The sequence below is a fragment of the Kitasatospora sp. NPDC033851 genome (assembly GCF_055576085.1).
Window position 1 is genome coordinate 168,927 of sequence record NZ_JBVIRL010000011.1, and the last position, 115,343, is coordinate 284,269.

At 74.2% G+C, this 115,343-nt stretch carries 68 protein-coding genes and 1 riboswitch (2 of these 69 cut by a window edge); of the genes, 39 read left to right on the forward strand and 29 right to left on the reverse strand.

Annotated elements, in window-relative coordinates; genetic code table 11:
- Positions 1-1,682: the 5' portion of a M28 family peptidase gene (locus ACZ51D_RS22320; RefSeq protein ID WP_465621312.1), read on the reverse strand. It extends 1,528 nt beyond the left edge of the window; only the first 1,682 of its 3,210 coding nucleotides appear in the window; it begins with the start codon at positions 1,680-1,682; its stop codon lies beyond the left edge, outside the window.
- A 405-nt stretch (positions 1,683-2,087) separates the two neighbouring features.
- Between ACZ51D_RS22320 and ACZ51D_RS22325 the strand changes: the two genes are divergently transcribed.
- The 9 genes from ACZ51D_RS22325 (at position 2,088) to ACZ51D_RS22365 (ending at position 20,922) form a co-directional block, all read left to right on the forward strand.
- Positions 2,088-3,515, forward strand: a complete 1,428-nt coding sequence (locus ACZ51D_RS22325; RefSeq protein ID WP_465621314.1) for a helix-turn-helix domain-containing protein — start codon at positions 2,088-2,090, stop codon at positions 3,513-3,515.
- A gap of 281 nt (positions 3,516-3,796) precedes the next feature.
- Positions 3,797-4,654 carry a sterol desaturase family protein gene (locus tag ACZ51D_RS22330; protein ID WP_465621316.1) on the forward strand — a complete coding sequence of 286 codons (858 nt, stop codon included), beginning with the start codon at positions 3,797-3,799 and terminating at the stop codon, positions 4,652-4,654.
- A gap of 67 nt (positions 4,655-4,721) precedes the next feature.
- Entirely contained in the window at positions 4,722-13,964 is a 9,243-nt protein-coding gene (locus ACZ51D_RS22335; protein WP_465621318.1) for a non-ribosomal peptide synthetase/type I polyketide synthase, read from the forward strand.
- Positions 13,951-15,681, forward strand: coding sequence for a phytoene desaturase family protein (locus ACZ51D_RS22340; protein WP_465621320.1), 1,731 nt, complete (start codon positions 13,951-13,953; stop codon positions 15,679-15,681). The genes ACZ51D_RS22335 and ACZ51D_RS22340 overlap by 14 nt, the downstream gene beginning before the upstream one ends.
- 44 nt (positions 15,682-15,725) lie before the next feature.
- Positions 15,726-17,390: a phytoene desaturase family protein gene (locus ACZ51D_RS22345; RefSeq protein WP_465621410.1), complete on the forward strand. Its 1,665-nt coding sequence runs from the start codon at positions 15,726-15,728 to the stop codon at positions 17,388-17,390.
- Positions 17,387-18,442, forward strand: coding sequence for an MDR family NADP-dependent oxidoreductase (locus ACZ51D_RS22350; RefSeq protein WP_465621322.1), 1,056 nt, complete (start codon positions 17,387-17,389; stop codon positions 18,440-18,442). The genes ACZ51D_RS22345 and ACZ51D_RS22350 overlap by 4 nt, the downstream gene beginning before the upstream one ends.
- Before the next feature lie 145 nt (positions 18,443-18,587).
- Positions 18,588-19,019: a GntR family transcriptional regulator gene (locus ACZ51D_RS22355; protein ID WP_465621323.1), complete on the forward strand. Its 432-nt coding sequence runs from the start codon at positions 18,588-18,590 to the stop codon at positions 19,017-19,019.
- Entirely contained in the window at positions 19,016-19,858 is an 843-nt protein-coding gene (locus tag ACZ51D_RS22360) for an ABC transporter ATP-binding protein (protein WP_360498929.1), read from the forward strand. The genes ACZ51D_RS22355 and ACZ51D_RS22360 overlap by 4 nt, the downstream gene beginning before the upstream one ends.
- Positions 19,855-20,922 carry a hypothetical protein gene (locus tag ACZ51D_RS22365; RefSeq protein ID WP_465621325.1) on the forward strand — a complete coding sequence of 356 codons (1,068 nt, stop codon included), beginning with the start codon at positions 19,855-19,857 and terminating at the stop codon, positions 20,920-20,922. Before ACZ51D_RS22360 ends, ACZ51D_RS22365 begins: the two co-directional genes overlap by 4 nt.
- A gap of 241 nt (positions 20,923-21,163) precedes the next feature.
- Here ACZ51D_RS22365 and ACZ51D_RS22370 read toward each other — a convergent pair whose 3' ends face one another.
- Positions 21,164-22,498, reverse strand: coding sequence for a hypothetical protein (locus ACZ51D_RS22370; protein ID WP_465621412.1), 1,335 nt, complete (start codon positions 22,496-22,498; stop codon positions 21,164-21,166).
- 252 nt (positions 22,499-22,750) lie between these two features.
- Positions 22,751-23,257, reverse strand: coding sequence for a winged helix-turn-helix transcriptional regulator (locus tag ACZ51D_RS22375; protein WP_360498933.1), 507 nt, complete (start codon positions 23,255-23,257; stop codon positions 22,751-22,753).
- A gap of 97 nt (positions 23,258-23,354) precedes the next feature.
- On the opposite strand from ACZ51D_RS22375, the gene ACZ51D_RS22380 reads away from it, so the two are divergent.
- On the forward strand, positions 23,355-24,113 hold the full coding sequence (locus ACZ51D_RS22380) for a class I SAM-dependent methyltransferase (RefSeq protein ID WP_465621327.1): 759 nt from the start codon (positions 23,355-23,357) through the stop codon (positions 24,111-24,113).
- Here ACZ51D_RS22380 and ACZ51D_RS22385 read toward each other — a convergent pair.
- Positions 24,110-25,336 carry a threonine synthase gene (locus ACZ51D_RS22385; protein ID WP_465621328.1) on the reverse strand — a complete coding sequence of 409 codons (1,227 nt, stop codon included), beginning with the start codon at positions 25,334-25,336 and terminating at the stop codon, positions 24,110-24,112. The genes ACZ51D_RS22380 and ACZ51D_RS22385 overlap by 4 nt on opposite strands.
- A gap of 131 nt (positions 25,337-25,467) precedes the next feature.
- Here ACZ51D_RS22385 and ACZ51D_RS22390 point away from each other — a divergent pair, with 131 nt between their 5' ends.
- Positions 25,468-25,770 (forward strand): hypothetical protein, encoded by a 303-nt coding sequence (locus tag ACZ51D_RS22390; RefSeq protein WP_465621330.1) that lies wholly within the window; start codon positions 25,468-25,470, stop codon positions 25,768-25,770.
- A 72-nt stretch (positions 25,771-25,842) separates the two neighbouring features.
- Here the strand turns inward: ACZ51D_RS22390 and ACZ51D_RS22395 are convergent, their stop codons facing one another.
- Entirely contained in the window at positions 25,843-28,653 is a 2,811-nt protein-coding gene (locus tag ACZ51D_RS22395) for a penicillin acylase family protein (RefSeq protein WP_465621331.1), read from the reverse strand.
- A 355-nt stretch (positions 28,654-29,008) separates the two neighbouring features.
- On the opposite strand from ACZ51D_RS22395, the gene ACZ51D_RS22400 reads away from it, so the two are divergent.
- A complete protein-coding gene (locus ACZ51D_RS22400) occupies positions 29,009-30,262 on the forward strand; it encodes an SUKH-4 family immunity protein (protein ID WP_465621333.1) in 1,254 nt (417 codons plus the stop codon).
- A 14-nt stretch (positions 30,263-30,276) separates the two neighbouring features.
- Here ACZ51D_RS22400 and ACZ51D_RS22405 read toward each other — a convergent pair whose 3' ends face one another.
- The 3 genes from ACZ51D_RS22405 to ACZ51D_RS22415 all read right to left on the reverse strand — a co-directional run bounded on the left by ACZ51D_RS22405 (position 30,277) and on the right by ACZ51D_RS22415 (position 32,734).
- Positions 30,277-31,158 (reverse strand): N-acetylglucosamine kinase, encoded by an 882-nt coding sequence (locus ACZ51D_RS22405; protein WP_465621335.1) that lies wholly within the window; start codon positions 31,156-31,158, stop codon positions 30,277-30,279.
- Positions 31,159-31,215: 57 nt separating this feature from the next.
- A complete protein-coding gene (locus tag ACZ51D_RS22410) occupies positions 31,216-31,812 on the reverse strand; it encodes a DUF1349 domain-containing protein (RefSeq protein ID WP_360498944.1) in 597 nt (198 codons plus the stop codon).
- 235 nt (positions 31,813-32,047) lie between these two features.
- Positions 32,048-32,734: a macro domain-containing protein gene (locus tag ACZ51D_RS22415; RefSeq protein ID WP_465621337.1), complete on the reverse strand. Its 687-nt coding sequence runs from the start codon at positions 32,732-32,734 to the stop codon at positions 32,048-32,050.
- A gap of 254 nt (positions 32,735-32,988) precedes the next feature.
- On the opposite strand from ACZ51D_RS22415, the gene ACZ51D_RS22420 reads away from it, so the two are divergent.
- Entirely contained in the window at positions 32,989-34,611 is a 1,623-nt protein-coding gene (locus tag ACZ51D_RS22420; RefSeq protein ID WP_465621339.1) for an ADP-ribosyltransferase domain-containing protein, read from the forward strand.
- A 172-nt stretch (positions 34,612-34,783) separates the two neighbouring features.
- Positions 34,784-36,976 (forward strand): HelD family protein, encoded by a 2,193-nt coding sequence (locus ACZ51D_RS22425; RefSeq protein ID WP_465621340.1) that lies wholly within the window; start codon positions 34,784-34,786, stop codon positions 36,974-36,976.
- Positions 36,977-37,084: 108 nt separating this feature from the next.
- Here the strand turns inward: ACZ51D_RS22425 and ACZ51D_RS22430 are convergent, their stop codons facing one another.
- From ACZ51D_RS22430 to ACZ51D_RS22450, 5 genes are all read right to left on the reverse strand, one after another.
- Entirely contained in the window at positions 37,085-37,795 is a 711-nt protein-coding gene (locus ACZ51D_RS22430; RefSeq protein WP_465621342.1) for a DUF1345 domain-containing protein, read from the reverse strand.
- Positions 37,792-38,370, reverse strand: a complete 579-nt coding sequence (locus ACZ51D_RS22435) for a phosphatase PAP2 family protein (protein ID WP_465621344.1) — start codon at positions 38,368-38,370, stop codon at positions 37,792-37,794. Before ACZ51D_RS22435 ends, ACZ51D_RS22430 begins: the two co-directional genes overlap by 4 nt.
- The gene (locus ACZ51D_RS22440) at positions 38,363-39,823 is read right to left on the reverse strand and encodes a diacylglycerol/lipid kinase family protein (RefSeq protein ID WP_465621346.1); all 1,461 of its coding nucleotides are present in this window, start codon (positions 39,821-39,823) and stop codon (positions 38,363-38,365) included. Before ACZ51D_RS22440 ends, ACZ51D_RS22435 begins: the two co-directional genes overlap by 8 nt.
- Before the next feature lie 256 nt (positions 39,824-40,079).
- Complete coding sequence (locus ACZ51D_RS22445; protein ID WP_465621348.1) at positions 40,080-40,922, reverse strand: universal stress protein; 843 nt, start codon at positions 40,920-40,922, stop codon at positions 40,080-40,082.
- A 36-nt stretch (positions 40,923-40,958) separates the two neighbouring features.
- Positions 40,959-41,351, reverse strand: a complete 393-nt coding sequence (locus ACZ51D_RS22450) for a DUF302 domain-containing protein (protein ID WP_465621350.1) — start codon at positions 41,349-41,351, stop codon at positions 40,959-40,961.
- Between the two features lie 472 nt (positions 41,352-41,823).
- Between ACZ51D_RS22450 and ACZ51D_RS22455 the strand changes: the two genes are divergently transcribed.
- Together ACZ51D_RS22455 and ACZ51D_RS22460 are read left to right on the forward strand one after the other, a co-directional pair.
- Complete coding sequence (locus tag ACZ51D_RS22455) at positions 41,824-42,993, forward strand: agmatine deiminase family protein (RefSeq protein ID WP_465621352.1); 1,170 nt, start codon at positions 41,824-41,826, stop codon at positions 42,991-42,993.
- Complete coding sequence (locus ACZ51D_RS22460; RefSeq protein ID WP_465621354.1) at positions 42,990-43,886, forward strand: DUF4436 family protein; 897 nt, start codon at positions 42,990-42,992, stop codon at positions 43,884-43,886. Before ACZ51D_RS22455 ends, ACZ51D_RS22460 begins: the two co-directional genes overlap by 4 nt.
- A gap of 116 nt (positions 43,887-44,002) precedes the next feature.
- On the opposite strand, the gene ACZ51D_RS22465 is transcribed toward ACZ51D_RS22460, so the two are convergent.
- The 3 genes from ACZ51D_RS22465 to ACZ51D_RS22475 form a co-directional block, all read right to left on the reverse strand.
- Positions 44,003-45,172: an agmatine deiminase family protein gene (locus tag ACZ51D_RS22465; protein WP_465621355.1), complete on the reverse strand. Its 1,170-nt coding sequence runs from the start codon at positions 45,170-45,172 to the stop codon at positions 44,003-44,005.
- Between the two features lie 89 nt (positions 45,173-45,261).
- Complete coding sequence (locus ACZ51D_RS22470; RefSeq protein ID WP_465663357.1) at positions 45,262-46,296, reverse strand: agmatine deiminase family protein; 1,035 nt, start codon at positions 46,294-46,296, stop codon at positions 45,262-45,264.
- 290 nt (positions 46,297-46,586) lie between these two features.
- A complete protein-coding gene (locus ACZ51D_RS22475) occupies positions 46,587-47,165 on the reverse strand; it encodes a TetR/AcrR family transcriptional regulator (protein WP_465621358.1) in 579 nt (192 codons plus the stop codon).
- A gap of 186 nt (positions 47,166-47,351) precedes the next feature.
- Between ACZ51D_RS22475 and ACZ51D_RS22480 the strand changes: the two genes are divergently transcribed.
- Positions 47,352-49,157 (forward strand): acyl-CoA dehydrogenase, encoded by a 1,806-nt coding sequence (locus tag ACZ51D_RS22480; protein WP_465663358.1) that lies wholly within the window; start codon positions 47,352-47,354, stop codon positions 49,155-49,157.
- Between the two features lie 22 nt (positions 49,158-49,179).
- On the opposite strand, the gene ACZ51D_RS22485 is transcribed toward ACZ51D_RS22480, so the two are convergent.
- Together ACZ51D_RS22485 and ACZ51D_RS22490 are read right to left on the reverse strand one after the other, a co-directional pair.
- Positions 49,180-50,574: an MFS transporter gene (locus ACZ51D_RS22485; RefSeq protein ID WP_465663382.1), complete on the reverse strand. Its 1,395-nt coding sequence runs from the start codon at positions 50,572-50,574 to the stop codon at positions 49,180-49,182.
- A 131-nt stretch (positions 50,575-50,705) separates the two neighbouring features.
- Positions 50,706-51,059: an ArsR/SmtB family transcription factor gene (locus tag ACZ51D_RS22490; protein WP_465663359.1), complete on the reverse strand. Its 354-nt coding sequence runs from the start codon at positions 51,057-51,059 to the stop codon at positions 50,706-50,708.
- 132 nt (positions 51,060-51,191) lie between these two features.
- Between ACZ51D_RS22490 and ACZ51D_RS22495 the strand changes: the two genes are divergently transcribed.
- A complete protein-coding gene (locus ACZ51D_RS22495) occupies positions 51,192-52,175 on the forward strand; it encodes an aldo/keto reductase (RefSeq protein WP_465621362.1) in 984 nt (327 codons plus the stop codon).
- 83 nt (positions 52,176-52,258) lie between these two features.
- On the opposite strand, the gene ACZ51D_RS22500 is transcribed toward ACZ51D_RS22495, so the two are convergent.
- From ACZ51D_RS22500 to ACZ51D_RS22510, 3 genes are read right to left on the reverse strand one after another with little or no spacing between them, the layout of a single operon-like run.
- A complete protein-coding gene (locus ACZ51D_RS22500; RefSeq protein WP_465663360.1) occupies positions 52,259-53,743 on the reverse strand; it encodes a patatin-like phospholipase family protein in 1,485 nt (494 codons plus the stop codon).
- Between the two features lie 2 nt (positions 53,744-53,745).
- Positions 53,746-54,888 (reverse strand): ComEC/Rec2 family competence protein, encoded by a 1,143-nt coding sequence (locus ACZ51D_RS22505; RefSeq protein WP_465663361.1) that lies wholly within the window; start codon positions 54,886-54,888, stop codon positions 53,746-53,748.
- A complete protein-coding gene (locus ACZ51D_RS22510; RefSeq protein WP_465663362.1) occupies positions 54,885-57,836 on the reverse strand; it encodes a hypothetical protein in 2,952 nt (983 codons plus the stop codon). The genes ACZ51D_RS22505 and ACZ51D_RS22510 overlap by 4 nt, the downstream gene beginning before the upstream one ends.
- A gap of 197 nt (positions 57,837-58,033) precedes the next feature.
- A riboswitch (SAM riboswitch) is annotated at positions 58,034-58,175 on the forward strand.
- 200 nt (positions 58,176-58,375) lie between these two features.
- Between ACZ51D_RS22510 and ACZ51D_RS22515 the strand changes: the two genes are divergently transcribed.
- Positions 58,376-59,089, forward strand: a complete 714-nt coding sequence (locus tag ACZ51D_RS22515; RefSeq protein WP_360498981.1) for an IclR family transcriptional regulator — start codon at positions 58,376-58,378, stop codon at positions 59,087-59,089.
- A 71-nt stretch (positions 59,090-59,160) separates the two neighbouring features.
- Here the strand turns inward: ACZ51D_RS22515 and ACZ51D_RS22520 are convergent, their stop codons facing one another.
- Together ACZ51D_RS22520 and ACZ51D_RS22525 are read right to left on the reverse strand one after the other, a co-directional pair.
- A complete protein-coding gene (locus tag ACZ51D_RS22520) occupies positions 59,161-60,414 on the reverse strand; it encodes a threonine/serine exporter family protein (RefSeq protein ID WP_465621369.1) in 1,254 nt (417 codons plus the stop codon).
- 67 nt (positions 60,415-60,481) lie between these two features.
- Positions 60,482-61,465, reverse strand: a complete 984-nt coding sequence (locus ACZ51D_RS22525; protein WP_465621371.1) for a molybdopterin-dependent oxidoreductase — start codon at positions 61,463-61,465, stop codon at positions 60,482-60,484.
- A gap of 322 nt (positions 61,466-61,787) precedes the next feature.
- Between ACZ51D_RS22525 and ACZ51D_RS22530 the strand changes: the two genes are divergently transcribed.
- The 16 genes from ACZ51D_RS22530 to ACZ51D_RS22605 all read left to right on the forward strand — a co-directional run bounded on the left by ACZ51D_RS22530 (position 61,788) and on the right by ACZ51D_RS22605 (position 97,898).
- A complete protein-coding gene (locus ACZ51D_RS22530; protein WP_465663363.1) occupies positions 61,788-63,053 on the forward strand; it encodes a helix-turn-helix domain-containing protein in 1,266 nt (421 codons plus the stop codon).
- 315 nt (positions 63,054-63,368) lie between these two features.
- The gene (locus tag ACZ51D_RS22535) at positions 63,369-63,761 is read left to right on the forward strand and encodes a cobalamin B12-binding domain-containing protein (protein WP_465621416.1); all 393 of its coding nucleotides are present in this window, start codon (positions 63,369-63,371) and stop codon (positions 63,759-63,761) included.
- Positions 63,758-65,050, forward strand: coding sequence for a methylaspartate mutase (locus ACZ51D_RS22540; RefSeq protein ID WP_465621373.1), 1,293 nt, complete (start codon positions 63,758-63,760; stop codon positions 65,048-65,050). Before ACZ51D_RS22535 ends, ACZ51D_RS22540 begins: the two co-directional genes overlap by 4 nt.
- 61 nt (positions 65,051-65,111) lie before the next feature.
- Positions 65,112-66,122 (forward strand): asparagine synthetase A, encoded by a 1,011-nt coding sequence (locus ACZ51D_RS22545; RefSeq protein ID WP_465663364.1) that lies wholly within the window; start codon positions 65,112-65,114, stop codon positions 66,120-66,122.
- Complete coding sequence (locus tag ACZ51D_RS22550) at positions 66,119-67,390, forward strand: glutamate synthase-related protein (RefSeq protein WP_465663365.1); 1,272 nt, start codon at positions 66,119-66,121, stop codon at positions 67,388-67,390. Before ACZ51D_RS22545 ends, ACZ51D_RS22550 begins: the two co-directional genes overlap by 4 nt.
- 162 nt (positions 67,391-67,552) lie before the next feature.
- Complete coding sequence (locus ACZ51D_RS22555) at positions 67,553-72,292, forward strand: amino acid adenylation domain-containing protein (protein WP_465663366.1); 4,740 nt, start codon at positions 67,553-67,555, stop codon at positions 72,290-72,292.
- Between the two features lie 32 nt (positions 72,293-72,324).
- A complete protein-coding gene (locus tag ACZ51D_RS22560; RefSeq protein ID WP_465663367.1) occupies positions 72,325-76,815 on the forward strand; it encodes an amino acid adenylation domain-containing protein in 4,491 nt (1,496 codons plus the stop codon).
- Between the two features lie 9 nt (positions 76,816-76,824).
- Positions 76,825-78,660 carry a non-ribosomal peptide synthetase gene (locus ACZ51D_RS22565; RefSeq protein WP_465663368.1) on the forward strand — a complete coding sequence of 612 codons (1,836 nt, stop codon included), beginning with the start codon at positions 76,825-76,827 and terminating at the stop codon, positions 78,658-78,660.
- Positions 78,657-79,442, forward strand: a complete 786-nt coding sequence (locus tag ACZ51D_RS22570; RefSeq protein WP_465621385.1) for a thioesterase II family protein — start codon at positions 78,657-78,659, stop codon at positions 79,440-79,442. The genes ACZ51D_RS22565 and ACZ51D_RS22570 overlap by 4 nt, the downstream gene beginning before the upstream one ends.
- Positions 79,436-80,620, forward strand: coding sequence for a cytochrome P450 (locus tag ACZ51D_RS22575; RefSeq protein WP_465663369.1), 1,185 nt, complete (start codon positions 79,436-79,438; stop codon positions 80,618-80,620). Before ACZ51D_RS22570 ends, ACZ51D_RS22575 begins: the two co-directional genes overlap by 7 nt.
- Before the next feature lie 96 nt (positions 80,621-80,716).
- Positions 80,717-80,929 carry an MbtH family protein gene (locus ACZ51D_RS22580; protein ID WP_465621388.1) on the forward strand — a complete coding sequence of 71 codons (213 nt, stop codon included), beginning with the start codon at positions 80,717-80,719 and terminating at the stop codon, positions 80,927-80,929.
- A gap of 8 nt (positions 80,930-80,937) precedes the next feature.
- Positions 80,938-81,933 (forward strand): TauD/TfdA family dioxygenase, encoded by a 996-nt coding sequence (locus ACZ51D_RS22585; protein WP_465663370.1) that lies wholly within the window; start codon positions 80,938-80,940, stop codon positions 81,931-81,933.
- A gap of 74 nt (positions 81,934-82,007) precedes the next feature.
- The gene (locus ACZ51D_RS22590) at positions 82,008-95,363 is read left to right on the forward strand and encodes a non-ribosomal peptide synthetase (RefSeq protein ID WP_465663371.1); all 13,356 of its coding nucleotides are present in this window, start codon (positions 82,008-82,010) and stop codon (positions 95,361-95,363) included.
- A 6-nt stretch (positions 95,364-95,369) separates the two neighbouring features.
- Positions 95,370-96,665 (forward strand): MFS transporter, encoded by a 1,296-nt coding sequence (locus ACZ51D_RS22595; RefSeq protein WP_465663372.1) that lies wholly within the window; start codon positions 95,370-95,372, stop codon positions 96,663-96,665.
- A 57-nt stretch (positions 96,666-96,722) separates the two neighbouring features.
- On the forward strand, positions 96,723-97,535 hold the full coding sequence (gene ddaH, locus ACZ51D_RS22600; protein WP_360499011.1) for a dimethylargininase: 813 nt from the start codon (positions 96,723-96,725) through the stop codon (positions 97,533-97,535).
- Positions 97,536-97,658: 123 nt separating this feature from the next.
- The gene (locus ACZ51D_RS22605) at positions 97,659-97,898 is read left to right on the forward strand and encodes a hypothetical protein (RefSeq protein ID WP_360499013.1); all 240 of its coding nucleotides are present in this window, start codon (positions 97,659-97,661) and stop codon (positions 97,896-97,898) included.
- A gap of 109 nt (positions 97,899-98,007) precedes the next feature.
- On the opposite strand, the gene ACZ51D_RS22610 is transcribed toward ACZ51D_RS22605, so the two are convergent.
- On the reverse strand, positions 98,008-101,175 hold the full coding sequence (locus ACZ51D_RS22610) for an AfsR/SARP family transcriptional regulator (protein ID WP_465663373.1): 3,168 nt from the start codon (positions 101,173-101,175) through the stop codon (positions 98,008-98,010).
- A gap of 260 nt (positions 101,176-101,435) precedes the next feature.
- Between ACZ51D_RS22610 and ACZ51D_RS22615 the strand changes: the two genes are divergently transcribed.
- The 3 genes from ACZ51D_RS22615 to ACZ51D_RS22625 all read left to right on the forward strand — a co-directional run bounded on the left by ACZ51D_RS22615 (position 101,436) and on the right by ACZ51D_RS22625 (position 104,533).
- A complete protein-coding gene (locus tag ACZ51D_RS22615) occupies positions 101,436-102,515 on the forward strand; it encodes a hypothetical protein (protein ID WP_465621396.1) in 1,080 nt (359 codons plus the stop codon).
- A 179-nt stretch (positions 102,516-102,694) separates the two neighbouring features.
- Positions 102,695-103,222 (forward strand): hypothetical protein, encoded by a 528-nt coding sequence (locus tag ACZ51D_RS22620; RefSeq protein WP_465621397.1) that lies wholly within the window; start codon positions 102,695-102,697, stop codon positions 103,220-103,222.
- A gap of 276 nt (positions 103,223-103,498) precedes the next feature.
- Positions 103,499-104,533 carry a chitinase gene (locus tag ACZ51D_RS22625; protein ID WP_465663374.1) on the forward strand — a complete coding sequence of 345 codons (1,035 nt, stop codon included), beginning with the start codon at positions 103,499-103,501 and terminating at the stop codon, positions 104,531-104,533.
- Between the two features lie 15 nt (positions 104,534-104,548).
- On the opposite strand, the gene ACZ51D_RS22630 is transcribed toward ACZ51D_RS22625, so the two are convergent.
- The 5 genes from ACZ51D_RS22630 to ACZ51D_RS22650 all read right to left on the reverse strand — a co-directional run bounded on the left by ACZ51D_RS22630 (position 104,549) and on the right by ACZ51D_RS22650 (position 110,581).
- Positions 104,549-106,129 (reverse strand): MFS transporter, encoded by a 1,581-nt coding sequence (locus ACZ51D_RS22630; RefSeq protein ID WP_360499023.1) that lies wholly within the window; start codon positions 106,127-106,129, stop codon positions 104,549-104,551.
- A 314-nt stretch (positions 106,130-106,443) separates the two neighbouring features.
- Positions 106,444-107,625 (reverse strand): cytochrome P450 family protein, encoded by a 1,182-nt coding sequence (locus ACZ51D_RS22635; protein WP_465663383.1) that lies wholly within the window; start codon positions 107,623-107,625, stop codon positions 106,444-106,446.
- A 259-nt stretch (positions 107,626-107,884) separates the two neighbouring features.
- Positions 107,885-108,448, reverse strand: a complete 564-nt coding sequence (locus ACZ51D_RS22640) for a hypothetical protein (RefSeq protein WP_465621399.1) — start codon at positions 108,446-108,448, stop codon at positions 107,885-107,887.
- Positions 108,445-110,196: an alpha/beta hydrolase gene (locus tag ACZ51D_RS22645; protein ID WP_465663375.1), complete on the reverse strand. Its 1,752-nt coding sequence runs from the start codon at positions 110,194-110,196 to the stop codon at positions 108,445-108,447. The genes ACZ51D_RS22640 and ACZ51D_RS22645 overlap by 4 nt, the downstream gene beginning before the upstream one ends.
- Before the next feature lie 4 nt (positions 110,197-110,200).
- The gene (locus ACZ51D_RS22650) at positions 110,201-110,581 is read right to left on the reverse strand and encodes a WXG100 family type VII secretion target (protein WP_465663376.1); all 381 of its coding nucleotides are present in this window, start codon (positions 110,579-110,581) and stop codon (positions 110,201-110,203) included.
- 905 nt (positions 110,582-111,486) lie between these two features.
- Here ACZ51D_RS22650 and ACZ51D_RS22655 point away from each other — a divergent pair.
- Positions 111,487-115,343 carry the 5' end (the start) of a type I polyketide synthase gene (locus tag ACZ51D_RS22655; protein ID WP_465663377.1) on the forward strand. Its footprint extends 11,815 nt past the window's final position, so only the first 3,857 of its 15,672 coding nucleotides appear in the window; the start codon lies at positions 111,487-111,489; the stop codon falls past the right edge of the window.

A 115,343-nucleotide genomic window follows, 5' to 3' on the forward strand; every position in this document is an offset into this window, starting at 1 on the left:
GCGGTGCCCGAGGTGAGGGCGGTGCCGACCGTCGCCGTGGTCGTGGAGCCGGGCTGGACCGAGCCGGACGCCGGGCCGAGCGACAGCGAGAAGTCGTTGGTGCCGGACGGCGTGCAGGTCGGGTCACCGCTCTGCGCGGGCACGCTGACCGCGTCCCAGGCGGCTTTGGCCCGGTTGAAGAAGGTACAGGACGGGTCCAGGTTCTTCGCCGCCGTCAGGGTGGCGGTGCGGTAGCGCTTGTAGGTCATGCCGCTGGTCTTGAGCAGCATGCCGCCGTAGAAGACCCGGCCGGCGTCCTTGATCCCGACGCCGGTGACCGTCGAGTTGTTGCAGGTCGGGCTGGTGGGCTTGCCGCCGCCCGGGTTGGAGCCCTCGGCCAGCAGGTAGAACCAGTGGTTCAGCGGACCGGCCGCCGCGTGCTCCTCGGTGTTCGGGATGGAGGAGGAGTAGCAGTTCGGGTCGTTGTTGACCTGCGAGGGGTTGGACATGTTGCGGATCGGCCCGCTGCCGACCAGGTTGATCATCTCGCCGACGGTGTAGTCCGGGCTGTCGTACGGCGCGGGCTCGTTGGCGTAGGCCTCGGTGAGGGCACCCATGATGTCGCCGGTGGCCTCGCCCAGGCCGGACTCGTTGTTGGCGCCGCCCGGGGTGTACTGGTCGATGCCGTGGCCGAACTCGTGGCCGACCACGTCGATGGAGGCGATCCACTCGTTGGCCTGGCTGTGGCCGATGGATATCGAGCTGCCGTCCCAGTAGGCGTTGACGTCGTTGAGGCCGACCTTCACCGGCCAGCTGCCGCCGTTGCCGTTGTGCCCGTTGCGACCCAGCCAGTCGCGGAGCATGTCCCATTCCTTCTGGGCCGCGAACATCGCGTCGCCGCAGCCGGTCTCCTTGGTGGACGGGCTGCCGTTGCCCCAGGAGTCGCCGGACTTGGAGAACACCTGGCCGGTGCTGTAGTCGGAGCAGGTCAGGCCGGGCCGGTTGGGGTCGCGCAGCGAGTACGAGCCGCCCGAGCCGGTGGTGCTGATGGTGACCGGGGCCGGGCCGTTCCACTTGCTGGTGACGGTGCCGGCGTGGACCTCGTCGTAGTGGTCGATGGCCTCGCCGGTCGCGGCGTCCACGAAGACGTGCAGCCGGCTCGGGGCGTTCCCCCGGTGGCCGCTCAGCACGGTCTCCCAGGCGAGCCGGCCGCCGCTGCCGTCCTTGACCCGGACGACCAGCCGGTTCGACGCCACGGCGTCCACGGCGGGCAGCTGGGTGCGGGCGGTCCTCTCCGCCTGGTCCGCGCCGATCCGCGGGGTGACGGAGCCGCCGACCGGGCCGGTGACGGCGGACTGCAGGCCGCGGACCTTGCCCTGCCCGTCGGCGAGCACCACCGCGTCGCCGCCGACCACCGGCAGGCCGCGGTAGCTGCGCTCGTACGCGACGGAGTAGAGGCCGCCGACCCAGGGGGTGACGGCCTTGCGTTCGTAGGTCTCGCCGGGGCCCTTGGCCAGGGCGTCCAGGCCGGCCGCGGCAGCGGCGTCGGCGGCGTTGACGGCGGCGGCCAGGGCGCTCGGCGGTGCCGGGGAGGGGGTGGGTGCGGCGGTGGCCGGCCCCGCGGTGGCGGCGATCAGGCCGGCCAGTACGGTCAGGGTGGTCGCCGTGGTGAGCAACCGGCCGGTGGAAACTCTGCGTTGCATCGAGGCTCCTCGCATGTGGGGGTCCTCGACCGCGGACGGCATGGGCTGGTGGTGCACCGCAGGCCGCGTCCGGGGGACGGCCGTGCGGGCCGTCCGCGCTCGGGTGCCCGAACCCTCACATGGCGTCATGCTCGGGTCAATGGATGGTGCGGGCGATGCATAGGGTTGGCAAATTCCGTCAAGCCCGCCGCTCGGCTTTGCGTCAAGCTGCGGTCTTCTTCGAGTGGTTGAGACCACGTCATGTACGGCGCGGGTGGCCATCGAGTACCGTCCTGGTCATCGGAGTCGCCGGAGTCGCCGGTGTCATCCGAGCCGTCGGAGCCGGCGGAGTCGTCGGAACCACTGGAATCGTCGGCGGGCCCCGCGATCGGCCGGGGACGGCGCCACGCCCCCGGGGAGGCAGCCGTGGAGCGGAACCGAGTGGCCCCTTCGGCGGGGATTCCGGCACCGCCGACCGGCCAGGGCCGAGGCGCCTGGCGGGAGTTCGGAGCCCGGCTGCGGCACTGGCGGCGCCGGGCCGGCCTCACCCAGGCGCAGCTCGGCGTCGGGATCGGCTACGACCACACCGCGGTCAGCAAGATCGAGCACGGGGCCCGCCGGGTCACCCCCAGGGTCGCCGACCGGATCGACGAACTCCTCGGCGCGGGCGGTGAGGTGAGCGCCGCCTGCCTGCGCGCCGAGACCTCCGAACTCTGCGCCCTCGACTCCTTCTCACCCGCCCTGCTGCGGCCCCCGCTGCCGGGCGTCGCCCTGGTCGGCCCGGCCCCCGCCGCGCCCGCCCCGGCGCGGCTGCCCGACTACGGCCTGCTCTGCCCGCTGCACGACGCAGAGGGCTGTGACGTCCCCGCGCCCGCCGAACTGGCCGCACTGCACGCCGAGTTCTGCGCCCCCGCGGCGCTCGCCGATCCGGCCGCCGCCCCGCCGCTGGACGCGGCCACCGCGCACGCCCTGACCGGACTGCTCGCCGCCCACCTGCGCTCCGGCGAGACCGGTGACCGGCCGGGCCTGGCCGGCGCCGTCGAACGCACCCTGCACGCCGTGCTCGCCCGACTCGCCGGCGCTCCCGCCGCGCAGCGCCGTCCGCTCGCCAGACTGGCCGCCGAGCACGCCCACGCGGCCGGCGCGCTGCGCATGCAGGACGGCCGCAACGCCACCGCGATGGCCTGCTACGACCGCGCGCTCATCTGGGCCGGGCTCGCCGGGGACCAGGCCACCCAGGTCGGCACGCTCAGCGACCTGAGCATCCTGGGCCGGCTGGACGGCGACCCGGAAGCCGCCCTCGGCTACGCCCGCGAGATCGACCGGGTCGCCCCCGGCCGGCCCTGGGCCGGCGCGATGGGCCGGATCAGCCGGGCCCGCGCGCACGCCCTGACCGGCGACGTCCCGGCGACCGTACGGCAGATCGGCCTGGCCCGGGCACAGCTGGACCACATCGGGGCCGAGGACGAGGTCGACGTGCCCTGGCTCTCCATCGCCTCGATGCGGATGCGGGTCGAGTCCGCCGCGGCCGCCGCGCTGCGCGACCTCGCGGCGGCGGGGGACGACCCCCGGCTGGCCCGCCGGGCGCTGAGCGCCACCGAGACCGCGCTGGGCCTGCTCGGCCCGACCCAACTCCCGGCCAGCCGACTGCTGTTCGTCGTCCGGGCGGCGGACTGCCTGGTCTGCGCGCACGATCCGCGCGCGGCCGTCGAACTCCTCGGCCCCGCCCTGGAGGCCACTGCGGCGGCCGCCCTCCCCGCGCTGGTCGCGCACGAGTTGCGCGGCCTGCGCGACCGCCTGGCGGCGTACGAACCGCGCGCCGCCAGGCGGCTGGCGGAGCTGGTACGGGCCTGAGGGCGGCGGGTGGCCGGCGCGGGCGGGCGTCACCGGCGGCTGTCACGGGCAGGGCGCTCGACGGCGCTCACCCGGCGGTGTGACGGTGCCGCACCCCGACAACTCCCGTTTCTGCCGCGCAATGCGCCCCCTTCACGCCGTCCGAGCGTCAACTTCGTGCGCGTATGGTCCGCCGATCGGGTCATTCATGGCGTTAACACGTCGAATGACTGCCCCGGCCATCGGGTCCCGCTAGAGTCTCTGACGTTTCCAGTCGTTAGTCCGCGAAGAACGGGGGGCGCGTGCTGCACGCCATTGCCCGCCGGCTCGCCCATCCGCTCCTGCTCCTGGGTGTGCTGTGCGTCGCCGTCGCGACCCTGCACTTCCACTGGGCGCCCGACCGGGTCTCCCCGCTCGTCCTGGTGGCCGTCATCGGATACCTGGCGGTGCTGGAGCGGCTGATCCCGTACCGGACCGACTGGCACCCGAACCGGCGTGAACTCGGCTGGTACAGCGTCTATTTCGTGCTGAGCATGATCGGCGGCGCACTGGCCCAGGGGTTCGTGACGGCGCTGGTCGAACTGCTCGGTCCGGCGCACCCGGCGCTGCCCTTCGCGGCGGAGATTCCACTCGCGCTGCTGGTCGGCTCGCTCGGCGACTACCTCGTGCACCGCTGGTCCCACCGCAACCGGTGGCTCTGGCGGCTGCACGGCGTGCACCACGTCCCGGAGAAGGTGAACGTCGCGAACAACGGCGTGAATCATTTCCTGGACGTCTTCGTCGCACAGTCCGTGGTCCAGATTTCGTTGGCGCTGATCGGATTCTCGGCGGATTCAGTGTTCGTGGTCGGAATATTCGTTCTGGCTCAGGGGTATTTCGTCCACGCGAACATCGACGTCCACCTCGGGTCGCTCGGCCACGTCCTGGCCGGCCCGGAACTCCACCGCCTGCACCACAGCACCGACCTCGCCGAAGCCGGCCACTACTCTTCCGACCTCTCGCTGTGGGACCACGTGTTCGGGAGCTTCACCTGGCGGCCCGGCCGAGTGCCCACCGCCGTCGGCCTCACCGACCCGACCGCGTTCCCCACGACCGGCGAGCTCGGCGCCAGCCTGTTGCACCCCTGGCGCCGGGCGAAGACCACCGAGCAGTCCGTCTGACTCCGGTCCGCGCAGCCGCCCCCTAGCCCGTGTCCCCGGCGTCACGCCATCACCCTCGGATTGGATCATGACTTCCTCGCCCTTCGCCGTGCCCCGCGAGTCCATCGCGATCACCGGTATCGGCTGCCGCCTGCCGGGACACGCCAACGACCACCGGACCTACTGGCGCAACCTGATCGAGGGTCGGGACTGTCTCACCGACACGCCCGCCGACCGGTACGACACCGGCACCCTGGGCAGCCGGGACCGGGCGAAGCCGGGGCGGCTGATCGGCGGCCGGGGCGGCTACATCGACGGCTTCGACACCTTCGACCCGGACTTCTTCGGGATCAGCCCGCGCGAGGCCGAGCACATGGACCCGCAGCAGCGCAAGCTCCTGGAGGTCAGCTGGGAGGCCCTGGAGGACGGCGGCCTGCGCCCCGGCGAGCTGGCCGGCCGGGACGTGGGCGTCTACATGGGCGCCTTCACCCTCGACTGGAAGATCCTGCAGTTCGCCGACCTCGACTTCGCCACCATCGCCGCGCACACCGCCACCGGCACCATGATGACGATGGTCTCCAACCGGATCTCGCACTGCTTCGACTTCCGCGGCCCCAGCGTCTCGATCGACACCGCCTGCAGCTCCTCGCTGGTCGCGGTCCACCTGGCCTGCCAGAGCCTGCTCCGCGGCGAAACCGAACTCGCCCTGGCCGGCGGCGCGTTGCTGCACATGGCGCCGCAGTACACGATCGCCGAGACCAAGGGCGGCTTCCTCTCCGCGGACGGCCGATCGCGCGCCTTCGACGCCTCCGCCGACGGCTACGTCCGGGCCGAGGGCGTCGGCGTGGTCGTGCTCAAGCGCCTCTCCGACGCGCAGCGCGACGGGGACCCGGTGCACGCCGTGATCCTCGGCAGCGGCGTCAACCAGGACGGCCGCACCAACGGCATCACCGTCCCCAGCGCCGACGCCCAGGTCACCCTGATCGAGCGGGTCTGCGCCGAGGCCGGGGTGCTGCCCGGCAGCCTGCAGTACGTCGAGGCGCACGGCACCTCCACCCCGGTCGGCGACCCGATCGAAGCCGCCGCGCTCGGCCGGGTGCTCGGCATCGGCCGCCGCTCCGGCGACCACTGCTACGTCGGCTCGGTCAAGACCAACATCGGGCACACCGAGGCCGCCGCCGGCGTCGCCGGGCTGATCAAGACCGCCCTCGCCCTCAAGCACCGCCGCATCCCGCCGCACCTCAACCTGGAGCGGCCCAACCCCGGCATCGACCTGGCCGCGCTGCCCTTCGAGATCCCGACCGAGCCGGTCGACTGGCCCGAGCGCCGCGGCCCGGCCCGCGCGGGCGTCAACTCCTTCGGCTTCGGCGGCACCAACGCGCACGTCCTGCTGGAGGAGCCGCCCCGCCCCGGGCCCGCCGCGGCGGTCGCGGAGCCCGTCTTCACGGTCCTGCCGCTGAGCACCAAGGACACCGCCGGACTGCCCGAACTCGCCGCCGCCGTACGGCAGGAGCTCGCCACCGGGGCCTCGCTCACCGACCTCGGCCACACCCTGGCGCACCGCCGCCAGCACCTGCCCGAGCGGCTCGCGGTCACGTACTCGTCGCGGCAGGACCTGGACGAGGCGCTGGCCGCCTGCGAGCGCGGCGAGGAGCACCCGCGGGTGGTCCAGGGCCGGGCCCGGGAGCGCAGACAGCGCCGTCTGGCCTGGGTGTTCACCGGCATGGGCCCGCAGTGGTGGGGGATGGGCCGGGGCCTGTACGAGAGCGAGCCGGTGTACCGGGAGGCCGTGCGGGCCGTCGACCGGGAGATCCGCGAGCAGGCCGGCTGGTCACTGCTGACGGAACTGGACCGGGACGAGACGGACTCCCGGATGGCCGAGACCTGGGTGGCCCAGCCCGCCAACTTCGCCGTCCAGGTGGGACTTTCGGCGCTCTGGCGGAGCCACGGCCTGCGCCCCGACGCGGTGGTGGGCCACAGCACCGGCGAGGTCGCCGCGTTTCACGAGGCCGGGGTGTACGACCTCGCCGACGCCGTCCGGGTGGTGCTGGCCCGCAGCCGGCTCCAGCAGCGGCTGGCCGGCACCGGCAGCATGCTCGCGGTCGGTCTGCCGGAGGCGGAGGCGGAGCGCCGGATCCGGCCGTACCGCACCCGGATCTCGCTCGGGGCGGTCAACAGCCCGTCCGCGGTGACCCTGGCCGGGGACACCGAAGCCCTCGGCGAGCTGGCCGAGGAACTGAAGCAGCAGGGCGTCTTCGCCCGCCTGCTGGACGTCGAAGTCCCCTACCACAGCGTGCGGATGGACCCGATCCGGGACGAGCTGATCGCCGCGCTCGCCGCGATCAAGCCACAGGAGGCGCGGCTGCCGCTCTACCTGACCGCGCGGGAAGGACTCGCCCGGGGGCCGGAGCTGGACGGCGGGTACTGGTGGGAGAACGTCCGCAACCCGGTGCGGTTCCGGGCCGCCGTCGAGCGGATGGCCGAGGACGGGCACGGACTGTTCCTGGAACTCGGCCCGCACCCCGTCCTCGGGCATGCGATCCGCGAGTGCGCCGAGCGGACGCACACCCTGCCGTCGATCCGCCGCCGCCAGGACGAGCCCGAGCGCTTCGCCCGCAGCCTGGCCGAACTGCACACCCTCGGCGTCGAATTGAGCTGGGACGCGCTGCACCCGGCCGGCCGCCCGGTGCCGCTGCCCGCCTACCCCTGGCGGCGCGACCGGTACTGGATCGAGCCCAAGCCGGTCGAGCAGGTCCGGCTCGGCCGGGTCGACCACCCGCTCCTGGGCCGCCGCACCGCGAGCGCCCAGCCCGGCTGGACCACCGCGCTCGACCCCGAGCGGCTGCCGTACCTGACCGACCACCGGATCGAGGGCCAGGTGGTGTTCCCGGCCGCCGGGTACCTGGAGATGGCCGCGCAGGCCGTCCGCGCCCTGACCGGCCGCACCGAGGTGGTGCTGGCCGAGGTCGAGCTCAACCGGGCGCTCTTCCTCTCCGAGACCGAACCCGTCCCCGTCCAGCTCGGCTACGCGCCCGAGGACGCCCGCTTCACCGTCGCCGCCACCCCGGCCGGCGGCGAGCCGACCGTGCACGCCTGCGGCCGGGTCCGCACCGGCCAGCGGCGCTCGTACGGGCCCGCGCTGGACGTCTCGGCCCCGGACGCCCACGGGCAGCACCTCGACGGGCCGGACTGCTACCGGCTGCTGGCCGAGCGCGGCTACGACTACGGGCCCGCCTTCCGCGCCATCGAGGAGGTGTGGGCGGGCCCCGGCGAGGCGCTGGCCCGGATCCGGCCGACCGCCGGACTCGGCCCCGGCGCGGCCGACCACCACCTGCACCCGGTGCTGCTGGACGCCTGCTTCCAGACCCTGCTCACCACCACGCTGCACACGCCCGAGGGCGGCAGCGTCCGGCTGCCGGTCGCCATCGAGGAGGTCCGGCTCGACGAGATCGGCGACCGGCCGCTCTGGGCGCAGGCCACCGTCACCCGGGACAGCGGCGAGGAACTCGTCGGCGACATCGCCCTGCACGCCGAGGACGGCACCCCGCTCGGCCGGATCACCGGGTTCCGGGTCGCCGACGTCGCCCAGGCCCCGGCCTCGGTCGGCCTGGCCACCATCGACGGCTGGCTCACCGAGGTCGCCTGGGTGGAGGCGCCCGCGCCGACCGCCGAGGAGACCCCCGGCGACCTGCTGCTCTTCGCCGACGAAGGCGGCCTCGCCGAGCGGCTGGCCGCGCTCGCCGCCGAGCGCGGCGCCCGCTGCCACCTCGTCCGGCCCGCCGAGCAGTACCACCACGGCGACGGACACTCGACCGTCCGGCCCGACTCCGCCGAGGACGTCCGGCGGCTGCTCGCCTCCCTGGAACCCGGCTACGACACCGTCGTCCACCTCTGGAACCTCGACCTGCCCGCCCTCGACGCCACCACGGCCGACCGGCTCGACGGGCTCGCCACCCTCGGCGCCTACTCCGTGATCGCCCTCGCCCAGGCCCTGCCCGCCGCCCTCCCGGACGGGCGGCTGCACATCGTCACCCGGGGCACCCAGCCCGCCGCCCCCGGCGACCGGGTCGAACCGCTCGGCGCCCCCGCCTGGGGCATCGGACGCGTGCTGTGGCAGCAGGAACTCGTCACTCAGCGCGGCAGCCTGATCGACCTCGACCCGGCCGTCACCGCGACCGACCAGGCCGGGGCACTGCTCGCCGAACTCGCCGCCCGGGACGAGCAGGAGATCGCGCTGCGGGCCGGCCGCCGCCTGACCAGCCGACTGCGGCAGGCCGAGGGCCTCACCCGGCCGCTGCCGCCGGTCCTGCGCCCCGACGGCAGCTACCTCGTCACCGGCGCCTTCGGCGCCCTCGGCCGACTGCTCTGCCGCACCCTGGTCAAGCGCGGCGCCCGGCGGCTGATCCTGGTCGGCCGCACCGCCCTGCCCGAGCGCTCCCAGTGGGCTTCCACCGACCCGGGCAGCCCCGCCGGGGAGCGGATCGCCTTCCTGCGCGAACTCCAGGCGCTCGGCGCCGAACCGCTGCTCGCCCCGGTCGACGTCACCGACGAAACCGCGCTCGCCGCCTGGCTCGCCGACTACCGGGAGCACCAACGCCCGCCGATCCGGGGCGTGTTCCACCTCGCCGGCCAGGTCAGGGACACCCTGCTGGCACAGATGGACCGCATGGCCTTCGACGCCGGATACGCCCCCAAGGTGGCCGGCGGCCACCTGCTGCACCGGCTGCTGCGCGACGAACCGCTCGACCACTTCGTGCTGTTCGCCTCCGTCGCCTCGCTGCTCACCACCGCCGGCCAGACCAACTACGCGGCCGGCAACGCCTTCCTGGACGCCCTCGCCCACCACCGCCGGGCCGACGGCCTGCCCGCGCTCAGCCTGGACTGGGGCCCCTGGGCCACCGGCATGATCGAGGAACTGGGCCTGGTCGCCCACTACCGCGACGCCCGCGGCATGAGCTCGCTGCCCCCGGACGCCGGAACGGCCGTCCTGGAACGCGTCCTCGGCCAGGACCGCGCCCAGCTGCTGGTCGCCACCGTGGTCGACTGGCCGACCTTCCTCGCCTGGTACCCCGCGCCGCCGCCGCTGGTCGCCGACCTGGCGGCGAGCGCCGCCGAGCAGGCCCCGGCCGAGACCGGCGGCTTCCTGGACGCCTACCGGGCGGCCGACCCGCAGACCCGGCTCGAACTGGTCACCGAACGGCTCACCGCCGCCGCCGCGGCCGTGCTGCGGATCGGCTCCGAGCGGATCGGCACCGACACCAGGCTCGGCGCGCACGGCCTCGACTCGCTGCTCGCGATGGAGCTGCGCGCCCGGGTGCACGGCGAACTGGGCGTCGCCCTGCCGGTGGTGGCCCTGCTCAGCAACGGCTCCGTCGGCGACCTGGTCGACCTGCTCACCACGGGCCTGGCCGAGCGGCTCGACACCGACGGCGGCCCGGACCGGGCCGAGATCGAACTCCACACCGACGAGTCCCGCTACCCGCTCACCCACAACCAGCAGGCGCTCTGGTTCCTGCGCCAGCTGCACCCGGACGGCTTCGCGTACAACATCGGCGGCGCCGTCGAGGTGCGCGCGGTGCTCGACCCGGAGCTGGTGTTCGCCGCGTTCCGCCACCTGGTCGCCCGCCACCCCGCACTGCGCGCCAACGTCACGGCCGAGGAGGGCCGGCCCCTCCAGCGCATCCGTGAGGAGGCCGCGGCCGACACCGGGCTGTTCGACGTCGAGGGCCGCCCGTGGGAGGAGATCCACGAGCTGATCGTCCGCGAGTACCGGCGGCCGTACGACCTCGACGCGGACCCGCTGGTACGGCTGCGGCTGTTCCGGCGCGGGCCGGACCGCTGGGTGCTGATGAAGGCCGTCCACCACATCGTCTCGGACGCGATCTCCACCTTCACCTTCATCGAGGAGCTGTTCGAGGTCTACGAGGCGCTGCGCCAGGGGCGCACCCCCGAACTGCCCCCGGTCGCCGCCCGCTACCTGGACTTCCTCAACCAGCAGAACCGCTTCCTGGCCGGGCCCGGGGCGCAGCGGATGCTCGACTACTGGCGCGGGCACCTGCCCGCCGAGATGCCGGTGCTGGCGCTGCCCACCGACAAGCCCCGGCCGGCCGTGCAGACCCACAACGGCGCCTCCGAGTTCTTCCGGCTGGACACCGAACTCACCGACCGGGTCCACGAGTTGGCCCGTGCGCACAACGTCACCCCGTTCATGGTGCTGCTCGGCGCCTACTACCTGCTGCTGCACCGCTGGTCCGGGCAGCCGGACATCGTGGTCGGCAGCCCGGTCACCGGCCGCACCCAGGAGGAGTTCGCCTCCGTCTACGGCTACTTCGTCAACCCGCTGCCGCTGCACGTGAGCCTGGCCGGGGAACCGACCGTGGCCGAGCTGCTGGCCCGGGTGCGGGAGAGCGTGCTCGGCGGACTGGACAACCAGGAGTACCCCTTCCCGCTGCTGGTCGAGCAGTTGGGGCTGCAGCACGACCCGAGCCGCTCCGCGGTGTTCCAGGCGATGTTCATCCTGCTCACCCACAAGGTCGCCGTGGAACGCTTCGGCTACCGCCTGGAGTACATCGAACTCCCGGAGGAAGAAGGGCAGTTCGACCTGACGCTGTCCGCCTACGAGGACCGCGCGGACGGCTGCTTCCACTGCGTCTTCAAGTACAACTCCGACCTCTTCGAGCCCGCCACCGTCCGGCGGCTCGCGGCGCACTACCGCAACCTGTTGGACGCCATGACCCGCGCCGCCGACGGCGAGCCGGTCGGCCGGCTGCGGATGCTGGACGCGGCCGAACGCCGGGAGATCCTCACCGGGTTCAGCGGCGCCGAACGCCGGATCGACCACGACACCCCGGTGCCGGAGCTGATCGCCAAGGCCGCCGCCGAGCACCCGGAGGCCGTCGCCGTGGTCGCGCCCGGCCGCGACGGGGTCCGGCGCCTCACCTACGGCGAACTCGACCGGCGCTCCCAGCGCACGGCCGTACGGCTGCGCGAACTGGGCGTCGGGGAGGGCTCGGTGGTGGCTGTCTGCCTGGACAAGTCACCCGAGCTGATCACCACCCTGCTGGGCATCTGGCGGGCCGGCGCCGCCTACCTCCCGCTCGACCCCGGGCACCCGGCGGACCGGCTGGCCTACCAGGTGGCCGACGCCGGGGCCGCCCTGGTCGTGGTCGACGAGCGGCGCCCGCCCGCCGCCGACCTGCCCGCCGAGCCGGTCACCCTGGAGGACCTGGACCGGCCCGCCGACGCCGCCGGGCCGCTGCCCGCCGCCGACCCGGACCGGGCCGCCTACGTGATCCACACCTCGGGCTCCACCGGCCGCCCGAAGGCGGTCCGGGTCGACCACCGCAACCTGGCCGCCGTCACCGCCGGCTGGCGCGCGGAGTACCGGCTGGACACCGAGGCCCGGGTCCACCTGCAGATGGCCGGGACCGCCTTCGACGTCTTCTCCGGCGACCTCGCCCGGGCGCTCGGCAGCGGCGGCACCCTCGTTCTGGTCGACCGCGAGCTGCTCTTCGACACCGCGCGGCTGCACCGGGTGATGCGCGAAGAAGCCGTGGACTGCGGCGAGTTCGTGCCCGCCGTGGCCCGCGCCCTGCTGACCCACTGCGAACGCGACGGCCTGCGGCTGGACTTCCTCAAACTGGTCATCGTCGGCTCCGACTCCTGGAAGGCCGCCGAGCACCGCCGGCTGCGCGCCCTGTGCGGCGAACGGACCCGGCTGGTCAACTCCTACGGCCTGACCGAGGCCACCGTCGACAGCACCTACTACGAGGGCGCGGCCGAGGAACTCGAACCCGGCCGGATGGTGCCGATCGGCCGGCCCTTCCCGAACAGCGCGCTGTACATCCTCGACCCGTACGGCGAGCCCGTCCCGGCCGGCGTGCCCGGCGAGCTGTGGATCGGCGGCGCGGGTGTCGCGGCCGGCTACCCCAACGACCCGGAGCAGAGCGCCCACCGCTTCGCCACCCTGGAGCTCGACGGCACGCCCGTACGGCTCTACCGCACCGGCGACCTCGGGCACTGGGACACCACCGGCACCGCGCACCTGCTCGGCCGGATCGACAACCAGGTCAAGGTCCGCGGCCACCGGATCGAGCCGGGCGAGATCGAGGCCCACCTCACCGCCCGCCCCGAACTCGCCCAGGCCTGCGTCGCGGTCCGCCAGGACGCCTCGGGCGAAGCCGTCCTGGCCGCCTACGTGGTCCCCGCCGAAGGCACCGTGCTGGACCGCCGTGAACTGCGCCGCCACCTGGCCGAGCACCTGCCCACCGTGATGATCCCCTCCTACCTCACCGAACTGCCCGCCCTGCCCCTCACCCCGAACGGCAAGGTCGACCTCGCCGCCCTTCCGGAGCCGAAGGCCGACACCGGCGGAGCCCAGCACGAACCCCCCGTCACCCTCTACGAGACCAGGGTCGCCGAGCACTGGCGCAACCTGCTCGGCCTGGACGAAGTCGGCCTGCAGCACGACTTCTTCGAACTCGGCGGCAGCTCGATCCGGCTCATCGAGCTGATCCACCACCTGCAGACCGAGTTCAACATCGGGATCCCGGTCGGCCTGCTGTTCAAGGTCACCACCCTGCACGGCATGGCCCGCACCGTCGAGCAGATCATCACCGGCGAGGTGTCCGGCGGCCAGCCCTACCTCTGGTTCAACGCCACGGCGACCGAAGGCCGTACGGTCTTCTGCCTCCCGCCGGCCGGCGGCCACGGACTGGTCTACCGGCAGCTCGCCGCGCACCTGCCCGAGCACCGGATCGCCGCCTTCAACTACCTGACCGGCGACGACAAGACCGCCCGGTACGCCGACCTGGTCGAGGAACTGCACCCGGCCGGACCGTACGTCCTGCTCGGCTACTCCCTCGGCGGCAACCTCGCCTTCGAGGTTGCCAAGGAGCTGGAACGCCGGGGCCGCACGGTGGGTTCGGTGCTGCTGGTCGACGCCTACCGGGTCCTGGACGCCTTCGACCTCGGCGAGGAACACGTGGCCGTCTTCGAGCGCGAACTCCACGAGCACCTGCACCGCCACACCGGCTCGCGGATCGTCGCCCGGGAAACCCTCGAACAGGCCCGGGACTACCTGGAGTTCTCCAGCCGCACCCCCAACACGGGCACCGTACGCGCCCAACTCGACGTGGTCTGCGAACGCGAGCGGCTGAGCGTGCACGTCGGCGGCGAGGAAGGCTCCTGGCACGGCGCCTCCACCACCGGCACCGCCGTGTACGCCGGCCACGGCAGCCACGCCGAGATGCTCGACGGCGAGTACGCCGCCCGCAACGCCGAACTGGCGGGCGCCATCCTGGCCGGAGGCACCGCCGATGGCCGCGGCTGACCGCGGACCGGACTGGTCCACGAGGGAGCGGGCCCCCGGCGGCCCGCCCCGGGTCATCGTGATCGGGGCCGGCCTGGCCGGCCTCGCCACCGGCTGCTACGCGCAGATGAGCGGCCTGGAGACCCGGATCTTCGAGAAACACGTGCTACCCGGCGGTTGCTGCACCGCCTGGTCCCGGCACGGCTACCTGTTCGACTACTGCATCGACTGGCTGATCGGCACCGCCGAAGGCACCGGAGCGCACCAGGTCTGGCAGGAACTCGGCGCCCTGGACGGCAAATCGGTGACCCGCTTCGACATCTTCAACCGGGTCGTCGACGAACACGGCCGCGCCGTCACCTTCTACGGCGACCCGGACCGGCTGGAACAGCACCTGCTCGCCCTCGCCCCCGACGACGCCAAGCCGATCCGGGCCTTCTGCCGGGACCTGCGCCGCTTCGTCGCCGTCGACCTGCCCTGGGACCTCACCCCGCCGCCGCTGCGCACCACGGCGGAGCGGCTGCGCACCCTGCGCGCCGTCCTGCCCGCCTTCCGGCTGTTCTGGCGCACCGCGACCACCCCGATGAGCGGCTTCGCCGAGCGCTTCCAGGACCCGCTGCTGCGCCGGGCCTTCCCCACCATGTTCCTCCAGGAGCCCGCGGGCTTCCCGCTGTTGCCGTACCTGTACACACTGGCCGCCGCGCACAACGGCAACGCCGGTTTCCCGCAGGGCGGTTCGCTGGGGCTGGCCCGCTCGGTGGAGGAGCGGTACACCTCGCTCGGCGGGGTGATCGGCTACCGCTGCCGGGTGGAGCGGATCCTGATCGAGGACGGACGCGCCATCGGCATCGAACTCCGGGACGGATCACGGCACTTCGCCGACCACGTGGTCGCCGCCTGCGACGGTCCGACGGTACTCGACCGCTTGCTGGAGGGCCGCTACTCCAGCCCCGTCACCGACCGGCTGTACGGCGAACTGATCGACAAGCCGGGCAACCTGTACCCGGCCGTGGTCTCCGCCTTCGTCGGCATCGACGGCCCGCTGCCGGAGGGCGAACCGCACAGCACCACCTATCTGTTGACGCCCGAGGACAGCGCCCGGCTGCCCGGCTCGCTGCAGCACAGCCTGGTGGTGCAACTGCGCTCGGCCTACGCGGAGGGCTTCGCGCCGCCCGGCAAGTCGGTGCTGCACTGCACCTACTTCAGCGACTACCGCTCCTGGAAGGACCTGCGGGTCCGGGACCGCCGGGCGTACCGGGCGCGCAAGCAGGAGGTCGCCGCGTTCGTCCGCGTCTTCCTGGACCGGACCTACCCCGGGCTCGGCCCGCGGATCGAACTCGTCGACGTTGCCTCGCCGGTGACCGCCGAGCGGTTCACCGGCAACACCTACGGCAGCATCCTGGCCTGGCAGGCCTTCTCCGAGGCCGAGGACGTCGCCAACCGGCTGGTCAACCGGGACCGGATGCGGCTGCCCGGCCTCAGCGGCTTCTCCATGGCCGGGCAGTGGACCGCCCTGGGCGGGCTGATCCGGGCCGCCACCAGCGGACGGTACGCCGCGCAGTACCTCTGCCGGGAACTCGGCCGGCCGTTCCGGGCCTGGCCCAGCGACAACCGGGAACCCTGGCACGCGGGCAAGTGGGGCCACCTGCCGCAACTCGACCGGGCCACCGTGGGCGTACCGGCCGTGGGAGTGCCGGACGTGGGCGTCGCGGACGTGGAAGTGGGAGTGGCGGAGTGAGCGGGACGACCACCGGCGGGACGGCCACCGGCAGCAGGCAGACCGTGGTCATCATCGGCGGCGGCCTCGGCGGCCTGTCCACCGGCTGCTACGCGCAGATGAACGGCTACCGCACCCGGATCCTGGAGATGCACGAGATCCCCGGCGGCTGCTGCACCGGCTGGGACCGCGGCGAGTTCACCTTCGACTGCTGCGTCAGCTGGCTGCTGGGCAGCGGTCCGGGCAACGAGATGCACCGGATCTGGCTGGAGCTCGGCGCCCTGCAGGGCAAGCTGATGCGCAACTTCGACGTCTTCAACGTGGTGCGCACCCGGGACGGCCGGGCGGTCTACTTCTACTCCGACCCGGACCGGCTGGAGGCCCACCTGCTGGAGCTGGCCCCGGAGGACGCCCGGCAGATCCGGCAGTTCTGCGCCGGGCTGCGCAAGTTCCGCCTGGCGCTGGCCCGTTACCCCTTCCTCAAGCCGGTCGGGCTGATGGGCCGGCGGGAGCGGTGGCGGATGCTCGCCTCCTTCCTGCCGTACTTCAACGTGATCCGCCGCTCGATCACCGTGCTGATGAGCGACTACGCGGCGCGGTTCCGCAGCCCGCTGCTGCGCGAGGCGTTCAACTTCGTCCTGTACGAGAAGCACCCCAACTTCCCGGTGCTGCCGACCTACTTCCAACTCGCCTCGCACGCCGGGCAGTCGGCCGGCGTGCCGGAGGGCGGCTCGCTCGGCCTGGCGCACTCGATCGAGGAGCGCTACCGGCGGCTCGGCGGCGAGATCACGTACAACGCCAAGGTGACCGAGATCCTGGTCGAGCAGGACCGGGCGGTCGGGGTGCGGCTGAGCGACGGCCGGGAGGTGCGGGCGGACATCGTGGTGGCCGCCTGCGACGGCCGGACGACCATGCTGGACCTGCTCAAGGGCCGCTACCTGAACGACACCTACCGCCGGCTGTACACCAGGACCATCACCGAGCCCGGCATGGTCTTCCCCGGGTACCTCACCGTCTTCCTCGGCCTGCGCCGCCCCTTCCCGGCCGGCGACCCGTGCACCACCTACCTGCTGGAGGACGAGCTCGCCGCCCGGCTCACCGGCATCCGGCACCCCAGCATCAACGTCCAGTTCCGCAGCCGGCACTACCCGGAGCTGTCCCCGGCCGGGACCACCGTGGTGTACGCCAGCTACTTCTGCGACATCGCCCCCTGGCGGGAGCTGAGCACCGGCCCCGAGCAGTCGCCCCGGCTGCGGCGCGGCGAGGAGCTGCACACCCTGCCGGTCGGCCGGGGCCGGGAGTACCAGCGCGAGAAGCGCCGGGTGCGGGACGCCGTGATCGAGTTCCTGGACGGCCACCACCCGGGCCTGAAGGACGCGGTGGCGGTCAAGGACGTCTCCACCCCGCTCACCCAGGTCCGCTACACGGGCAACTACGACGGCACGGTGCTGGGTTGGCAGCCCTTCGTGGAGAGCGGCGAGATCCTGGAGGAGGAGATCAAGCGCAACGGCCCCGGGCTGCCGGGCCTCGCGAACTTCTACCTCTCCGGTGTGTGGGCGACCACCGGCGGTCTGATCCGGGCGGCGGCGGCCGGCCGACACGTCGTCCAGTTCATCTGCCGGGACGACCGCAAGCCGTTCACCGCGGAGATCGACGACCACGCGCCGCCGCCCACCCTGCTCATCGAACCGGTCGGACCCGTCGACCGGCAGTTTGGAGTCACCTCGTGAGGATCGAGAAGTGGACCGTCCGGGAGCACGTGGACGGTGTGCCGGACATCGAGCGGATGTACCGCAAGGTCGTGGAGGAGCTGGACGTCCGGCTCGCCGCCGACGAGATGCTGCTGCGCACCCGGTACGTCTCGGTCGACCCGTACCTCCAGGGCATCGCGCTGGACACCCCGATCGGCGACCACATGGGCGCCGACTCGATCATGGAGGTGCTGGACGCCGGGCCGGCCGCGCGGTTCGCGGCCGGTGACCTGGTGCAGGGTTTCGGCGGCTGGCGCAGCCACCTGATCAGCAACGGCGCACCCAGGCTGTGGCAGACCGGCACCTTCCCGATGGTCTTCCCGGCCTTCCGCCGGCTGGACCCCGCCCACTACGACGAGGCGCTGCCGCTCTCCACCGCGCTCGGCGTCCTGGGCGGGCCGGGGATGACGGCCTGGGGCACGGTCGAGAAGTTCCTCGATGTCCGCGCCGGTGCGACCGTGCTGGTCAGCGGGGCCTCCGGGGCGGTGGGTTCGGTGGTCGGGCAGTTGGCCAAGCACCGGGGTGCACGGGTGATCGGCACCACGGCGACGCCGGAGAAGGCCGAACGGCTGTGGGAGCTGGGCTTCGACGGGGTGGTGCTGTACCGCGACGGCGACGCTCCGGAGCGACTGGAGAAGGAACTCGCCGAGCTCGCCCCGGACGGCATCGACCGCTACTTCGACAGCCTCGGCGGGGTGCTGACCGACGTGGTCTTCGGCATGCTCGCGGTGGAGAGCCGGGTGGCGGTCTGCTGGCAGTGGGGGAGCCAGGTCGGCGGCGGCTGGGCCGGCCCCCGGCTGCTGCCGATGATCATGTACCCGCGCACCACGATCCGCGGCATCTTCTCGCTGGAGTGGTTCACCGAGGAGAACTGGGCGGCGCTGCGGCGGGACGTCGGCGCGCTGGTCCGCAGCGGCGACCTGACGTACCAGCAGACCGTCCACCGGGGCTTCGACGGCATCCCCGCCGCGTACCGCAGCCTCTACCAGGACCGCTCGGCGAGCCGGGGGAAGGTGCTGGTCGAGCTCTGAGCGGCCGCGCCCGACTGCTCGGCGCTGCACGGCACTGCTCGGCACTGATCGGAAAGTGTTTCGCTGTAGTGGTTGACTGGTGTTCTACTAGACCATAACAATTCAGGGGCAGGCCTCAGGACCTCATCCACCGAGGAGACGCCCCGTGATCGAATTCCATGTGGACCGGACGGACAGCCTCCCGGCCTATGCGCAACTCGTAAAGCAAGTACGGGAAGCGCTCAGGCTGGGACTGCTCAAGCCCGGTGACCGCCTTCCGGCCGTCCGCGACGTCGTCGTCTCGTGCACGGTCAACGCCAACACCGTGCTCAAGGCCTACCGCGAGCTGGAGCACGGCGGCCTGGTCGAGGCCCGGCAGGGCTCCGGCACCTTCGTCACCGGCTCGCTCGGCGCCGTCGAACCCCACGACATGGCGCGGCTGCGCACCGGGCTCGCCCGCTGGGTCGCGGAGGCCCGCACGGCTGGGCTGGAGGACGAGGACGTCAAGGCCCTGGTCACCGCCGTGCTCGCCGAGGAGTCGGCCGCCGCCGAGCGCGACGCACGCCAGGCGGCCGCGCACCAGGGGGCGAAGGCGTGACCGCGGCCCTGGAGGTACGCGGGCTGACCAAGCGGTACCGGGGCGTGACCGCCCTGGACGACTGCAGCTTCACGCTCCCGGCCGGCGGGGTGGTCGCGCTGGTCGGCGCCAACGGCGCGGGCAAGTCCACCCTGCTGGGCATCGTCAGCGGCATGCTCGAACCCACCGCGGGCGAGTACCGGACGGACGGCCGGGTGGTGCTGCTCTCGCAGGACAAGCCGCTCTACCGCGACTTCAAGGTCACCGACATGCTGAACTTCGGCCGCCACACCAACCACGTCTGGGACCAGGCCCGCGCGCTGGGCTGGCTGGAGCGGTTCGACATCCCGCTGGACCGGCGCTGCGACAAGCTCTCCGGCGGCCAGCAGGCGCAGGTCGCGCTGGCCGTCGCGCTCGGCGCCTGCCCGTCGCTGCTCCTGCTGGACGAGCCGCTGGCCAACCTCGACCCGGTCGCCCGCAAGGCCGTCACCGGCGAACTGCTCGGCGAGGTCGCCGAGACCGGCATGACGGTGCTGCTGTCCACCCACGTCGTCGCCGAACTCGCGGGCGTGGGAGACCACTTGCTGCTCCTCTCGCACGGCCGGAACATCCTGGACGGCGACGTCGAGGACCTCCTCGCCCAGCACGTCCGGCTGAGCGGCCCGCGGGCCGAACGGCCGCCCGTCGAGGGGGAGACCGTCCACGAGAACCACACCGCCCGGCAGTCCACCTTCGTGGTGCGCACCCTGCTCGGCGCGGCGACCCCGCTCGACGCGCCCGGCTGGACCGGCCACCCCGTCACCCTGGAGGACATCGTGCTCGGCTACCTCAAGACCTCCCTCGGGGAGACCGGACGGTGAGCGCCCCCGCCACCACCCCGCCGCCCGCCGCCGCCACCCGGCCCGCGCCCGCCGCCCGGGGGAACCTGTGGCGCGGCATCCTCTGGCTCACCTGGCGCCAGCACCGCGGGCAGCTGATCGGCGCCGCCCTCCTCACGGCCGCCGTCCTCGCCTGGATGGTCGTCAACGCCGCCGACCTGCAGCACGCGCTCGACCTGTGCCACGGGCCGGACTGCGCCAAGGCCGTCGCCGACGACCGGCTCGCCAGGATCAACCACGGCGCCGACATCGCCGGCTACCAGCTCAACCTGGTCGTCTTCCTGCCCGCGATGCTCGGCATGTTCGTCGGGGTGCCGCTGCTGGCCAGGGAGTACGAGCACCGCACCGTACTGCTCGCCTGGTCCCAGGACATCAGCCCGCTGCGGTGGCTGTTCGGCAAGCTCGCCGTGCTCGGCACCGTCCTCGGCGTGCTGACCGCCGTGCTCGCCGCCGAGTGCCTGCACGTGGCGAACCTCGTCCACCTCGGTGCCCGGCGCAGCCTGTTCGAAGGGACACTGTTCCAGGCCGGCGGCTGGCTGCCGCTCACCCTCGCCCTCGCCTGGGGGATGGTCGGCGTGGCGGTGGGGGCGGCGCTGCGCCGGCTGCTGCCCGCGTTCGTGGTGGTGCTCGGGGCCTTCGGCGCACGCACGATGCTGATGGAGCAGCTGCGGCCGCACCTGATGGACCCGGCGACCCGGACGATCTCGCTCGCGGCCGAGCGGGGCGAGGGCATCGACCCGTTCGCGCCGGTGGCCAACGAACTGCTGCTGGACGGCGGCAAGCCGCCGTTCGTCGACGCGGCCGGGCACCTCCACCCGTACAACGAGGTGATGGGGCAGTGGTGCGGCAACATCCTCGACGGGCGGGCCGCGGCCTTCACCTCCTGCCTCCGGGAGCACGGGCTGACCGGCATCCAGCAGAGCCTGCAGCCGGCGAGCCGGCTGGGCACCTTCCACCTGATCGAGAACGGGCTGAACCTCGGGCTGTTCGTGGTCGCCCTGGCGGTGACCTGGTGGCTGGTGCGCCGGGCCCGGACCACGGTGTAGCGGGGGCCGGGGGAGGGGCCGGGGGAGGGGCAGGGGGCGGAGTCGGGCGGATCGGCGAGCCGATGCGGGCCGAGGCGCCCGCTCTGTTCGGTGCCTACGCGGTGGAGGACGGGGCCTGGGTGCCGTCCTGGCACAAGGTCCGAGCCTGGTCCGATGCGGGCCGGCCCCTCGCTGCGGGGCCCTCGGCATGAGGATCTTGGCGTGGCCCCTCGGTGTGGATGCCGAGGGGCCCGGGGCGGCGTCAGTTGAGCGTGAACCAGGTGCTGCGGGACTTCTTCCACTCGGGGTGGGTGAGGTCCTTGGCGTTGGTGCCGTCCTGGTAGAGGTCGGCGGAGCCGTCGTCGGTGATCAGCTGCGCGGCGGCGCCCGGGGTGTCCAGGTTCGGGACGTCCGGGACGGCCTCCCAGGCGCCGTAGTCGCCGGTCGGCAGGTCGATCAGCTTGACCGGCTGGGAGCCGGCCCGGCCGTCCCAGCGGTAGAGCGCGTACGGGGCGGAGTTGTCCTCGGCGGCCCAGGAGCCGGCCACGATCAGGTACTGGCCGAGGTCGTTGCGGCGGATGTCGCGGACCGAGAGCCCGCCGAGGTCCAGTTCGATCGGGTCGCCGAAGGCCGCGTGCGCGGCCGAACCGTTCAGCAGGGACGGGAAGTTGGTGACCGGCACCAGCAGCGCCCGGCCGCCGGTGACCGCCGGGGTGAGCGGCGCGCGGAAGCCGACGTAGGCGGTGCTGGTGCTGCCGGGGGCGAACTCCAGGCCCTCGACGTTGAACCCGTCGATCTGCTTGGGCACCTGGCCGTCGGCGGCGCCGGCCGCGAAGCCGTAGCGGTCGCCGTTGGCGGAGTCCCAGTCGATCAGGTCGTCGCGCAGGCCGTGGTACTGGCCGGCCAGCGAGAGCTGGGTGGTGGCGCCGGAGCCGGTGATCGTGGTGGCGAAGACGGTCTGCCGGTCGGGCTTGACCACGCCGTCCTTGTTGTTGCCGAGCGAGCCGGTCCAGTAGATGGTGTTGCCGACCCGGGTGGCGGCCTCGATGTCGATCTCCTTGGAGACGCCGAGGGCGGTGCTGAAGTCCCAGGTGCGCACCGGGGCACCGGAGTTGTTGCGGTCGTACAGGCGCAGGGTGTTGGACTCGTCGTCGCCGACCACGATGTAGCCGCCGCCCGCGTCCACGGCGGCCGAGGCGTCGCTGGAGCCGGTGAGGTAGCGGCTGGTGGCGGAGTACTGGACGGCGGCGGAGGCCGCGTAGTGCAGGGTGCGGGTGGCGCTCTTGCCGCCCAGGCCGGTGACCTTGATGGTCAGGTCGGTGTAGCCGACGCCCTGGGCGGCGACCGCCAGGGTGCGGGCGCCGCCGGTGCCGGTGACCGTGACGTCGCCGGTGCGGGCCACGGTGCTGCGGGTGGTGGCCGAGGCGGCGACGGCCAGCGCCGAGGCCGAGGCGCCGCTCTGCGCGACCGTCACGGTCACGGTCGGGTCGCCGGTGGCGCCGACCGCGCCGGAGAGGTAACCGGCCGAGAGGGTGATCGTCGGGGTGCCGTACGTCACCGCTGCGGCCGGGACGGCGGGCAGGGCGAGCACGGGCACCGCCGCGACGGCGACGGCCAGCGGCAGCAGGCGGCGGGGGGAACGCGACACGGTGGCAACCCTTCCACGGGTGGGGGGAGTTGGCGGAGGGTTGCCAGCCTGCGGGCGCTCGGCGAACGCCGACCCTACGTCGGCCCTACGTCGGCGGACGGCCCGGCGAACAGCAGGCCCCGGGCGGCCGCCGGTCGGGGCGCATCGTTCGTCGCGGCCTGGCGCCGGCGGTGGCCGTACGGCCTGGCGCGGGCGGCGGCCCTACGGCCTGGCGCGGGCGACGAGGAGCGGGCCGAGGACCCGGGTGCCGGGGCCGATCCGGCCGCCGGGGCCGGGCAGTTCGGTGGTGTTGGCGGCGGTGACCGGCCCGCCGCAGTGGCCGCAGGCCGTCACGGGCGTGGTGTCGTGCCCGCAGTCCAGGTGGCGGATCCGGGCCGGCGGGCCGGCCTCGCCCGCGTACCAGCGGTCGCCCCAGGCCATCAGTGCCATCAGCACGGAGTGCAGCTCGGCGCCCTTCTCGGTGGCCCGGTACTCCTCGCGCGGCGGGTGCTCCTGGTACTGCTCGCGGACCAGTACGCCCTCCTCGACGAGTCGGGCCAGCCGGGCGGCCAGGACCTTGCGGGAGATGCCCAGGTCGTGGGCGAGGTCGTCGAAGCGGTGGATGCCGGTCAGGACGTCCCGCATGATCAGCGCCGTCCAGGCGTCGCCGAACAGGTCGGTGGCGCGGGCGATGGAGCAGGCGACGTCGGCGAGCGAGGTGCGGGTCATGGCGACCAGGGTAGTTGGGTTCCCCGAGGAAACCCATCCCTGATAAGTTCCCTCAGGGAACCTGAATGTTTCGTGAGCGTCCCGAGGGAGTTCAGCCATGGGCACCACCCCGCACATCGAGCTCGACGCGGCGTCCCCGGAGGCGATCGACGGCCGGCACATCCGCGCCCTGTCCTTCCAGGCCGTCCGGATGGAGTACCTCGCCGAAGTCGCCCCCCGCGGCGAAGGCCGCCCCGCCCTGGTGATCGGCGGCGGGCGCGGACTCCCGGCGGCCGGACTGGCCCGGCTCGGCTTCCGGGTGGCCGCCGTCGACCCGTCCCCGGTGGCCACCGGACACGCCCGGGCCGCCCATCGGCGGGACGGCCTCACGATCACCGACCTGGTCGCACAGCCCGAGGAACTGCCCTTCGGTGACGGCGAGTTCGAGCTGGTCTACTGCGCCGACACCCTCGAGGTGACCGGCGACCTGGACGGGGTCCTCGGCGAGGCGGGCCGGGTGCTCGCCCCCGGCGCCACCCTGGTCTACGACACCGTCAGCCGCACCGCCCTCGCCCGGCTGGTCTACCTCGGCGCCTTCCAGGCCATCCCGATGACCCGGATCATGCCGCCCGGCCGCTACCGCGCCGACCGGCTGCGCACCCCCGCCGAGGTCGCCGCCGCGCTCGCCCGGCACGGGCTGCGCAACCAGGACGTCCGCGAGTTCAAGCCGCGGAACCCGCTCAACCTGGTCCGGGCGGTCCTGGCCCGCCGCGGCGGCCGGATCACCGACGAGGAGATCCCGCCGCTGGTCGACTTCGTGCTCTCCCCGGCCGCCCGGCCCCAGGTCACCTACCTCGGGCGCGCGGTGAAGGACTAGGTGTTCTCGCTCGTGACCCCGGCGGCCCGCAGGCGCCGGAGGACCGCCTCCCACTCCGGGGCGACCGGCTCGGTCCGCCGGGTGCCGACGCCCCGGTCCTTGAAGCCGCTGGAGGTCGACACGCACACCACCGGGCCGTCCGACAGATCCGGCTCACCGAGGCTGCGCAGCCCGGCCAGGCCGGCCGCCGCGGACAGCTCGGTCCACAGGCCGGCGCGGGCCAGCTCGCGCTGCGCGTCGGCGAGGCTGTGATCGTCCAGCGTCAGCGCCCGGCCACCGCTCTCCCGGACCGCGACCACCCCGCGGTAGCCGCTCACCGGGGAGGCGATCGAGTAGGCGTTGCTCGGACTGACCGTCACGCGGGCGGCCGGGAGACCCTGCTCGAGGGCCCGGGCCAGCGGGCCGGAGGCCGCCGCCTCACAGGAGTGGATGCGCGGCACCCGGTCGGTCAGGCCCAGGCGGCGCAGCTCGGCGAAGCCCTTCCAGACGCCGAAGAGCAGCTCGCCGTACCCGGTCGGGACGAACACGGCGCTGGGCACGCCGACGTCCTGGAAGATCTCGTACGCGACGGTCTTGTAGCCCTCGGGGCCGTACGTGTGCCCGGTGTGGGTGGTGGTCAGGTTGCTGACCGGGTGCAGGCCGAGCCGGTCGACGACCTGGCGCAGCAGCGGCCAGCGCGCCTCCCACGGCACCGGGAGGACCACCGCGCCGTAGGCGTTGAGGAAGGCGGCGACGTTCGGCGGGAGGTCGGGGCCGGTGAACACGACGCAGCGCAGCCCGGCGCGGGCGGCGTAGGCGGCGGCCGAGGCGCCGTGGTTGCCGGAGGAGGCGACCGCGATGCCGGGCGCGCCGACACCCACGGCGGCGCTGACGGTGCAGCGGTTCAGCCGGTCCTTGTGGCTCCAGGTCGGGTTGCGCGACTCGTCCTTGACGTACACCCCGGGCTCGATCTCGACCAGCGGCGTGGCGCCCTCGCCCAGGCCCGGCGCGAGCAGCGGCGGCAGCAGCGGGGCCCAGCGCTCCAGGCCGCCGCGGGTCGGGGCGGGGGCGAAGAGGCTCGCCGGGTCGGCCTTGTCGTAGGCGTAGTCGACCTCGACGGGGTAGGAGACGTCCTCGGTGCTCGTGCGCGGGCAGCCCGCGGTGAGCGGGGGCCAGAGCGGGTAGTCGAGGTCGGGGTCGCCGAGGGAGCGCTGGCCGGTTGCGAGAGAGTCTGCTGTTGCCATGTAAGCAGCCTAATGGTGTTTCAGGTGCTACCGGGTGGGGTTTGTGATTCCGGTGCGCGCGGGCACACTCACCGGGCCGGTCGAGGTCGAGAGCCGGTCGAGAGTCGGGTCGGACAGGAATCGGGGGAACGATGGACAGCGGCGTACGGGCGATGGTGGAGGCGATCGGCGAGGCGCGGCGGCAGCTGCGGGAGAACGCGCAGCCGAAGGCCCGCGAGAGCGTACGGGACAAGGTGCCGGGGCCGGAGGAGGCGGCACTGCTGGGCGCGCTCGCCGAGCTGGTGGACAGTGCCGGGGAGTTGGTCGGTGCGATGGCCGAACGGATGACCACCAACGCCACCTGTCGGACGTACGCGGTCGCGGGCCGGCGGCTGCGCGACGAGGCGAACAACCTGCGGGGCGACGCGAGGGTCGCCGCCGATCGGGTGAAGTGACGGCCGCCGGTTCCCCGTGGGGGTGCCGGCGGCCGTCGGGTGATGCGGGGCTGGTTCAGGTCCAGCAGTGGCTCAGCGGTGGCTGGGGAACTGCACCACCTGCTGGTAGGTGGGGCGGTTCTGCCAGGTGGTCTTGGTGTCCGTCACGCCGCCCAGCGGGCGCTGGATGATGGTGTCGGCGCACCACTGGTCGCCGGCCGAGCAGTCCGCGTCGCCCGGGTAGACCTGGGCCGGGGTCTGGGCGGCCGCGCGCTTGAGGGTGTCCAGCAGGACGCCCCGGCAGGCGGTCAGGTCGCCCCCGCCGCAGAAGGGGCGGGCCAGCGGGCCCTTCACCTGGTCGCCGAGGACGGCGCGCAGGTCCTTGTCCAGGTAGCTCCACCAGCCGTACTGGAAGGCCGAACCCTTGTGGGGGATGCCCTCGTTGGCGCTCACCGGGCCGCCGCCGGGACCGGTCTGCCCGCCCGAGGGCGACTCGTTGATCTGCAGGGCGCCGGTCAGCGCGGCGAACAGCTGGTCGCCGAGGCCGGGCCGCATGACGCCTTCGGACACCAGCGGCCACCAGGCGTCCAGCACCCGGATCGCGGCCGCGTCCGCGTAGGCGTGGCTGCCGGGTGAGGTCTCCTTCCGCTGCGCGCCGTCGGCGAGCCAGGTCTCCAGCTGCTGCAGGGCGGTGAGGGTGGCCGGGTCGGTGACCGGCGCGCTGCGCAGCACCCGGACCAGGTCGGGCAGCACGTCCTCGGCCCGCAGGTCGGCGAGCGCGGCGCCCTCCATGGCCTGGGTGAGCGAGACCCGGCTGACCTTGCCGCCGCTCCGCAGCAGTGTTTTCACCCGGTCGTCGAGCAGGTTGCCGCGGTGCACCGAGCCGTTGCCGAAACCGGCCGAGGTGTAGCCGTTCGCCTGCTTGTTGTTCCAGGAGACGTAGTAGTCCTGGTCGACGGACTGCGGGTGCTCGGCCGCCGGGGTGTACCGGGCGGTGTTGGTGGCGGGGTCGAAGTCCGCCCACTCGTAGCCGGGTTCGGCGCGGACCGGCAGTCCGGCGTCGACCCCCGGCGCGCGCACCGGATTGCTGCCGGAGTTGTAGTACGCGATGTCGCGGGAGTCGGCGTAGAACCAGTTGAAGGTGTAGTTGATGTCCTGCGCGGCCTGCTGGAAGCTCGCCGCGTCGTGCACCGCGCCGGGGTCGTTGAGCTCCTGGAAGCCGATGATGGAGTCGGCCTCGTGGCGGTAGGTGGAGCGCAGCGCGGTGAAGGCGACGGGTGCGCCGCCGACCGTGCCGCGGGCCGTGACCAGGCCGTACTTCGAGCGGTACATCACCAGGGTGTAGGAGCCGGCCGCGGTGGAGTCGGCGGTGGTCGGACTCCAGGCGTTCTTGCGTTCCAGCCGGTCGAAGGGCAGGCACTGGCCGTGCCAGAGGTAGGAGCCGGCGGCCGTGGTGACCGGTGAGCCGTCCGTGGTGCAGAGCGGGACGGCGTAGCTGTCGGTGATGTCCTGGCCGGCGGAGGTGGCGCTCCAGGCGTAGTCCTGGCCGCGGCCGAGCTGCACGTAGAAGCTCAGACCGGCGAAGGCGGCGCCGCGCGCGCTGATCCCGGGGCCCTGGATCTCCTCGAGCATCAGCAGCTGCGGGGCGAAGTAGCCGGTCTGCGGGCCGAACACGGCGACCGGGTGGCCGTCGTCGGTGTGCGCGCCGGAGACCAGCAGGGCGTTGGACATGCCGTGCTTGGCGGTGAGCAGATTGCCGGGGAGCACCCCGTCCGCCTTCGTCGCGGCGGTGTTCGCCGAGCCGCCGGCGTCGTAGATCATCCGCTCGGGCACCACCGAGCCGGGGTCGGGCAGCGCCTCGCCCTGCGGCTGGTCGGGCACGGTCGCGTACGGGAAGCTCTGCCCGTCGTGCAGGGTCTGGACGGCCTCGGGGTCGTCGGCCTCGCGCAGCGACTTCCAGACCGCATCCCCGGCGTCCGTGCCGTAGCGGGCCTCGGCGGCCGACTTGACCTGGGCGGAGGCGAGTTCGTTGCCGCCTCCGGAGCCGAACAGGGCGCCGACCACGGAGGCGAGGGCGACCAGGTCGGTCAGCTTGAAGGGCTCGATCGACCCGGCGTTGGTGATCGGGTCGATGTGCCCGGTCAGGTCGTACTCGCCGGGGAAGGTCCGGGAGTTGTAGGACTCCTCGGCGTACTGGTTGATGCCGTCGAGGTAGGCGTTGGCATCGGTGAGGGCCCGGGTGGCCCGGCCGCCGCGGGCGGCGATCGCGTCGATCTGCTGCTGCAGCTCCGCCTCGGTGTACGGCGCGGCCTGCCAGAAACTCTGCTCCAGCTGGCGGTTGGCGGCTGCCCCGCCCGCGAAGCCGGACAGCTGGCCGCGCCCGACGTGCCGGAAGAGGTCCATCACCCAGAGCCGGTCCTGGGCGGCGGCGTAGCCCGCGCCGAACTCGGTGCCGTAGCGGGTGGTGCCGGTGATGTGCGGGACGCCGGTGGCCTTGTCGCGCACGATCGTGACGTCCGACCGGGGGCTGGTGCTGCTCGCGACCTGGTCGGCGGGGACGCCGAAGGAGGCGTCGTTGAAGAAGTCGCGCAGCTTGGCGTCGGTGAGGCCGGGGTAGCCGGAGGCGAGCGAAGCGTACGGGCCGAGCTGGTCGTCGGTGTGGGCGGGGCGGGTGCCGAACATCCGGTTGAGCAGGATGTCGGCGAGGGTGGCGTTGCCGTTCTCACCGGGCGGCAGGATGTCGGCGCAGTGGCCGCCGCAGTAGTCGCCGGCGGCGGCGCTCGTTGTCGTGGGGGTGGTGGGGGCGGCCGCCGCGGTGGGGGCGGTGGTCAGGGCAGCGGTGACGAGCAGGGCCGACGCGAGGGCGGCGGCCGGGAATCGGAGGGGGTGGGGGCGTAGGCGCAAGGCGGACTCCTCCGTCGAAGCCACGGGGAGTCGACGGTAGGGGTGCTACTGACCGGTTGGCTAGTGGCGTGCATGCCATTTCCGTTGGAGCGGCGTGAAGTTGACGGGCCGTGGGCGGTGTGGCGGTGCACCGTCGCTCGCGCGTGCGGTGACGCCGCTGAAGGTCAGCAGGTGCCGGTCGTTGGTGACGGCGTACAGGTGGGGCTGCCCTTCACCGTTGCCTCGAGGTCCGCTGCGCAGGGCCACAGGTGGGGGCGGCGAGGACGGCCGGGCCGGTTGTCGGTGCTGTCGGCTATGGTCGGGCGCGTCGGAGGCAAGATCGTCCGTCGGAGCGCGGTTGAGGAGGGGGTGTGCCGTGGTGGAGACAAACGCGGCGGGGAGTGCGGAGGCGAGTGCGGACGTGGTGGGCCTTCGGGAGCTGCCCGCCGGGCTCACCCACGGGCCGAGCCGCGAGCGGCTGGCGGCCGGGGGCCTGCCCCGCTCCTTCGCGTACCTGGACCTGGCGGCGTCCTGGTACGAGCCCTTGCGGACGGCCGCGACCTGGTACGACGAGTTCCGGGAGGAAGGCGCCGAGACCCTGATCGTGCTGGGGGAGGCGCGGTACGAGGACCGGTACGGGGGCAACCTCGCGGATGTGCTGCTCGACGGGGCCACCGGCGAGGTGTACCTGGCCTGCCAGGACCATTCCGGTGCCCTGCGGCGAGACCTGCTCGCCAGCGGTCTGGAGTCGCTGGTCGCCCTGATGATCGAGGTCGAGGCCGTCACGGCCGGCGCCGACGAACCGTACGAGCCCGAGGACGGCGAGGAGTTCGAGCCGCGCGGCCCGGAGACGGTCGCCGAGGCCGTCCGGATCTCCCTGGAGCGGATGCGCCAGGCCGATCCGGAGCTGTTCCGGCGGACGGACGACCGGCCGGCGCACTGGGAGACGGCGACGCGGGTCCGGGCCCTCGCCTGGGGAGCGCTGCCGGGCGAGCCGGACGGCCTGCGGTACGCCATCGACGCGGCCCTGGTCGAGGACCTCGCGGTGCTCACCGACGGCACCGTCCGGCGCTTCCACGAGGACGACCTGCCGGCGGTGCTCAGCCACGCCCCGACCCGGCGGCTGCTCACCGGGCTCGGCCTGCCGGTCTCCACCCGGGGGATCTTCCGGATCGACCCGGTGGGGCCGCTGTTCACGATGGCGGAAACCTTCCCGGACTCCTTCGAACCCGATGACCCCGAGTACGGCGAGGAGTACCGCCGCGACTACCAGGGCGAGTTCCTGGCCTTCGGCGACTGGCCGTACGACTTCACCATCGCGCTCGACGGCGCCACCGGCCGCCTCGAACTCCCGGCCTGGTTCGACGACGGCGAGCCCGCCGCGTACCTGCACCGCGACGTCTCGGCCATGCTCTACGTGGTCTGGACGTACGAGCGCCTGCGCGCCGACCGGCGCCACTGGGACGGCGGGCACGCACCGGTGCCCTGGGAGGCCTTCCACCCGCGGGAACTGCTGGACTGTGCGGCCGAGGAAGCCCTGCGCGCGCTGGACCCGGAGGCGTTCGCGTCCGAGACGCACTTCTGGCCGATCCGGATCGACGACGGCCACATGGGGAGCCTGCTGGAGTAGCGGCGGGCGGGCAATCAGGGGGTTCGGCGGGCCAGGCGGCCGGCGAGGCGGGCGGCGGCGGTGGCCGCGTCGGTGCTCGGCAGGCGCGGGGCGAGGTCGGCGAGGTGGTGGAGGAGGTGCTGCCGGATCGGGCCGGGTGAGGTGGCCACCGAGCCGGTGAGGACGAGCGGTTCGGCGGGCACGGCGGTGGCGCGGACCAGCGCGGCCAGGTGGCCGGCGCAGGTGCGGGCGATCGCGAGGGCGGTGGCGTCGCCGGTGGCGGCCAGCCGGGAGACCAGCGGGGCGAGGTCGGCGAGCCGGCGCGGCGGGCCGTCGTAGGCCCACCGCAGCAGCCCGTCGGGGGAGTCGGCGGCGCAGTGGGCGCGGACGGCGGTGCCGAGCGGGCCGTCCGGGTCGGCGTGCGCGTGCCGAAGGGCCTCCCGGCCGAGCCAGAAGCCGCCGCCTTCGTCGCCGAGCAGCCAGCCGAGCCCGCCGTGGCGGGCGAGCGTGCGGGTGCCGTCCAAGCGGACGCAGATCGTGCCCGTCCCGGCGATCAGCACGGCGCCCCGGCCGTCGGTGACGCCGCCGGAGGCCAGGGCGGGGACGGTGTCCGGGACGAGCCGGACCGGGCAGTGGAGGCCGAGGGCGGCGCGGGTCCGCCGGGCGAAACCGTCCTGGTCGGCCAGCGCCCCGTACCCGGCCAGGCCGACCAGGCAGGCCGCGACCCGGGCCGGATCGCGGCGCCCGAGTGCGGCCGACACGGCGGCGGCCAGGTGTTCGACGGTGCGGGCCGGGTCCTGCCCGGCGGGGTTGGCGCCGCCGCTCTCGCCCCGGCCGAGCGGCGTGCCGACGGTGTCGAGGAGGACGGCGCGGGTGCGGCTGCCGCCCGCGTCGACGCCGAGCTGGAGGGTGGTCACGGGGGCGGCTCCGGTGGGCGGAGGGGGCCGGCCGCGCTGGGGCTGGCTGATCGGCGGTCAGTCTGCCAGGTGCAGTGCCGTGTCCGCCGGTCCCTGGGCGAAGCGGGTGAAGCGGACCTGCAGCCCGTCCCGCTCGGGCGAGGCGCAGAACGGTCCGGCCGCCGCGGCTGCTCCCGGGGGCAGCGGCGCCAGCCGGACCAGGCGCCAGGGGCCGTCTTCGCAGCGGGCGCGGACCGTCACGGCGTCCCCGCTGCGGCTGGCTCTGACGGTGACCCGTCTGCCGTGCCACTCGGGTACGGGGGCGAGCGACCAGTCGGAGACGCCGCGGGTGACGACCGCGCCCAGGTGCGGGAGGCCGTCGCTCATCTCGACCCCGGCCTTGATCCAGGTCTGCGGGTCGACCCGGACCAGCAGGCCGGCCTGGTCGTAGAGGGCGCCGAAGTCGGCGACGAAGGTGACCTCGGTCGCGCTGCCCGGCGGGAAGCCGGTGAGCAGCGCGTGCCCGTCGTCGCGGACGAAGCCGTAGCTGGTGGTGCGCCAGAAGTCGCTGCGGCCACGGGCGGTGACCAGGAGGTCGGTCCCGTCGGTCCGCGCCTGCTCGGGCTGGTTGAGCCAGCTGCCCTCGTGCCAGGCGATGTCGCGGGGCGGGTGCATGGGAGGCCTTCCTTCCGGTCTGCCAGCGGATGGCTGCAATTTTCAGAAAGGGCCATTCAACACCCGCCCGGGTGGGCTTGGGGAGGTTTGTCTGGGCTTCGGCACGTGACGGATCGGGAATCGCCGGATCGACGCCGGCCGACCGGTCGTGACACCCCCAGGTAGCGGAACTCGCGTCGAGGAACCCGGAGTCGAGGAACCGGAGTCGAGGAACCGGGGTCGACGAACCCGGAGTCTAGGAGGTCCGGGTCGAGGCACTCCGGCGTGCGGGCGGGGCGATGCGGACCCGCTCGGTGGCGGGGGCCCGCTCGATGTCGTCCAACTGGGCGAGGATGGTGGCGCGCAGGTCGTCGTCGTCCTCGAAGTGGTGGTCGTTGAAGAGGGTGTAGCCCGTCCACATCAGGTTGGCGCAGATCCGGGCCGGCACCCGGCCGGTCTGGGCGCCCAGGCCGACCAGCGCGACCGACCGGATGGAGCTCGGCTCCAGCCGGTTCTGCCGGTGGACCGCCTGGAAGGCGGCGGCGCAGGCCAGCGCCACGTTCAAGGTCTCGCTCACGTTCTGCGAGGAGGTCTGCATCGTCGGGGCCGAGATCAGGAACCGCGGGTTGACGGCTCCGGACGGGACGCACACCGCGCTGCCGACCGGCAGCGAGCCGGCGTGCCCGTCGCGGATCGCCTTCTGCACCCGCAGCTGGATGCCCGCGCCCAGGTGGCGCTTGATCGCCGCGTCCGTCCCGCCGTCCATCCGGCCGCGGGAGTTGGTGGGGCTGACCCAGGCGTCGGCCTTGGTGGCGAGGATCGAGGCGTGCCGGATCTCTATCCCGGGGGTGTCGGCGAAGGCCGCCCGCCAGGACTCGACCACCGTCGCGTTGAGGTCGGTCAACACCACCTTGAGCGGCGACTGCGCACGGTCCGTGGTCATGCTGAAGCTCCTGTCGTTCGGGGGTGGTTCCTGCTGACGTCGACGAAGCTAGCGCGCGCCACTGACAATCCGTCGGCGCCCGTCGGCGCCCGCCCGGCCGCCGCCCCGGGCGGCCCGGATTGTCACTCCCGGCTGGTAGGACTGTGGTGTCCGCCAGGAGCCTGACGGATCGTCATCTGTCGTTCGCCTGCCACCCGTCTGTCATTCGTACGGCCCCGACCAGCCGGGCCGCCTCACACCCTTAGGGCACCACCATGAGCGCTGTCGACACCCCCGCCACCCAGCCCGACCCGAACGACCCGCTCGCCCTCGCGGAGCTGTTCACGGGCGGCGGCGAGCCGTGGCTCCCGTTGCTGAAGCCGGTCATCGAGGCACAGTCCGGCGCGGCCTCGTTCATCGGCCCGGGCCGCGGTCCGGACGTCGTCCCCGTCCGCGAGCTGACCTTCCAGGCGCTGAAGCCGCACGCGCCCCACAAGTGGAAGGTGGTGGTCTTCGGTCAGAACCCGTACCCGCGGCCGGAGAGCGCCACCGGCATCGCGATGTTCGACAACACCTTCCACGACTGGAAGGACAGCAAGTTCGGCCGGGTGGTCAGCATCCGCTGCATCATCAAGGCCGCGGCGATGTGGAAGTACGGCATCCCCAAGAAGACGCCGATCGCCGACATACGGGCGCTGCTGAAGGAGCAGGAGACCGTCCAGCCGCCGGAGTGGTTCCAGGCGATGCTCACCCAGGGCGTGCTGCTGCTGAACGCCGCGCTGACCGCCAGCAGCGACGGCGCGATGGGGCCGGACCAGCACACCGCGTTCTGGCGGCCGGTCGCCGAGCGGATCGTCGAGGAGATCCTCCGGGCCAAGCAGCAGGCCGCTGAGGAGGACCGCTACGTGGTCTTCGCGTGGTGGGGCGCCCACGCGCGCAACCTGAAGAACGTCGTGCTGCGGCTGCAGAAGAAGTACCCCGAGGTCGAGGTCCGGCACATCGACCACGCCAACCCCGCCGCCCAGGGCGACATCTTCTGCGACGGCGAGCACTTCGCGACGGTCAACGCGGCCCTCGCCGCGCTCGGCGCCGAGGAGGTGGACTGGCTGCCCAGCACCGGGTGGAACGCGCACTCGGCCGACGGCGGTGGCGGGGCGGACGGCGCGGTCGCCGAGCGGATGGGCGCCTTCATCGCCTCCACCATGGAGCTGCACCAGCTCTACCTGGACCGCCTCGCGAGCGTGAAGGACGAAGGCCTCGTCCTGCCCGCCATCACCGGTGTGTTCGACACCCCGCTGATGGGCTTCCGGGAGGCGGCGGCCCCGGTCGCCGAGGTGCTGCGCGGCCTGGACCGGCATGTGGCGCTGTCGCACGACTTCGGCAAGCGGCGGGCGGACGAGGCGGCCGCCGGTCTGTCCGCCGACGAGATCGCCGCGCTGTACCTGTACACCTGCGAGTCCGCGTTCTACCGGGAGATCAACGCCGTCCTGCGCTCGCCGGACCGCGGCCGGCTGGTGCCCTACCTCCCGTACCTGCGGCTGCTGTTCGCGGCGGTGTCGCGGCTGCCCGTCCGCACCGAGCCGCTCTGGCGCGGCGTCTCGCTGGACCTGCGCCGGCAGTACCCGCTCGGCAAGACGGTGACGTGGTGGGGCGTCTCCTCCTGCACGTCCAAGCTCGGGGTGGCGCAGGCCTTCCTCGGCAGCCGCGGCAAGCGGACGCTCTTCGAGGTGCGCCCCGCCCGGGCCGCGGGCATCCAGAGGTTCTCGGCGTTCACCGGCGAGGAGGAGTTCATTCTGCTGCCGGGCACGCAGCTGGAGGTCACGGACGTCCGGGCCGAGCGCGGCGGCCTGTGCACCGTGACGCTGACCGAGCTGGCGGAGGCGCCCCTGGTGTCCTGAACCGGCCTCGCCGCCCCTCGTCCCGGAATCCGGACGCCGGACACCCGGACGGCCGGACGCCGGACACCCGAACGCCGCCGAATCCATAACTGAGTCAGTATCTTTACTGAGTTCAGTTATGCTGGATTCCGAACGAGCGGGTGCGCCCGTGGCGAGGGAAGGGACGCGAACGATGACCTCGGAAGTCCAGCAGGCGGCGCCGGAAGCCCAGGGCCTCGACGGCGAGCTGCGGCGGGAACGGGCCTACGTCGAGGACTGCCGGGCGGCGATGGCCCGGCAGGTCGAGGACGCGAGCCACCAGGTCGTCGCCGGAGAGGACGTCTCCGGCGACGGCGCCAGCGCGGAAGCGCTCGGCCGGTACCTGCGGACGCGCGCCAAGCGGATGAAGGAGCTGCCGCAGAGCCCGTCGTTCTTCGGCCGCCTCGACTTCGCGGACACCCCGGAGGCCGGGGACCACCGGCGGCAGCGCTACTACGTGGGCCGTCAGCGGATCTCCGAGGACCCGACGGTGCCGCCCCTGGTGGTCGACTGGCGGGCCCCGGTCTCCCGGGCGTTCTACCAGGCCGGCGCGCACGATCCGCTCGGGCTCGCGCGGCGCCGCCGGTTCGGCTGGGCGCCGTGGAGCGTCGGCCGGCCGGAGGAGCTCACCGGGCTGGAGGACGAACCCCTCGACGGGGCCGGGCCGCGCGGGGAGGGCAGCGGTACGGGCACGGCGGAGAGCGGTGCGAGCGCGGCCGGGGGCGGTCCGGCCGGCATCCTCGCCGCCGAGATCGAGCGGCCCCGCACCGGCCCGATGCGGGACATCGTCGCCACCATCCAGCCCGAGCAGGACGAGCTGGTGCGGGGCGGGCTGAGCGAGTCCGTCTGCGTGCAGGGCGCGCCCGGCAGCGGCAAGACCGCCGTCGGCCTGCACCGCGCCGCGTACCTGCTCTACAGCTTCCCGCAGCGGATCCGGCGCGGCGGCCTGCTGGTGATCGGCCCCAACCGGACCTTCCTGCGCTACATCGCCGAGGTCCTGCCCGCGCTCGGCGAGATCGACGTCGGCCAGTGCACGGTCGAGGACCTGGTCGCCACCCGGCCGGTCACCGCCGTGGACGACGAGCGGGCCGCCGCGGTCAAGCAGGACGCGCGGATGGCGACGGTGCTGCGCCGGGCGCTGTACGGGCGGATCCGGACGGTGGGCGCGCAGCCGCTCGTCGTCCCGGACGGCTCCTACCGGTGGCGGGTGTCGCCGGAGCGGCTCGACCGGATGGTCGCCGAGCTGCGCGAGCAGGCGCCGCCGTACGCGATCGGCCGGGAGAGCGTCCGCACCCGCGTGGTGGCGATGCTGCAGGACCAGGCGGAACGGCGGGCCGGCGTGATGTCCGGCGTGTGGCAGCGGAAGGTCGGCCGCTGCAGGCCGGTCGCGGCCTTCGTGGAGGCGGCCTGGCCCAACCTGCGCCCGGAGGCCGTGGTCGCCGGGCTGCTCGGCGACCCCGCCGTGTTGGCCGAGGCCGCCGACGGGGTGCTCAGCCCCGAGGAGCAGGCGGCGATCCTGTGGCGCCGGCCGCCGCGTTCGGAGAAGAGCGCGAAGTGGTCCGAGCACGACCTGATGCTCCTGGACGAGGTGGCCGGCCTGATCGAGCGCCCGGCCGGCTTCGGCCACGTCGTCCTGGACGAGGCCCAGGACCTCTCCCCGATGCAGTGCCGGGCGATCGCCCGCCGCAGCGCCTTCGGCTCCCTCACCGTCCTCGGCGACCTCGCCCAGGCGACCGCTCCCTGGGCCGCGCGCAGCTGGTCCGAGCAGCTCGCCCACCTCGGCAAGCCGGAGGCCGCAGTGGTGGCGCTGACCACCGGCTTCCGGGTGCCGGCCGCCGTGATGGCGCTTGCCAACCGGGTGCTGGGCGCGCTGGACGTGGACGTGCCGCAGGCGGTCTCGCTGCGGCGGGACGGCGAGTTGACGGTGCGCAGGGTCGACGGGGTGAGCCAGGACGGCGAGGCCGGCTCGGGCGGTGCGGCGAGCCCGCGGGGTGCCGCCGACTTGGGCGGCGCGGTGGTGGAGGCGGTGCGGGCCGCGTCGGAGCGCGAGGGCTCGATCGCGGTGATCGCGGCGGACGCTGCGGTGGCGCAGGCCGCTGAGGCACTCCGGGCGGCCGGGATCCCGACGGCCTCGGCCGAGCAGGTCGGCACCACCGCCCGGGTGACGGTGCTGCCCGCCTCGCTGGTCAAGGGACTCGAGTACGACCACGTGGTGGTCCTGGAGCCGGCCGCGATCGTCGAGGCCGAACCGCGCGGCCTGCACCGGCTCTACGTCGTGGTGACCCGGGCGGTCTCGCGGCTGGACATCCTGCACTCCCGGCCGCTGCCCGCGCCGCTGGGCGGGTGACCGGGCTTTCGGCCCGACAGCTGCGGCGTCGGGGCGACACGACGACAGGGCGACAGGACGATGGGGCGAACGGGGCGAACGGGGCGAACGGGGCGCCGGGCGACGGCCTCAGAGGCCGTTCAGGGCGGAGACCAGGCTGGCCACCGTGACGGTGTTGAAGACGAAGGCGATGACCGAGTTGGCGGCCACGGTGCGGCGCATCTCCCGGGAGGCCACCGTGACGTCGGTCGTGCCGAAGGTCGTCATGATCGCCAGCGCGAAGTAGATGTAGTCGCTCCAGACTTGGGCCTCCCAGCTGTCCGGGAACTCCAGGGCGCGCTCGTCCTCCACCAGGTTGTCGGCCTGGAAGGCGACCGCGAAGGACACCGCCACGCAGACCCAGGCGAGGGCGACCAGGGCGAGCGCCACCAGGGCGCGGGGGACCGGGCCGAGCCCGGACCCGAGGTGCCCGGGGAGCCACGCCACCGCGACCAGCAGCGCGGCGGTGGCGATGAAGAGCGAGACGCCCGGCCCGGGCGCCGTCCCCAGAAGGTAGCGCTGCAGTACGGTGCCCCGCTCCTCCCCGGCCCAGCCGCGCACCCGCTCGGGCGACGCGGTCGAGAAGGCGGTGGACGTGAGCACGAGGTACGGCAGGAGGTAGGCGAACAGCACCAGGACGCCCGTGTCCGCTCCCGACAGCAGGTCCCAGCTGCTGTCGACGCCGAGGAGCAGCGCTGCCGCGCCCGCCGCGACGGCCGCACTCACCGAGGACCTGCGGCGCTCGGAGAGCCAGGACGGCGGTTCGTCCCGGTCGGACGGCTCCGGGCGCGGGTCGCTCACTGGCCGGCGAGCCGCAGCGGCACGTGCACGACGGCCAGGGCCGCCGCCGCGGCCGCGAAGCCGAGGACCGCGCCGGCCGCGACATCGCCGGGGTAGTGCACGCCCGTGTGCACGCGGGAGTAGCCGACGGCGACCGCCAGCGCCCCGAGCGGGACCGCCGCCGGAGGCAGCACCACGCCGACGGCGGTGGCGAAGGCCGTCGCCGACGCCGTGTGCCCGGACGGGAAGGAGGCCGACTTCGGCATCCTCACCTGCCGTGCCACGATCACCTGGGCCCGCTCCCGGTCGGGCCGGCGCCGGTGGACCACCTGCTTGCCGAGCAGGTTCGCCGCCACGGAGGCCAGCGCGACGGCGGTGACCCCGACCACGGCCGCCTGCCGGGGCCTGCCGGGCAGGAGGGCAAGGCCGGCGGCGACGGTCAGCGAGATCTTCGAGTGGTCGGCCGCGCGGGACAGCCGCCGCAGCGCGGAGTCCAGGGCCGGGGTGGGGGTGGCGGCCACCGCCGCGTACAGGGCCCCGTCGATCGCGCGGAGGTCGGTGAGCACCCCCGCCGCAGAGGCGTTCCGGTCAGGCACGGGACCTCGCCTCGCCGTCGCGCTCCTCGGCGCCCCGTCCCACCGTGTCCCGTGCCGCCGTGTCCCGTTCTTCGGCGTCCCGTCCCACGGAGTCCGGCTCGCCGTGGCCGAAAGCGAGCGTGGCCAGCTGCCGCCAGTCCACCCGAGGCGTGACGGGGACGACGCCGGGGCGGTTGCGCGGTACCAGGACCCGCAGCGCCCCGGGACGCGTCGTGCACACCACCGGCGTGGGCAACCGCAGTGCCTCACCGTCGACGGCCACCGGGATCTCCTTCTCGTCGGAGGTCACCTCGACCCGACGCGCGGTCAGCACGGTCAGGCCGGTGGACTGCGAGCCCCGTACGGCCAGGTCGGCGGCCTGCGCCGCGCCCTCCACCCGCAGGCCCACCACGCCCAGCTCGCCGGTGTCGAGGCGGGGCCGGCGGCCGCCGCTGTCCAGGTCGTCGGGGGAGCCGTACGGGTTGTTGCTGACCAGCAGCGCCTGCTGGTCCGAGAGCGCCGTGGGCGCGGTGCCGTCCACCGGGGCGTCCGCCGGGCTGTCCGCCGGGCCGTCCGCCCGGGCGTCGACCCGCCGCACGCCCTCGCCGACCAGCAGGTCCGGCAGGAGGTTCAGCGCCGTGCCCGCCTTGGCGTCGCGGTACTCGGGGTGCTGCACGACGTCCGCGTACACCCCGAAGGAGACGGTGTTGACGAAGGGCCGGCCCGCGACCTCGCCGAGGTCGATCCGCAGCTCCTCGCCGTCGGTCAGCGCGTCGAGGCAGCGCGCCGGGTCGGACCGGTCGAGGCCGAGGTCCATGGCGAAGTGGTTGCGGGTGCCGGCGGAGATCACCAGGAACGGCAGTCCGTGCTCGGCGGCGACCGCCGCGACCAGGGCCTGGGTGCCGTCGCCGCCCGCGACGCCGAGCAGGTCGGCACCGCCGGCCACCGCCTCGCGGGCGAGCGCGGCGACGTCGGCGTGGGCGTCGGGGTCGAGCAGGACCACCCGGGCGCCGAGTTGCTCCGCCCGTTCGGCCAGCCCGAAACGGCCGACCTTCCCGCCCCCGGACTTCGGGTTCATGATGAGCACCGGCCGCTGGGGCCGGGGCGCGGCGGCCGCCCGCGCCGTCTCGGTCGGGCGCGCGCGGCGCAGCGCCACCCGGCCGAGGACCAGCGCCGTGCCCCAGCAGAAGATCAGCAGCAGCGCTGTCGGCCACAGGTCGTGGTAGACGAACAGCACCACGACGGCGATCGGCGCCGAGATCGCGAGCAGCGCGCCCACCACCCGCACCGCGCCCCGGTACGCCAGGAACCACCAGACGCCGGCCGCCCAGACCACCAGCTCCACGAACCCGGCCACCACCACCTCCAGGCCGCCGTCCCACAGGGCGAGCAGCAGCACGACCACGGCACCGACCGCGGCCAGCAGCGCGCACCGCGCGAGCACCCGCGCGGTCCCGCCCCCGTCGGAGCCCACCTGCCGTGTCCCGTCGATGTCGTCCTCCCTGAGCCGTGTCCCGGGCTTCTTCGCGTAGCCCGGTCCGTGTCAGCAGCCTGCGCACTTCCGTCACGGCGGGCATTCCGGCCAGGCTGTCCGGGTGAGCCCCGGGTGAGCCCCGGGGCGGGCCGGTCGGCAGGCCGGTCGAGGGTTCGGTTCACCCACCGCGCGGTTGACCCACCGTGCGGTTGACCCACCGTGCGGTTGACCCACGGCCCGGTTACCCGCAGTCGGGTCAGTCATGCGGGACGAGAGCGACCGGGCAGTGCACGTGGTGGATCGCCGAGTGGGCGACCGGGCCGAGGTGGGTGCCGAGCAGGGTGCGCCGGACGCGCCGCCCGACGACGAGCAGACGGGCGGTGGCGGCGGCGTCCACGAGGGCGACGCCGGCGCTGCCGCGGATCAGGTCGGTCGTCACCTCCACCTCGGGGCGGCGGGCCCGCCAGGGCTCCAGCAGCTCGGTGAAGCGGGTCCGTTCGGCGGAGGAGAGTTCCTCCTGGAGGCCGCCGATGGCGTCGAAGGCCATGTACTCGGTGCCGACCGGCGGGGACCAGACGTGCACGACGCGCAGCGGGGCCGAGCGTCGGGCGGCGGCGTCGAAGGCGAAGGCGAGCACGTCGTCCGCCGGATGGGCGAGGTCGAGGCCCACCAGCACGGGGCCGTCCGGCTCGTCCTCGCCGGCCCGGACGAGCACCACCGGGCAGGCGGCCCGGCGCAGCACCTCCTGGCTCACCGAGCCGACCAGGAAACCGCGGACGGCGCCCAGGCCGCGGGAGCCGAGCACGAGCAGGACGGCGTCGCGCGCGGCGTCCTCCAGGGCCTCGGCCGGGGCGGCGGGGACGTGCGAGGAGCTGACCGGGACTTCGACGGCGGCGCGCAACTCGGATTCTCGGGCGGCGAGTTGCTCCACCGATCGCTGGTGCGTCCGCTCGCTGCCGGCCACGTCCCGGTGCGGCCAGGGCCAGGCCTGGAGGAGGCGCAGGGGGCAGTCGCGGCGTTGCGCCTCGCGGGCGGCCCAGGCGGTGGCGGTGAGGCTCTCGGGTGAGCCGTCGAAGCCGACGACGACGGGTCCGGTCATGGTCTGCTCCCTACATCGGCGTCATGATGTGTTCCCTCAGCCGCGCAGGGTGTCGAGGGCGGCGCCCAGCCGCCGGGCCGCCTCGTCTGCGACCTCGCCCAGTCCGCCGTCGGGGCCGGCCAGCGCGACCAGCGTCTTCGGGTCGACGGCCTCCACCACGGTGGCGTCGCCGTCCGCGCGGACGACCACGTTGCAGGGCAGCAGCAGTCCGATGCGGCGGTCGGCCTCGAGCGCCCGGTGGGCGAGGGCGGGGTTGCAGGCGCCGAGGATCAGGTAGTCCTCGATCTCGGCGCCGATCTTCTCGCGCAGGGTCGCCCGGACGTCGATGGTGGTCAGGATGCCGAAGCCCTGCTCCTTGAGGGCGGCGGTGACCGCCTCGACCGTCTGTGCGTACGGCCGGTCGAGCCGTACTCCGATCCCGTAGTCCATGGTTCCTCCCGGGGGTCGCGGCCCCAGTATCGGCGGCGGCCGGGCCCACCGCCTCTCGGGTTCGGCCCGGCCGCCGCCGCTTCCTCCGGCCGGGTTCGCGGCGGGGATGGGTAGGCCGGCCGCCCGCGCGGACAGGATGCACGGTCCTCGCTCGAGGAGTCGGCCGGCCGGGTGCCGCCGAGCGGCTCCTCGATCCCGGTGGGAGGCGTTCGCCTCACAGGAAGTAGAGGCGGTTCAGCGGGACGGTGTCGGCGGGTTCGGAGTGGAGCGGGGTGCCGTCGAGGGTGACCAGGCCCGACGGCTCCGGAAGGACGGCCCGGAAGAACGGTCCCGGTCCCGCAACACCTCCGTCCTCGCCTGGTTCACCCCGGGAGCGGATTCCCCCGAACGGCGGATGCGTGCCGCGCCGGATCCTGACCTTCCTGTCAGTAGCGTGCGGAGCCGAAGCCGGCACTCAACGGAACGAGGACTCATGGCTCACCCCCGGCCGTCCCGCCGCTCGCTCCTGCAATCCGGGGCCGCGCTCGCCGCGTTGGCCCTGCTCGGCGGCTGCTCCTCCGGCGGCGGCGATGAGCAGCCCGGCCCGAGCGCCACGGCCTCGGGCGCGGCCCCGGCGGGCAGCCCGGCCGCCGCCGGGCGGACCATGCCGGCCGAGTCGCAGCCGCACACCCGCACCTTCATGGCCTGGCCCGCGCTGGAGGAGGTGTGGGGCGACCAACTGCCCGGCGTCCGGCAGGACATCGCGGGCCTGGCCCAGGCCGTCGCCGGCTTCGAACCGGTGGTCCTGCTGGCCCGCCCCGACCAGGCCGACCAGGCCCGGCAGGCCTGCGGATCCTCGGTCGAGGTGCTCGAGTTGACGGTCGACGACCTGTGGGCCCGGGACACCGGCCCGACCTTCGTCACCGGCCCGCAGGGGCTCGCCGGGGTCGACTTCGACTTCAACGGCTGGGGGAACAAGCAGACCCACGCCAACGACGGCCAGGTCGCCCGCAACCTCCTCGCCCACTACGGCATCACCCGCCTCCAGGCGCCGATCACCGGTGAGGGTGGCGGCATCGAGGTGGACGGCGAGGGCACCCTGATGGCCACCGAGAGCGCCTGGGTCAACGACAACCGCAACCCCGGCAAGTCCCGCGAGCAGATCGAGGCGAGCTTCAAGGACCTGCTCGGCGTCGAGAAGGTGATCTGGTTCAAGGGCGTCGCCGGGCAGGACATCACCGACTGCCACGTCGACGCCCTCGCCCGCTTCGCCGAGGCCGGCACCGTTGTCCTGCACCGCCCCGCCGCCGACACCCCGCCGGACGTCTGGACCGCCGCCTCCGCGCAGGCGCTCCAGGTGCTCCGGTCCGCGACCGACGCCAAGGGCCGCACGCTCAAGGTCGTCGACCTCCCCGAGCCCGACGTCGACCTGATCCAGGGCGCGGGCAAGAACTTCCTCGCCACCTACATCAACTACTACGTCTGCAACGGCGGCGTCATCGTGCCGCGCTTCGGCGACCAGGCCGCCGACGACCAGGCGGCCGGCATCATCGGCGACCTCCACCCGGGCCGCAAGGTCACCCTGGTCGGCATCAACCACATCGCCGCCGGCGGCGGGGGCATCCACTGCGCCACCCAGCAGCAGCCGGCCACCGGCGCGTGAGCGCGTCGCGGCGGCGCGGCAACCGCCTCCTCCTCGCCCTGCTGATCGTGGCGGTGCTGTGCTCGGCCGGCGTCGCGCTGTACCTGAACGAGCGCGACACCCGGCAGCAGGCCCATGAACTGGCCCTCCCGGGCGTCAGCGACTGGATCGAACTGGACGTCACCTCCCAGGACATCAACCCCGGGACGGGCGATCTCACCCTCTTCGTCGTACCCGTCCCGCACGGTGGCCTCGCGGCGGGGCCGGGCACCTCCGCCTTCAGCCGGCAGGTCGTGATCACCGTCCAGTCGGCGGTCCGCACCGAGCTGCGGGCGGCGCCGGGGGAGGCGGCGACGCCCCAGCCCGTGCCGGCCAACTTCTACGACGGCACCGTGACCGACTACCCCTTCGACCGCCACCACTTCGCGCTGTCGTTCGCGGCCGCGGACACCACCGGCGGCATCCCCGTCGGCGTGGTCTTCGTGGACGCCGACCCGTTCTTCGTCGTCCACCCGACCAGCACCCCGCACCCGTCCGGAGCGATCGTCCTGGAGGGCACGGTCACCAGGGCGCGCAGCACCTTCATCCTGGCCTGGTTCATGATCGCGGCCATGTGGGCGCTCGGCCTGGCGGTGATGGCCGGGGCCGAGGTGCTCTACCGGGGGCGGCAGGGGATGGTGTGGCCCTCGCTCGGGTGGATGGCCGCGACCCTCTTCGCGCTCATCGGCATGCGCAACGCCGCGCCCGGCTCGCCCCCGATCGGTTCGCTCATCGACTACCTGGCCTTCTTCTGGGCTGAGGGCATCATCGCGGCGTGCCTGACGTTCACCGTCGTGGCCTGCACCCGCGTCGAGCGCCGCAAGCGCGCCGAGGCCGAGGCCGAGGCGGCGGGCGCGGCCGGTTCCGGCCCGTGACGGGGGACGCTCCGGGCCGGTTCGACGGGGCCGGGTCCGGTCCGCCGACCGGAGCCTGCCCCGAACGGTGGCCGGTCCCGGAGCCCGTCCGCACGCCCCCGGGCCGGCCCGTCCGGTCAGCCGAGAGCGGGGATGTCGTGGGTGGCGCAGTGGATGCCGCCGCCGCCGGCCGCGATCGCGTCGATCTTCACCGGGACGATCTCCCGGCTCGGGAAGTACTGCTTCAGGATCTGCTGCGCCCGTTCGTCGGCCCTGGCGTCGCCGAACTTCGGCAGGTAGACGCCCTTCGAGCCGATGTAGAAGTTCATGTACGAGGAGACGAAGGCGTCGCCGCGGCCGGTGATCCGGTCCGGGTCGGGCTGCTGGAGCTCCACCACCTGCAGCTTCCTGCCGGTCGCGTCGGTGGCGTCCCGGAAGACGGCGCGCGCCTGGTCGGCCGAGCGGGACCAGACGTCCGCCGGGCTGCCAGGGAAGACCTGGTCGAGCAGGACCACGCCGGGGGCGGCGAAGCGGGTCAGGCAGTCGACGTGGGCGTCGGTGATGTCCTTGCCCTTGACACCCGCCAGCCAGATCACCTTGGTCACGCCGAGGAGCCTCTTCAGCTCGGCCTCGACCTGGTCCCGGCTCATACCCGGGTTGCGGTTGTCGTTGACGACGGAGCTCTCGGTGACCATCAGGGTGCCCTGCCCGTCGGTCTCGAAGGAGCCGCCCTCGGCGACCAGCCGGGTCTCGATCCCCTCGACGCCGTACTTGGCCAGCACCGCCCGGGCGACCTTGGAGTCGTTGCCGCGCTGCTGCTTGCCGCCCCAGCCGTTGAAGTTGAAGTCGACCCCCTTGACCCTGCCGCCCTCCTCGACGAACACCGGCAGGGTGTCCCGGGCCCACAGGTCGTCGACGGCGATCGGCACCACCTCGACGGCCGAGCCGCAGGCCTTCTGCGCGGCGTCCTTCTGCTCGGGCCGGGCCATCAGGACGACCGGTTCACGGGCGGCGATGGCCTGGGCCAGGCCGGCGACGTCCCGGCGGACGTCCGGGAGCTGGTCGCCCCAGACGTTCTCGGAGGCCGGCCAGGACATCACCGTGCGCAGGTGCTTGTCCCACTCGGCGCCGAAGCGGCGCACCCCGGGGGTGCCGCCGGGGGCGCCGCCGGGCTGCTGGGGCGGCACGGTGGGGTCGACGTCCTCGACGCCGTTGGGGTCGCAGGCGGTGAGGCCGAGGGTGAGGGCACCGACGCCGACACCGGCGAGGGAGCGCATCAGGGTGCGGCGGGACAGGGCGTTGGACATACGGGAACTCCAGCTGAGGGTCTGGGCGGTGGAGGGGGCTTCGGTAGCTGTGGCTGTGGCTGTGGCTGTGGCTGTGGCTGCCGCGACGGCTACGGCAGCGGCTCGTGCATGGTCGAGCAGTGGATGCCGCCGCCCCCGGCCATCAGGCGGTCGACGTCGATCTGCACCACCTCGCGGCCGGGGAAGGCCGCGGCGAGCGCCTCCCTGGCGGCGGCGTCCTTGTACGCGTCGCCGAACTGGGCGGTGATCACGCCGCCGTTGACGACGTGGAAGTTGAGGTAGGAGTCGACGAACTTGGAGCTGCGGGAGCGGACGGTGTCCGGGCCGTGCACGGGGAGGACCTGCAGACGGCGCCCCCGGGCGTCGGTGGCGGCGGACAGGATGGCGAACTGCTCGCGGGCGTCGCGCGCCCAGGCGTCGTTGCGGTCCGCCGGCGGCAGCTGCACCATCACCACGCCGGGCCGGATGAACCGGGAGGTGACGTCCACGTGGTCGTCGGTGATGTCCTGGCCCTTGATCCCGGGCAGCCAGATCATCGTGTCCGCGCCGTAGGTCTCCAGGACGGCCTCCTCGACCTCGTCCCGGCTCATGCCGCGGTTGCGGTTCTTGTTGACCAGGCTGCTCTCGGTGGCCATCACCGTGCCGTCGCCGTCGGTCTCGATCGCGCCGCCCTCGCCGACGAAGTCCGCGTAGGAGTGGCGCAGGCCCCGGCGGGTGGCCAGGAGTTCGGCGACCTGGGCGTCGTCGTGGTGCACCTGCTTGTTGCCCCAGCCGTTGAAGTTGAGGATCACGGCGTCCAGACCGCCGTACCCGTCGCGGCGGAAGACCGGCGCGATGTCGCGCATCCACAGGTCGTCGGTCGGGATGGCGGTGATCACCTCCACCGCGGAGCCGCACCGGGACCGGGCCTTGCCCGCGGTCCAGTCGTCGGGGGCGCACATGACCACCGGCTCGAACTCGGCGATCGTGCGGGCGATCAGGGCGATGTCCTCCTGGACGCCGCCCAGGCGCAGTCCCCACACACCCCGGCGGGAGGGCCAGGACATCCAGGTCCGCGCGTGCGGGACGTCGTCCGCCGGCACCCAGTACGGCCCGGTGGAACGGTCATCGCGGTCGTGGGTCATGAGGGTCTCCAGATCGTGCGACGGTGCCGGGAGGGGTGCGCGGGGCCGCCGGCTCCACTCTTCGCGCCGCGACGCACCGGCGCACCACGGAGCGGGGCCGACGGCCGACACCCTGCCCTGCGGCTTCAGGCTCGCACTGACTGAAAAATCAGTCAAACGCGTGGGCGTGCCCTGACGCATCCTTGACGGCTGCCGTGCGGAGTGTGACGCGCCCGGGGCGCTCCGTGCCGATGGGTGCTGACCGGTGCGGATCGGGGCTGATCGGGCGGATCGGTGTGGATCCGGGCGGCTCAGGAGCCGAGCCGGGCCACCTCGGCGTCGATCGCGTCGACCATGAGCGTCCGGGCGTGTGCCAGCGGCAGGCTGCCGCTGAGCCAGCGCGTGCTCAGCCCCTCCAGCAGTGCGGTGAGCCGCTCCGCCGCTCCGGCCAGCACGACCGCCGAGGACATCGGCCGCTCCACGCCGAGCAGCTCGGCGATCTCCTGCACCCAGATCCGGGTCGCCCGCGCCAGGTCTTCGCGCAGCGTGTCGTCGAACACCGCGCTCGCCCGCAGCTCACCCCAGGCGGTGCTGTTCTCCCGCACCTCGACGGTGTCCTGGAGCTCCAGCAGCAGCGTCTGCTCCAGCTCCTCGCGCGGCGTCAGCGGCGGTGCGTCCGCGGCGCGCTCGGTCGTGTAGCGCTCCGCCCGGTCGTTGATGAACTCCAGGGTCTGACGGAGGATCCCCGTACGGTCCTTGAAGTGGTAGTAGATGAGTGCGGTCGACACGCCGGCCTCCGCCGCGAGCTCCTCCACCCGCAGCCCGCGCACCCCGCGCCGGGCGATCACCCGCGCAGCTGCTTCCAAGATCGACGTTTTACGACTGGCCACGGTCCACCACCTTACCCGTGCGTACCGACAGGATCGGACCCGTCGTCTGAGAAACAGGTCAGCCGCCGACCGTTGTGTCGGTGGGGCGGCAGGCGGGAAGATGCCGGGTGCCCCGTACGTCGGCTCCCTGTCCCGCCGTCCCCTTGCCCCGCCGTCCCCCTGTCCCGCCGTCCCGCTGTCGATCGGATGCCTGGTTTGGACTCCCTCCTGCTTTCCCGCCGCGACCTCGACTTCCTGCTGCACGACTGGCTGGACGTCACCGCCCTGACCCGCCGCCCCCGCTACGCCGACCACGACCGGGACACCTTCGACGCGGTGCTGGAGCTCAGCGAGTCCATCGCGACGAGGCACTTCGCCCCGCACAACAAGAAGAACGACGCCGAGGAGCCCCGCTTCGACGGCGAGCGGGTGCACCTCATCCCGGAGGTCGGGCAGGCCCTGCGGGTCTACGCCGAGGCCGGCCTGGTCGGCGCCTCCATGGACTACGACCTCGGCGGTCAGCAGCTGCCCGTCGTGGTCGCCAACGCCTGCCGGGCCTGGTTCCAGGCCGCCAACATCGCCACCGCCTCCTACCCGCTGCTCACCGTCGGCAACGCCAACCTCCTCCTGGCGCACGGCAGCCGGGAGCAGATCGACACCTATGTGCGGCCCATGGTCGACGGCCGCTTCTTCGGCACCGTGTGCCTGTCGGAGCCGCAGGCCGGGTCCTCGCTGGCCGACATCACCACCCGGGCGGTGCCGGCCGCCGACGGCACGTACCGGATCACCGGCACCAAGATGTGGATCTCCGGCGGCGACCACGAGCTCAGCGAGAACATCGTCCACCTGGTGCTGGCCAAGATCCCCGGCGGTCCGGCGGGCGTGAAGGGCATCTCGCTGTTCATCGTGCCCAAGTACCTGGTCGGGCCGGACGGCACGCTCGGGGAGCGCAACGACGTGGTGCTCGCCGGTCTCAACCACAAGATGGGCTACCGCGGCACCACCAACGCCCTGCTCAACTTCGGCGAGGGCCGGCACACCCCCGGCGGCGCCCCGGGCGCGGTCGGCCACCTGGTCGGCGAGCCCCACCACGGGCTCGCGTACATGTTCCACATGATGAACGAGGCACGCATCGGCGTCGGCCAGGGCGCCACGGCGCTCGGCTACACCGGCTACCTGCACGCCCTCGACTACGCCCGCACCCGCCCGCAGGGCCGCCCGCTCGGGGGCAGGGACCCGCACGCCCCGCAGGTGCCGATCATCGAGCACGCGGACGTACGTCGGATGCTGCTGGCGCAGAAGAGCTACGTGGAGGGCGCGCTCGCCCTCGGCCTGTACTGCAGCCGGCTGCTCGACGAGGAGGCCACCGCCGAGCAGGAGGCCGACCGGGCCCGCGCCCACCTGCTGCTGGACGTCCTGACGCCGATCGCCAAGAGCTGGCCGTCGCAGTGGTGCCTGGCCGCCAACGACCTCGCCATCCAGGTGCACGGCGGCTACGGCTACACCCGCGAGTACGACGTCGAGCAGTTCTACCGGGACAACCGGCTCAACCCCATCCACGAGGGCACCCACGGCATCCACGGACTGGACCTGCTCGGCCGCAAGGTCGTGATGGACGGCGGCGCGGGACTGCGGCTGCTCCTCGACACCCTCGCGGCGACCACCGCGCGGGCCGCGGCGGCCGGCGGCGAGGCGGCCGACCTCGCCGCCCGCCTGGACGCCGCGGCGGCCCGGATCGGACGGACCACCGCCACGCTGTGGGCCGCCGGGGACCCGGCGGCCGCGCTGGCCAATGCCACCGTCTACCTGGAAGCCGTCGGCCATGTGGTGCTGGCCTGGATCTGGCTGGAGCAGTTCCTCGCGCTCGGCGCCGGCACGGACGCCTTCCGCCAGGGCAAGAGGCAGGCGGCCCGGTACTTCTTCCGGGTCGAACTACCGCGCACCGGGCCGCAGTTCGACCTGCTCGACAGCCTCGACCGGACGGCGGGGGAGTGCCGCCCCGAGTGGTTCTGACGATCCGCTTCCCCGGGTGGGGTCAGCCGGTCGTGGCCCGCGTGCGGGTGCGGGTGCGGGTGCCGGTGGCGGTCGGGTGGGGCCAGGCGTGGTGGTGGCGGTCGATGACGTAGTGGTGGCCGTGCCGCCAGGCGCCGGTGGCGGTGGCGTGCGCGTCGGCGAGATGGGGGTGGCCGGTGGGCAGATCGGTGTGCAGGTGCTCCAGCACGTCGGGGTCGCGGGCCGGCCACAGGGCGGCGGCTCCCGTCGCGGCGGCCAGGGCGACGACGCCGAGGACGGCGGCGGTGACGGGCAGTCCGGCGCCGGCGGCGAGCCATCCGGCGAGGGGATAGGTGAGCAGCCAGCAGGCGTGCGAGAGGGAGAACTGGGCGGCGAACGCGGCCGGCAGGTCGGCGTCGGCGGCCGAGCGACGGATGAGGCGTCCGCCGGGGGTGAGCACGGCGGAGCTGCCGGCGCCGACGAGGGCCCAGGCGGCGAGCAGGGCCACCCACGATCCGGTGCCGGCCCGGACGGCGGAGATCGCGGTGACGGCGGCGAGGACGGCCGGCAGGGAGAAGGCGGCGGGCAGCATGATCGCCCGGTCGCCGGTGCGGGCGAGGAGGCGGGGCAGGAGGAGCGCGGTGAGCATCGAGCCGACGCCGTAGGCGCCGAGCGCGAGCGAGACGGCCCCGGCCGGGCGGTGGAAGTGGTCGCGGACGACGTTGACCGTGTCGACGAACACGATCGCGCCGGCGGCGGCGACCGTGAGGTCGAGGGCGAGCAGGGCACGCAACCGGGGGGTGGCCCGGAACAGCCGGGTGCCGAAGGCGGCCTTGGCGTGGCCGCCGCCCGCGCGTTCGACCGGGGCGGGCTTGGGCAGGACCGCGGAGACCACCAGGGCGGCGGAGGCGAGGAAGCCGACCGCCGTCCCGGCGAACAGCCAGTCGTACGACACCGCAGACAGCAGCAGCGCGGCGAGCGCGGGGCTGAACAGCGACTCCAGGTCGTAGGCGAGCCGGGACATCGACAGGGCGTTGGTGTAGTCGCGCTCGGCGGGCAGGACGTCCGGGATGGTGGCCTGGAACGTCGGGGTGAAGGCGGCCGAGGCGGCCTGGAGCAGGAAGACCAGGACGTAGATCTGCCAGACCTGGTCGACGAACGGCAGGGCGAGCGCGACGCAGGCCCGGGTGAGGTCCATCGCGACCATCAGCGTCCGTCGGGGCAGTCGCCCGGCGAGTGCGCCGGCGATCGGCGCGATGGCGACGTAGGCGACCATCTTGATCGCCAGCGCGGTACCGAGGACCGCCGAGGCGTCGCTGCCGGCGATCCGGTACGCCAGCAGGGACAGCGCCACCGTCGCCAGGCCGGTGCCGACCAGGGCTACGGCCTGGGCGGTGAAGAGGTGGCGGTAGGCGCGGTTGCGCAGCACGGACAGCATGGGCCCCGTCCCGGTCGGCAGTGGGGTGGTCAACCCATCATAGGAACAGGTGCGTACGTGTGCACCTATTCGTCGGAAGCCGACCCGCCCCGGTTGTCCGGCGCGCCCGCTGTCCGGCCCGCCCGTGCGGGTCAGTCGTGGGGCGGCAGGTGGCCGATCTGGTGGTCGGCGACGTTCAGCGCCTCGTCGACGAGCCGGCGCAGGTGGCCGTGGCGCAGCGAGTAGACGACGCGCCGCCCCTCCTTGCGGGTGGCGACGAGACCGGCGAGCCGGAGCTTGGCCAGGTGCTGGCTGACCGACGGCCGGGCGGCGCCCGTCGCCTCGGTCAGCGTGGTGACATCCGCCTCGCCCCGACCGAGCCGCTCCAGCAGGGCGAGCCTGGTCCGGTCGGCCAACAGCGTCAGCACGGACGCGGCGACGTCCAGGCGCTGCTCGGCCCGCTGCTGCGAGCGGTGTGCATCTGCCAGGTGGCTGCCGGTGCTCATTCGCCCATCGTAGGGCGTTCCCGTGCGCAGGTGCGTACATGCGCCTACGGAGTCGCCATCGGAAGGCCGCGAGCCGGACGCGCGGATCGACGGCTGCGGGGGCGGACGTGAGCGGCGTGAGAGGCTCGCCCCATGGAACATCGCGTACTCGGCCGCACCGGTCGGCCCGTCTCGATCATCGGACTCGGCACCTGGCAGCTCGGCGCGGACTGGGGTGACGTCCGGGAGGAGGACGCCCTCGCCGTGCTGGAGGCCTCCGTGGAAGCAGGCGTCACGCTCTTCGACACCGCCGACGTCTACGGCGACGGCCGCAGCGAGCGGCTGATCGGCCGCTTCCTGAAGGACCGCCCGGACGCGGACGTGTTCGTCGCCACCAAGTTTGGGCGCCGGGTCGAGCAGCGCCCCGAGCATTACCAGCTCGCCAACTTCCGTGCCTGGGCGGACCGTTCACGGGCCAACCTGGGGGTGGAGCGACTCGACCTGGTGCAGCTGCACTGCCCGCCGACGCCCGTCTACTCCTCGGACGAGGTCTTCGACGCGCTGGACACCCTGGTCGCGGAGGAGCGGATCGCCGCGTACGGGGTGAGCGTGGAGACCTGCGCGGAGGCGTTGACCGCGATCGCGCGCCCGGGCGTCGCGAGCGTGCAGATCATCCTCAACGCGTTCCGGCTCAAGCCGCTGGAACAGGTGCTGCCCGCCGCCGAGGCCGCCGGGGTGGGGATCCTGGCCAGGGTGCCGCTGGCCTCCGGCCTGCTCTCGGGCCGGTACAGCGAACGCACCGTCTTCCCGCCGGACGACCACCGCACCTACAACCGCCACGGCGAGGCCTTCGACCAGGGCGAGACCTTCTCCGGCGTGGACTTCGCGACCGGCGTCGAGGCGGCGGCTGAGTTCGCCGCGCTCGCCCCGGAGGGCGCCACCGCGGCGCAGACGGCGCTGCGCTGGATCGTCCAGCAGCCGGGCGTGACCACGGTGATCCCCGGCGCCCGCAACGTGGCGCAGGCCCGGGCGAACGCGGCCGCTGCCGGGTCGGCGCCGCTGCCGACGGCCACCCTGGACGCCGTGCGGGAACTCTACGACCGCCGGATCCGGCCGCAGGTGCACGACCGCTGGTGACGGCGGTGCCCTGACCCGGCCGCGGGCCGCGGCGGGCCGGCGGGCGTCGGTGGCCCTCGGCGTGCCCCGGTGTCGCCCCGGTGTCAACTCCGCGTACCTGGGCCGGTGGTGAGGCCGAGGAAGTACCCGCGGTCCGGAAGGGCCGCCGGCAGCGGGTAGTCGAGCAGGACGTGCAGGTTGCACGCGGTGAGCGTGTAGGCGTGCAGGAGCAGGTCCGCGGTGGTGTCGGCGCCGAGCTTGCGCAGCACGGTCCTGGTGGTGCGGCTCCTGGTCGTCCGCTCCTCCCAGACGGCGCGCCGCCCCGGGTCGTCGCCGAGCAGGTCGAGCACCTCCTTGGCCCGGGCGGCCCGGGCGGCGAGGTCCGGGCCGTACCCGGTGCCGGCCGCGCCGCCGGTGGCCGTCCCGCTGCCGGAACCCGATCCGCTCCCGGCGCTCCCGCCGCTTCCGCCGCCCGTGTCGGCCGCGCCCGCGTAGGCGTCGGCCACCCGGTACGGCGACTGCGCGATGTGGACCAGCGCGCCGACCGGGCCGCCGGTCCGTCCGGCCCGGTCGGACCACTGGACCAGCTCGCTGCGCCGGTGGCTGGTGGTGACGTCGTACATCACGCTCTTGATGCGGGCCAGCGCGAGAAGTTCGCCGATCGCGGGAACCCGCGACGCGCGGAACGGCTGCCAGGTCATCCCGGCCGAGGCGTTGACCACGACGATCTCGTCGACGTCGTAGGCGGCCGGCGGGTGGTCGGGGCGCCGCGCCCGCTCGGGAAGCCCCACCAGCCACTCGTCGGCCATGTTGTCGTACACCCCGCCGTCCGTGAGCACCAGATCGGTCGCCGCCTCGGTGGGACCGCCCGGGGGCGGGAAGCGGTGGCGGGCGGTGGGGAGGCGCCGGGCGGCGAACGCGCCCGGCAGACAGGCCGAGGACTGGACCGCCGTGGAGAGCGGGAGGCCGCCCGGAACGCCGGTGCCGAACCGGAACCCGTAGACGAACGCCGGCGAGAAGTAGAAGTGGTCGCCGCTCTGCAACTCGGTGGTGCAGAACACGTGGTCGACGGAGCGCCGCACGGCGGAGAGGTCCGTCGCGGCGCCGTCGCCGTCGCCGTGGAAGAACTCGCGGGCCAGCGCCCGGTCCACGACGGCGCTGCGCCGCTCGAAGACCACCACCGCACCGGCCAGGAGCAGCAGCCCTGCCCCCAGGAGCACGCCGGAGAGCAGGCGCAGACCCTCGACGGCGGTGGCGGCGACCCCGGCGAGCAGGGTCAGCACGGCCAGGCCGGCGAGGGCGAAGAGCGAGCGCACGTACCGGTTGGTGGACGGCCCCCAGAAGAACAGGCCGACGCGGGCGCAGTGGCGGATCAGCGGACGGACGCGTTCGGCGAAGTCCGCGCCCGGGTCCTGCCGGTAGTCGGTCTCGTGGGCGACTACTCCGTTGGCGACCGAGCCGCCGGACACCGAGGAGATCGCCACGACGTCCCGGTGTCGGCCGCTGTCGGCGAGGTACAGCAGGGCGCCGATGCCCCACATGGTGGCGCGGTAGCCGCCTCCGGAGAGGGCTACACCGATGCTGGCCATGATCAGACCTCCACGGTCGTGCCGGTCGCGGGCGCCGCCGGGTAGACGGCGGTGTAGTGGCGCTCGCGCTGTTGCGCGGCGTCGGCCCACGGTTCCGTCGTGCGGCTGCGGTAGTTGAAGACGAGTTCGGCCGGAGCGGCGCCGCCGTCCGCCGTGCTGCCGTCCACCGGGCCGCCGTCCGCCGCGTCGAGGTGGTCCACCGCCGCGATCATGCGGTCGATCGCGGCCGCGTCGGGGTGGTGGAACTTGTCGCCGTTGGTCGAGACGAGGAAGCGGCGGGTGTCCAGCCGGGACAGCAGGCCGTCCGTGGTGTTGGCCGCACTGCCGTGGTGCGGGACCTTGAGGGCGCCGACCGTGAGCCTGGTCCCGCCGAGTTGCTTCAGCAGCCGGTCCAGGCCGCGCCCGAGGACGTCCCCGTGGCTGTCGCCGGTGAGCAGCAGCCGGTGTCCGTCGTGCTCCAGCAGGAAGGCGATGCTCGAACCGTTCGGCACGGAGGTGTCGAGCCGTTCGCCGCCGAGGAGGTCGGTGCCGAGGCCGCGCAGGTTCTTCCGCTGGGCCAGGAGGGCGAGGGCCTGGTCGGGGTCGCCGGGGGTCATGCCGAGGCTCCTCACCGTCCGCCCCCACTCCCGCAGCAGCGCGTCCAGCTCGGGCCGGCCGGGGGAGAGCAGGGTCGCCCGGGCGCCGCCGGGCAGTTCGGCGGTCGGCAGCGCTCCCCGGTCGGCGAGGCAGAGGGCGGGCGGTGCCTTCCCCGCGTGGGGAAGCCCGAAGGCGGCGTTCCAGGAGAGCTTCTGACGGTCGATCAGTGCCTGGACCATCTCGCCCTGGGCGGCGCCGAGCAGGTCGGTCCGTTCGGAGACCTGCGGCCAGCCGTTGAACCACACGTCGTCGATCGCGAGGTTCAGCGCGGCGCGGTCCTGCAGGAGGCGGACGACGCCCTCGATGTGGTCGCCGTCCACATGGGTCACGACCAGGACGTCCAGGTGGCGGCTGCGGGCCGGCAGTGCCTTCACCCGGGCGAAGACCGCCGGGTAGACGGGGCTCGGGCCGCCGTCGACCAGCATGCGGTGGACGTCCGTTCCGCTGCCGGGCCATTCGACCCACAGTGCGTCGCCGTGTGCGGCGGGCAGCATCTCGATGGTGATCACGATCCGCCTCCCGGTGCGCCTTGCGGTGCGGCTTCCGGTGTGCCACCACCCCCACCACCATCCCCACCACCCCCACCCCCACCTCCACCCCCACCACCGACCGCTGCCGGCCCGTCGTCGGTCACTGGCGGTCGGTTGCCGACCAGCCAGCGGGCGTCGCCGAAGGCCACGACTGCCATGGCCAGCGTGCAACCCCGGAGGAGCAGCTGCCGCCGGATGTCGCGCACCAACTCGCCGATGGTCAGGTCCTCGCGGGTGTTCCCGGCGAGCATCACGCCGGCGATGCCCGCCATCACCGCCGCCTGGCGACCGAGGGTCGGTACCAGCGTCCCCACCACGACCGGGGCGCTCTTCTCCAGGAACCTCGCTGCCACGTTCTGCCAACTGACGTCCTCCTGGGCGGTGTTGCAGCCGAGCAGCATGACGACCGGGCCGACCTCGTGATCGTGCAGGTCGGAGACGATGTCCCGGCGGTCGATCAGGAGCGACGGCAGTTTGCTCGCCCGGCCGATCTCCAGGACCGGGGTCGCCCCCTGGTCGTGTCCGTGGTGGGGAACGGCCAGCAGCAGCGGGGGACCTTCGGTCTTGACCACCTGCCGCCAGCGTTTCCAGCTGTCGGCCGTGTGCAGGGCGTCGGGTCCGAACGAGTCCAGCAGGGTGCCGACCGCGTGGTCCCGGTCCGCCTTGCGGACGATCCTGCTCGCCGCGAAGAGCGCGCCGTCGACCGGGCGCAGCGTGCTGCGGGTGCCCTGCGGGGCCTGTTCGACCACGCTGCGGTCGAGCTGGGCGCGCTCCACCCGGCGCTCGATCACCATGCGCAGGCCCCAGAAGCCGAGCGGGCAGATGGTCCTGCGGCTGAGGAGGCCGGAGCGGTCCGGGCGGCGGCAGGAGCAGATCCCGGTTTCGAGGGCGTGCTGCCAGCCGTCGCAGAGCTTGGCGGTGTCGGCGGGATACCCGTAGTCGTAGACGAACTCCAGCGGCCAGAGTTCGGCCGTCTCGGCCGACACCAGCTGGAGCGACGCGGCGTCCTTCAAACCGCCGCACCCCTGCTGCTCCAACTGCTGGTAGAGGGAGCTGCCCTGCTGGGCGAGGCCGCGGAGCAGGCCGACCGGTGCGGGTGAGCCGGGGCCGGGGCCGGCGCCGGTGGCGGCGGCGTCCTCGTTCACGGACTGGTTGAGCAGGCCCCGGATTCCGGCCCGGAACCGGTCGAGATCCGGGATCCGCACCGGGCCGTTCTCGCCGGTGCCGACCACCAGGACCTCGTCGCTCACGATCCGGATCGTCGCCGAGCGGGCGTCGGTTGCCGTGCTGTCGGCCGCGTCGCCCGCGCCCGCGCCCGCGCCGGTGTCGGTGTCGTCGTGCCGACTCGGCGGTTCGGCGAGCGAGTCGTACGCTTCGCCGTTGATCGCGATCTCCCGCCCGTCCACGGGGTCGTCGGACGCCGCGACCGGGCCGCTGATCACCAGCCGCTGCAGCTGGCGCTTGCGGTAGTAGACGCGCGCGGTGCACCGGATCTCCCGCTCCTGGGCGCCGACCGTCACCGGGAAGACGGCCTCGCTGGAGGCGCCCCGCCGGGGCAGGAAGACCTCCACGGGCTCGTGGAGGAGTGCCTGGTCCCGCTCCTCGTCGAAGGCGACCGTGAGGCGCGCCGCCCCGCCCCGGAACTCCAGGCCCTGCTCGGGGAACGCGGACGCCATCTGGTGCCACTCGGCGCTGTGCGGACCCACCCGGAGGTGGATCTCGTTCACCGCGCCGGCGTGGAAGGCGTGCAGGAGCCGGTTGCCCGTCTGCTGGTCGCTGACGAGTGCCTGGAGGTAGCGGTCGTTGGTCACGCCGGGCGCCGCTCCGGCCTGGCGGACCTCCCGGACGGCGTCGGCCACGACCCCGCCGAGTCGCATCCCGTTGAACCGGACGCCTGCGGCCGCGCGGCGGATCCGGTCGGTGAGGGCCGCGAGCGGCGGCCGCCGGTCGGAGAGACGGAGGTCGTCCGCCGCTTGCCCGCCGAGGCCACCGGCGTACGGCTCGGCCGAGCCACCGGCCGGCAGCTCGGCCGGCTCGACCGGGGGTGGCGGCACCGCGGGGGCCGGGGGTGGCTCGACCGCGGCCGCCAGGCCCTCGGCCACCGCGTGGTGCTCGGCGAGCCCGGGGTGGGCCACCGTCAGCCAGGAGCCGGCGCGGCCGGCTGCCTCGTCCAGGGCGAGGTTCTCGGAGAGATGGCGGACGAACCGGTCGAGCCAGTCGACCGCGCCGGTCGCCGAGAGGTCCGCGACGACCCAGCCGGAGGCGTCGAGCCTGCGCGCGGCCGCGTCGAGTTGGGCCAGCTGGTGCGGGTCGGGCGGCTGTGGGGCGCACCAGGCCAGGCAGACGGCGCTGAGGCCGCCGCCGGCCGTCAGCGCGTCGAGCTCGGCGGCGCCGGAGACGGCCAGCACGTCGCAGTCCCCGTCCTGCTCGCCGAGGGTGTACACGTCGATGACCGGAGCTACCTCCGCGTCGTGGTCCAGCACGGCGAACAGGCCCTCGGCGGCCTCCGTCGTGACGGCGCAGAGGCGCAGCGGCCACTGCCAGCGGGGCTCCGGCTCCAGGGTGTCGTCCGCGATGAAGACCGCGCCGACCGCGGGACGGGCCTCGGCCAGGCGCGTCGCCAGCGCGTGCCGGCTCCGGTGGGGCACCCCGTACAGCGTGAGTCGCACCGGTCCGGCCGCGCTGCCCGCGGCCTCGAACCAGCTGTAGCCCAGTTTCACCTGCAGCCGGCTGTCCTCCGCGAGCCGCGACAGGAGGTCGGGGGACCAGTGCCACTGCCACGGTTGCGCGGAGTCCGGCAGGTCGCCTGGGTCGACGAAGTCGTCGTAGCCCCGCGATCCCGCCCCGGCCGCGACCGGCGGGTCCAGCACACCCGCGACGGCGAGGGCCTCCGGGGCGATGGAGCGGATCTCGTTCAGCTGTGTCATGGGAGACCTCTGGAGTGTCTCCGGGGGGAGGTCGGCCACCGCTCAGGCCGGAACTCCCGACTCCTCCACTCTCCCACGAATCGGGCCCACCGGGGGGCCCACCGGGGAAGGCCCGGCCGGCGGGCCGCCCGCCGCTGCCTGCGCGTGAGGGGTGGAGGTTTGACGTGCTGCCCGGGGAGTCTTGTATGGTTCTTCGCGAATCATCCAGAGGGGTGGAGGGACCGGCCCTACGAAGCCCCGGCAACTCCCCGGTCGACCGGCGTCCGAAGTACGCGCCGTGCCGTCCGGGATCAGTGCCAACTCCGGCCTGTCGCCACTGTGGCGCGGGAAAGATGAGGAGACACGGTGCTCTCTGTGCTGTCCTTCGCCCGGGCGCTTCCCGCCCCGGCCCTTTCGCGTACCCGTCTCGTGCCCGGCGCAGGCAATCGGCCGACTTCCTCTCCGGCCTGTCCTCGCTGACCACCCCCGCTCCCCGCCCGGAGCCTCCGTGAGCAGCGCCGACCCGCCGCTCACGGGATTTGAGACGGAGTACCCATTCCATGGACAACACGAGCGGCGTCGGTGTGCTCGACAAGGTCACCTCGATCCTCGCCACCCTGGAGGCCGGTCCCGCCACCCTGGCCGGACTCGTCGCCGCCACCGGCCTGGCGCGGCCCACCGCCCACCGGATCGCCGTGGCACTCGAACACCACCGCCTGGTCACCAGGGACATGCAGGGCCGCTTCATCCTCGGCCCGCGCGTCTCCGAGCTGTCGGCGGCCGCCGGCGAGGACCGCCTGCTGGCCGCCGCCGGCTCGGTCCTGACCCACCTGCGCGACGTCACCGGCGAGAGCGCCCAGCTCTACCGCAGACAGGGCGAGGTCCGGATCTGCGTGGCCGCCGCCGAGCGGCTCTCCGGCCTGCGCGACACCGTTCCGGTGGGCATCACCCTCCCCATGAAGGTCGGCTCCGCCGCCCAGGTCCTGCTCGCCTGGGAGGAACCCGAACGCCTCCACCGCGGCCTGCAGGGCGCCCGCTTCACCGCCACCGCCCTCAGCGGCGTACGGCGCCGCGGCTGGGCCCAGTCCATCGGCGAACGTGAACTCGGGGTCGCCTCCGTGTCCGCGCCCGTCCGCGGCCCGTCCAACCGGGTCGTCGCCGCGGTCTCGGTCTCCGGCCCGATCGAACGGCTCACCCGCCACCCCGGTGCCCAGCTCTCCCAGGCCGTCACCGAGGCGGCGCACCGCCTCACCGAAGCGCTACGCCACTCCTGACCGGGTTCGTCGGCCGCTCCTCCTCGCCCCGCTCCTCCCCGTCCCTCCCGCCGCCTCTCCCGCCGTCCGGCTCACGCCCGAGGCTGCAGGACGGGGAGGGAGGGGCGGGGGATCCGGCTGATCACCGAGCCGATCAGGGTGCCGATCGACACCCCGAACACCGCCGACACGGCCGCCAGCACCGGCTGCGCGCCGTTGCCGACCTCGATCTGCGCGGTGTTCAACAGGCCGAAGGAGCCCGGCACCACGATCCAGAACGCCGGAAGGTAGAGCACCTGCCAGAGCGGACCGCCCGGCACCCAGTGCACCAGGGTGGCCGCGACCGCGGCGGAGACCGCCCCGGCCAGGCCGCCGATCGCCGCGCCGTGCACCGATCCCACCACCACCTGGACGGTGACGCTGACCGCGATCACCGCGACGATCCACGGGATCGCCGAGGGCGGCGTGTTGACGTTGACCACCACCCCGGCCACGGCGATCGCCAGACCCAGCCCGATCACCCACCAACTCGGCTTGGCCACCTGCACATTGGCCAGCGCCGTGGCCGGCATGCCGATCGCGCTCGCGGCCGCCGCCACCCCGGCGAGGAACAGCGCCAGCTGCACCGCGCCGGACACCAGCCGGGCCGTACCCGCGCTGGCCGCACCCGCGGCGATCTCCGACAACCCGGTGACCAGCAGCCCGCCCGGCAGCAGGATCGCCAGCGTGGCCACGATCGTCCGCAACGAGCCGTCCAGTAGAGAGGCCCGCGCCAGCGACAGGACCAGCAGCGCGACCAGGAACCCGGCCGTGACGGGCAGCAGCGGCCGCAGGTACGGCAACCGCCGTGCGAGCACGGTCAGCCCCGCCACGACCAACGATCCGAGCCCGGCCGCCAGCACGTTCGCCGCGACCGGCTGCAGGAAGAGGCAGACCCCCACCCCGACCGGCAGCGCCCCGAGGTCCGCCACCCACGCCGGCCAGCGGGCCGGCGCCCGCCGGATCCCGTCCAGCTCGGCGAGCGCCCGGGGCCCGTCGAGCTCACCCGCGCGCAGCCGGTGCACCAGATGGAGGACGGCGGCCGTCTGCTCGAACCGCAGCGCGGCGCCGACCGGCTGGAACCGGGTGGCCTCGTCCGCGCCCAGGGCGACGAACAGCCCGTTGGTCAGGGCCGCGACCCGCGCCTGCGGAGCCCCCAGCGCCCGCCCCAGCCCGCGGAGCTCCTCCTCGACCTCATGGACGGGCAGACCGCCGCCCAACAGGGCCTCACCCAGTTCGAGCAGCAGACGCAGGAGCGGGTCGGGCGGGGCGCCGGCGCCCTGGACCGATGGAGACTTGCTAGACATGGCAGGTATCGTCCCATCCCGCCCGGTTCGGTCCGCCTGTGCCCCGGTCTGTTCGCTTCCCCGGCGATCACCGCCCGGCCGGGCGCGCGCCGACCCCGGCGGACTCCCGCGCCTCGGCCACCACGTGCACCTCGTGGACGGCGTTCCGGTCCCCGGTGAGCGGCTGGACCCGCCCGGCGGAGTCGGTGGCCCGGCAGCGGACGCGGTGCGGGCCCGGGGCGAGGTCGCACCGCAGGCGGAAGCGCTGCCAGGTGGGGTCGGGGCCGCGCCCGTCCAGGGCGGCGGGCTGCCAGTCGGCGTCGTCCACGGCGACCTCGACGGCCGTCACCTCGGTGGAACTCCAGGCGTAGCCCGCCACTTCACAGCTCCCGGCCGGAACGGACTGCCCGTCCCGCAGGGTGAGCAGCTTGCTGCTGACGTCCTTCTCGCGGACCGGCCGAGCCTCGCTCTCGCCGGGCAGCGTGCGGACGTACAGGCGGGTGGTGAAGAGGTGCTCGGGGCGGTCGGCGGCCAGCACGATCCTGGTCAGCCACTTGACCGAGTTGGTGCCGAACATCCGCGGCGCCACCGCCCGCAGCGGGTACCCGTGGTCGGGGGGCAGCGGCTCGCCGTTCATGGTGTGCGCGAGGAACACCTCGGAGCCCGCCTGGTCGAGGGGCAGGTCCTTGAGGTAGTTCACGCCGCTCTCGCCCGCGAAGGCGCCGTGGTCGGCGCCCTCCAGCCAGACGTGCCGGGCCTCCGGGCGCGGACCGGCGAGGTCCAGTACGGCGGCGAGCGGGATGCCGACCCACTCCACGTTGGTGACGGCGCGGGTCGGCACGTCGGGGCGCAGCGGGTTGCCGAAGCACTCGTGGACGGCGGTGAAGCGGGTCTGCGGCAGGCCCCGGAGCGCGTGCAGGTCGAGCCGCAGGGGCCGCTCGACCAGACCCTCGACGGTGAGCGAGAAGGTCGCCGCCTCGAGCCGCGGGTGCGGCCCGAGGTGGTTGCGGATGAAGACGTCCTCGACCGGGGTGATGAAGAGGTCGGGCGTCTCCGGGTCTGTCCTGAACATGCGTCACACTCTCGGATCGGCAGCGTTGTCACCGGGACCGACCGTACAAGGAGGGACTGACAGTCGGGCGGGATGTGAGGCCGGGGTGAAGGTCGCGGGTGGGGCCGGTGATCGATCGTTGATCGGGCGTAGACGGCGAGCCTGGAGCATCGGGAACCGGAGGGAACCGGTTCGGAGGCCACAGCCTGACCACCGGGGCTCGTACGGCCGAACCACGGGCCGCGCGGTGCCCAGTGCTGCTGCCGCCGCCGGCCCGACCTCAGGAGCAGTCCGGACCACGAAGGGCAGACGAGGCATGGACGGCGGGCAATCGGTGCAAGCGGTGAGAACGGCGGCGGGCTTCGGCGAGCTGCTGCGGCTACGGCGCGAGCGGATCGGGCTGACGCAGCAGTGCCTGGCCGACCACGCGACCCTCAGTGTGCGGGCGATCCGGGACATGGAGAGCGGCCGGGTGCGCCGGCCCCGCAACGAGACCGTCCGGCTGCTGGCGGACGCGCTGCGGCTGGAAGGCCGCAGCCGGACGGACTTCGAGGAGGCCGCCCGCCGGCACCCGCTCGTCGCCGAGTCGGTGGCCGAGCCGGCCGCCCCGCCGGTGCCGCGCGGGGCGATCGTCGGCCGGGAGATGGAGACCGAGGTACTGGCCGACGCCTTCGCCGTGCACGGGGACCGGCTGGTCTCGCTGGTGGGACTCGGCGGGGTGGGCAAGACCCGGCTCGCGCTGGAGGTGGCCCGCCGGCTGCACCTGTCCGCCCGCTGGTCGGTGCGGTGGGTGGACTGCGGCGGCGGCCCGCAGCCCTGGCGCGGCCTGCTGGACGACATCGTCCGGCACATCGGCGACCGGCCCGCCCTGCTGGTGCTGGACGGCGCCGACGGCGGGGTGGACGCCGGGCAGTTGGACGGGCTGTTCCACCACTGCCCCGGGCTGCGGGTGCTGATCACCGCCCGGGAGGCCCGGCCGCTGCCCGGAGGCCAGGTCATCCCGCTCGCGCCGCTGCCCGTCCCGGCCCCCGAACTCGACACCGATCCGGAGGCGTTGGCGCAGGTCGGCGCCGTCCGGCTGCTGCTCTCGCACCTGTGCCGGCTGCGCCCCGGCTACACCCTGGAGCGCTCCGAGGCGCCAGCCGTCGCCGAGCTCTGCCGCCACCTGGACGGCCTGCCGGGCGCGTTGGAGCGCGCGGCGGGGTGGGCGCTGGTGCAGTCCACGGCCCAGCTGGTGGCCCGGCTGGGGGCCGTCCCGTTCACGCTCGCGGCGCCGCCGCTGGTGTTCGGCGCGCGCGGTGACGTGCGGGACGAGGTGGAGCCGGCCATCCGGACACTGTCGGAGCGTCAGCGCGCCCTGCTGGCGGTGCTCGTGGACGAGCCCGGGGACTGGTCGGGGGAGGACGCGGCGGCGCGCAGCGGCTGGGCGCTGCAGACCTGCCTGGCGACGGTGCACGAACTGCTGTCCCGCGGGCTGATCCGCAGTGTGCCCGCCCGTGACGGCGTGCGCTTCACGGTGCTCAACTTGTGCCGGCGCCTCGTCCGGGAGGAGCCCGGACTCCGGCTTCCGACGGCCGGGGACGTCCCACTGCTGGCCGTCGCGGGCTGAACCGCCGTGAGCCGGCGGGCTGAACCGCCCTGGGCTGAACCGCCATGGGCCGGCGGGCTGACGATGCGGTGACTCCCCGGCCGGGCATCCGCCGGCGTCGATTCTGCCGCTTTTTGCCGCACGAGCTGCCGCTTGCCGGGCCCCGTCGTTCCTAACGTTCTCCGTGGGGCTGGGCCGTCGCCGACGACGCGCCGGAATTCCCGGGCCGCCGGCCGGGGCGTCGGCGGAATTCCATCGACGATCTCTACCGATGAGGGCTGAGTTGTGGTGCACGGAAATGCCGAACGGGGCGGACTGGACGTCGTCGTGACGACGATGGCCTCGGATTCGCACACCTGGAACCTGGTGTTCCTGCAGTTCCTGCTGGAGGAAATGGGGCATCGGGTGACGAATCTGGGCGCATGCGTCCCGGACGCGCTGCTGCTCTCCGAATGCCGCCGGATCGAGCCGGACCTGATCGTGATCAGCAGCGTCAACGGGCACGGCCACCAGGAGGGTCTGCGGGTCATCCCGGCCCTGCGCGCCTGCCCGGAACTGCGGCGCACACCGACCGTCATCGGCGGCAAGCTCGGCATCGCCGGAGCCGACGACCCCGACCGCGAGCGGACGCTGCTCGCGGCCGGCTTCGACGCCGTCTTCGAAGAGGGCTCCTCGGTGGCCGGGTTCCGTGAGTTCGTCGACGGCCTGCACTCCCGGGTCCTGCTGTGACGAGCTTCGGCGCGTTCGTGGCCCAGGCCGCGGAGGCCGGCGCCCTGGTGGTCCAGCCCCGGATGGGCATGGCGGCGGCGGCCTCGATGCGGGCGGGCCTGCTCGCCACCCGGGGGGCGTCCGCCGTCACCGTCGGCACCATCACCCTGGACAGCTACACCCGCACCGGCGACCTCGACGCCGCGCGCCGCGCCCTGGCCGTCGGGGCGGGTCTCAACGGCTACCCGATCGCCACCCACCCGGTCGCCGTCACCCGGGCGGTCCTGCGCGGGGTCGCGGACGCGGGCTTCCCGGTGCAGGTCCGGCACGGCTCGGCCTCGCCGGAACGGATCTTCGAAGCACTGCTGGCAGCCGGCCTGGACGCCACCGAGGGCGGACCGGTCTCCTACTGCCTGCCGTACGGCCGCACCCCGCTCCACGAGGCGGTGGCCTGCTGGCGGCGCAGCTGCGAACTCCTCTCCACCACCCGGGAGTTCGGCGCTGAACCGCACCTGGAGACCTTCGGCGGCTGCATGATGGGCCAGCTCTGCCCGCCTTCGCTGCTGATCGCCATCAGCGTGCTGGAGGCGCTGTTCTTCCGCCAGCACGGCCTGCGCAGCATCTCGCTCAGCTACGCCCAGCAGACCAACGCCCGCCAGGACGAGGAGGCGCTGGCCGCGCTCGGCCGGATCGCCGGCGAACTGCTCGCGGACGTCGACTGGCACCTCGTGGTGTACGCGTACATGGGCGTGTACCCGCGCTCGCCCGGTGGCGCGCGGCTGCTGCTGGAGGACGCCGCGCGGCTCGCCGTGCGCGGCGGCGCCGCCCGGCTGATCGTCAAGACCTCCGCCGAGGCGCACCGCATCCCGACCGTCGCCGAGAACGTCCGGGCGCTGGAGACCGCCGCCGCGGCCGCCGCGGCGGAGCGCGCCCGCCCGCGGCCCACCGAGCCGCCGGACACCGGGGTCGAGGCGGAGGCCAGGGCGCTGATCGGCGCGGTGCTCGACCTGGACGCCGACCTCGGGCGGGCCCTGGTGCGGGCGTTCGCGGCCGGCTACCTCGACGTGCCGTACTGCCTGCACCCCGACAACGCCGGGCGGACGCGCAGCTCGCTGGACCCGGACGGGCGGCTGCAGTGGTCCGCCGTCGGCTCGATGCCGATCGCCGGACTCGTCGAGGGCGGGCGCCCGCCCATCCTCGGCTCGGCGGGACTGCTGGCCGCCCTCTCCCACGTCCAGCGGCGCTACGACGGCCAGGACCCGCGGGCGGCCGAGCCACCCGTACCCCGGGGCCTTCCCGCCGTGCGCTGAACCGGCCGAGCACCGACGCTTCCCGACACCAGACCCTCCGCGAGAGAACAGGACCCCGACCATGCCCGACTCCACGCCTCTGCCCGACTCCACGCCCATGCCCCCGACCGATCCGGGCCGCCACCTGACCGCGCCGGCCACCCGCAGCGCGCTCCGCGTCCAGCAGCAACTGCTGACCGCGGCCCGCGAGTTCCTGCGCGGCCGGGGCTTCGTCGAGCTGCTGCCGCCGATCATCGGCCCGGTGACCGATCCCGGCGCGCGCGGTTCCAAGCAGGTGGACATCGACTTCTACGGCCACCGCTACAAGCTGATGACCAGCGCGATCCTGTACAAGCAGGCCTCGCTGCTCGCCTTCGACAAGATCTTCTGCATCGCCCCGAACGTCCGCCTGGAACCGCTGGAGACCGCCGGGACAAGCCGGCACCTGGCCGAGTTCCACCAGCTGGACGTGGAGGTCGCCGGCGCGAGCCGGGACGACGTCGTCCAGCTGGCCGAGGACCTGGTGGTGCACATGGTCGACAGCGCGGTGCGCGAGCTGCCCAAGGAGTTCGCCGAACTCGGCCGGGATCCGCAGGCGTTCGCCGAACTCCTGAAGGGCTCCTTCGGGCGGATCCGGCACGCGGAGGCGGTCGCCGAACTGCGGGGCATCGGACACCCGCAGAGCGCCGAGGCCGAACTCGACTGGGAGGGTGAGGCGTTGCTGTCCGCCCGGCGCGACCGCCCGTTCTTCGTCACCGACTACCCGAAGGGCTCGCGGGGCTTCTACGACCGCGAGCACCCGGACGACCCGGGCCTGCTGCGCAACTTCGACCTGCTCGCACCCGAGGGCTACGGCGAGCTGTGCAGCGGCAGCCAGCGCACCAACGACTACGCCGAGATCATCACCCGGATGCGGGAGACCGGCGAGAACCCGCAGAAGTACCGCTGGTACCTGGACCTGGTGCGCGAGGGCGTGCCGGCCAGTGCGGGCTTCGGCATCGGCGTCGAGCGGCTCACCCGCTACGTTGCCGGGCTGGACGCCGTCTGGCAGGCCAGTGCGTTCCCCAAGCTCGCCGGGGTGGTGTCCCCGTGAGCGACCTGAGTGCACCCGGCTTCCCGGAGGAGGAGGTCCGGCGCCGGGCCCGCGCCGGGGCGGCCGCGGCGTTCCCGCCCGCCGAGGAGTACGGGCACGTGCTGTTCGGCGCCGGTCAACCCGACGCGACGGACCGGCCCGCCCGGCCGGACGCCCTGGACGAGCTGCGGATCGTCCCACCGCTGTTCCTGCCGCAGCGGCTCGCCAAGCTGATCGACCTCGGCCGCGAGCCCGACTACCGGGACGTCGAACTCGCCACCACCATCGGGGGGTTCGCCTCCGCACTGCCGGTGTACGTCTCCGCGACCGGGTCCACCCGGGCGGCCGGCGGCGACCTGGGGCTGGCCCTCAGCCGGCAGGCCGGGGCACTCGGGATCCCGATGGTGATCGGCGAGAACGTGGTGCCGGTCAACGGCTACGGCCGGCTCGGCGAGGCGGCCGACCGCACCCTGCTCGGCCGGCTGCGCGCCTACACCGAGGAACTCCCGGACGGGCTCGGCGGTGTGGCCGTCCAGCAGAGCACCGAGGACGCCGACGCCGAGGTGTGGAACCTCGTCCACAGCGACCCGGCCGCCCTGCCGCTGCTCGAATCCGGGCGCCTGGCCTTCGAGTTGAAGGTCGGGCAGGGCGCCAAGCCGGGCCTGGGCGGGATGACCGTGCTGGAGGCCGAGGCCGCTGCCGCGCTCGGTGACCGCTTCGGGCTGGACCCGTTGTTCGGCGACGGGCGGGTGCTGCGCGCCGCGACCCCGGGCACCTTCACCGCGGAGATCCTGCGCCAGCAGATCCGGCTGATGCGCAACAACTACCCGCGGGTGCGGATCTGGGTGAAGCTCTACCCCGGCCGGGACGTGGCCGAGGCCGCCCGGGTGGCGCACGAGGCCGGCGCGCACGCCGTCGTGGTGGACGGCGCGGAGGGCGGCACCGGCTGGGCGCCCGGGGTGTTCCTGCCGCACGTCGGGCTGCCGCTCGCGGAGTGCCTGCGCCGGCTGACGGCCGATCCGCCGCCCTCCCTGCTGGTCTCCGGACGGATCTGGGAAGGCGCCCGGGCGGTCAAGAGCCTGGCGCTGGGCGCCCGGGCGGTGGGCCTCGGACGGGCGGCGCTGCTGGCCGTCGCGGAGGACCGGGAATCCGGGCTCCGACGTTTCACGGAATGCCTGGCATTGGAACTCCGGCTGCTGATCAGCGCGCTCGGAAAGTACGCTCCGGCCGCCCTCGACCGGGAGGACGTATGGTCCCCGGAGGGCTTTGGAATCACCCCCGGCCGGTAGCTCTGGCCTGCTCGGAAAGCGGCATGATGAAACTGCCGATTTCCTTCCGCTCATTCTGCCGATAGGGCCGTCGCATTCCCCCTATCGTCGCTCTCGTCGCCGATTTCTCTCACGATCTGGGGTTGGATGATGTCCTCGCGCGGTTTCCCCACCGAATCCACGATGCCCGAATCCACGACGTCCGCACTAGCGACGTCCGAATTCGAGACGCCCGAATTCCCGTCGTCCGCATTCGCGCCGTTCGCCTCCGCCGTCCACCGCTTCCCGGAGCGGCCGGCCGTCCGGACCGGTGGCCGGACCGTCAGCTACCGGGAGCTGGACGGCTTGACCGCCGCCCTCGCGGCCAGGCTCGCCCCCGGGCGGACGGTCGCCGTCACCGGCCGCGACCGGCTGGACCACGTGGTCGCGTTGCTGGCGGTCCTGCGGGCCGACGCCACCTACCTGCCGCTGGACCGGACCGCCCCCGAGGAGCGCAACCGCTGGATCGCCGAGGACGCCGGGGCCTCCCTCGCCCTCGCCGGCGAGGAACTCACGGAGCTGACCGAGCTCACCGGCGAGACGGGCGCCGGCGCCGGCTACGTCATCTACACCTCCGGCACCACCGGCCGCCCCAAGGGCGTGCACGTTCCGCCGGCCGCGCTCACCGGCCACCTGGACGCCGTGGTGGAGGCCTTCGGCCTCACCGAGCGGGACGTGGTGCTGCAGTTCGCCCGCCCGACCGTGGACGTGGCGGTGGAGCAGGTGCTCGGCGCCCTGTCCGCCGGGGCCTGCCTGGTCCTCCCCGAGCAGCAACTACTCTCCCCGGCCGAGCTGTTGGACCTGCTGGACGCCGAGGGCGTCACGGTCGCCAACCTGGCCGCCGGCTACTTCCAGGACGTGGTGGCGGCCCTGGGCGGCCGGGTGCCGCGCACCCTGCGGCTGATGATCTCGGGCAGCGACAAGCTGGAGCCCGCCACCGCCGCCGCCTGGTGGGCGGCGACCGGGGTGCCTTTGCTGAACGCGTACGGGCCGACCGAGACCGTCGTCACCGCCACCACCCACCGGATCTCCGGCGAGCAGGAGCAGCCGGCGGCCCGGGTGCCGATCGGCACCGCGCTCGGCGCCCGGCGGCTCTACGTCCTGGACGAGCGGCTGCGGCCGGTGGCGCCCGGCGAGTCGGGCGAACTGTACGTCGGCGGCCCGCTGTTGGCGTCCGGCTACCTGGGCCGTCCCGGCCTCACCGCGGACCGCTTCGTCGCGGACCCGTTCGCGGACCGGTCCGCGGACCCGGACGGAACCCCGGGTGCACGGATGTACCGCACCGGCGACGTGGTGCGCCGGACGGCCGAGGACGGACCGCTGGAGTTCCTCGGACGCGGCGACCACCAGGTGAAGATCCGCGGCTTCCGGGTCGAGCCCGGCGAGATCGAGCAGGTGCTGTCCGGGTATCCCGGCGTCACCGGCTGCGTCGTGGTGGCGTACGAGGGCCGGCTGGCCGGGTACGTGACCGGCGCCGCGCCGCGGTACGCCGAGGCCCGGGCCTGGCTGGCCGAGCGGCTGCCGGAGCACATGGTCCCGGCGACGCTCACCGCCCTGGAGGCGTTCCCGCTGACCGCCGGCGGCAAGGTGGACCGCGGGGCGCTGCCCGAGCCGCAGGCCGCGCCGGAGGGCAAGCCGGCCGGCCGCCCGCCGCGCACCCCCGCCGAGCAGCTGATCGCGGCGGTGTGGTCGGACGTGCTCGGGGTGCCGGAGGTCGGGGCCGACGACAACTTCTTCCACCTGGGCGGCGATTCGCTGACCGCCGTACGCGTGGTGGGCCGGGTCTTCGACGTCTTCGGCATGATCTCGCCGTACACCATCTTCGACGCGCCGACGCTGGCCGAGTTCGCCGCCGCGGTGACCTCCTCGGCGGGTGGCGAGCGTCCGGAGCTGACGAGGTCGGGTGCCGTCGAGGCCCCGCTGTCCAAGTTCCAGCGCGGCCTCTGGTTCCTCGACCAGTGGAACCCGGACGCGCCGACCTATGTCGTGCCCTGGGTGTTCCGCTTCACCGGGCCGGTCGACCCCGAGCTGCTGCGGCGGGCACTGGCGGGGGTGGTCGAGCGGCACGAGAGCCTGCGGACGACCTTCGAGCTCGCCGAGGACGGACCGCGCCAGGTCGTCCACCCGGCCGTGGAGCTGCCGTTCACGCTCACCGAGACCACCGCCGACCGGGTGGACGACCTGGTCGCCGAGGCCGCGCTGGAGCCCTTCGACCTGGCGGCCGGGCCCCTGGTGCGGGCGCGGGTCTTCCGGGCCGGCGGGGCGACCACCCTGCTGCTGCTCCTCCACCACATCGTCTGGGACGAGGGCTCGCTGGCCGTACTGGAGGCCGAACTTCAGGAGCTGTACGCCGCGTTGGCCGAGGGCCGCCCGGCCGAGCTGCCGGAACTCGCCGTCCAGTACGCCGACTACGCCGCCTGGCAGTACCAGGACGACACCGCCGATCGCCAACTCGACTACTGGCGCGAGCAGTTGCGTGACGCACCGACCGCCCCGGCGCTGGCGCCGGAGCACCCCCGGCCCGAGGAGCAGGCCTTCCGCGGCGCCTTCCACCGGTTCGCGATGCCGGCCCCGGTGGGCGAGGCCGTCCGGGCGCTCGCCCGCAGCGAGGACGCCACCCCGTTCATGGTGCTGCTCGCCGGACTGGCGCTCACCCTGCACCGCCGCTCCGGGCAGCGCGACCTGGTCCTCGGCTCGCCGGTGAACGTCCGCGGCCGGGCCGAACTCGACGGTCTGATCGGCTACTTCGTCAACCTGCTGCCGCTGCGGCTGAAGCTGGAGGAGGGCGCGTCCTTCCGCGAGCTGGTCCGGCACGTGCGCGAGGTGTCGATCGGCGGTTACCGGCACCAGGAGGTGCCCTTCGACGACATCGCGAACGCCGTGCTCGACGAACGCCCCGAGGACCGCAACCCGCTCTGCCAGGTCCTGCTGGAGCTGCACCCGCTGGACAGCCGGCCGTTCACGGTCGGCGGCCACGAGGTCACCCGCGCACTGCACTCCAACCCGGTCTCCCGCTTCGACCTCTCCGTCTCGGTGGACGACCGCGGCACCGGCTTCACCGGCCGCTTCGAGTACGACAGCGACCTCTTCGGCGCCGCCACGATGGCCGGCCTGTGCGAGGAGTGGCTGGGCACCCTGGCCGCCGCCGTCGAGGTGCCGGTGCACGCCCTGTTCGAGGCGCAGGCCGCCCGCACCCCGCGGGCCACCGCCCTGATATCCGGCGAACGGACCGTCGGGTACGGCGAGTTGAACGCCGCCGCGAACCGGCTCGCCCGCCACCTGGCGGGCCTGGGCATCGGCCGCGGCGACACCGTCGCCGTGCTGGCCGACCGCGGGCCCGACCTGGTCACCGCACTGCTGGCGGCACTCAAGACCGGCGCCGCCTACACCCTGCTCGACCCGGACTTCCCGGCCGAGCGGCTGGCCGGCGCGGTCGCCGACACCGGCGCCGCCACGGTGATCACCCACCGGCACGCCACCGTGCCGTTCGCCGTCCGCAGTCAGGTGGACCTGGACGCCTCGGCCGCCGAACTCGCCCGCCACCCGGCGCACGACCTCGGCCTGCCGGTCGACGGCGCCGACCTCGCCTGCGTGATGTTCACCTCCGGCTCCACCGGCCGCCCCAAGGGCGTGGCCGTCCCGCACCGGGCGCTCACCACCACCTACCTCGGCCAGGACTACGCCCGCTTCGGCCCGGAGGAGGTCTGGCTGCAGTGCTCGCCGGTCTCCTGGGACGCCTTCGCGCTGGAACTGTACGGCGCCCTGTGCTTCGGCGCGGCCTGCGTCCTGCAGCCCGGCCAGCGGCCGGACCCGCAGACCATCGCCGAGCTGACCCGCCGCCACGGCGTCACCCGCCTCCAGCTCTCCGCGAGCCTGTTCAACTTCCTGCTGGAGGAGTTCCCGGAGACCTACGACGGCCTGGGGCTCGCCTTCACCGCCGGCGAGCGGGCCTCGGTCACCCACGTGGCCAAGGCCCTGGAGAACCACCCGGGCCTGGTGGTCGCCAACGGCTACGGCCCGGTCGAGAGCCTCGGCCTGACCACCTGCCACGAGGTCACCCCCGCCGACGTCACCGGCGGCTCCGTGCCGATCGGCGTCGCGCTGCGCGGCAAGGGCATCCACGTCCTGGACGAGCTGCTGCGCCCCGTCGAGCCCGGCGTCACGGGGGAGCTGTACGCCTCCGGCGGCGGCCTCGCCCACGGCTACCTCGGCCGGCCCGGCCTGACCGCCGAACGCTTCGTCGCCTCCCCGTTCGGCGCCCCCGGCGAGCGCCTCTACCGCACCGGCGACCTCGGCTACGTCAACGCCGAGGGCCTGCTGGAGGTCACCGGCCGGATCGACGACCAGATCAAGATCCGCGGCTTCCGGGTCGAGCCCGGCGAGATCGAGGACGCGCTCACCCGCCACCCGGCCGTCCAGGAGGCCGTCGTCACCGTGCACGAGCCCGCCCCGGGCGACCGCCGACTCGCCGCCTACGTCACCGTCGGCGCCGACGCCCCCGCCCCGGACGCCCTGCTCGACCACCTGGCCGCCCTGCTGCCCGAGCACATGGTGCCCGCCACCCTCGACGTCCTGGACGCCCTGCCGCTCAACCACAACGGCAAGGCGGACCGGAAGGCGCTGCCCGCCCCCGCCGGGCGCCGGGCCGCCGCCGCCGACCCGCTGACCGAGGCCGAACGGCTGGTCGCCGAGGCGATGCGCGAGGTGCTCGAACTCGCCGAGGTCGGCCGCGAGGACAACTTCTTCCGGATCGGCGGCAACTCGCTGGCCGCCGTCCGGGTCGCGATGCGGCTGTCCCGGGAGACCGGCACCCGCGTCCCCCCGCAACTGGTCTTCCGAGCCAGGACCGTGAGCGCCATCGCCGAACGGCTGGCCGCCCGATGACGGACCGTACCGCACACGAAGGGAACGAGGCCGTGAGCCCGTCCGACCGCCCGGCGCGCACCGCGCCCGTCTCGGGGCTGCAGCGCGGCCTCTGGTTCCTCGACCGCCTCGACCCGCAGGCCGTCACCTACTGCACCCCCTGGACCGTCGACGTCACCGGCCCGCTCGACCTCGCGCTGCTCCGGCGCGCGCTGGACGCCTTGGTGGCCCGGCACGAGACGCTGCGCACCACCTTCGCGCTGCACCCCGACGGCCCCCGCCAGCAGGTGCACCACGACCTGCGGGTGCCGCTCGCGGTGACCGACCTGCGCCCGCAGGCCGGCCCCGGGCAGGCCGAACCCGGGCAGGCCGAGAGCCCCGGACAGGCCGGGCGCCTCGAGGAACTGCTCGCCGCCCGCTGCGCCGAGCCCTTCGACCTGGCCGCGGGCCCGCTGCTGCGGGCCGAGGCCTTCCGGCTCGCGGACGAGCGCACCACGGTGCTGTTCACCGTCCACCACATCGTCTGGGACGGCTGGTCCGCCGAGGTCTTCGGTCGCGAGCTCGCCGAGCTGTACGGCGCGGCGCTGGAGGGCCGCGAGGCCGTCCTGCCGGAGCTGACCGCGCAGTACGCCGACTACGCACAGGAGGAGCTCGGCACCTCCTACGAGGAGCACCTGACCTACTGGAAAGAGCAGTTGAACGGCGCGCCCGGCCTGCTGGAGCTGCCCACCGACCGGCCCCGGCCCGCCGAGCGCGGCGCCGCCGGACGGACCGAGGAGTTCGGCCTCGCGCCCGGGACGGCGGCCCGGGTCCGCGCCCTGGCCGAGAGTGAGGGCGTCACCCCGTTCACCGTCCAACTGGCCGCTTTCGCGCTGCTGCTGAACCGCTGGACCGGCGCCGACGACCTGGTGATCGGCACCCCGGTCACCACCCGCGACCGCCCCGAACTGGAGCACCTGCTCGGCTACTTCGTCAACCTGCTGCCGCTGCGGCTGCGGCTCGCGCCCGCGCTGAGCTTCCGGGACCTGCTGGAGCACGTCCAGGACGTCGCCTTCGACGCCTACGGCTACCTCGACGTGCCCTTCGACCAGCTGGTCGACCACCTCGGTGCCGCCCGCACCGCGCAGCACCCGCCGCTGGTCCAGGTGGTGTTCGGCGCCCACACCGAGGACCGCACCCCGCTCGCGCTCGGCCCGGCCACCGCCGAGAGCCGGGTGCGCTCCAACGGCACCAGCAAGTTCGACCTCACCTGGTCCGTCTTCGACAGCGGCGAGAGCGGCACCGGCGGCGGCACCGGCGGCGAACTGCGCGGCGAGGCCGAGTACCGCAGCGAGCTGTTCGATCCGGAGACCGTCCGCCGGCTGGCCGCCGAGTTCGACGCCCTGCTCACCGCGGCCCTCGACGACCCCGACGCCACCGTGCTGCGGCTGACCACCCGCACCGCCGAGGCGGTCCGGGCCACCGACACTCCCGGCCACTGCCTGCACCACCTGTTCGAGCGGGCCGTCGACGCCCACCCCGACCGGCCCGCCGTCAGCGACCCCGACCGCACCCTGAGCTACGCCGAGCTCGACCGCCGGGCCAACCGCCTCGCGCACGCCCTGCGCGCCCGCGGGGCCGGCCCCGGCGACCGGATCGGCCTGCTGCTGGACCGCACGGCCGACGTCCTGGTCACCGTCCTCGGCGTACTCAAGACCGGCGCCGCGTACGTGCCCGTCGACCTGGCCGCCCCCGCCGACCGCGCCGCGCTCGTCTTCGGCGACACCGACGTCACCCTGGTGGTCACCGACCGCCCGGACCGGGTGCCCGAAGGCCCCTGGCAGGCCTACGACCTGACCGCTTCCGCGGACCTGGCCGCCCGGCCGGACACCCGCCCGCCGGCCGCCGGCCGCCCCGGCGACGTCGCCTACATCATCTTCACCTCCGGCTCCACCGGCCGCCCCAAGGGCGTCGCGGTCGCCCACGAGCACGTCAGCCGGCTCATGGCGGACGGCGCGGAGCACTTCGGCTTCGGCCCGGAGGAGACCTGGACGCTCTTCCACAGCTACGCCTTCGACTGGACGGTCTGGGAGATGTGGGGCGCCCTGCTGCACGGCGCCCGCCTGGTCGTCGTCCCGTACGTGACCAGCCGCTCGCCGGAGGAGTTCGCCCAGCTGCTGGAGGAGGAGCGGGTCTCCTTCCTCTGCCTCACCCCCTCGGCGCTGCGCCAGCTGGAGCCCGTGCTGCGCCGCCGCCCGCGTGCCCTGCCCGCGCTGAAGTGGATCATGCTCGGCGGGGAGGCGCTGGACCCGGCCGTCGTCCAGCGCTGGTTCGGACTCGAGCCGCCGCCCCCGGCCCGCCTCTGCAACCTGTACGGCATCACCGAGACGACCGTCCACGTCACCACCCACGACCTGGCCGACAGCGCCGGATTCGAACGCAGCCTGATCGGCGCGCCGATGCCGCACCTGAGCGTGCAGGTCCTGGACGACTGGCTGCGGCCCTGCCCGCCCGGCGCGGCCGGCGAGCTGTACATCGGCGGCGGCAGCCTCGCCCACGGCTACTGGGGCCGCCCCGGCCTCACCGCCGGCCGCTTCGTCGCCGACCCGTACGGCCCGCCCGGGGCCCGGCTCTACCGCACCGGCGACGTCGCCCGGCGACTGCCCGGCGGCGGGCTCGAGTACATCGGACGCGCCGACCTCCAGGTCAAACTGCGCGGCTTCCGGATCGAACTCGGCGAGATCGAGAACGCGCTCGCCGCCCACCCGGACGTCGACGCCTGCGTCGTCACCGTGCACGAGGACCGCCTCGCCGCGTACGTCACCGGGCGCGAGCCCGCCGACGTCCGCGCCTTCCTCGGCCGCTCGCTGCCCCCGTACATGGTCCCGGCGAGCTTCACCGTGCTGGAGTCGCTGCCGCTCACCGTCAACGGCAAGGTGGACCGCGCCGCGCTGCCCGCCCCCGGCCAGCGCAGCACGGCCACCGGCGGCCGCCACGTCGAGCCGCGCAGCCCGGAGGAGGAGGCCTTCGCCGCCGTCTGGACGGAGGTCCTCGGGGTGGACGGCATCGGCGTCCACGACGACTTCTTCCACCTCGGCGGCGACTCCATCCGGGCCGTCCAGCTCGCCGGCGCGCTGCACGAGCGCGGCTGGGGCGTGAGCCTGCGGGACGTCTTCAACGCCCCCACCGTCGCCGCCCTGCTGCCGCTCGCGCAGCCCGTCACGGAGGGCCCGCCGGCCCACGAGCCCTTCGCCCTGATCACCCCGGAGGACCGCGCCGACCTGCCGCCCGGCCTCGTCGACGCCTACCCGATGGTGTCCATGCAGCTCTCCATGGTCTTCCACATGGAGATCGCCGGCGGCACCGACAGCTACCACAACGTCAACTCCTACCGGATCTGCGGCGACCTCGACGAACCGGCCTTCCGCCGCTCCGTCGCCGAGGCGATGGACCGCCACGCCGTGCTGCGCACCGGCCTCGACCTGTCCGGCTACGGCGAACCGCTGCAGCTCGTGCACGGCCGGCTGCCCGCACCCGTCGAGTTCGCCGACCTGCGCGGGGAACAGGACCAGGACACCGCGATCCGCGAGGTGTTCGACACCCACCGGTGGACGCCCTTCGACCTCACCGCGCCGCCGCTGTTCCGGATCACCGTGCAGCGCCTCGCCGAGGACGCCTTCCAGCTCACCGTCTCCGAACACCACGCGATCCTCGACGGCTGGAGCTTCACCTCCCTGCTCACCGAGATCCTGGAACGCCACACCGCCCTCGCCGCCGACCCGCTCGGCGCCCCCACCCCGCCGCCGCGCACCGCCTTCCGCGACTTCGTGGCCGTCGAACGGCAGGCCGCCCAGGACGAGCGGTCGCTCGCCTACTGGCGCGAGCGGCTGTCCGGCGCCAGCGGCCAGCTGTTCCCCGGCAGCGAGGACGTGCACGAGGCGCCGCGCACCGTCGAGCGGGTGCTGCCCGAGGCGCCCGAACAGCTGCGGCTGGTTGCCGACGCACTGGCCGTGCCCGTCAAGTCGGTCGCGCTCGCCGCCCACCTGCACGCCCTCGCCGCCGTCACCGGGCGACCGCGCGTCACCACCGGCCTGGCCGTCAACGGCCGGCTGGAACGGCTCGGCGGCACCGAGGTGTACGGGCTGTTCCTCAACACCGTCCCGCTGAGCTGCGAGCCCACCGACGACCTGCTCGCCCTGGCCCGCGAGGTCCACCGGGAGGAGCTCGACATGATGCCGCACCGCCGGGTGCCCTTCGCCCGCCTCGCCCGGCTGATGACCGACACCGCGCTGGACAGCCAGTTCGGCTACCTGCGCTTCCACGCCCTGGGCCGGCTCAGCTCGGCCCGCATCGTGGACGGCCGGATCGGCACCGAGCCGACCCTGCGCCACGAACCCAACAGCTTCGCCTTCGGTGCCTCGGTGATCCAGGACCCGGTCACGCAGCGGGTGCTGCTCGCCGTGGACCACCAGCGCTCCCTGGTCACCGACCGCACCGCCGAGCAGTTCATCGACACCTACACGGCCGCCCTGCACGCCATGGCCACCGCCGTCCGAAAGTCCTGAGGAGCCGTCATGACCGACCTGCTGGAGCGCCTGCGCGCCACCGTCGCCGCCCACCCCGAGCGCACCGCCGTCCTCGCCCCCGCCGCCTCCGCCGGGCAGACCGGAACGGCCCGCCTGGACTACGCCGAACTCGACCGCCGCACCGCCGCCCTGGCCCGCGCCCTGCGCGCCCGCGGCGTCGGCCGCGGCGACCGGGTCGGCGTCCACCTCGCCCGCACCGCCGACCTGCCGGTCGCCCTGCTCGCCGTCTGGCGGGCCGGCGCCGCCTACGTTCCGCTCGACCCGGCCTACCCCGCCGAGCGGCTGGCCTTCATGGCCTCCGACGCCGGGCTCGCGGCCCTGATCAGCGCCGACGGCCTCCCGGCGGCCCAGGACGTGCCGGTGCTGCGCCCGGACGCCACCGCCGACGGGACCCACCTGCCGGAGCTGCCCGACCTGCCGGAGCAGGCCCACCCGCTCGACCCGGCCTACGTCATCTACACCTCCGGCTCCACCGGCCGCCCCAAGGGCGTCGAGGTGCCGCGCGGCGCCGTCGCCGCGCTGGTGGCGGCCCTGGAGGCCGACGGCGCCTACCGCGCCGAGCCCGGGGTGGTCGGCTGGAACGCCAGCGTCTCCTTCGACGCCTCCGTCCAGCAGTGGGCCCGGATCTGCCGCGGCGACACCGTCCTGGTCATCGGCGACGAGCACCGCGCCGACCCGGCCCGGCTGGCCGGCCTGCTCGCCGAGCACGCCGTCACCGACCTCGACCTGACCCCCTCGCACTGGGAGCTGCTGCGCGAGCCGCTCACCGGGGCCCGGGTACCGCGGCTGTTCATGGGCGGCGAGCCCGTCCCCGAGCGCACCTGGCGGGAACTGGCCGACACCGGCATCGACGCCCTCAACATGTACGGGCCCACCGAGTGCACCGTCGACGCCGTCACCGCGCCGATCACCGGCCCCGGGCCGCACCTGGGCGAGCCGCTGCCCGGCGTGCGCCTCCACCTGCTGGACGAGAAGCTCTCCCCGGTCGCCGCCGGCGTCGTCGGCGAGCTGTACGTGGCCGGGCCCGGGCTCGCCCACGGCTACGTCGGCCGGCCCGCACTGACCGCCGAGCGCTTCGTCGCCGACCCCTTCGGCGAGCCCGGCACCCGGATGTACCGCACCGGCGACCAGGCCCGACGCGGCGAGGGCGGGCGGCTGGAGTACGTCGGCCGGGTGGACCGCCAGGTCAAGCTGCGCGGCTACCGGATCGAGCTCGGCGAGATCGAGCACGCCCTGGCCCGGCTGGACGGCGTCCAGGCCGCCGCCGTCACGGTGTACGAGCCCGCTCCCGGCGACCGCCGGCTCGCCGGCTACGTCACCGGCGGGCCGGCCGCCGCCGGGTCGACCACCGCCGGGCCGACCGCCGCCGAGCTGATTGAGCGGCTGCGGGCCACCCTGCCCGCCCACCTGGTGCCCTCGGTGATCACCGTGCTGGACGCCATGCCGCTCACCCCGAACGGCAAGGTCGACCTGGCGGCGCTGCCCGTCCCCGCCGTCGTCCCCGTCCCCACCGCCGTCGCGGAGGCTGCGCCGGAGGAAGCCACCGGCCTGGCGGCGCAGGTCGCCGAGGTCTGGAGCACCGTGCTCGGCGTGGCCGGCCTCGCGCCCACCGACGACTTCTTCTCGCTCGGCGGCCACTCGCTCGCCGCGCTGCGCGTCGTCCACCTGCTGCGCCGCCGGCTCGGCATCGAGCTCCAGCTGCGCCACCTGCTCGACTCGGCCGACCTGGCCGCCTTCACCGCCACCGTCGAGCGGGCCGTCGACGCCGGCACCGCCGCCCCCCGGCCCGCCCTGACCGCCCGCGCCCGGGTGAGCGGCGCATGACCACCGCCACGCGGGTGCGACCCCGCGCCGAGGGGGACTGGCTGCTGGTCCCCGTACCCCAACCGCACCGCCCGTTCCGGCTGTTCTGCTTCCCGCACGCCGGCGGCGACGCCACCGCCTACACCCCCCTGGCCCGCGCCCTCGCCCCGGACGTCGAGGTCTGGGCCCTGCGCCCGCCCGCGCGCGGCGGCCGCCTCGGCCACCCGATGCCCGCGAGCTTCGACCTGCTGGTCGACGCCGTCGTGGAGGCCCTCACCCCGCACCTGACCGGGCGGTTCGGCTTCTACGGGCAGAGCTTCGGCGCCCTGCTCGGCTACGAGGTCGCCCGGGCACTGCCCGCCGAGCGGCGACCCGAACTGGTCGTCGCCGCCTCCGCCTCGCCGCCGGCCGCCTGGGCCGGACAGGACCGCCCGCGGTACGACGCCGACGACCTGCTCCGCCTCGCCGGCATGGGCGAACTCGTCGAGGGCGAAGCCGATCTGAAGGAACACGCGCTGCGCGGCATCCGTACCGACCTGGCCGTGGTCGCCACCTACCGGCCCCGCCCGCACCCGCCGATCGGCTCCGACCTGCACACCGTCGTCGGCGTCGAGGACCCGCTCCTCGCCGCCGGCGGCCTCGAAGGCTGGGCCGCCCACACCCGCGGCCGATCCGGCCACCACGTCGTCCCCGGCGGCCACCTGCTCGCCACCGTCGACGGGCCCGGCCCGGTCGACCTGCTGACCTCCCTCATCACGCGGCCCGGCGCCGCCCCCCAGCCCACGACGGAGTACTCATGCTGACCACCACCGCCGTCGACCTCACCGACCCGGACCTGTGGGCCCGCCCCTCCACCCCCGGCCTGGTCGCCGAGCTGCGCCGGGAGGCCGCCGTCCACCGCACCGACACCGTCGACGACGGGCCGGTCTGGTCGGTGCTCTCCTACCGCCACTCCGCGGAGGTGCTGCGCGACGCCGCCCTCTACAGCTCCGAGCAGGGCTCGCTGCTCGGCGCCGGCGAGGGCAACGTCCCGGTCGGATCCGGCCGGATGATGGCCCTCACCGACCCGCCCCGGCACCGCGAACTCCGCGCCCCGGCCAACCCGTTCTTCGCCCCCGGTCCGGTGCGCGGCGCCGCCCGCGGCATCGGCGAACTCGCCGCCTCGATCGTCGACCAGGCCGTCGAACGGGGCGAGGTGGACCTCGTCGACGCCGTCTCCGCCCTCCCGCTGTCCGTCATGTGCGACCTCCTGGACGTCCCGGAGAAGGACCGCGAGATGGTCGAGCGGGTCTGCGACGTCGCCTTCCTCGGCAACACCCCCGAGGAGCGCCGGGCCGGCCACCAGCAGCTCATCCCGTACCTGCTGCACCAGGTGATGCTGCGCCGCACCGACCCGCGCGACGACCTGATCAGCAAGATGGCGACCTACCGGGTCGGCGGCAAGCTGCTGCCGGTCGAGGACGTCGTCCTCAACCTGGACAACATCGTGGTCGGCGGCGTCCAGACCGTCCGCCACACCGCCGCCATGGGCCTCCACACCCTCGTCCAACACCCCGAACTGTGGCGGAAGTTGCAGCAGGGCGAGGTCGGCATGGACTCGGCGCTGGACGAACTCCTGCGCTGGACCTCCGTCGGGCTGCACACCCTGCGCACCGCGAGCCGGGACACCGAACTCGACGGCCGCACCATCCGGCGCGGCGACCGGGTCGCCGTCTGGGTGTGGTCCGCCAACCGCGACCCGGAGGCCTTCGACCGGCCCGAGGAGATCCTGCTGGACCGCGCCCCCAACAAGCACCTCGCCCTCGGCCTCGGCGCCCACTACTGCATCGGCGCACCGCTGGCCAAGGCCGAACTCGGCGCCCTGTTCACGGCGATGCTGGAGCGCGTCGCCGTGATCGAACCGACCGGCCCGGTCACCCACAACCGCTCGATCATCAACTTCGGCCTGGACCACTTCCCGGTCCGCCTCATCCCGCGCTGACCACCGGCGGTGCCCAACTGCCGCGTTCCTGCCGGGACTCCTGCCCTTCCCGCTCCCGGCCCGCCCCTACCTTCGAATCAACCCAAGGAGGACACCATGAGCAACCCGTTCGAGGACGACAACGCCGGCTACCTGGTGCTGGTCAACGACGAGAACCAGCACTCGCTGTGGCCGGTCTGGATCGACGTGCCCGGCGGCTGGACCACCGTCCACGGCGAGGACACCCGCCAGGGCTGCCTCGACTACATCGAGGCGAACTGGACCGACATCAGGCCCGCCGGCCTGGTCGCCTCCCTCGCCCGCCGGTGAGCGCCACCATGCCGACCTGGGAACTGAACCCCGGCCGCCCGGCCCTCGCCCACGCCCCGCGCACCGCCGACCTCGGCGAGGCCTGCGCGTGGCTGCGCGAGAACGAGACCGAGCTCACCGCCGCCCTGCACCGCCACGGCACGATCTTCCTGCGCGGCCTGCCGGTCGCGAGCACCGAGGACGTCGCGGCCGTGCGCGACATCCTCATCCCCGAGCGCACCCCCTACCGCGAGAAGGCCACCCCGCGCAGCGACTACGGCAACGGCGTCTTCTCCTCCACCGACCTCCCGCCGGCCCAGCCGATCCGGATGCACAACGAGAACAGCTACACCCTCACCTTCCCGGGCCGGCTGCTCTTCGCCTGCCTCATCGCCCCCGAGGAGGGCGGCGCCACCCCGACCGCCGACTGCCGCCGGGTGCTGGACCACCTGCCGGCCCGACTGGTCGAGCGGATGCGGACCACCGGCTGGACGCTCACCCGCAACTACTCGGACTACGTCTCCCTCGGCTGGCGCACCGCCTTCGCCACCGAGGACCGGGCCGAGGTCGAGGCCTACTGCCGGGAGAACGGCATCACCTGCGAGTGGCGGCCCGACGGCAACCTGCGCACCGGCCAGCTGCGCCCCGGCACCATCCACCACCCGGCGACCGGCGAAGAGGTCTGGTTCAACCACCTCGCGTTCTGGAACGAGTGGTCGCTCGACCCGGACATCCGTGAGGCCATGATCGACGAGTTCGGCGCGGACGGCCTGCCGTTCAACACCGGGTTCGGCGACGCCGAACCGCTCGGGCGCGCCGATGTCGACGCCCTCAACGAGGCGTACCACGCCGCGACCGTGCGCGAGCGCTGGCAGGCCGGCGACGTGATGCTGGTCGACAACGTGCTCTGCGCGCACGGCCGGGACCCGTACCGCGGCGACCGCAGGATCGCCGTCGCGATGGGGCAGCCCGTCGACGTCCTGGACTGCCGGCCCAGCGTCCGGCCGACCCTGGCCGCCGTCTGACCGCCCCGTTCCTGGCCGCCCGTCCCCCCAGGGCCCCGAACACCCCGTGCCGAGACGTGAGTAGAGGAAGCACCGTGATCCCGGTTTCGTACGCCCAACAGCGTCTCTGGCTGATCGACCAGATCGAGGGGCCCACCGCGCTGTACAACCTGCCGTTCGCCCTGCGCCTGCGCGGCGAGCTCGACACCGCCGCGCTGCACGCCGCGACGGCGGACGTGGTCGCCCGGCACGAGGCCCTGCGCACGGTGTTCCCGGTGGCCGGGGGAGTCCCGGTGCAGCGGATCCTGCCGGTCGAGGAGGCGCAGCCGCGCTTCCTGGTGGTGGACTGCGCACCGGCCGACTACCCCGCCCACCGGGACGCGGCGGCCGCCGAAACCTTCGACCTGAGCCGCGAACTGCCCATCCGAGTCACGGTGTTCACCCTCTCGCCGACCGAGCACGTGCTGCTCCTGGTCCTGCACCACATCGCCGGCGACGGCTGGTCCCTCGGCCCGCTGCTGCGCGACCTCGCCACCGCCTACCGGGCCCGGCTCACCGGCCACGCCCCCGACTGGGAGCCCCTGCCCATCCAGTACGCCGACTACGCGCTCTGGCAGCGCGACCTGCTCGGCGACGAGACCGACCCCGAGAGCCTGCTCGCCCGTCAACTCGCCCACTGGCGCACCGCCCTGGCCGGCCTGCCGGAGGAACTGGAGCTGCCGACCGACCGACCCCGACCGCCCGCCCCCACCGGCGCCGCCGACTCCGTGGACCTCGCCTGGGGCGCCGACCTGCACACCGCCCTGCTCGACCTCGCCCGCACCCACCGCACCACCCTGTTCACCGTCCTGCAGGCCGGCCTCGCCGCCCTGTTCACCCGGCTCGGCGCCGGCACCGACATCCCGCTCGGCACCGGCCTGGCCGGGCGCTCCGACGAGGCCCTCGACGAGCTGGTCGGCTTCTTCGTCAACTCCCTCGTGCTGCGCGCCGACACGTCCGGCGACCCGAGCTTCACCGAACTGCTCGGCCGCGTCCGGGAGGCCCAGCTCGACGCCTTCGCCCACCAGGACATCCCCTTCGAACGCCTCGTCGAGGAGCTCAACCCGCCCCGCGCGCTCGGCCGCCACCCGCTGTTCCAGACCCTGCTCGTCCTGCAGAACCACGGGCAGGACGCCGAACTCGCCCTGCCCGGGCTGGAGTCCGCCACCGAGCCGATCGGCCTGCGGGTCGCCAAGTTCGACCTCAACATCGGCATCGCCGAACACCACGGCCCCGACGGCGCCCCCGCCGGGCTCACCGGCTCGATCGAGTACGCCGCCGACCTCTACGACCACGGCACCGTCACCGCCCTGGCCGACCGGCTCGGCCGACTCCTGGCCGGCGCCGCCGCCGACCCGCACGCCCCCCTCGCCACCCTCGACGTCCTCGCCCCCGACGAGCGGACCCGCCTCCTCGTCGACTGGAACGCCACCGAGGCCCCCCGGTGGACCGGCACCCTCGCCGAGTCCTTCGAACGCCAGGCCGACCGCACCCCGCACGCCGTCGCCCTCGCCCACGACGGCGGCACCCTCGACTACGCCGAACTCGACGCCCGCGCCAACCGCCTCGCCCACCACCTCACCACCCTCGGCGTCGGCACCGAGACCCCCGTCGCGATGCTGATGGAACGCTCCGTCGACGTCATCGTCGCCACCCTGGCGGTCCTCAAGGCCGGCGGCTGCTACGTGCCCATGCACCCCGGCCTGCCGCCCGAGCGGATGACCGACGTGCTCGCCGACACCGGCGCCCCCGTGCTGCTCACCGACCGCGCCGACCCCGGCTTCCCGCACCGGGCCCTGGTCGTCCGCCCCGGCGACGAGGCCGACGCCCCCGCCCACCGCCCCGGCGTGCCCGTCCACCCCGACCAGCTCGCCTACGCGATGTACACCTCCGGCTCCACCGGCCGCCCCAAGGGCGTCGCCGTACGCCACCGCGACGTCCTCGACCTCGCCGCCGACCGGCGCTGGCAGGACGGCCGCCACCAGCGGGTCCTGCTGCACTCCCCGCACGCCTTCGACGCCGCGACCTACGAGATCTGGACGCCCCTGCTGGCCGGCGGCACCGTCGTGGTCGCCCCGCCCGGCGCCCTCGACGCCGCCGCCCTGCACGCCGTCGCCACCCGCCACGACGTCACCGCGGTCTTCCTCACCAAGGCCCTGTTCGACCTCGTCGCCGAACAGGCCCCGGAGACCTTCGCCGCCCTGCGCGTCGTCTGCACCGGCGGCGAGGCCGCCTCCGGCGTGCTGCTGCGGCGCGTCCTGGACGCCTGCCCCGACCTGCTGCTCGCCCACGTCTACGGCCCCACCGAGACCACCACCTTCGCCACCCACCACCCGCTCACCGCCGCCGACCTCGACGGCCCCCGGGTGCCGATCGGCGGCCCGCTCGACAACATGCGCAGCTACGTCCTCGACGACCGGCTGCGCCCCGTCCCGCCCGGCGTGCCCGGCGAGCTGTACATCGCCGGCGCCGGCCTGGCCCGCGGCTACCTCAACCGGCCCGGCCTGACCGCCGAACGCTTCGTCGCCTGCCCGTACGCGGACGGCGAGCGGATGTACCGCACCGGCGACCTCGTGCGGCTGCGCGCCGACGGCGCCGTGGAGTTCCTCGGCCGGATCGACGGCCAGATCAAGCTGCGCGGCTTCCGGATCGAGCTCGGCGAGATCGAGGCGGCGCTCTCCCGCCACCCCGCCGTCCGTCAGGTCATCGTGATCGCCCGCGAGGACCGCCCCGGCGACCTCCGGCTGGTCGCCTACTGCACCGCCGACCCCGCGCTCACCCCCGACGAGCTGCGCACCTTCGCCGGCACCACGCTGCCCGGCTACATGGTCCCCGCCGCCGTCGTCCTCCTCGACGCCCTGCCGCTCAACAGCAACGGCAAGGTCGACCGCCGGGCCCTGCCCGCCCCCGACCTCGCCACCGACGGCAGCGGCCGAGCCCCCCGCGACGAGCGCGAACGGGCCCTGTGCGAACTCTTCGGCGAACTGCTCGGCATCGACGACATCACCATCGACGACGACTTCTTCGCGCTCGGCGGCCACTCCCTGCTCGCCACCCGCCTCACCGGACGGGCCCGCACCGACCTCGGCATCGAACTCTCCATCGGCGACCTCTTCCAGGCCCCGACCGTCGCCGGGCTCGTCGAGCGGCTCGCCGGCCGCACCCCCGAGGCCCCCGCCCCGGCCCGCCCGGCCCTGCGGCCCGCCGCCCGGCCCGACCGGGTGCCGCTCTCCTTCGCCCAGCGCCGGCTCTGGTTCCTCGCCCAGGCCGAGGGCCCCTCGGCCACCTACAACGTCACCCTCGCCCTGCGCCTGCGCGGCCCGCTCGACGCCACCGCCCTCGAAGCCGCCCTCGGCGACGTCGTCCACCGGCACGAGGCGCTGCGCACCGTCTTCGGCGAGCAGGACGGCACCCCGTACCAGCGCGTCCTCGACGCCCCCACCGGTGGCCTGCTCACCGTCACCGACCGCCCGACGGACGAACTCGCCCGCCACACCTTCGACCTCGCCGCGGACCTCCCGATCCACGCCTACCTGCGGCCCGACGGCGCCGAGGAGCACGTGCTCGTCCTCGTCGTCCACCACATCGCCGGCGACGGTGCCTCGCTGGGCCCGCTCTACCGCGACCTCGCCGACGCCTACGCGGCCCGCCTCGACGGCGCGGCCCCGCAGTGGGAGCCGCTGCCCGTCCAGTACGCCGACTACGCGCTCTGGCAGCACGAGCTGCTCGGCGCGGAGGACGACCCCGACAGCCTGCTCGCCCGTCAACTCGCCCACTGGCGCCAGGCGCTGGCCGGTGCGCCCGAGGAGCTGCCGCTGCCGCTGGACCGCCCCCGCCCGCCCGTCGCGAGCCACCGCGGCGCGGTCGTCCCGCTGGAGTTCGACACCGCCCTGCACACCCGGCTCGGCGCGCTCGCCGCCGAGCACGGCGTGACCCTCTTCATGGTCCTGCGGGCCGCGTACGCCACCCTGCTACACCGCTTCGGCGCGGGCCCCGACCTCACCATCGGCACCCCGTTGGCCGGCCGCCTCGACGAGGCCACGCAGGAGCTGGTCGGCTTCTTCGCCAACACCCTGGTGCTGCGCACCGACCTGTCCGGCCGCCCGAGCTTCGGCGAGCTGCTGGCCCGGGTCCGGGAGACCGACCTGGCCGCCCACGCCCACCAGGACGTGCCCTTCGAGCGCCTGGTGGAGGAGCTGAACCCGACCCGGTCGACCGCCTGCCACCCGCTCTTCCAGGTGATGCTCGCCTTCGCGGGCGCCGCCGCGGACGGGCCCGCCCTCCCCGGGGTGACGGTGGCGGAGGAACCGGTCGACTTCGGCACCGCCACCTTCGACCTCACCCTCCGGCTGGTCGAGCGGCAGGGCGCCGACGGCGCCGCCGCGGGGCTGGCCGGCGTCCTGGAGTACGCCATCGAGCTCTTCGACCGCGAGACCGCCGAACAGCTGGCAGCAGCACTGGAGTTGATTCTCCGTCAGGTCGCGGCGGATCCGGCGCGGTCGGTCGCCGAGCTGGACGTCCTGCCGGCGGGTGAGCAGGCCGATGCCGCGGCGGGCCACCCGCCACTGCCCGAGCGGGTGCCCCTGGTGCCGACCGCCTTCGAGGCGCAGACCGCGGACACCCCGGCGGCGGTGGCCCTGGTCTGCGGTGAACTCACCCTGACCTACGCACAGTTGAACGCCCGGGCGAACGGCCTCGCACACCGGCTGATCGCGGCGGGCATCGGCCCCGAGTGCGTCGTCGCCCTCGCGCTGCCGCGCTCGGCGGAGACGGTGGTCGCCATCCTCGCCGTCCTCAAGGCCGGCGGCGCCTACCTGCCGCTGGACCCCGAGTACCCGGCCGAGCGCACCGCCGACACGCTGGCGGACGCCCGCCCGGCGCTGGTGCTGACCGACGAGCGCTGGCCGCTGCCCGAGGTGCTCGACGGACACCGGGTGCTCGTCCTCGCCGAGGCCGCGGCCGGGGCCACGACCGGGGCCGAGGACGCGCCGGACGCCGAGGAGAACCCGGCCCCGCGGGCCTCGGCGGCCGACGCCGCGTACGTGATCCACACCTCCGGCTCCACCGGCCGCCCCAAGGGCGTCGTGGTGCCGCACGGCAGCATCGCCGCCCTGCTCGCGGCCCACCGTACGGGCGTGATGGCGGGCGTCGCCCGGCAGCGGGTCGCGCTCACCGCCTCGCTCTGCTTCGACGCCTCCTGGGACGGCCTGCTGTGGCTGGTCGCCGGCCACGAACTGCACCTGATCGGCGGCGACGTGCGCCGCGACGCCCGGGCCCTGGTCCGCCACGTGCGCGAGCAGGGGATCGGCGTGCTGGAGGTGACACCCAGCTACGCCGAGCAGCTGATCGAGGAGGGGCTGCTGGCGGAGCCCGCGCCCGCCCTGGTGCTGCTGGGCGGCGAGGCCGTCGGCCAAGCGCTCTGGACGCGACTGCGCGAGGCGCCGAACACCGCCGCGCACAACCTGTACGGCCCGACGGAGTGCACGGTCGACGCCCTGACCCACCCGCTGGACGCCACCGAGCGGCCCGTGCTCGGCCGCACCGTCGCGGGCACCCGCGGCCACGTCCTGGACGAGTACCTCAACCCCGTCCCGGCCGGGGTGCCGGGAGAGCTGTACCTGGCCGGCGCGGGTCTGGCCCGCGGCTACCTGGCGCGGCCGGGCCTGACGGCGGAGCGCTTCGTCGCCTGCCCCTTCGAGCCCGGCGCCCGGATGTACCGCACCGGGGACCTGGTCCGCCGCACCCGCGACGGAGAACTCGAATACCTGGGCCGCACCGACCACCAGGTGAAGATCCGCGGCTTCCGGATCGAACTCGGCGAGATCGAACGCGCCCTGACCGCGCACCCGCAGGTGCTCCAGGCCGCCGTCCTGCCCGACGAGGACGGGCTGCGCCTGGTCGCCTACGTGGTCACCGACGGCCCGCTCGACCCGGCCGACCTGCGGACCACCGCCGCCCGGACCCTGCCCGGCTACATGCTGCCGGCCGCGATCGTGCCGCTGGACGCGCTGCCCCTGAACGCCAACGGCAAGCTCGACCGCCGCGCCCTCCCGGCGCCGGACTTCGGCGCGCTCTCGGCCGGTCGGGCGGCGCGCACGCCGCAGGAGGAGATCCTCTGCGGTGTGTTCGCGGAGGTGCTCGGCCTGGAGGCCGTCGGCATCGACGACGACTTCTTCGACCTGGGCGGCCACTCGCTGCTGGCCACCAAGTTGCTCAGCCGGGTCCGCGCGGCGCTGGGGGCGGAGTTGGGCATCCGGGACGTCTTCGAGGCGCCGAGCGTGGCCGGGCTGGCCGTCCGCCTGGACGCCGGCTCGGAGCGCCTGGCACTGAGCGCGGGCCGTGAACGGCCGGAGCGGGTGCCGCTCTCCTTCGCCCAGCAGCGGCTCTGGCTGATCGACCGGATGGAGGGCCCCAGCGCCCTCTACAACGCGCCCCTGGCGCTGCGCCTGGCAGGGGAGTTGGACACCGCCGCGCTGCGGCTCGCCCTCGGCGACCTGGTCGCCCGGCACGAGAGCCTGCGCACCCTGATCGCGGAATCCGACGGCACCCCGTACCAGCGGGTCCTCCCGGCCGAAGAGGCCGAGGTCCCGCTCGAAGCCCGGGACTGCCCGGCCGCCGAGGTGCCCGCCACCGTGGCCGCACTGTGCCGCCGCGCCTTCGACCTCCGCACCGAACTTCCCGTCCGCGCCGCCCTGCTGCGTGTCTCGGCCGAGGAGCACGTGCTGGTCCTGGCACTGCACCACATCGCCAGCGACGGCTGGTCCCTCGGCCCGCTGGTCCGCGACCTCACCTCCGCGTACACGGCCCGCGCCGGCGGCACCGCCCCCGGCTGGGCGCCGCTGCCCGTCCAGTACGCCGACTACGCGCTCTGGCAGCGCGAGCTGCTCGGCGAGGAGACCGACCCCGACAGCCTGGCCGCCCGCCAACTCGCCTACTGGAGCGAGACCCTGGCGGACCTCCCGGACGAGGCGACGCTGCCGCTGGACCGCCCCCGCCCGCCCGTCGCCTCCCACCGCGGCGACCGGGTCGCGCTCACCCTCGGCGCGGACTGCCACCGCGACCTGGTCGCGCTGTCCCGGGCCCACCGGGTCACCCTGTTCATGACCGTCCAGGCCGCGCTCGCCGCCCTGCTGACCCGCCTCGGTGCGGGCACGGACGTCCCGATCGGCTCGGTGGTCGCCGGGCGCTCCGACGAGGCCCTGGACGAGCTGGTCGGCTTCTTCGTCAACACCCTGGTGCTGCGCACCGACACCTCCGGCAACCCGAGCTTCACCGAACTGCTCGGCCGGGCCCGGGAGACCGCCCTCGGCGCCTACGCCCACCAGGACATGCCCTTCGAGCGCCTCGTCGAGGAACTCAAGCCGACCCGCTCGCTGGCCCGCCACCCGCTGTTCCAGATCATGCTGGTGCTCCAGAGCAACGAGCAGGCCGAACCGGCCACGGCGGGCCTGCACGTCGAACCCCTCGCGGCCGCCACCGGCTCCGCCAAGTTCGACCTCAGCCTGATCGCCGAGGAGTCCTTCGGCCCCGACGGCGAGCCCGCCGGAATCGACTGCGCCCTCGACTACGCCACCGACCTGTTCGACCGGGAGACGGTCGAGGCGATCGCCGTCCGGTTCGGGCGGCTGCTGGCGGCGGTGGCCGCCCGGCCCGAGCTGCCCATCGGCCGGATGGAGCTGCTCTCGACCGAGGAGCACACCGCGCTACCGACCGCCGGGGCCGCGCTGCCGGCCGAGGTCCCGCTGCTGCCGGCCGCCTTCGCGGCCCAGGCGGCCCGCACCCCGGAGGCCGTGGCGCTGGTCTGCGGCGACACCGCCCTGACCTTCGCCGAGCTGAACGCCCGGGCCAACCGGCTCGCCCGCCGCCTGCTGGCCGCGGGCGCCGGCCGGGAGTCGGTGGTCGCCCTCGCGCTGCCGCGCTCGGCGGAGACGGTGGTCGCCATGCTGGCCGTCCACAAGGCCGGCGGCGCCTACCTGCCGCTGGACGCCGAGTACCCGGCCGAGCGCACCGCCCACATGCTCGCGGACGCCCGCCCCGCCCTCGCCCTCACCGACGACCGCTGGCCGCTGCCGGAGGTCCTGGCCGGGCTGCGCACCCTGGACGTCGCCGCGTCCTCCGAGGGCAGCGCCGCCGACCCGTCCGACGAGAGCGCCGCCGACCCCGAGTGCGGCATCGACCCGGGCGACGCCGCCTACGTCATCTACACCTCCGGCTCCACCGGGCGCCCCAAGGGCGTCGTCGTGCCGCACGGCGCCGTCGCGGCCCTGCTCGCCGCCCACCGGGCCGCGCTGATCCGGGGCACCGAGCAGGCCCACGGCCGGCAGCGGATCGCACTCACCGCCTCGCTCTGCTTCGACGCCTCCCTGGAGCCCGTGCTCTGGATGTACGCCGGACACGAGCTGCACCTGATCGGCGACGAGCTGCGCCGCGACCCGGCCGCACTCGTCCGCCACACCGCCGCGGCGGGCATCGACGCCCTGCACATCACCCCGTCCTACACCGAGCAGCTGATCGAGGAGGGGCTGCTGGACGCACCCGCGCCGCGACTCCTGCTGCTCGGCGGCGAGGCCATCGGCCAGGCGCTGTGGCAGCGGCTGCGGGACGCCGAGGGCACCGCGGGCCACAACTTCTACGGCCCGACCGAGGCCACCGTGTACGCGCTCACCCAGCCGCTCGACGCCGTGGAGCGGCCCGGCCTGGGCGGCCCGATCGCCGGCGTGAGGACGTACCTCCTGGACGAGTACCTCAACCCCGTCCCGGCCGGGGTGCCGGGGGAGTTGTACCTGGCCGGCGCGGGTCTGGCCCGCGGCTACCTGGCGCGGCCGGGCCTGACGGCCGAGCGCTTCGTCGCCGACCCGTTCGGAGAGCCGGGCGCCCGGATGTACCGCACCGGCGACCTGGCCCGCCGCACCCGCGACGGCGGCGTGGAGTACCTGGGCCGCACCGACCACCAGGTCAAGATCCGCGGCTTCCGGATCGAACTCGGCGAGATCGAGCAGGTGTTGGCGCGCCACCCCGCCGTCCGTCAAACCGTGGTCACGGTACGGGAGAGCGACACCGGTGACCGCCGGCTGGTCGGCTACTGCACGGTGGACCAGGTGGACCAGGTGCGCCAGGATGCGCCCGAACTGGCCGTCGAGCTGCGGCGGTTCGCCGCCGAGTCGCTGCCCGGCTACATGGTGCCGGCCGCCGTCGTCCTGCTCGACGCCCTGCCCCTGACCGGCAGCGGCAAGGTGGACCACCGTGCCCTCCCGGCGCCGGACTTCGGTGCGCTGTCGGCCGGTCGGGCGGCGCGCACGCCGCAGGAGGAGATCCTGTGCGGGCTGTTCGCGGAGGTGCTCGGCCTGGAGAGCGTCGGCATCGAGGACGACTTCTTCGACCTGGGCGGCCACTCGCTGCTGGCCACCAAGCTGCTCAGCCGGGTCCGCGCGGCGCTGGGTGCGGAGTTGGGCATCCGGGATGTCTTCGAGGCGCCGAGCGTGGCCGGGCTGGCCGTCCGCCTGGGCACCGGTTCGGAGCGCCTGGCGCTGAGCGCGGGCCGTGAACGGCCGGAGCGGGTGCCGCTCTCCTTCGCCCAGCAGCGGCTCTGGCTGATCGACCGGATGGAGGGCCCCAGCGCCCTCTACAACCTGCCCCTCGTCCTGCGCGTGGCAGGGGAGTTGGACACCGCCGCGCTGGAACTCGCCCTCGGCGACGTGGCCGCCCGGCACGAGAGCCTGCGCACGCTGGTCGCCGAGGAGGACGGCACCCCGTACCAGCGGATCGTGCCCGCCGGGCAGGCCCGCGTCGAGGTCGAGCTGCTGCCGCCCGGCACCCTGCCGGAGCTGTGCACGGCGCGCCCCTTCGACCTGGCCACCGACCTCCCCGTCCGCGCCCACGTCATCCCGGCCCCGGCCGGCGAGCACCTGCTCGTCCTCGTCCTGCACCACATCGCGGGCGACGGCTGGTCGATGGGCCCGCTGCTGCGCGACCTCGCCACGGCCTACGCGGCCCGCACCGCGGGCGCGGTGCCGACATGGTCGCCGCTGCCCGTCCAGTACGCCGACTACGCGCTCTGGCAGCGCGAGCTGCTCGGCGAGGAGACGGACCCCGAGAGCCTGCTCGCCCGCCAACTCGACTACTGGCGCGAGGCCCTGGCCGGCCTGCCCGAGGAGCTGTCACTGCCCGTCGACCGGCCGCGCCGGGCGGCCGCCAGCCACCGGGGCGAACGCGTCGTCGTGCCCTTCGGCGCCGAACTCCACCGCGCTCTAGGTGAGTTGGCGCGCGAGCACCGAGTGACGATGTTCATGACCGCCCAGGCCGCGCTCGCCGCCCTGCTGACCCGCCTCGGTGCGGGCACGGACGTCCCGATCGGTTCCGTGGTGGCCGGGCGCTCCGACGAGGCCCTGGACGAGCTGGTCGGCTTCTTCGTCAACACCCTGGTGCTGCGCACCGACACGTCCGGCAACCCGAGCTTCACCGAGCTGCTGGCCCGGGTCCGTGAGACCCAACTCGACGCCCACGCCCACCAGGACGTGCCCTTCGAGCGGCTGGTGGAGGAGCTGAACCCGGCCCGGTCGCTGGCCCGCCACCCGCTCTTCCAGGTGATCCTGCTGCTCGAGGGCGCCGGGGACTCGGCGCCGCTCGCCGGGGCGGGGCTGGACGCCTCCGTGGTGTCCTCCGGCGGGTCGGTCGCCAAGTTCGACCTGTGCGTGGGCCTCGCGGAGTCCTTCGACACGGACGGCGCCCCCGCCGGCCTGGAGTGCGCGATCGACTTCGCCACCGACCTGTTCGACCGGGAGACGGTCGAGGCGATCGCCGTCCGGTTCGGGCGGCTGCTGGCGGCGGTGGCCGCCCGGCCCGAGCTGCCCGTCGGCCGGATCGAGCTGCTCTCGGCCGAGGAGCACACCGCGCTCCCGATCGCCGGGGCCGCGCTGCCGGCCGAGCTCCCGCTGCTGCCGGCCGCCTTCGCGGCCCAGGCGGCCGAGACCCCGGAGGCCGTGGCGCTGGTCCGCGGCGACACCGCGCTGACCTACGCCGAGCTGAACGCCCGGGCCAACCGGCTCGCCCACCGCCTGATCGGGGCGGGTGTCGGCCCGGAGCGCGTCGTCGCGCTGGCTCTGCCGAGGTCGGTGGAGAGCGTGGTGGCGATCCTGGCCGTGCTCAAGTCCGGCGGCGCCTACCTGCCGCTGGACGCCGACCACCCGGCCGACCGCATCGCCGACACCCTCGCCGACGCGGCCCCCGCCCTGGTCCTCACCGACGGCCGGTGGCCCAAGCCCGAGGCGCTGGCCGGACTGCGCACCCTGGACGTCGCCGAGCCCTCCGAGGACCGCACCGCCGACCCGGCGCCGCGCGCCGAGGCCGGCCACGCCGCCTACCTGATCTACACCTCCGGCTCCACCGGCCGCCCCAAGGGCGTCGTGGTGCCGCACGGCAGCATCGCCGCGCTGCTCGCCGCCCACCGTACGGGCGTGATGGCCGGCGTCGCCCGGCAGCGCGTCGCGCTCACCGCCTCGCTCACCTTCGACGGATCACTGGAGCCCCTGCTCTGGCTGTTCGCCGGGCACGAGCTGCACCTGATCGACGACGAGTTGCGCCGCGACCCGGCGGCCCTGGTCCGGCACGTCCGCGCCACCGGCATCGGCGCGATGGACCTCACCCCCTCCTACGCCGAACAACTCCTGGCGGAGGGCCTGTTGGAGGAGGCCGCGCCGTCGGTGCTGGTGCTCGGCGGTGAAGCCGTCGGACAGCACCTCTGGACCGCCCTGCGGGCGGCACCGGACACCGCCGCCCACAACCTCTACGGCCCGACCGAGGCCACCGTCTTCGCCCTCGCCCAGCCCGTCGACGCCGTGGAGCGGCCCGGCCTGGGCGGCCCGATCCCGGGCACCCGAGGCTACGTCCTGGACGAGCACCTCAACCCCGTCCCGCCGGGCGTGCCCGGGGAGTTGTACCTGGCCGGTGCGGGTCTGGCCCGTGGCTACCTGGCGCGGCCGGCCCTGACGGCCGAGCGCTTCGTCGCCGACCCGTACGGAGAGCCGGGCGCCCGGATGTACCGCACCGGCGACCTGGCCCGCCGCACCCGCGACGGTGGCGTGGAGTACCTGGGCCGCACCGACCACCAGGTCAAGATCCGCGGCTTCCGCATCGAACTCGGCGAGATCGAACAGGTGTTGGCGCGCCACCCGGGGGTGAGCGCCGCCGCCGTCCTGCCCGACGAGGACGGGCTGCGCCTGGTCGCCTACGTGGTCCCCGCCGGCCCGCTGGACTCCACGGGCCCGCTGGACCCCGACGGCCCGCTGGATCCCGCGGACCTGCGCGCCTTCGCCGCCGACCACCTGCCCGGCTACATGCTGCCCGCCGCCGTCGTCCCGCTGGCCGCCCTGCCGCTCACCACCAGCGGCAAGCTGGACCGCACGGCGCTGCCCGCACCGGACTTCGGGCTGCTCACCGGCGGCCGCGCCGCCCGGACCCCGCAGGAGGAACTCCTCTGCGCGCTGTTCGCCGAGACCCTCGGCCTGGAGGGCGTCGGCATCGACGACGACTTCTTCGACCTCGGCGGCCACTCCCTGCTCGCCATGAAGCTGCTCGCCCGCGTCCGCGCCGCCCTCGGTGTGGACCCCGGCATGCGGGCGCTGTTCGAGGCGCCCACCGTGGCCGGACTCGCCCGCCGGCTCGACGACGGCCCGGCGGCCGACGCCCTGGACGTCCTGCTGCCGCTGCGCACCGGCGGCGACCGCGCCCCGCTGTTCTGCGTCCACCCGGCCGCCGGCATCAGCTGGGTCTACTCCGGCCTGCTGCGCCACCTCGGCACCGACCAGCCGGTGTACGGCCTCCAGGCCCGCGGCCTGCGCGGGGGTGCGCCGGCGAGCGTCGCCGAGATCGCCGAGGACTACGTGCGGCAGATCCGCGCCGTGCGGCCGGCCGGCCCGTACCACCTGCTGGGCTGGTCCTTCGGCGCCGTGGTCGCCCAGGAGATGGCGGTGCGGCTGCAGGCCGAGGGCGCCGAGGTCGGCCTGCTGGCCCTGCTGGACGGCGCCCCGGCGGCGCGCACCGCCGACGCCCCGGTCGTCGAACCCGTGGACACCCTGGACGAGTTGCTGCGCTCGCTCGGCCACGACCCGGCGGACGGCCGCGGCCTGGAGAGCCTGAAGGCCGTGCTCGGCGAAGCCGTCGCGGTGCTGCCCGAGGTCTTCGACCGGCACCGCAAGCTGATGGCCGAACACGTGCCGGACCGCTACCGGGGGGACGCCGTCTTCTTCGGGGCGACCACCGGCAAGCCCGCGGACTGGCCGTACGAGCAGACCTGGCGGCCGTACCTGGACGGTCGGATCGAGCCCCACCGGCTCGCCTGCGCGCACGGCGAGCTGACCCAGCCGGAACCCCTCGCACGGATCGCCGCCGTACTGGCCGAGAAGCTTGGAGCGTGACCCGCGATGACCACCACCGTCCCGATCAAGTCACCGGTGCGGCCGGACCGGCCGCGCGGCCGGTGGGGCCTGTGGGCCCAGGGGGACTTCCGCCGGCTCTGGATCGGTGAGACCACCAGCAACCTCGGCACGGCCGTCGGGAGCGTGGCGCTGTCCCTGGTGGCCGTGGTCACCCTGGACGCCGGCCCGCTCGCGGTGGGCGTGATCAACGCCGCCTCCTGGCTGCCCTGGCTGTTCCTCGGACTGCCGGCCGGCGCCTGGGTGGACCGCTGGCCCCGGCTGCGGGTGATGCTGATCTGCGACCTGCTGCTGCTCGCGCTCTTCGGCAGCGTCCCGGTGGCCGGCTGGCTCGGGCTGCTCTCCCTCGCCCAACTGGCGGTGGTGGCCCTGCTGACCGGGGCGGTGAAGGTGTTCTTCTCCACCGCGTACGGGGCGGTGCTGCCCACCCTGGTGGCGAAGGCCGACCTGCTGGAGGCCAACGTCAAGCTGCGCTCCGGCGCCTCGGCGGCGGAGATCGCCGGCCCGGGCGTGGCCGGTCTGCTCTCCCAGGCCTTCGGCGCCGCCAGCGGGATGCTCGCCGACTCGCTCACCTACCTGGTGTCGGCGGTCTGCCTGCGGCGGATCCGGACCGAGGAGCACCCCCCGCCGGTGTCCGAACGGCGCGGCATGCCGCAGGAGATCGGCGAGGGCGTCCGGTTCCTGCTGCGTGACCCGTACCTGCGCACGCTGGCCTGCTTCGCCGCGGTCGGCAACCTCGGGCTGAACGGCATCCAGGCGGTGCAGACGGTCTTCCTGGTGCGCAGCGTGGGGATCGAACCCGGTGCGGTGGGCGCGGTGTTCGCGCTGGTGAGCGTCGGCGGGCTGGCCGGGGCGATGCTGGCCGGGCGGATCGCCCGCCGGCTCGGCACCGCGCGCGGGCTGATGGTCTGCGAGCTGGTGGTCGCGCCCTTCATCCTGCTGCTGCCGCTGGCGGGCGAGCGGCTCCCGCTCGTGGTGAGCGCGCTCGCCTGGGCGGTCGCGGTCTGCGGCGTGGTGGCGGGCAACGTCCTGGCCGGCAGCTTCTCGCAGGCCTACTGCCCGCCCGAGCTGATCGGGCGGATCCGGGCCAGCTCGGCGACCGTCAACTACAGCGCGATCCCGGTCGGCGCCCTGCTCGGGGGCTGGCTCGGCGAGGTGATCGGCGCCCGCAGCACCATCTGGCTGATGGCGGGCGTGCTGCTCTCGGCCGGGCTGGTGCTGCTGGCCGGCCCGCTGCGCGGCCTGCGCGACTTCCCGACCCGGCCGGCGGAGCCCGCCGCCTGACCTTCCCCGCCTGACCGTCTCCCCCTACCGTCCCGCACCCCCACACCGGAGGACCCGATGACCCGCACCGCCCGTCCGCGCCGCTACCTGATGTGCCGTCCAGAGCACTTCGACGTCACCTATGCGATCAACCCCTGGATGGACCCGGCCAAGCCGGTGGACACCGACCTCGCCGTCGCCCAGTGGGAGCGGCTGTACGCCCTGTACGCCGAGCTCGGCCACCACGTCGACCTGATCGACCCGCTGCCCGGCCTGCCCGACATGGTCTACGCGGCCAACGGCGCCACCGTGGTGGACGGCCGGGTGCTCGGGGCGCGCTTCCGCAACGCCGAGCGGGCCGCCGAGGGCCCCGCCTACCTGGAGTGGTTCCGCGACCGGGGCTTCGCGACGCACGACCCGGAGCACGTCAACGAAGGCGAGGGCGACCTCCTGCTGACCGCGAGCTTCGTGCTGGCCGGGCGGGGCTTCCGCAGCGTGGCGGAGGGGCACGCGGAGGCGCAGGAGTTCTTCGGCCGGCCGGTGGTCGGCCTGGAGCTGGTCGACCCGCGCTTCTACCACCTGGACACCGCGCTCTCGGTGCTCGACGGCGACGAGATCATGTACTACCCGGAGGCGTTCTCGCCCGGCAGCCGGACCGTGCTGCGCCGGCTCTTCCCGGACGCCCTGCTGGTGAGCGAGACGGACGCCGAGGTGTTCGGGCTCAACGCGGTGAGCGACGGCCTGCACGTGGTGCTGCCCGAGGCGGCGGTGGGTCTGGCGGCGCGGCTGCGCGAGCGCGGGTTCCGGCCGATCGGGATGGACCTGAGCGAGCTGCTCAAGGGCGGGGGCAGCGTGAAGTGCTGCACCCTGGAGATCCGCGAGGCGGCCTGAACCGGGCCCCGGTGACCAACGGTGCTCCGCCGTAGATCGACCGTTGACCGGCCCTCGCAAGACTGGTGCCACACCACGACGGAGACCTTCCCGACCGGGGAAGACACCAAAGGAGCACCAGAGATGACGCAGCGTCCGGCCACCGCCCCCGCCCGCCTCCGGCTGTTCACCGTCGGCCTGGGGGTGGTCGTCGCCCTGGGGGCCGGCCTGGCCGGCACGGCCGCGGTGGCGGAGACGGCCGGCACCGGGACGGCGACGGTGGTGGTCGGCGACGCGACGCCGACGCCCACCCCCGCCACCCCCAGCCCGACCGCCACCACCGGGCACGGCAGCACCCCCGACTGGAACAGCACCGGCTCCTGAGCGAGCCGCCGGTCCCATTGCAGGATCGATTCTTCTCAGCCAATCAGCCGTGAATCAGCCCTGGGCCAGCCCTGGGCCAGCCGTGAATCGGCAGGGCAACAGCACTGACTCAGCAGCGACCGGTCAGCGGGACGGTCGCCGCCTCCCGCTCGTCCTCCCGCTGCCCGTCCTCCCGCCGCCCGTCCCGAGCCGACGGGACGCCGTCCCCGCCCGGAGCGAGCAGCCCCGCCACCTCGTGGGCGTCCGGCAGCCCCAGGCGGACGAAGATCGCGTGCGCCTCCCGCCACCGCCCCCGCGCCTCGGCCCCGCGTCCCAGGTCCGCCAGCGTCCGGCCCAGCACCACCAGCGCCTGCGCGTGGTCCCGCTCGGCCCCCAGCTCCTCGCACAGCGCCAGCGCCTGCCCGGCGTGCTCCAGTGCCTCCTCCGTCCGGCCCAGCGACCGCAGACTGTCCGCCAACCGGTAGCGGGCGTGCGCGGCCCGGGCCTGCAGACCGGCCGCCGAGGCCACCGCCAGGCACTCGCCGAACCAGGTGACCGCCTCCTCGTGCCGCTCCAGCCCGTGCAGCGCCAGCCCCAGCACGTACAGCGTGTACGCCCGCCCGGGATCGTCGTTGCGGGTGCGCAGTTCGGCCAGTGCCTCGTGGCAGATCGCCACCGCCTCGGCGGCCCGACCGCTGCGCACCCGGGCCAGCGCGGCGTTGACCGTCGTCACCAGCTCCCCGGAGCGGTGGCCGAGTTCGCGGGCCAGCAGCAGGGCCTCGTCGTAGTGCTCGACGGCCTCGTCGTAGCGGCTGAGGAACTGGCAGACCAGGCCGAGGTCGTTCAGCGCCTGGCGCAGGATCACTGTGTCGCCGGCCGAGCGGGAGGCGGCCACGGCCAGGCGGGCGGCCGCCTCGGCCTCCTCCAGCCGGGTGGCGGCCAGCGCGACGTTGCCGCGCAGGAAGTGCGCGCGACCGGCTGCCCGGTGGTCGGCGCGGTGGGTGGCGGCGTCGGCGAGGGCCTCGGCGGTGGTGGCGAGTTGGCGGCCGGGCGGGGCGAGGGCGAAGGGGGTGAGCGCGATCAGCAGGTCGATCGCGGCGCGCAGCGGGTCCGGCAGGGCGTCCCGGGCGCCGGGACCGGAGTCGGCGTCGGAGGGGACGGCGTCGGCGGGAGCGGGGACGGGGCCGGGGGAGGGGGCCTCGGCCACCGTCCAGGCGGCCACCTGGGCGGCCAGCGCGATCGCCCCGGAGCCCTCCGCCTCGGCCCAGGCCCGGGCACCGTCCGGGCCGCCCAGCTCCACCCCGGCACTGCGGGCGGGCCCGAGCGCACCGGCCGCCGGATCCCCGGGGACGGCGTGCTGGAAGGCCGCGCACGCGGTGGCCAGCAGGTGGTCCAGCAGCCGGTCGCGGGCCTCGACGGCCGCGCCCGGGGCGTCGGGCCGGCGCCGGGCGAAGGCGCGCAGCAGGTCGTGGTAGCGGTAGCGGCCGGGGAAGGGCGACTCCATCATCGCCACGTCCACCAGGGCCTCCAGCAGGTCCTCGGCGTCGTACTCGTCGAGGTCCAGCAGGGCGGCCGCGGCGGCCAGGCCGATGTCCGGGCCGTCCACCGAGGCGACCAGCCGGAAGGCGCGGGCCTGGGCGGGCGTCAACTGGCGGTAGCTCAGTTCGAAGGCGGCCTCGACCGCCAGGTCGCCGATGCGCAGCTCGTCGATCCGGCGCCGTTCCACCGCCAGCCTGCGGCCCAGCGTCTGCACCGTCCAGCTCGGCCGGGCGGCCAGCCGGGCCGCCACGATCCGCACCGCGAGCGGCAGGTGGCCGCAGACGTGCAGCAGGTCCCGGGCGGCCTCCGGCTCGGCGGCCAGCCGTTCGGCGCCGATGGTGCGGCCCAGGAGTTCGAGCGCCTCCTCGGGCTCGAAGACGTCGAGGTCCGTCTGGACGGTCGCGGGTATGCCGGAGAGGCGGGTGCGGCTGGTGGTGAGTACGGCGCAGCCGACCGCGCCCGGCAGCAGGGGCCGGATCTGCACGGTGTCGTGGACGTTGTCGAGCACCAGCAGCAGCCGTCGGCCGTCCACCGCGGAGCGGAACAGCGCCGAGCGGGCGTCCAGTCCTTCCGGCACCGCGTCGGCCGACACTCCGAGGGCCAGCAGGAAGGCACTGAGCACCGCCTCCGGGTCGGCCGGGGTGGGGTCGGCGCCCCGCAGGTCGACGTAGAGCTGACCGTCGGGGTAGGTCTCGCGGACGCGGTGGGCGACGTGCAGGGCCAGCGCGGTCTTGCCGACTCCGCCCATGCCGACCACGGTGGCGATCACCAGCGCCTGCTGCCCCGGGGTGCCGAGGGCCTCGCCCAGCCGTTCGACGAGGACGGTGCGGCCGGTGAAGTCTGCCGCATCGGGCGGCAGTTGGGCCGGTCTTGGCGGTGCCGCCACCGGATCGACGGGCGGCTCCGGCGGGGCGGGCTCGGCAGCGGCCGGCTCCGCCGGGCCGGCCGGGGGCGCGGCGGGCGCCACGGCGGCCGCCGGAGCGGCGGGCTTCGGGGCGGCGAGCGCCGGGTCGCCCTCCAGGATCCGCCGGTGCAGCAGGTCCAGCTCGACCCCGGGCTCCACCCCCAGCTCGGCCAGGAACAACTGACGCACACTCCGGTAGACCGCCAGGGCGTCCGCCTGCCGCCCGGCCTGGTACAGCGCGCGCATCAGCAGCCCGTACGCCCGCTCGTGCAACGGGTGTTCGGTGGTCAGCGAGGTCAGCTCCGGAATGCACCGGGAGTACCGGCCCAGCGTCAGGTCCAGCGCGATCCGCTCCTCCAGCAGGGTCAGCCGCAGCTCCTCCAGCCGCTGGCGCTGGCGCTGCGCGAACGGCCCGGGGATGCCGGCCAGCGGCTCGCCCTGCCACAGGTCCAGCGCCTGGTTCAGCAGGTCGCGCGCCTGCTGCGGCTGTCCGGCGGCCGCCGTGCGCTCGGCCTGTGCCGCCAGCTCCTCGGCCTGCGCCGCGTCCACGGCGTGCTTGGGCAGCACCAGCCGGTAGCCGTCCCCGAACGAGGTCAGCACGTTCGGCGCGTCCGACTCCTCGCCGTGGAGGATCTTGCGCCACCGCCAGGCGTACGTCCGCACCGTCGTCATCGCGGTGCCCGGAGGCTCCTCACCCCACAGGGCGTCGATCAGGTCCGTGGCACTCGCGCCGTGTCCCGGCCGGAGCAGCAGCACCGCCAACATCGCCTGCTGCTGCGGACTTCCGACCTTCAGTACGGTAGTGCCACGCTGGGCCCGCATCAGTCCCAGCACCGAGAACCGGAAATCACCCATTCCTGCACCTGCCCGCCTCATGTGCTCGCCCCCGCCCGCGCACGTGCTTCCCCCCGATGATGAGCCCCTATCAACCCACGGCACCCCGGGGGCTGTCGAGAGATCGTCGACCCGGTGGTGATCCCGTGTTGATCGACCGTCACCACAATCAGTGGTGTGGCTCCCCTGCCGTCGGCCCGGCACGACCCGCCGGGCCCGCCACACCCCCGGCCGCCGGACCGCTGCCCGGCGACCACCCCAGCTCTCGGAGGCGGACGCCCGTGAACACCGACCTGCTCTACCGGCTGCTCGACGTCGACCCGGACGTCGGACCGGTCGAACTGCTCCAACGCGCCCGCGCCGTCCGCGACCTCCCGTACCTGGTGCTCGCCGCGCTCGCCCGGGAGGACGTCCGGATGGGCGACCACGCCCGGGCCGAACTGCGGCGCGCCCGGGACCGCTCCGACTGCTACGCCCGGCTCGCCCGCGACCTCGCCGGCGCCACCGGAGTCCGCCCGATCCGGGACCTCCCGCTGGCCGGCTACTACCCGTCCGACCTGCCCCGGCCGCTGGGCGAGCTCACCCTCGTCAGCCCCACCGAGGCCGCCCTCTGGCAGGCCGTCAACCGGCTGGTCACCGACCACCCGGTGGAGTCCGTGGAGGTCACCCTGCTCGGCGAGCGCCCCCGGCACACCGCCGTCACCGTGCGCTGGCCGGCCGAGGACCCGCTGCTCGACCCCTGGTACCAGGTACGGCTCGCCACCGCCGCCCTCGCCGGCGACCTCGCGACCGTCCCGGTCCGCCCCTACCTGGCCGCCGACGACCACGTCGAGGGCCTGATCGCCCTCGCCGAGGAAGGCCTCGGCCGCACCTTCCACGCGGGCGACGTGCTCGACGTGGCACACCTGACCGGGCAGCCCTTCGAACCCGTCGAGACCGCCGCCGTCGTCGCCGCCTACCGGCTCGCCCCGGAGACCGTCGCCCTGCTCGACCTCGCCGCCGAACACCTGCCGCTGGGCTCCCTCGCGGGCGTGCGCACCGTCCTGGAGGCCGAGGTCGCCCCCGAACTCCAGCGCCGCCGGACCACCACCCGCCCGCTCCGACCGCGCCACGGCACCCTGCTGCGCCGCACCGTCACCCGGCACCAGTGGGACGAGGCCGTCCTCCTCCCGGCGGGCGCCGCCACCCTGCTGCTCACCCCGGTCGCCGACTACCTGCTCACCCCGGAGGGCACCCGGCCGACCGTGCCCGAACGCACCGCCGCCCTCGCCGCCCTGCACGTCTGGGACACGACGGCCCCCGGCACCCCGGGCACCCCCGGCACGGCCCCCTGCGGCCTGTCGCGGCCGCGCCACCGCTGAGCTCCGCTCCGCGGGCGTGGCGGCGCTCCGCGCAGGTCGGGAGCCCCCGTGGAACGGATGCCGTGCGCCGCGCGGTTCAGGCCGGATCCGGGCCGATCGAACCCCGGACGATGCGCCGTCCGTGGTACCGGCTGAGGCCGGTCGGCAGCCGGCACGAGGACGGACACGGGAGAACAGCGATGGCCAGGTACCAGGGCGCGAGCCGGATCACGGTGACGGCGGTGGAGGGACGGTATCCGCAGCGGGCGGTGGTGACCGTCCGGGGCGCCGCACCGGTGGAGATCCCCGGCGAGGTCGGCGCCGTCCACACCGTCGAGGCGAAGAGCTGGCAGCTCGACCTGGAGCACCGCGACCAGGGCGAGTGGTGCCCCAACATCCGTGCCGTCCAGGGCCGTTGGCAGGAGATCCGGGGCGTGGAAACGCAGGTCGTGCACAGCCGCAACCGCGACCGGACCGGCGACCGGCAGGACCGCAACCTGGTGCTGCGGATCGAGCGGGTCACGCCGCGTGGTGACGAGCCCGCCGCCGTGACCGCCCCCGCCGCGCGCCGCACCACCACCGGGCACCACGCCCCGGCGGCCTCCACGGGCCCGGCCGCGCCGCGCACCTCCGCCGGCCCGGCGAGCGGCCCGGCGATCGGCACCACGGGCGGCAGCACGGCCCCGAGCGTACGGACGACCACCTCGGGCTCCTCCTGGAGCGGCTGACCGGGGTCGGTCGCGGCGGTCCGGATCGGGCACGGCGGTCCGGGCGCGGGCACCCGGCGGTTCCGGGGCGGGTACCCGGCGGTCCGGATCGGGCGCGGCGGGCCGGCGGCAATCGTTGGGAAACTTTCCTAACGAAAGCCATTGACCCCGGGGCCTCGTGCCCCGATCCTGTGAGACACCCGTCGGCGGACCGCCGCCGCCGTCCGCACGGGTGGACCGCTCCCGCCTCCCTGACCCACCGTCACCGTATTCCTGGCTCGACGAAAGTGAGTTGGCATGCGCAAGACCATCGGAGTCCGTCTCACCGCCCCGCTGCTCGCCACCGCCCTCGCCCCGGCCGCGCTCCTGCTGGCCCCCGCGACCTCCGCGGCGGCGGCCCCCACGTCGGCATCCCCTGCGGCGGCGGCCCCCGCCGCGACGGCCGTGCCCGGGATGGCCGCCGCACCGTACGAGTACCTCGGCTGGGGCAACCCGCAGAAGCCGGCCGACGTGATGAAGGCGGCCGGGGTCAAGTGGTTCACCCTGGCGTTCATCCTCTCCGACGGCGGGTGCACCCCGAAGTGGGACGGCAGCCGGGCGCTCGCCGGGGGCTCCGACGAGGCCGCCATCAAGTCGATCCGGGCAGCCGGCGGTGACATCGTGGTCTCGGTCGGCGGGTGGAGCGGGAACAAGCTCGGCGAGAAGTGCACCAGCGCGAGCGCGCTGGCCGGTGCCTACCAGAAGGTGATCGACGCCTACCAGCTGAAGGCGCTCGACATCGACATCGAGAACACCGAGTTCGGCAACGCGACGGTCCGTCAGCGCGTGGTCGACGCGCTCAAGATCGTCAAGACCAAGAACCCGGGCATCGTCACCTACGTCACCATGGGCACCACCCCGAGCGGCCCGGACGCCAACGGCAAGGACCTCATCAAGCGGGGCGCCGCCGCCGGCCTGGCGAACGACGGCTGGGTGGTGATGCCCTTCGACTTCGGCGGCCACAGCGGCAGCATGGGGCAGGCGACGGTCGGCGCGCTCGACGGACTGAAAGCCGCGGTCAAGAGCGCGTACGGCTACAGCGACGACGCCGCGTACCGGCACATCGGCGTCTCCTCGATGAACGGCAGGACCGACGAAGCGGGGGAGACCGTCACCACCGGCGACTTCCGCACCATCCTCGGGTACGCGAAGCAGCACCACCTCGCCCGCTTCGCCTTCTGGGCCGTCAACCGGGACCGGGCCTGCGGCTCCGGCACGGACGCCGACGCCTGCAGCGGCGTCACCCAGTCCCCGTACGAGTTCACCAAGATCGTCGTCCAGTACCAGGGCTGAGGCGCCCCGGCGGCCCTACGCCTCCGGACGGCCGGTCCCCCGAGGGCTGGTCCCCTGACCGTCGGCCGTCTCCGGAAGACCGGTCTCCTGGCGGTCGATCTCGCTCTCCCGGACCAGCCAGAGCGCGAGGCCCGCGCCCGCCAGGCTGACCAGTCCGCCGAGCAGCAGCACGAGGTTCAGGCCGTCCAGGAAACCGGCCCGGGCGGCGGCCGACGCGGCCGCCCGGGCCGGCTCGGGAAGCCCGGCGAGCACCTGCGGCAGACTGCCGGAAGAAGCGGCCTCGATCAGCTCGCGAGGACGGGACCCCTCCGCGATCGGCGTGCCCGCCGCCAGTTCGCGGACCTTGTGGGAGCCCCGGCCGACGAAGATCGCCCCCCAGACGGCGATGCCGACCGCGATCCCGACCTGCCGGAAGGTGTCGTTGATGCCCGCCGCCATGCCGCTCCGCTCCTTGGGCACCACGCTCACCGCGACATCGGCGATCACCGGGTTGATCAGCCCGACACCCGCGCCGCCCACCAGGAAGCCGGCCAGCAGCCCGGTCCAGGTGTCTTCGGGCTGGATGTCGCCCATCAGCAGCATGCCCGCACCGACCGCGACGAGCCCGACGCAGAGCATCAGCCGGGCCGGCACCCGGGAGAGCAGGACCCCGGCCACCGGTGCCACGAGAAAACTGAGCACCGTGATCGGCAGGTAACGAACCCCCGCCGCGAACGGCGAAAGCCCGAGATAGTCCTGCAGGTACAGCGTCAGATAGAGGAACAGCGCGAACAGCGAGCTGGAGACGGCGAACGCGGCCAACTGCACACCGGTGAACGCGTGCCGACGGAACAGCCCGAGCGGCAGCATCGGCTCGGGCACACGGCGTTCGATCCACACGAAGACGGCGAGCAGGACGGCCGCGCCGACGAACAGTGCCACGATCAGCGCGCTGCCCCACCCCTCGGCGTTGCCCCGCACCAGCGCCAGGACGAGCAGGAACAGCCCGCTGCTGAACGCCGCGACCCCGGGCCAGTCGATCCGGGTGGCATTCGGGTCGCGGCTCTCGGCCAGCTTGAGGTAGGTGACGACCAGGGCGGCCGCCCCGATCGGCACATTGAGGTAGAAGATCGACTCCCAGCCGAGCGAGTCCGTGAGCGCCCCGCCGACCAGCGGCCCCACCGCGACGGCAATCCCGATGGTGGCCCCGTAGATGCCCATCGCCGTGCCGCGCTCACGCCCGGGCGGGAACTCCTGTGCGACCAGGGCCAGCGACACCGCGAACATCACCGCGCCGCCGACGCCCTGCACCGCACGCGAGACATTGAGGAAGACCGGATTCGGCGCCAGCGCGCACAGCAGCGAGGCCCCGGAGAAGACCACCAGCCCCGCCGCGAAAGCCCGACGCCGCCCGAGCCGGTCAGCCAGCGAACCGGCCGTCAGCACCAGAGCGGCCAGCGAGAGCGCGTAGGCGTCGAACACCCACTGCAAGTCGGTGAAGCTCGCGCCCAGGTCCTTGCGGATGGACGGCAGAGCGACGTTGACCACGGTGATGTCGAGCAACAACATGAACGTCGCGACCGTGACCGCGATCAGCGTCCACCACTTGCGTTGCACCGCTGTCGGCCTCCTTCGGGGGAACTGCGCACGGTCCGCCGACCGTACGTAACCCCCTCACCCCAACCCGGGCCGACACGGCCGGACCCACCCACGGAGCCCCCGTCCGGTCCAGCCCGCCGACCAAACCCCGCCGACCACCTGACGGAGGCGATCAGACGATCGGCTCGCAGCCGATCGCGCCCCACGACGGCCGCTACCGAGGGGCGGCGCCCGTCGACGGCCGCTCACGTCGGATTCCCGGACCAGGGTGGCCTGCCGGACGGGCGGATGCGGCCGCCACCGGTCAGCCTCCGAGAGTCGCGCGGATGTGCCTACAGCACGGCGGGAAGTGACGCGAGCCCTCGGACGAGGCGGGAGTGGCGCCACTGCAGTTCCTCGGCGGGTACGGCCAGCCGCATGCCAGGGAAGCGCTCCAGCAGGACCCGCAGCGTGGTCTCGACCTCGGCGTGGGCGAGCGGTGCGCCGAGGCAGCGGTGGATGCCGTGGCCGAAGGCGAGGTGCTGGGCGGCGTCGGGGCGTTGGAGGACGAGCCGGTCCGGGTCGGTGAACCTGCGGGGATCGCGGTTGGCGGCGCCGGGGCACACGAACACGGGAGTGCCGGCCGCCACTTCGGTGTCGCCCAGTCGTACCGCGTCGGGGGCGTGGCGCCACGTGGCCACGCTCACGGGCGAGTCGTAGCGCAGCAACTCGTCCACAGCGGTGGGGATCCGGTGCGGGCCGGCTCGGAGGTGTTCCAGGTCGTCCGGGTGCCGGAGCAGAGCGAGGACGGCGTTGCCGATCGCAGCCGTCGTCGTCTCGTGGCCGGCGACCAGGAGCAGGAGGCCCAGGGAGACCAGCTCCTCCTCGCTGAGGTGGTCGCCGTCGGCGTCGCGCACGGCGATCAGCTGGGAGAGGAGAGCGGTGTCCGGGGAGCCGCGCTTGGCGGTGATCAGCCGGGTCATGTAGTCGGCGAGGGCATGGGAGGCCTCGTCGATCCTCGCGTGGTCACCGGTGGCGAACAGGTCGGTGGACCAGCTGCGGATCCGGTCCCGGTCGACGGGCGGGACCCCGAGGAGCTGGCAGATCACGGTGACCGGGAGCGGGCCGGCGAGATCCGCGATCAGATCGACCTCGGCGCCGGGCTCCCACGGTCCTACCAACTGCTCGGCGAGCGCTCGGATGTAGGGCCGGAGGCCGTCCACGGTCCCGGGCGTGAACGCCCGGACGACCAGACGGCGCAGCCGGGTGTGTGCGGGCGGATCGGTGTGAAGCATCGTGCGGGCGACCGCGGGGTGGAGCGAGCGTCCGGACGGGTGGTCGGCGAAGTACGCCGAAGCGTCCTTGGACAGGCCTGCGGTGAGGGCTTCTCGCGCCTGTTCGTAGCCGGTGATGACGACCGCCGTCCCCATGCTGCCGTCCATGGGGACGGGCAGGACGGGGGAGCGCTCGCGCAGCGCGGCGTAGGTCGGGTAGCGGTCCCGGTAGAACGTCGGGTCGGAGAAGGGGGAGGCCATGTTGTCTTCCTGGGCCGCTTCGAGCGCCGGGAACCGGGTCTCGGAGGCGCGGTGGACGAAGTCGTTGCTCGCGTACGGTTGGGAGACCAAGCGTAGCCAGAGTGCCCCGGCACGCAGGTCTCCCTCGCGCGCCGAGGCTCCGACAACCTGGGGGCGGGATCGTCCCGCCCCAGCACGGGCGCACCACCTACCGCCTCAGCCCGCCCGGCCCGAGGAGGCCGGGCCGGGCGGGCTCCCGGCGTCAGTGCGACCAGTAGCGTCAGTGCGACCAGTAGGGGTCGTCGACCGTCGCGCAGGTGGCGGCGTAGGCCTGCCCTCCCGGGCCGAACCTGTCGATCCACTCGCGATCGCCGATGTCGGTGACATCGAACACGGAAGCCCACACCTCGGCACAGCCCTCCACTCCCGCGACGAACCGGAGGCTGAACCCTGAGCCCTTCACCTCCACTGAGCCCTTGTTGCGCTCGACCGAGTAGCCCTTCCCGGTCCAGAGTGCCTGGACGACGTCGAGCGGCTCCTGATTCCGCGTAGGGGTGATCCGGACTCGGGCCGCCTGGCGGGCGGACATCTCCGCCCGGCCCGTCCTCTTGCACCCGGACGTCCCGCAGAGTCCGGTCAGTTCGGGATCGCTGCTGTACTTCGGCGCGGCCCACTGGAGCCCCGGGTGGAAGGCCCCGGCGATATCGGCGAGCTCGGCCTCGATCCGGTGCTGTGCCTGGTCGACCGGCACGGTGGGTTTCTCCGGCTCCGGCCAGGCGTACCAGCCGACCAGGAGCGCCAGCAGCACCCCCGGCACGGCCGTGCGTCGTACCGCGGCCTTCACCTCGGGTCCTCCCTGGTGATCGTGTTCCCGTGACCGCTCACGATCTTCCCGATGTTGGGGAGCGAGTCGCCGCCCTTGTGGTCCTTCCCGAAGTAGTTGTCGTGGGAGTCGGTCACGGTCCCGTCCGCCACCGAGAAGCGCTGCCCGCCGAAGCTCTCGCTGGCCGGGTCCGTGCCGTGCCACGATCCGTCGGGATTCGTGAACGCCTCGACCGCGGCCCAACCGGGGATGAGCATCCCAGGGGACGGCGCGTCCGCGACGGGGTCGTACTTGGCCGTGCCGACGTACACGTGATCCGCACCGATCCCGAGCTGCGTTGCCTTGTCCACCCCGACGCCCGGGCTGCCGACCAGGACGATGTCGTCGACGGGCAGGCCGCCGGGGTGCTGGGTCGCTTTCCCGACCACCAGGGAGCCGTAGCTGTGCCCCTGCGCGGTCATGTGCGCCGGGGCGCCCTCGTGGGTGGCCCGGAGTCCGGTGAGGAACTTGTTGTACGCGGCCCCGCCCTCCTCCGCCCGGTCCTGCATGAGCACCGAGGGGCCGTCCAACTGCGGCGCGTCGTACCCCAGCCAGAACACGGACGCGATGCTCGGCGTCTCGCTGTTGGCCCGCGCGCTGCTCTCCGCGGACTCGTAGATGCGCTTCGCCGTCATGGCGTCGCCGTTTCCGGCGCCGGCCAGGTTGCTGTTCAGCCCGGGCACCATCGAGGAGACGTTCCGGGCCTTGTCCGGGTCGCCCCAGGACAGGATCGCGCGGCCCTGCCCCTGATCGCCGATCCCCAGCAGCAGCAGTGGCGGCTCGGAGCCCGGCCCGCCACCACCTTCGAACTTGCCGTCGAGCCGCTTCTGAATGGACTGGAAGCCGGTGAGCTTCTCCTGCAGGGCGTCGTGCTTGCGCTTCCACACCGTGTAGTCGGGGTTCTCCACCGGCGCGCCGTTCATGTCGGCGACGCTCAGGTACCTCGTCGGCTCGGGGCCGAGGTTGGCGAGTTGGGTCTCGCGGTCCTTGATCAGGTTCCTCAGGTTGACCCGGTTGGCCTGGTCGCGGACGGCCGCGGGGACGCCGTCGAGGTTGCCGATCTGGTCGGGGTGCTCGTGGAGGAACTTCTGCTGCTCGGTGTCGGTGAGGCCGTCCCACCACTTCTTGACGCCGGCCGGCTCGGTGCCTGCGGGCGGTATCTGCTCCCTCCCGCTCTGGGCGGCCAGGTCCTGGGCCACGGTGGCGGCGTCCAGGCCGGTGCCGTTGCCGGCGTTGGTCGCGAAGTGGTTCAGCCGCGCGCTGATCTCCTGGTCCGCGTGGGCGGCCTCGTTGAGCGCGGCGGTGATGCGGTTGCTGATCGCGATGGCCGTCGTCTCGGCGCCGGCGCCCGCGTAGTTCGCGGACGTGGGCTCCTTGTCCCAGGTGATGGTGCCCTCGGGAGTGACGTTGAGCTTGGCGGCCTTGGCGTCGTCGAGGGCGTAGACCAGGTGGGCCTGGGCCAGCGCGAACTGCTCGGCCGCCGTGGCGAGGGCCTTGCCGACGAGATCCAGCTCACTGTGCGCGGACTGGAGTTCGGTGCCCAGGAAGCGGATCCGGGCCTGGGCGTGGTCGGACGCGGTGCCGGTCCAGTGCGAGTTGGTGAGCCGGTCGGCGACCTCGTGCTGCCAGGACTCGATGTGCCGGCCGAACGCCGAGTAGAGCGTGTCGAAGGCGTTCTTCGCGATGGTGATGTTGATGATGTCGGCGTCGTACAGCGTCTTGATGTCCATCGGGCTACTCGGCTGCCTTCGCACTGGAGGGCTTCACGGGGCCCGGGACGACCGTCGTGCCGAACGGGTCCGGCTCGTCCGGGACCGGGGCGGCCGGGTTGCGCATGCTGTTGTGGGCGTTCTGCTCGGCCTGACGGTAGTAGGTGGCCGTGGTGGCGAGCTTGGTGCCGACGTCGCCCATGTCACCGGCGAGCTTGTCCAGCAGCGTCTTCCAGTTCGACCCGCAGTTCTGGATGGCGGTGGCCGTCTGCCAGCCCTTCAGACCACCGGCGGCCTGGTTGCACGGCTCCGCGAGCTTCGACGTCTCGCCCGGTATCAGGCCCCCGATGTGCTGCGCGCTCTGTCCGCAGCCGTCCAGTTCGGCAGGATTGACTTTGAATTGCAAGCCCGCGTCAGTGTCTGCCATGCATGCCCCCCGTGCGGGCGGACCGACGACCGGCCAGCCCGTGTGTTCGAAAACCAACGACGCATGCTAACGGATCCGGTACCGAGGAAGATCGACTGAGGTGGGGGAGCAGTGAGCATCCCACCGGCCTCGCCGCGCCCACAGTAGGGTGCCGCTGCCTCCGGGCCGGCGAAGCCGCCGCGGAGGGCGCCGGTGGTGACGGTGCTGCTGTCGACCAGGGTGCCGTCGATAGCGAAGACGGCAGATCCAGCTGAGCGCCGCACAGTTCGCCGACATCGTCACCCAGGCCGAGACCGGCTCATTCGACCACATCGCCACGCAGCCGGCGGATCGTCCGCTGCCGGCCGCGTGACCCGGCCGGCAGGCGGCCGATCGGGCCGGCTCGGGTCAGGTGAAGGACAGGCGGTCACGGACTGAAGTCCGGCCGCCCGCGTCCGTCGACGGCTCTCGCGTCGATTCCGCCCTTCCAGCGGGCTCTGGCACCCCGGCGAGGAATGGGCCTCCGGCTCCCTCTCGGTGCTGCCGAACTCCCGCCCACCTCCCGAAACGGGGGCGCAGCGCCGCGGTTCGTAGGGGAGCGGTAGGGGTTGTTCGGCCCCGGGGCGGCTCCTAGCGTGGCGCCGGAAATGGTTCCCGATGAGCTGGGGAGCGTCGCGGGCGGCAGGCGGATCGGGCCTGCCGGCGAACGCGGGCTCCGGACACCGTGAGGCCTCCGGCGGGGCGCCCGCTCCTGCGCGGAGCGGCGACCACCCGGGGCCTTCCGGCTGCCCGGACCGCCTTCGCCGCGGCGCTGCCCCGCCACGTCCCGCCGCCCGGTCGGAACAGCCCTGCACGGGGTGAACATCCGCTCGCAGCCGCAAGGCCGTAAAGAGGTCACAGTAACGATGGCGAATGAAGAGACACTCCGCGGCTACCTCAAGCGGGTGACGGCCGATCTGGCCCAGACGCGGCTGCGCCTGCGGGAGGCCGAGGCCAGGGACCAGGAACCGATCGCCATCGTCGGGATGAGCTGCCGCTACCCCGGCGGCGTCCGCTCGCCCGAGGACCTGTGGCAGCTGGTGGCGTCGGGCGGCGACGCGATGTCCGGCTTCCCGGCCGACCGCGGCTGGGACCTGGAGAACCTCTACCACCCGGACCCGGACCACCCGGGCACCTGCTACACCCGCGAGGGCGGGTTCATCCACGACCTCGCCCGGTTCGACCCCGCCGTGTTCGGCATCTCGCCGCGCGAAGCGCTGGCGATGGACCCGCAGCAGCGGCTGCTGCTGGAGACCTCCTGGGAGGCCTTCGAACGGGCCGGCATCGACCCGCTGTCGCTGCACGGCACCCGGACGGGTGTCTTCGCCGGGACCAGCGGGCAGGACTACCTGACCGTCCTGCTCGGCTCCACCGACGACGTCGAGGGCTACCTCGGCACCGGGATCGCGGCCTCCGTGGTCTCCGGCCGGATCGCGTACAGCCTGGGCCTGGAGGGCCCGGCGGTCACCGTCGACACCGCGTGCTCCTCGTCCCTGGTCGCGCTGCACCTGGCCGTGCAGGCGCTGCGCAACGGCGAGTGCGGGCTCGCCCTGGCCGGCGGGGTGACCGTGATGAACTCCCCCGGCACCTTCGTGGACTTCAGCCGCCAGCGGGGCCTGGCCGCCGACGGCCGGTGCAAGTCCTTCGCGGAAGCGGCCGACGGCACCGGCTGGGCCGAGGGCGCCGGCATGGTGCTGGTGGAGCGCCTGTCGGACGCCCGCCGCAACGGCCACCCGGTGCTGGCGATCGTCCGCGGCTCCGCCGTCAACCAGGACGGCGCGTCCAACGGCCTCACCGCACCCAACGGCCCCTCCCAGCAGCGCGTCATCCTCCAGGCGCTGGCCAGCGCGCGGCTGACGCCCGACCAGGTGGACGCGGTCGAGGCGCACGGCACCGGCACGACCCTCGGCGACCCGATCGAGGCGCAGGCGATCATCGACGCGTACGGCCGGGACCGGCCCGAGGGCCGCCCGCTCTACCTCGGCTCGCTGAAGTCCAACATCGGTCACAGCCAGGCCGCGGCCGGCATCGGCGGCGTCATCAAGTCGGTCATGGCGATCCGGCACGGGCTGCTGCCGCAGACCCTGCACGTGGACCGGCCGACCGGCAACGTCGACTGGTCGGCCGGGACGGTGGAACTGCTCACCGAGGCCCGCGACTGGCCGGAGACCGGCGCGCCGCGCCGCGTCGGCATCTCCTCGTTCGGGTTCAGCGGCACCAACGCCCACACCATCATCGAGCAGGCGCCGCCGGAGACCGAGCAGGCGCCGGACGGGCCCGACACGGCGCCCGGCGTGCTGCCCTGGCTGCTCTCCGGCAAGGGTGAGGCGGCGCTGCAGGCCCAGGCCGCGCGGCTGCGGGAGCGGCTGACGGCCGCGCCCGACCTGCGTCCGCTGGACGTGGCGTACACCCTGGCGACCGGCCGCGCCGCGCTGGAGCAGCGCGCGGTGCTGGTCGCGGACGGCCGCGAGGAGCTCCTGGCCGCGCTGGACGTCCTTGCGGCGGAAGGGAGTTCGGGCGACCTGGTGTTCGGCTCGCCGGTCGAGGGCCGGACGGCGTTCCTGTTCGCGGGGCAGGGGAGTCAGCGGGTCGGGATGGGCGAGGAGCTGTATGCCTCCTACCCGGTGTTCGCGGCTGCGTTCGACGCGGTGTGCGCTGAGCTGGACCCGCTGTTGGACCGTCCGCTGCGCGGGGCGATCGCGGATGCGGGGTTGATCGACGAGACGGGGTACACCCAGCCGGCGCTGTTCGCGCTGGAGGTGGCGCTGTTCCGGCTTGTCGAATCCTGGGGTGTGCGGCCGGACTTCCTGGCCGGTCACTCGATCGGTGAGTTGGCCGCGGCGCATGTGGCGGGCGTGTTCTCGCTGGCGGACGCGTGCCGGCTGGTGGCGGCCCGTGGCCGGTTGATGCAGGCGCTGCCGCGCGGCGGCGCGATGGTGGCGGTGCGGGCCTCCGAGGCCGAGGTGCTGCCGCTGCTCACCGACGGCGTCGGCCTCGCCGCGGTCAACGGGCCCACGTCCGTGGTGCTGTCGGGCGCCGAGGATGCCGTCCGGGCCGTCACGGAGCAGCTGACGGGTCGCAAGTCCACCCGCCTGACGGTCAGTCACGCCTTCCATTCGCCGCTGATGGACGGCATGCTGGCGGACTTCCGAACGGTCGCCGACCAGGTCGCCTACGAGGCCCCACAGATTCCGCTCGTCTCCACCCTCACCGGGGCGCTCGCCGCCGAGGAGTTGACCGACCCCGCGTACTGGGTGCGCCACGTCCGGGAGGCCGTCCGCTTCGCCGACGCGATCAGCGCCCTGGAGGCCGAAGGCGTCCGGACGTTCCTGGAGATCGGCCCCGGCGGCACACTGACCGCCCTCGGCGATGAGAACGCCCGGCACCGCGACTCCGCCTTCGCCGCGGCTCTGCGCGCCGACCGGCCCGAGGCACGCGCACTGACCACCGCGCTCGCCCGGCTCCAGGTGCGCGGGGCCCGGCCCGACTGGCAGGCGTACTTCGCCGACACTGGCGCACGCCGGGTCGACCTGCCGACCTACGCCTTCCAGCAGCGCCGGTTCTGGCCCACCGCAGGGGCGTGGGACGAGGGCGCCGCCGCCGGGGCGACGGCCGGCTCACCGGCCGACGAACAGTTCTGGGCGGCCGTCGAGCGCGGCGACCTGGAAGCGCTCACCACGACCCTGGCCGTCGCCGGGGACCAGCCGCTCCATGCCGTCCTGCCCGCACTGACCGCCTGGCGCCGCAGCAGCCGGCTGCGCTCGACCGTCGACGACTGGCGCTACCGGATCGCCTGGCGGCCTGTCCCGGACACGCCGACCGGGCGGCTCACCGGCACCTGGCTGCTCGTCACCCCGGCCGAGGCTGCTGCGGACACCGACGCGTGGAGCTCCGCGGCCGCCGAGGCCCTCACCCGGCGCGGCGTGCGCGTGCGGCACCTCGCCGTCGACCCCGCGGCCACCGACCGGGCCGCCGTCGCCGACCTTCTGCGCGCCGAACTCGCCTCTGAGGGACAAGAGTTCACCGGCGCGCTCTCGCTCCTCCCGCTGGCCTCGGGAACGCACCCGGAGCACCCGTCCGCGCCGCTCGCACTGACCGGGACGCTCGCCCTGGTCCAGGCGCTCGGCGACGCCGGCATCGAGGCCCCGCTCTGGTGCGCCACCCGGGGCGCGGTCACCACCGGTGGCGCGGACCGGCTGGAGAACGCCGTCCAGGCCCAGGTCTGGGGCCTCGGCCGGGTCGTCGTCCAGGAGTACCCGGACCGCTGGGGCGGCCTGATCGACCTGCCGCCCACCCCGGACGAGCGGGCCCAGGACCGGCTCGCCGCCGTGCTCGCCGGCCTCGGCGCCGAGGACCACCTGGCGATCCGCCCCGCCGGGATCCTGGCCCGCCGCCTGGTCCGCGCCCCGCGCACCGACGCCCCGGCCGAAGGCTGGTCGCCGCGCGGAACCGCCCTGGTCACCGGCGGCACCGGCGCGCTCGGCGCCCACGTCGCCCGCTGGCTGGCCGGCCGCGGCGCCGAGCACCTGGTGCTGACGAGCCGCCGCGGCCGCGACGCCGCCGGCGTGACCGAGCTGGAGGCCGAACTCACCGCCCTGGGCGCTCGGGTGACCGTCGCCGCCTGCGACGTCACCGACCGCGCCGCGCTCGCCGGCCTGCTGGCCGACATCCCCGACCAGTACCCGCTGACCACCGTCGTCCACGCGGCCGGCGTGCTGGACGA

What these genes read in the sequence shown, in the direction of transcription:
- ACZ51D_RS22335 (WP_465621318.1), top strand. Translation starts at nt 4,722, where the DNA reads ATGACTTCCTCGCCCTTCGCCGTGCCCCGCGAGTCCATCGCGATCACC.
- ACZ51D_RS22340 (WP_465621320.1), top strand. Translation starts at nt 13,951, where the DNA reads ATGGCCGCGGCTGACCGCGGACCGGACTGGTCCACGAGGGAGCGGGCC.
- ACZ51D_RS22375 (WP_360498933.1), bottom strand. Translation starts at nt 23,257, where the DNA reads ATGACCCGCACCTCGCTCGCCGACGTCGCCTGCTCCATCGCCCGCGCC.
- ACZ51D_RS22380 (WP_465621327.1), top strand. Translation starts at nt 23,355, where the DNA reads ATGGGCACCACCCCGCACATCGAGCTCGACGCGGCGTCCCCGGAGGCG.
- ACZ51D_RS22385 (WP_465621328.1), bottom strand. Translation starts at nt 25,336, where the DNA reads ATGGCAACAGCAGACTCTCTCGCAACCGGCCAGCGCTCCCTCGGCGAC.
- ACZ51D_RS22390 (WP_465621330.1), top strand. Translation starts at nt 25,468, where the DNA reads ATGGACAGCGGCGTACGGGCGATGGTGGAGGCGATCGGCGAGGCGCGG.
- ACZ51D_RS22410 (WP_360498944.1), bottom strand. Translation starts at nt 31,812, where the DNA reads ATGCACCCGCCCCGCGACATCGCCTGGCACGAGGGCAGCTGGCTCAAC.
- ACZ51D_RS22415 (WP_465621337.1), bottom strand. Translation starts at nt 32,734, where the DNA reads ATGACCACGGACCGTGCGCAGTCGCCGCTCAAGGTGGTGTTGACCGAC.
- ACZ51D_RS22420 (WP_465621339.1), top strand. Translation starts at nt 32,989, where the DNA reads ATGAGCGCTGTCGACACCCCCGCCACCCAGCCCGACCCGAACGACCCG.
- ACZ51D_RS22425 (WP_465621340.1), top strand. Translation starts at nt 34,784, where the DNA reads ATGACCTCGGAAGTCCAGCAGGCGGCGCCGGAAGCCCAGGGCCTCGAC.
- ACZ51D_RS22445 (WP_465621348.1), bottom strand. Translation starts at nt 40,922, where the DNA reads ATGACCGGACCCGTCGTCGTCGGCTTCGACGGCTCACCCGAGAGCCTC.
- ACZ51D_RS22450 (WP_465621350.1), bottom strand. Translation starts at nt 41,351, where the DNA reads ATGGACTACGGGATCGGAGTACGGCTCGACCGGCCGTACGCACAGACG.
- ACZ51D_RS22455 (WP_465621352.1), top strand. Translation starts at nt 41,824, where the DNA reads ATGGCTCACCCCCGGCCGTCCCGCCGCTCGCTCCTGCAATCCGGGGCC.
- ACZ51D_RS22465 (WP_465621355.1), bottom strand. Translation starts at nt 45,172, where the DNA reads ATGTCCAACGCCCTGTCCCGCCGCACCCTGATGCGCTCCCTCGCCGGT.
- ACZ51D_RS22470 (WP_465663357.1), bottom strand. Translation starts at nt 46,296, where the DNA reads ATGACCCACGACCGCGATGACCGTTCCACCGGGCCGTACTGGGTGCCG.
- ACZ51D_RS22480 (WP_465663358.1), top strand. Translation starts at nt 47,352, where the DNA reads ATGCCTGGTTTGGACTCCCTCCTGCTTTCCCGCCGCGACCTCGACTTC.
- ACZ51D_RS22485 (WP_465663382.1), bottom strand. Translation starts at nt 50,574, where the DNA reads ATGCTGTCCGTGCTGCGCAACCGCGCCTACCGCCACCTCTTCACCGCC.
- ACZ51D_RS22490 (WP_465663359.1), bottom strand. Translation starts at nt 51,059, where the DNA reads ATGAGCACCGGCAGCCACCTGGCAGATGCACACCGCTCGCAGCAGCGG.
- ACZ51D_RS22495 (WP_465621362.1), top strand. Translation starts at nt 51,192, where the DNA reads ATGGAACATCGCGTACTCGGCCGCACCGGTCGGCCCGTCTCGATCATC.
- ACZ51D_RS22500 (WP_465663360.1), bottom strand. Translation starts at nt 53,743, where the DNA reads ATGGCCAGCATCGGTGTAGCCCTCTCCGGAGGCGGCTACCGCGCCACC.
- ACZ51D_RS22510 (WP_465663362.1), bottom strand. Translation starts at nt 57,836, where the DNA reads ATGACACAGCTGAACGAGATCCGCTCCATCGCCCCGGAGGCCCTCGCC.
- ACZ51D_RS22515 (WP_360498981.1), top strand. Translation starts at nt 58,376, where the DNA reads ATGGACAACACGAGCGGCGTCGGTGTGCTCGACAAGGTCACCTCGATC.
- ACZ51D_RS22520 (WP_465621369.1), bottom strand. Translation starts at nt 60,414, where the DNA reads ATGTCTAGCAAGTCTCCATCGGTCCAGGGCGCCGGCGCCCCGCCCGAC.
- ACZ51D_RS22525 (WP_465621371.1), bottom strand. Translation starts at nt 61,465, where the DNA reads ATGTTCAGGACAGACCCGGAGACGCCCGACCTCTTCATCACCCCGGTC.
- ACZ51D_RS22535 (WP_465621416.1), top strand. Translation starts at nt 63,369, where the DNA reads ATGGCCTCGGATTCGCACACCTGGAACCTGGTGTTCCTGCAGTTCCTG.
- ACZ51D_RS22545 (WP_465663364.1), top strand. Translation starts at nt 65,112, where the DNA reads ATGCCCGACTCCACGCCTCTGCCCGACTCCACGCCCATGCCCCCGACC.
- ACZ51D_RS22555 (WP_465663366.1), top strand. Translation starts at nt 67,553, where the DNA reads ATGCCCGAATCCACGACGTCCGCACTAGCGACGTCCGAATTCGAGACG.
- ACZ51D_RS22565 (WP_465663368.1), top strand. Translation starts at nt 76,825, where the DNA reads ATGACCGACCTGCTGGAGCGCCTGCGCGCCACCGTCGCCGCCCACCCC.
- ACZ51D_RS22570 (WP_465621385.1), top strand. Translation starts at nt 78,657, where the DNA reads ATGACCACCGCCACGCGGGTGCGACCCCGCGCCGAGGGGGACTGGCTG.
- ACZ51D_RS22575 (WP_465663369.1), top strand. Translation starts at nt 79,436, where the DNA reads ATGCTGACCACCACCGCCGTCGACCTCACCGACCCGGACCTGTGGGCC.
- ACZ51D_RS22580 (WP_465621388.1), top strand. Translation starts at nt 80,717, where the DNA reads ATGAGCAACCCGTTCGAGGACGACAACGCCGGCTACCTGGTGCTGGTC.
- ACZ51D_RS22585 (WP_465663370.1), top strand. Translation starts at nt 80,938, where the DNA reads ATGCCGACCTGGGAACTGAACCCCGGCCGCCCGGCCCTCGCCCACGCC.
- ACZ51D_RS22595 (WP_465663372.1), top strand. Translation starts at nt 95,370, where the DNA reads ATGACCACCACCGTCCCGATCAAGTCACCGGTGCGGCCGGACCGGCCG.
- ddaH (WP_360499011.1), top strand. Translation starts at nt 96,723, where the DNA reads ATGACCCGCACCGCCCGTCCGCGCCGCTACCTGATGTGCCGTCCAGAG.
- ACZ51D_RS22605 (WP_360499013.1), top strand. Translation starts at nt 97,659, where the DNA reads ATGACGCAGCGTCCGGCCACCGCCCCCGCCCGCCTCCGGCTGTTCACC.
- ACZ51D_RS22610 (WP_465663373.1), bottom strand. Translation starts at nt 101,175, where the DNA reads ATGGGTGATTTCCGGTTCTCGGTGCTGGGACTGATGCGGGCCCAGCGT.
- ACZ51D_RS22620 (WP_465621397.1), top strand. Translation starts at nt 102,695, where the DNA reads ATGGCCAGGTACCAGGGCGCGAGCCGGATCACGGTGACGGCGGTGGAG.
- ACZ51D_RS22625 (WP_465663374.1), top strand. Translation starts at nt 103,499, where the DNA reads ATGCGCAAGACCATCGGAGTCCGTCTCACCGCCCCGCTGCTCGCCACC.
- ACZ51D_RS22635 (WP_465663383.1), bottom strand. Translation starts at nt 107,625, where the DNA reads ATGGCCTCCCCCTTCTCCGACCCGACGTTCTACCGGGACCGCTACCCG.
- ACZ51D_RS22645 (WP_465663375.1), bottom strand. Translation starts at nt 110,196, where the DNA reads ATGGACATCAAGACGCTGTACGACGCCGACATCATCAACATCACCATC.